Source organism: Ignavibacteriales bacterium (assembly GCA_016709765.1).
Lineage (GTDB): Bacteria > Bacteroidota > Ignavibacteria > Ignavibacteriales > Ignavibacteriaceae > IGN3.
In genome coordinates, this window is the sequence record JADJMD010000014.1 from 1 (window position 1) to 115,343 (window position 115,343).

Sequence of the window (115,343 nt, forward strand, 5' to 3'; positions counted from 1 at the left end):
CAGTAACTACAGGAAGAAATTCGATATAAAGTACTGTCAAATAAATCATTACACATATACCAACTTCAAATAGTGCTGAGTTGCCGTTCCACATTACAAGCGGATGCCAGATAAAATACCATCTTCCGATATCAACAAAAACTCCCATCGCAACAAAAGTATATCCGAGCATGGCTGTTAATAATGCTGGGCGTACAATAAAGCATGATATTCATCTTTGTGCATTATATGACCAAGTGCAGCTGTTGTAAATCCACCTGCCGCAAAGTGCAACGCCTGCTGCAACATCAACACCAATCCACAATCCCCATGGATATTGATTATTTAAATTTGTAACAGCACCAATTCCAAAAAAGAACCTCCCCATCAAAAAAACTAAACCATTTAATGCAATAATTATTAAAACAAAAACACCGGGAGTAAAATATTTATGTTTAATAGGTACAGGATTTACAACTTCGTGACTCATTATTTTACCTCCTCATCTAACTCTTTGCGTCGTTTTGATATCCAGATGGATTCCCCCAAGCAAAGCATATAAGGAAACCGGTGGAACAAAGTATGCAAAGATTCCGTGTTGTATTGATTCTGAAACACCAGGTGCAGGATTTTTTACCAAGATTTGGAAAATCAAGCTTTCGCAAAATCTTTATTTGCTAAATACATCCAGGATGTGCCGCCAACTTCATATTCTCCAAAAATATGATCAACATATCTATCTGGATTTTTCTTTATTCTATCACGCGCAATTTTAACAAGTTCAGTTCTGCTTCCATAGGTAAGAGCTTCAACGGGACAAATACTAACACAGGCGGGCAGTTTGCCTTCTTTTGTCCTATCAAAACAAAAATCACATTTCATAATTTTTGGATTTAATGCTTTATCGTATTCAAAAGCTGGTACTTGAAATGGGCAGGCTGCCATACAGTAGCGACAACCAATACACATATCTGTATCCCAGGTAACTGAGCCATTTTCATGTTTTGAAAATGCACCCACGATACATGCCGAAACGCACGCAGGATTATCACAATGCATGCATTGAACTTGACATCTATAGGGAGATTTGAATTTTTGCCTGGCGAATACTCATTTTACAACTGTTAAAGCTGTATGATCAGGTCTTCTTTTGGTTTCTAATATTTTTGCGATCTTCGTAGGATTCTAAGTTTCCTGCAAGTAGACTATGTGCCCTTTACATGCCCATTCACAATTTCTGCATCCAACACAAACGGTTGTATCAACTAAAACTCCCATTCTATCTTCGGATAAAATATTTTTAGGACTAGCTTTTGCTGTCGCGGAAAGCCCAGTAACACCCGCACCTATTAAAGCGGTAGATTTGAGGAAATCTCGTCGACTTTTCCCAGACATATTCCCCTCCTTTCAATTAGTTTCCGATTATTTTTATTCTTTGTTTGTTAGCAAGTACTATTGATAATAGAAAATCATACCATTTTGATTAAAAATGAATAGAAAGTAAATGTTAGAAAATATTTGATTTATCAAGAATTGCAGTTGGAGAAGTATTATAAATGATATTTGTTATTTGTTAACCATTCTCAAGGCTGACAACAACAAATAATAATTTTCTATGATAGAGAAGTAATTGTTAGTTGGTAATCTTTATAATTACTTAATCTTAACTTTTAACAATTGTTAGAGGAAAGAAAATAATAAAAAAGAATTAATTAGAAATGCTGTGTATTCTTCCACACTTAGGACAAGTGATAGAATTGTTTCTATAATCCGGTGGTACTTTTAATTTTATTCCACAAGTACAATTAATGAAAAAGAAATTATTTAACTTCATCATTAAATCACCAACTTCTCTTTAACTTGTTTATCAGTTTCAAATGAAGTCTGGGAAAGTTCAGTACTCCTTAATCCAATTTTGGAATTATCAGTTAACCCGGATTGAGGAATCACATTAGATTGTCTTCCTTTAATTTGATTAAATGCAGTTTGATAATTTGCAAAGTTAACACCGTGGGTCATTGAACGTAAAATATTAATTCTTTCTGTTATCGGTGGGTGTGTACTTGACAAATTTGAAATTTGCATTCCCTTTTTCTTTAAAGGATTGATGATGTACATGGGAGCAGTTACCTTGTTAGCAGTTTTCAAATCGAGATTGGAGCTGGAAATCTTTTCAAGTGCTGAGGCTAATCCATCAGGATATCTTGTTAATCTAACTGCGGAAGCATCAGCCAGATATTCGCGTTTACGTGATATTGCAAAGTAAAGAAGTTGCGCCATAATCGGACCGAGAATAGCCAATACAATTGCAAGCACTAAAATAATAATTTGTGCCTGTCCGCCTTTATCTGATGATTTAGATTTATATCTAGAACCTCCACCAAACCATAAACTTCTAGTAAAAACCTCGGCCATTAGAGTGATTGCACCAAGCATCATTCCTGCAAATGTCATCACTAAAACATCACGATTTAGTATGTGAGACATTTCATGAGCAACGACGCCTTGTAATTCATCTCGATTTAAAGTACCTAACAATCCGGCAGTTACAGCTATTGCGGAATTTTCTGGTTTGATTCCTGTTGCAAAAGCATTTGGGGCAGCATCGGCAATTATATAAATTTTTGGTTGGTGCGGCAGGTTTGCTGCAATTCTCATTTCCTCTACAACATTGTACAACTGCGGATGTACATCTTGAGTAACTTCTTTTGCTCCACTTACAGCAAGTAAAATTTTGCTCCCGGCAAAGTAACTTACCATTGAAAGAATTACCCAGAGAATTAACGCAAAGAAGATACCAAAAAAGCCACCGTTTTCAGGTTCATAAAAACTTCCAAAAGTAAAACCAATCAGGATGAGAAGTAATCCCATCCCGATAAAAATAAAAATTGATTTTCTTTTATTAGCTGCTATCAGTTCCCACATCATAAAGAAAAATATCCTGTATTAAGAAAAACTAACTTTAGGAACTTCTTTTTCAGCTTTGTCTTCAATTTCAAAAAATTCTTCTTCTTTAAAACTGAACATTCCAGCTACTACGTTGGAAGGAAACATCTGAATTTTATTATTATAAAATAAAACCTGATCGTTATAAGCCTGGCGAGCAAAAGAAATTTTATTTTCAGTTGATGTTAACTCTTCCTGCAATGCAAGAAAGTTTTGATTTGCTTTTAAGTCTGGATAATTTTCAACCTGAACACGAAGCTGACCAAGAGCACCGCTTAGCATTCCTTCAGCAACAGCTTTATCGCCAACACTGCTGGCATCCATTGCCTGGCTTCGATATTTAGTAATGTTTTCCATTATCTCGCGTTCGTGTTTCATGTAACCTTTTACAGCTTCAAGCAAATTAGGAATAAGATCGTGTCTTCTCTTTAACTGCACATCTATTTGTGACCATGCATTTTTAACACGGTTTCTTAATCCAACTAATGAATTGTAAATGGAAACAAAGTAAAATCCGATAACAACTATTATCGCAATAAAAATAATGAAGAAAGCCATAATGCCTCCGTTAATGTATGATTAGATATAAAAGTTCAATATCAATTTTTAATTTATTCCCCAAACACTTCTTTCAACAACTCAATCATTTTGTTGTTTTTTTCCTCGGCAGATTTTAAAAGCAACTTGAGCTCACCGCTATCAAACCAAAGTCCATGATTGTTAGTACATTTATCGATTATTATACCTGTGTTCTCAAATTCAACTTTTTCCATTTTCTTTTTACAGTTAGGACACCTTCTTTTCTCTTCATCAAAATCATATTTAACAAAAAATGATTCAGCAATTTCTTTTCGATCTGAATTAGAAAATACTAATTCTAATTCACCATTATCTAACCAGATACCTTTACAAGCAGAACAATAATCAATTTCAACTTGATTAAGTTCTAATATGATCATTGAATTTTTGCAAGCAGGACAATTCATAATTATAAAATTTTGTTGATGTGAAATTGCAAAGAATATTTGAGATTAAAAACAGTTTGAAGTCACTATTTCAAATGCTTTCCCGATTCAATATAGGGTTTAAATCTTTCAAAATAAAATGTTCCCAAACATTTTCTACAATTGCAGACATTCCTTCTTCCATTTCACCTGAGCCATGAACAGAAACTTTCAATAATGTAGAATCTTGATCTACCTCAGAGAATTCATAAGTTGTTACAATCTGAACTGCTCTTCCGGATAATCCAAGCGGCCCATCAAAACGAATCATCTCCGGACGCTTTGAATAAATCACTGTTGCGTGTAAAACTCCGTTTCCTTCATCATCAAATATTTCCCAGAATCCGCCGCCGGGTTTTGCCTCAATAAAAAACTTTTTTAGGATTATCGGAAAATGAATGATCCCACCAGCCACTTATATCTCCGGTTGCAGCATCAAATATTTGTACTGGTGTTCCTGGAAGAATGACTTCTTTATTAAATGAAAAAATATCATAACGTGGTTTTGATTTGTCTGTTTGTTGAGCAGGAAGATTAATAATTAAAGTGAAAGCCAATAAAGATATGATAGATAATCTCATATTATTACTCCTAAATTAGAGTTAATTATTCTATTGATGTTTATATGTAATATTTTAAAATAAATTTAAAAATTAATTAACTAAATTAAAATAAAAATTATTTCTGTAGTTTATTTTTCGTTCCCAAATCAAATCTAATTCCTTATCTTTTCAGCAACGTTTTTTAAGATTTTTTAACAAGGATTTGTAATGATGAGAATAATATCTCTTTTAATCATTGGCTTTCTAATCATCTTAACTTCCACAAACTTACAAGCCTGCACTAACTTTATTGTAACCAAAGGAGCAAGTGTTGATGGATCAGTTATGATCTCATATACAGCTGATTCGTACGAGGCATACGGCGAGCTTTATCATTATCCTGCTGCGGTTTACCAAAACGGCGCCTGGTTGGAAATATATGAGTGGGACACAGGAAAGTTTCTTGGAAAAATTCCGCAAGCTTCTGTTACTTATAATGTAATCGGAAATATGAATGAACATCAAGTTGTTATTGGTGAAACTACTTTCGGTGGGAGAGAAGAACTTGGCACACCAAATGGAATTCTAGATTATGGAAGTATGATTTACATCGCTTTACAACGCAGCAAAACTGCACGTGAAGCAATAAAAATAATGACTGATCTTGTAAATGAATTTGGTTATTACAGCAGCGGTGAGTCATTTTCTATTGGGGATGCGAATGAGGCCTGGATTCTTGAACTTATTGGGAAAGGTGAAGGTAATAAAGGAGCAGTTTGGGTAGCTGTAAAAATTCCTGATGGATATATATCTGGTCATGCTAATCAATCACGTATAACAACTTTCCCCTTAAATGATCCCGAAAATTGTTTGTATGCTCCCGATGTGATTTCCTTTGCAAAAGACAATGGTTATTTCTTGGGTAAAGATTCTGAATTTAATTTTTCTGATGCCTACGCTCCTTTGGATTTTGGAGCGATAAGATTTTGCGATGCAAGAGTTTGGTCTTTATTTAGAAGGTGCAACTCAACAATGGATAAATATATTTCATACATCAAAGGCGAATCTTTAAACAGAATGCCGTTGTATATTAAACCAGATGAAAAATTATCTGTTCACGATGTAATGGGTTTAATGCGTGATCATTATGAAGGAACTGAACTAGACATGACAAAAGGAATTGCTGCCGGTCCTTATCAAATGCCTTACAGATGGAGACCATTAACGTGGCAATATACTGGTGAAGAATATTTTCATGAGCGTCCAATTTCAACACCCCAAACTGGATTTTCATTTGTATCTCAAGCTCGTGCACATTTGCCTAGAGAAGTTGGCGGTGTTTTTTGGTTTGGTGTTGATGACACTTACTTTACAGTTTACACTCCTATGTATTCATCAATGAGTAGAACTCCTTATAATTATTCTAAAGGCGTTGGTTCTTTATCTCAGTTTACCTGGGATTCAGCATTCTGGGTTTTTAATTTTGTTGCAAATTTTTCTTACCCGCGATATTCAATTGTTATTGATGATGTAAAGAAAACACAAAATGAAATTGAAGGAAAATATTTTGCGCAACAGGAAAATATTGAATTAACAGCTTTATCACTTCTTAAAAATTCTAAAGGTGAAGCAATTGATTACTTAACTAATTATTCAATTGCATCTGCTGAAAACACTTATAAAACCTGGAAGCAGTTTGGAGAGCATTTAATAGTAAAGTATATGGATGGATTATCAAAAACAGAATTTTTTAAACCTAAAAATATTGGATACCCTGAAGAGTTTAAGAAAATGATAGTTGAAGAATCAGGCGATGCTCTAAAAATGAAAACAATTATAACCGATCAAACTGTGGCATATAACGAAAGCATTAAAAAAGCTGATGAACTGTTAAATGAAAAAAAATATGCTGAGGCAAAATCATTTTATGAAAAGGCTTTAGAATTAAAACCTGGAGAAGAATACCCCAGAATCAAAATTGAAAAGATAAAATCAGTATTAAGTTCCATTGAAGAATTACATAAAAACACTTTTTAAAAACTAAACACTTAACAAAAATGAAAGAACATACAAAACCTGATATTAATTTTGATATTGAGATCAAATATCTTGACTTGATTTACTCAGATATGCTGGAAGCAATTCATCAAAAACCTGGTGAAAATGACATTGAAGCGATGCGCCTATATATGGATAACATCTGGGGAGTTTTTAATCGAACAGTATTCAGAGTTACAGAAGTAAAAAACAGTCTTCAGAAAGATCAAAAATTAATCCACGAAACCTGGAACCCGCCAGCCTAAAGAAAAGATAAATTTTAAATACCAAATTGCATTTTTTTTGTGATTTGGTATTTGGTTTTTTGAATTTTCATTCTCACTTTCGCTCTGATTTTTAGTAGTTTTGGTCTGTACATTTTTAGAATTTAGGAGTTACAATGGCTCAAGAAGTAAAACTCGGTGATAAACCCGAATTGGAAAAAGATTTTTCAACTACATCTTACGAAGAATGGAAACAGCAAGTTGAAAGAGATTTGAAGGGTGAATCATTTGATAAAAAACTCATTACAAAAACTTACGAAGAAATAAATCTTCAACCACTTTACACCTCAACCGATATTAAAGATCTTCCACAAATAAATAATTTTCCAGGCTTTGATAATTATCTCCGCGGCAGTAATGTTTCTGGATATAACTTTAAAAGTTGGGAAATCGCACAAGAATACAACCAGGCTCTTCCCGAAGAATTGAATGAGGTATTACGATCTGATCTTCAACGTGGATTGAATTCAATAAATATAGTATTAGATAATCCAACTCAACTCGGGATTGATGCCGATCAATCTAAAGCAGGTGAAGTAGGTAAAGATGGGTTATCAATTTCTGGTGTAAGAAAAATGCAAATTTTGTTTAAGGATATTGATTTAACAAGTCAACCAGTAAACATTAACTGTGGATTTTCTGCACTTCCAATCACTCTTCTTTTTACTGCTTATGCTAATGAAACACGCAGAAGTTTAATGAATATAAAAGGATCAATCATATCAGATCCTTATGAATATTTATTGGTTAATGGTGATTTGCCAATTTCATTAAGCCAGATTTTTGATGAAATCAAATTATCTACCGAGTTGATGATCAAATCCAATTCTCCGATTAAAACAATTGGAATCAGCGGATTTATATATAACAACTCAGGTTCGAATGCTGTTCAAGAACTTGCCTTTGCCTTTGCAACTGCTGTGGAGTATTTGAATGAAATGATTTCCCGTGGATTAAAAGTAGATGATGTTTCAAAAAGAATTAAGTTCACTTTTGGAATTGGTTCATTCTATTTTATGGAAGTTGCAAAACTACGAGCAGCAAGAATATTGTGGAATAAAATTCTTGAATCTTATGGAGTTAAAGAGGAATGTAGAAAAATCTTCATTCACGGTAAAACTGCTCAATTCAACCAAACACTTTTCGATCCATTTGTTAATTCACTTCGTACCACAACAGAAGCGTTCTCAGCAATTGTCGGTGGAGTAGATTCGCTCCAAACAAATGCTTACGACGAATCGTTTAATGTTCCCGATGATTTCTCAATACGACTTGCGCGTAACACACAAATTATTTTAAAAGAAGAATCTCATCTTGATCAGGTAGTTGATCCTGCAGGCGGATCATTTTTTATCGAGAAGCTAACTGCTGATATTGCACAAGCTGCCTGGAAATTATTCCAAACAATTGAAGAAAAAGATGGAATGTTGAACGCTGTACAATCCGGTTTCGCACTAAACGAAATCATTAAAGTGGCCGATTCTAAGAAAAAGATTTTGCAAAACGTAAATCAATTTTGGTTGGGACTAATATGTATGCAAATCCAAAAGAAGATATGATCGATATTAAACAAACTGATTTTGATGCAGTTTACAAAAAGAGGGTTGAGTATATTCAGAAATATAGAATTACGGGTGATAATAAAAAACATTCTAGTATTCTTGCAAAATTACAGAAAATTGCTGATTCAAAATCCTATGAATTAATTGACTATGCAGTTGATGCATTTCTTGAAGGCGCATCACTAGGTGAAATTTCTAAATCCATTCGTGCTTCTGCTGAAAAAGGAATAACAGTTGAACCTATAAGGCAATTTCGCTTATCAGAAATGTTTGAAGAATTGAGAATCTCATCAGAGAATTTTAAAAAGAAAACCGGCAGTAAACCTAAAATTTTTTTAGCAACAATGGGCCCGCTAAAGCAATTTAAAGGCAGAGCAGATTTCTCTCGTGTTTTTTTGAAGTTGGCGGATTTGAAATAGTCTATCCAAATGGTTTTAACTCAACAGACGAAGCAATAAAATCAGCAATTGATTCAAAAGCTCAGGCTGCTGTTATTTGCTCAACTGATGATACATATCCAGAACTTGTACCTCCAATTGTAAAAGGAATAAAAGAAAAATCAAAAGATGTAGCAGTTATACTTGCAGGATATCCAAAAGATCAGATTGAAGAACATAAAAAATCCGGGATTGATAATTTTATTTATATGGGTGCTGATGCTTATTCTATAATATCCAACTTATTGAAAAGAATGGGAGCAATGTAATATGAAACCCGATTTTAAAAATATTGAACTTAATTTATCTCCAAAAAATATTTCTAAAAAGAGTGGGAAGAAAAGTTTAAAACAGAAACTGGGAAATCTGTTGAAGATTTTATCTGGGAAACGATGGAAAAATACCCGTAAAACCACTTTACACAAAAGATGATATACAAAATCTCGATCACGTTAATTACCTTTCCGGAGTTCCACCATTTTTACGAGGACCATATTCAACGATGTATGTTCAGCGCCCATGGACAGTAAGACAATATGCAGGTTTTTCGACTGCCGAAGAAAGTAATGCCTTTTACAGAAGAAATCTTGCTGCCGGCCAAATGGGTTTATCCGTAGCATTTGATCTTGCAACTCATCGAGGTTATGATTCTGATCATCCAAGAGTTATTGGCGATGTTGGAAAAGCCGGAGTTGCAATTGATTCTATTGCTGATATGAAAATTCTGTTTGATCAGATTCCACTCGACAAAATGTCTGTATCAATGACGATGAATGGTGCTGTTCTTCCTGTTCTTGCTTTTTATATTGTTGCAGCAGAAGAACAAGGGGTTAAACATGAACAACTGACCGGAACGATTCAGAACGATATTCTAAAAGAATATATGGTTCGTAACACTTATATATATCCGCCAGAAGTTTCTATGCGAATCATTGCAGATATTTTCAAGTTTACCGCTAAGAACATGCCTAAGTTTAACAGCATTTCAATTTCAGGATATCATATGCAGGAAGCAGGTGCTACAGCCGATCTTGAAATGGCTTACACGCTTGCAGATGGTTTGGAATATGTTCGCACTGGAATTAAAGCTGGAATGGACATAGATGAATTTGCACCGCGTCTTTCTTTCTTCTGGGCGCAGGGAATGAATTATTTTATGGAAGTTGCTAAAATGCGTGCCGCAAGATTGATATGGGCAAAGATGATTAAACAGTTTAATCCTAAAAATCCAAAATCAATGTCGCTTAGAACTCACTCCCAAACTTCCGGTTGGAGTTTATCCGAGCAGGATCCGTTCAACAATGTTGTGCGAACCTGCATTGAAGCTATGGCTGCAGCACTTGGACACACACAATCACTTCATACAAATTCTTTAGATGAGGCGATTGCATTGCCTACTGATTTTTCTGCGCGAATTGCACGTAATACTCAGCTTTACTTGCAGGATGAAACTTACATTACAAAAGTTATCGATCCCTGGGGTGGATCTTATTATGTTGAAGCCCTAACTGACGCTCTACTTAAAAAAGGTTGGGAACATATTCTTGAAGTTGAATCTTATGGTGGAATGACTAAAGCTATTGAAGCAGGAATTCCAAAGATGCGCATTGAAGAAGCATCAGCACGAAGACAAGCAAGAATCGATTCTGGCAGAGAAACGATAGTTGGGGTAAATAAATACCGATTAGAAAAAGAAGATCCAATTGAAATTTTAGAAGTTGACAATACTGCAGTTAGATTGTCACAAATAAAACGTTTGAATGAAGTGAAGAAAAACAGAAAGAATGAGGATTTTAAACAAGCACTTGATGCACTTACAAAATGTGCAGAAACAGGTGAAGGTAATTTACTTGAGCTTTCAATTGTTGCTGCAAGAGCACGGGCAACACTTGGAGAAATCTCATCAGCAATCGAAAAAGTAAGCGGAAGGTACAAAGCCGTGACAAGAACAATATCAGGAGTTTACAGCAGCGAATACGCTAAAGATGACGAACTGTTTGAACAGGTTCGCAAGATGACGGATGAATTTGCAAAGCACGAAGGTCGCCGCCCAAGAATAATGATTGCAAAAATGGGACAGGATGGACATGATCGAGGTGCAAAGGTTGTAGCAACAGCATATGCTGATATGGGATTTGATGTGGATGTTGGTCCTTTATTCCAGACTCCGGAAGAAACTGCACAGCAGGCGGTTGAAAATGATGTTCACGTTGTTGGAATGAGTTCTCTTGCAGCCGGACATAAAACCTTATTGCCACAGCTTATTGAAGAACTTAAGAAACTTGGAAGAGAAGATATTATTGTAATCTGCGGTGGAGTTATTCCTGCACAGGATTATGATTTTCTTTATGAGCATGGAGCCTCTGCAATCTTTGGCCCCGGAACAAAAATTCCCGCTGCAGGAATTAAGATTATGGAGTTGGTTAAGGAAAGGTTTTAAATTAGCTTCTCCCCTTATGTAAATATAGAGTGAAAAATAAAAAGGCTCAATTTCTTGAGCCTAATTTTTTGTGCTAACAATTAGAGTTTTATCTACATCTCATCAACAATTTTATTTAACGTTGAACTTGGTCTCATTGCTTCATTCGCCTTCAGTTCATCAGGCAAATAGTAGCCGCCAACATCGGCAGGTTTACCTTGCACAGAAAGTAATTCACTAACAATTTTTTCTTCGTTCGATTTTAATTCCTGGAACATCTTTGTAAACCTTGCTGTTAATTCTGCATCTTTACTTTGTTCTGATAATGCCTTAGCCCAATAAAATGCTAAATAGAATGAACTTCCACGGTTATCAATTTCTTTTGCTTTTCTTGATGGCATTCTTCCGTTTTCAAGATACTTTCCAATTGCTACATCTAATGTTTCGGCTAATAGCGCAGCTTTTGCATTTGCTGTTTTATCAGCAATCATTTCTAAAGAAGGAACAAGTGCGCAATATTCACCGAGTGAATCCCACCTTAAATGATTTTCTTTTAAAAACTGTTCAACATGTTTTGGAGCAGAACCACCCGCACCGGTTTCAAATAATCCACCGCCATTTAGCAAAGGAACGATTGATAACATTCTTGCACTTGTACCAAGTTCAAGAATTGGGAATAAGTCAGTAAGATAATCTCGAAGCACATTTCCTGTTACAGAAATCGTATCCAAGCCTTTTCTTGTTCTTTCTAAAGTATATTTCATTGCATCAACAGGTTTAAGGATTTTTATTTCAAGTCCGGTTGTATCATGCTTAGGTAAATATTTTTTTACTTTTGAGATAATTTCTCTATCATGTGCCCGGTTTTCATCAAGCCAGAAAATGGCTGGGGTTGAAGAAGCTTTAGCTCTGTTTACAGCTAGCTTTACCCAATCTTTAATTGGTTCATCTTTAGCCTGACACATTCTAAAAATATCACCGGTTTCAACTTGCTGCTCAAGTAAAGTTTTTCCTTCAGAATTTACTACGCGAATAACACCATTTCCTTTGGCTTCAAATGTTTTATCGTGTGAGCCGTACTCTTCAGCTTTCTGTGCCATCAAACCAACGTTAGAAACTGCGCCCATTGTTGATGGATCAAACTGCCCTTTTACTTTTGCATCTTCAATAATTGTTTCATAAATAGTTGCATAACATCTGTCCGGAATCATCGAGATACAATCCTGTAACTCATCTTTCCTGTTCCACATTTTACCACCATCACGAACAACGTTCGGCATTGATGCATCAACAATTACATCATTTGGTACGTGCAAATTTGTTTTGCCGATTCTCGAATCGATCATTGCAAGTTCAGGCTGGTATTCATATACTTTATTAATATCAGCTTCTATCTCAAGTCTTTTTTCTTCAGGAAGTTTTTTAAGTTTTTCAATTACATCCAAAAGACCATTATTTAAATTTGCTCCTATTTCTTTCAGAATTTTTGCATGTTTCTCCAGCGCATCTTTAAAGTAAACCGATACAGCATGTCCAAACATTATTGGATCAGAAATTTTCATCATTGTTGCTTTAAGATGTAACGACAGAAGTACGTTATCTTTTTTTGCTTCTTCTATTTGTGCTGCATAGAATTTTCTCAACTCTTTAACATTCATAACTGTTGTATCGATTACTTCTCCATTAAGAAGTTTAAGATTTTCTTTAAGTGTTGTTGTGTTGCCGCTTTGATCTACATACTCAATTTTAACAACATCATTTTTATCAAGAGTAATTGCAGTTTCATTTCCATAAAAATCTTTTTGTTCCATATGTGCAACACGGGCTTTTGAACCTGATGTCGGCCATGGTTTCATCATTCTATGCGGATGTTTTTGTGCAAACTTTTTAACTGATGCTGCTGCTCGTCTATCAGAATTACCTTCTCTAAGAACAGGATTAACAGCAGAGCCAAGTACTTTTGCAAATCTTTCTTTTAATTTTTTCTCTTTTTCATTTTTTGGTTCTTCGGGATAATCAGGAATTTTAAATCCTTTATCCTGTAATTCTTTTATAGCTTCTTTTAACTGTGGAATTGAAGCGCTGATGTTGGGAAGCTTTATAATGTTTGCGTCAGGAGTTTTTGCAACTTCACCCAATTCATATAGAAAATCAGGAATTTTTTGCTCATCAGTTAGATCATCAGGAAAATTTGCAATAATTCTGCCCGCAAGAGAAATATCTTTTAATTCAATATCGATTCCTGTTCCTTTGGCAAATGATTTTACGATAGGAAGTAAACAGTAAGTTGCTAAAGCTGGTGCTTCATCAATTTTTGTCCAGATTATTTTGGATCCCATTAGTTCTCACTCTCTTAAGTTTATAAAAATTTAATGTTGATTTTATTTAATGTTAAAATACTCAATCTTAAATAATAATTGAAGGTATGATTTAGAATTATGTTGTGTTTGATGATTTAGAAACAAAAAAGGCTCAGTTACCTGAGCCTTTTTGTGCTTGGGGGTTTTTATTATTCCGAAGAATAATAAACTCTATGGCATTACTTAACAAGTGTCATTTTTCTTGTTTGGGTATATGAACCTGATTCTATTTTGTATATGTACATTCCGCTATTGAGTTCACTTGCATCAAGGTTTATTGTATGTACTCCGGATTCTTTAAATTCATTTACAAGTGTTCTTATATGCTGACCAAGAATATTGTAGAGAGTTAACTTTACCATTCCTGCTTCAGGTAAATTGAATTTAATTGTTGTAGTTGGGTTAAATGGATTTGGATAGTTTTGATAAAGCTCGAATGATTCAGGCTCCGAAATTAAATTTTCTGATATATTTACCGGAGAATTAAAAAATGAAATAACTTTACTTAAAAAAATATTTCGTTTTTCGTCTGGGTAAATCGTTTCAAAAGGGAATCCAACAAAAACGACTTTACCATTTGTACTTCCACCAGGAAAAATTCCCTCATAGTAAACTGCCGCAAACTGATTTGTTACATTAGAATATTGAAGACAATTTATTCCCCCATTCATTCCTGTAATAACATCGGGATACCTGACATTAATTGTTCCGTGTGTACCATCATCGTAAGAAATTGTACCTGTCCCATCAAAAATACTATTTGCAATAGGTTCTGCCTGATAATATGTACCAGCCAAACCATTAGGTGCATCATTGATATACTGACTTTTTAAATAATTGTAAATAAAATCTTTATCACTTGATGATCCCTTGTAATCCAAGTCCCAGGCTATCTCCGCACCAGAAACAAAAAGTTTTCCTCCATTTTTTAAATAATTTTTTACTATCTCCTGTTCACTGTTGTTAAATGTTTCATCAGCAGTGCTTTCATCACCAAGAATATAATCTACGATAGAAAAATCCTGCAGTGAAACATAACCTTGAATTACGGCATCATTAGTAACGGAACAAAATGAATATCCATTATTTTTAAAAGCATTACCGTGCTGCCGAATAAAGTTGTATGTATTGCCGGAAGAACTTCTATCAAATCCATTTACAATTAACACTGCTGGATTAGATTCTGAAACGGTTCCACCTAAAACTTCAGAGAAATCTGAGTAACCTAAACCGCTTTTTGCTCTTATCCGAAAATAAAAAATTGAATCGACAGGTAAATTATTTACAATAATGCTATCAGCAAATTCTGAAGTGGAGTCATTAAAAGTCAACCCATCATTTCCATAGAACGCTTTATATGTAGTACCGGAAAGAGGCTGAACATAAATTTTTAAGCTCGATGAAGAATTCCATAAAACACCAAAAGTTTTAGGTGCAGGAGTTGAATTGCCTGGAATTGTGTAATAAGGTTTCAAAATTGTTCCTTCATCACTAACCAGAATGGATAAATCAGAATTCGCTAAAAGCTGTGTAAACGTCATTGGTGATTCATCTACAAGAACTGAATCTAAAACTAAACGAATTCCGTGGCTATAATCCGCATAAGTTTCTTCGTGTCCATTATAAACCGGCTGAATCGGAACTCCGTTCAACTGATGCCAACCATAAATCACTACTGGCTTTGGTACATTCGAGTGCAAGTTCTGATAGATATTATTAGAGATTATAACATCTTTCTTCGTTCCACCTACCAAAGTACCGAATGGATATTGTGAGAGAACAGGAAGTCTGATGGACAAAACAGAATCATTATGTTGATCAAATACCGGAACGGTTATCATTTCAGGAGTAGGTGGAATTGGTTGTGGTCTCAGTTTACATGGGGCAGAAGTATAAATCTGATCCACCATTTTTTTTGTTGGCATAGTACAGTTAAGAGCATTACAAATTCTTTGTGCCAGCAAAGGAGTCATCGGTGTTAGAAAATAGTCTGAATCAGAACCGACTGCAAGATACTCAGGAATAACAAAGTACTTAACTGAATGGTTATTCCCGCCAATATTAGCATAGGCAGTTACAGTGTTTAATTGCCGCATAAAATTTGGAATGTTACCAGTTATCACATGAGAATAAATTTGTTCTTCTCTTTGATCTCGAGGCATACTCCAGATTAGATTTATAAAATCAGAGCCGGAAACAGCGTTCAATGGTCTGGGTGGAACAGGCAAAGTTTGTGCAAATGTTGTAGACCAAATTATAATGTTTAAAATTGCATAAATAATTGTTTTCATCTAGACTCTCTGAATTATTTTAGTATTACCATCTTCCTACTCTCAACAAACTCACCTGATTGCAATCGATAAAAATATACACCAGAAACTAATTGTAAACCAGTAGTTGTAAATTGTACATTATATGAGCCAGCTGATTCTTCTTCATTAACCAATGTAGCAATTTCATTTCCTAGAACATCGAAAACTTTCAGACTCACAAAACCATTTACGGGTAACTCATAACTAATCACTGTGCTGGGATTAAAAGGGTTTGGATAATTCTGAGATAATTCAAATTTCTTAACTCCGTTCATATCAACTTCAATTGTTTTTGAGTATTCAAACTGTCCGTCGTTATCAATTTGTTTTAGTCTGTAGAAATATTTTCCTGTGCTTATATTCTCATCAACAAAAGAATAATCCGTTGGTGAGTTGCTGTTTCCGTTACCATTAACAAAACCAATTTTAACCCACGCTTGGCGCTCAGCGCTTAGCACACGGCGTTCTAAACCAAAACCATAGTTGTTAACTTCAGTTGCTGTATTCCAACTTAACTTAATTGTCGGGCCAATTGTTGTTGCTGAGAAGGATGAGAGTTCGGCTGGAAGCGGATTACTTCCCTCAAAAAGGCTTGTACCCGTTGCTTGTGGAGTGCTGAATCCTAATAAATCTCCAATTGTTGGAGCTAGATCAATCTGATAATGCGGATCGTTATTTACCATATTCTGGGTTACATTTCTTCCGACAGCTAATAACATTATGTGTGTACAACCCTCGCAGCCATCCCCATGTTCTTGGAAACCACCATTATCGTCATCGTGTCGCCCATGATCATTAGTGATAAACATAGTTGTATTACTAGTAGTATATCCATAATCTCCTGCCTGAATGTGCTGCCATAATTGATACACTAAATCATCAACATTCAATAGTGCATTGTGATAAGAATTTTCGTTACCACTATGCCCAGCGGCATCAACTTCAGCAAAATTCACAACAAGAATTTTTGGCTGGTAGTTTTGCATTATTTCTATAACTTTACCATAAGTTGTAGCATCGTTTTTATCATCGTCACCGTACCAGATACCGCCAAAAGAAGAACCATATTCAAAAGAAGTAGAGTAAGTAAGGATATTTAATTTATTTTTACCGGTTACAACATAGCATTCAGATTGCGGGTTCCCATTTACTTTTCTTAAATATTCAAATATTGTGGGGAGTGTTGGTCTTTCCGTACCATCATTTGCTATCGGCTGCCAACCTCCTGTTTCAATAGCTGAATGCCCCGGACAAGTTTCGGTAAAACCAGATGGATAAGTTATTCTGAAATTTGAATACAAAGTTCCTGAAGGCTGCAAAATGTTGAACAAGTGCGGGATGTAAATACCTGTACCCCCGAACGTTTCTGTGTAACGTGCACCATCAATAACTACCACAATTACATTCTGTGCCAGAATGAAATTTGTAAACAGTAAAAAAAACACTACGAATTTATTTTGCATTTGGACTGCTCACATTTCTTAATGATCATTATCCAAAGAATAATGTAAATAATTATTTTGGAAAATCACACTAATAAGTGTTTTTTAATATGACACTCTTTGAGTAAAAAATACTCAAAAGATTTGATTTTTCTACCAGTCATTACTATTTAAGCTGTCCAACAAAAAAGGCTCAGTTACCTGAGCCTTTTTGAATTTTGAATTTTTACTATTGATTTATTTCATCAATGTCATTTTTCTTGTCTGTGTAAATGATCCTGATTCTATTTTATAAATATACATTCCGCTGTTAAGTTCACTTGCCTCAAAGTTTATTGTGTGTGTACCGGATTCTTTGAATTCATTTACAATTGTCCTTATCTGCTGACCCAGTATATTAAACAATGTTAGCTTTACCATTCCTGTTTGTGGAAGTATATAACTAATTGTTGTAGTTGGGTTAAATGGGTTTGGATAGTTTTGAGTTAACTCATATTTCTTAACACCATTCATATCAACTTCAATTGTCTTTGAGTATTCAAACTGTCCATCGTTATCAATTTGTTTAAGTCTGTATGAGTACCTACCTGTTCGGTAGGCAGGTTTTCCTGCAAAGTCATCAACAAAAGAATAATCCTTTGGAGAGTTGCTGTTACCATTGCCATTTACAAAACCAATTTTGTTCCACTCACCTTTTACAACAGAACGTTCTACTTCAAAACCGTAGTTGTTAACTTCGGTTGCTGTGTTCCAGCTTAGTTTAACATTATTACCAATTGTTGTGGCGGAGAAAGAGGTTAGTTCGACAGGTAGTTCGCCATCAAATATATTTAAGGCATCGGCTCTTCCATATCCAAAAATATTATCGATACCGACTGATCCTAAATCTTCTGGATAGTCATATAAAAGCTGTTTGATGTTTTCCCCAGTACGTAATAAATCAAAACTCCATGCCTGTGCTAGAATTGCTGCAACATGAGGTGCCGCAGCTGATGTCCCATAAAATCTATAATTTGTTCCATCAAATGAACCGAATCCACCTGCCCCAGTTATAACACCACCATCCACACCAACAATTTTTGGAGTTTGTCTTGCTTCAGCGCTTGGATAAACTATTGTTGAAGGACCTTGTGAGGAGAAAAATTCTATTGTGCTTGGTGTATTGTAGCGAACCGCACCTACAGAAACTACATCGTCAACAGCAGGATGACCAAATATTGCATCTTGTGCTTTTATGTTATTTGAATAATTAGCAGGTGCATAAATGAATACTTCGAGGTTAACCGGACTTCCTGAGAATTGATTTACAATTATTGCGTAATCATAGGAAGCTGGGCCTCCTACCGGTCTTGTATAAACAATGTATTCCAAAGGGTCACCCGAACCTGATTGAACATCCTCACTTGATGCTACGACTGATGAAGTTCCTAAATTATAGAGGTACAAATCATAATCATTTTCTGAAGCACCGAATTGATCATCCCATTGAAAAACAATTATCGCTTGTTCACCTACCTCAAGAGGCAAATACAGATAAAAACCAGATGTTCCACCTTCACTAAAATCGTGCTGTTCTGGTTGGGCGGGGATTGGGGAAAAATCTCCCTGATAATGAGAATCACCTGCATTACCAGCAGAGGAAACATAGATAATATCGTTTGAATTTATTACTGAGTTTATATGGGAAGCAACAATTCCATCTTCATAAAATGGTTCTAACAACCACCCTATATCATCACAAATAATATTGCTGCCTGCGGTTACTAAATCATCAATAGCAGAGTTGAAAGCTAGTGTATTTCCTCCCAAGTCGTGAAAATATAATTCCGAACCGGGAACCATATCGTGAACAATTTCAAGCATCGCAGTACCTTCATCTCCGCCATAAGTATTACTTAAGACTGTTAAACCCGATCCGTCAGGAGGTAAATCACCACTTGCTTGTGCGGTTGAGCGGGTATTAACACCATCAGATATAATCCCAACATTGATACCAGCTCCTTCGTCACCAAAAATTGAGCGAACATTTGAAGTACGATGAACAGCATCACCTTCAGTAGTTACTGAACCTGTTCTAATAACTGGAGGCATTACTGTTCTTACTATTCTAACGGCATTTAATGAAGCTAATGCTTCAAGATTTTTAACCTTTACCCAAACGACAGCAATATGATTTTTCTCATCCCTATCTGTTACAGCTTTAGAAAAACTATTAATTATTGAAGTTGAATATGCCTGATTTAGGTAAACGTAAACATATACAGTACCTTCACTAATACTTTCTTCCAAATTAGCGGATTGTTCAAAAGGTTTAAATTGTTTAAGCGATTTCATCGTTTCAGAATGATGTTCAAGCGAAGTTGCCTTGGGAAGAAATTCCGGTCTAATTAATTGAAGTAAGTCCGTTGAAAGTTTTTGCTGTGAGGTTGTAAGATTAGCCTTTAATTCATTTAATCTCTGGATTTCCGGATTCGATTTTAAATCTACCAAGCCTATTTTATTGGTATCAGTCAATAACTTTGTCTGGTTACGATTAATATCAACCTGAGCAAAAAAATATTGGGAATTGTATAGAACTAAAAATGGTATCAGTAATAAAAATCTTTTCATAGCAGCCCTCGCATAATGAAGAATTATATATGATTAATAAATTATTAGTTATGATATTTGCATAGCGTGCATAACCTAGTCCTAGTTGCAAAGGTAAACAATGAGATTAAAAGAAACTAGAATCCAACACAAATAATTTTATGCTGGAACTTAAAAAATATTAATCAAATTTTTATGGTCAGAATTTTACAAAAAAGGCTCAGTTATCTGAGCCTTTTTTGTACTTAGAAATGAGTATTCAGAATCTAAATTATTTGACCAACGTCATTTTCTTTGTTTGGGTAAAGGAACCAGCTTCAATTTTGTAAATGTACATTCCGCTGTTAAGTTCACTTGCCTCAAAGTTTATTGTGTGAACACCGGATTCTTTATATTCGTTTATAAGTGTTCTTACTTCCTGACCAAGTATATTAAACAATGTTAGTTTTACATTACCTGCTTCAGGAAGACTAAAACGAATTGTTGTACTTGGGTTAAATGGATTTGGATAATTCTGTGATAACTCAAATTTCTTAACTCCGTTCATATCAACTTCAATTATTTTTGAATATTCAAACTGACCGTCATTATCAATTTGCTTTAGTCTGTATGAGTATCTACCTGAGCTTATATTATCATCAACAAAAGAATAATCTTTTGGTGAGTTGCTGTTACCGTTACCATTAACAAAACCAATCTTCTCCCAGGAAAGATTTCTCTCTCCGTTCGAAATGACAGCGCGCTCAATGTTAAATCCATAGTTATTTAACTCAGTTGCAGTTTCCCAATTAAGCATCACACTTTTACCAATAACTCTTCCTGAAAATGAAGTTAACTCGACAGGTAAATTTCCCTCATACTGCCCTAACCCATTAAAGGTATCATTTGCATATCCATCCCATTCAATTGCTGGATCAAAGACGTTACTTGGATTTGTATCACCCTGGGTGACAGTAATCTTTCTTCTCAATGTATGGTTAAGTGTCGTGATAGTGCCAGTACCCCATTGTGTGCCAGGATCATATCCAACCTGACCAATGACATCAACAATTGTGTTACCTTTCTTTACCACAACTGCATCGTTACCATTAAAAAAACTTGAACTACTCGTTTGATTTGCTGCATTAATAATTGCTTGTACAGAAGAAGCATCAGCAACAACAAATACATTTCCGACTGCAAGTGTTCCAATCAGATTAATTGTTGTACTGGCCGTTGTTGCTCCATTAAAATAATATTCTAACTTGTAGCTGTTTGCGACTAAATCAATACTTTTATCGGTTCCATTAAAAATCTCAATAGCTTTATTATTTGAAGATCCTTCTACATATTCACTTATAATTAAATCTGTATAATTTCCACCGCCTGAATTTGCTTCAGTTTGCACCGTTAGTGTTGGTACAACTCCATCGGTTTTATAATTCAATTGTCCGGGATTTTCATTATATGAATAAATTTTAAAGTAATAATTAGTACTTGCCGTAAGTCCACTGAATGAATAATTATCTGCAGCCGAATAATTAATATTAACCGTAGCCGAACCGTCTGTTAAATTTGTATCATCAGCATACATAACACCATCTGAAGGATCAGTAAACACTCCTGTTTTATTTGCCAGTAAAAGATATCCAGATGGAACTTGAGCTCCAGGCAAAGCATCAGTCCAGGTTGTTTGTATTGATGAAGTTGTTACAGTACCAGATGCAAAGGTTGTTAAGTAATTTGTAGGTTCTGTTGCTAAAGTTCCGTTAAATAATACACTCGCTATAGGGAATGTTCCATCAATTTTATAATTGGTTAACGCACCACTCCCATTGTATGAAAAGATAGCAGCATAATACACAGTGTTACTTGTAAGATTCGTAAATCCGAAATTATTTAGCCCTGCATAAGATAAGTTAATCACAGCTTTACCATCAGATAAACTTCCATCATCTGGATAGGTTTCCCCATCAATAGGAAGGAAATAATTATTCCTATCGTAAACGATCAATAAATAATCAGAAGGCGCTTGTGTACCCGCTAAAGCGTCAACCCAGCTAAACTGAATCGTTGAGGCTCCTGTGATTCCGGTAAAATTTGTAACGTAATTTGTTGGCTCAATTGCATAGGTTGGATTCAACTTGCTAAGATTATTAAAATCTATATAGTTAACATATTCTGGATGATCAACAAGCGGGTTTCTGTTCTGTTGAACAGATTGGATATAATTGTTTCTATCAACTTCCCATTTATCAGGCGGATCTTGTTTGTGCCATTGAATCAAAGTAGCTAAATCTTGTGGTCCCTCGCTAAGAGAAGGAAGTCTTGTATTGTTTAACCAATTGAAAGTCCAATCGTAACCACTTATTCCATTATATCTAATAGGCATATATAATAAGGCTCGAGCTGCATCGCCTTTATGTGCATCACGAGGTTCATAAACTAATTTACCATTAATATCAGTTCCGTACTTACCTTCGAGGAAAGTGCTAATCACATTAACAACTTTGCCTAGTGGATGATTACTCCTTACACCATTTGCTCCATTCTGGTGTGTTGGAAACAAATGATATTGATCTGAATATTCATCTAAAGAAGTTGAAGGATATCCCGGCTGCCAGCTATGGCAAAAAGTGTGTTCACGACTCATTGGTAACCAGGTAAATGTACCCGAATATATATATTCAAAATGACTGTAAACACAAAACACAGAACTAGTTCCATTACCATTATTAATCGAAGCAAAGTTCGCAATGTTTGTTTCATCAAAATTATCATAGCTAACTTTTGTATAAGGATTTCTAATCCTGTTTTCAAGATCAGTCACAAAAGATGCTGCATTAGGATCGATACTATTATAATAAGTACCCGACTGAGATAAAATGAATTGAGTGAAGAAAAGAAAAACTGTTATAAAGAATAATTTAAAAGTAGCTCTCACCTGCATAGCAATCCTTAATATGAATGATTTTGAAATAGTCTAGTTTCCGGGAAACATTAGAAATGTTCTAGAAAACACTGGCGAAATTACTGAACTAATGCTGAATAATAAATATTAGCAGTGATATAAATTAAAAAGGCTCAGTAGCCTGAGCCTTTTTGTCAAGTAGTAAGAAATCGATTGTCACTTAACCAAGGTCATTTTTCTTGTTTGTGTAAATGAACCTGATTCAATTTTGTAAATATACATTCCGCTATTTAGTTCACTTGCATCAAAGTTTATTGTATGCGTTCCAGATTCTTTAAACTCATTTACAAGAGTTCTTATCTGCTGACCAAGTATATTATATAATGTTAATTTTACCATCCCTACATCCGGTAAATTGAATTTTATTGTTGTAGTTGGGTTAAATGGATTTGGATAGTTCTGACTTAACTCGAATTTCTTAACTCCATTCATATCAATCTCTACTGTTTTAGAATATTCAAACTCTCCATCGTTATCTATTTGTTTTAGTCTGTATGAATACCTTCCTGAATTTACTTTATTATCAACAAATGAATAATCTTTGGTGAGTTTGAATTACCATTACCTTCAACAAAACCAATCTTTTCCCAATTATTCTTTACAACAGAACGCTCAACATCAAATCCATAGTTGTTAACTTCAGTTGCTGTATTCCAGCTTAACTTAACAGTTGAACCAATTGTTGTTGCTGAGAAGGATGTAAGTTCTACAGGAAGCGAAGGATTCCCTAAATCTGTAAAATCATCTATGTTAAAAGTATTCCACTCGGTTGCAGGATCAAATACATCAAAACCATTTCTATCACCAATAGCAATAAGATTTTGACGTCTCAAAGTATGATCTAGTGTCGTATTTTGTTCTGTGCCCCAAAAAGTACCTGGATCAAAACCAATTTGACCAACTACATCAAGTATATTACCTGAAGCACCGCCAACGCGCAGAACAAGAGCATCATCACCATTAAATGTTAATGAGCTGCTAGTCTGATCTGCTAATCCCAACAATGTTGTACCAGCACTGGAATTAGCTAAAACAAAAACCTCTTCGCTTAATAAAGTTCCAGTAAGGGCAATAGTATTAGTGACTGAGCTGGAACCATTTGCATAGATCAGTACTACATAATTGCCGGCAGTGAGATCAACATCGCTACCCGAAATATTAATAATTTCAACTGCTTTATTATTGCTTGAACCTTCTACATATTCAGAAAAGAATAAATTTGGTAAGACGCCTGTTATACTGCCATTACATGTAACATTGAGCGTAACACTGCCACCACCAGCATTTGTAATATCTTCATTATCATAGGTACCTGCCGCTAACCCAGCAATCAATCTAACGTGAATATCAGTAGCTGTTCCATCATATGCTGTTAAAGTAATTTCACTTGTGAAAGTTGCATCGTCCAGGGATATCTCATAGTCAGCAGGTGCTGTTACTGTAACATCACTTCCGTCCAAGTCTGTTCCAGTTAAAGTATAAAGCTGTGAAGTTGAAGGACCATTACCAAATACATAGCTTAGTGAATTTAAGGAAGAAACTGATGAAGATAGTAGTGGTACTGCTGCACTTCCAGGTGCAAGTCCAAAACCAGTAATATCAGCAGCAGGATTTGTACTTACTACTTCAAATCTTAAACTTGGATCAGACCAACCTACTACGTTACCAGTAGTAATTCCACTTAAAAGTTGTATGTTTTGGTTTGCAGTTGAAACCGTGCCACCTGTCCATGCTGTTCCTGGATCGACGCCAGGTGTACCAAATATATCTGTTGTAGTACCACCATATACCAAAGCCAATGCATCATCGCCATTAAATGTAAAAGCAAATGTATAAAATGCCGCACCATTGCCAACAGCAGTTGCCTGCATATCTGTTGTTCCAATTACAAGTACAGCTCCAGGGGCTAGTGTTCCTGAACTTATAGTATATAGTGTAGCTAAAGCAGCTCCATTTGTTCCCTGTCGTACTACTAAATTATTTGTTGAAAAATCTAATGTTGATGTAGTATTATTCCAGACTTCAATGCCTTTAGGAACAGAACCAGAATTAGTCTCAACATACTGACTAATTATTTGGGAAAAAGAAAATGAAGAAAAAAATAAAATTGTTACAATCAGTAACCCAAATTTTTTCATAGTGAACCCTCGTGAATAAATAAATTGTGAAATAATTTAATTAAAAGTCGTATGTAAGAAAGTAAGATGGTTTTACGGTTTGCATAGCGTGTAAAACCAAATTCCCGAGTCCAAAGTAAATAAAGAGAGCTAATTAATCCACCATTGGTAAATTAATTATTTGTTAATAATGTAATTTGTTGTTTGCGGACAAATAATTAAACACAAGTTGAATCCCACTCCTGCCTACCGAAGGCAGGTTCGCGGGAATGACAAAAATACATTACTTTCTTTTTGAGGTTAATTTTCCGTAAACACCGCTGTATCCTGTTAAATCAGAATTGATAGAGCCAACAACTACTTTTGTTTTAACTCGTACAGGAATTTTTGCTTCATCGTTTGTTAACCAGATCATTATGCTGCCTTCGTTTTTGAACAATCCGCCTTCCTGCACCAATGGTTCAACAATTATGCAATCAAATTTTCCAGCTTCAACTTCAATGGTTTCTTTGCCGTGATAAACTACATCAAGATCGTAAACTTTATCTTTATAAAAATTCTTTAATGGAATTCTATCGCCAACTTTTAATCCTGAGTAATCCAAAGTTCTTGCATAAAAGAATGCCGAAACAATATCATTTACATATTTAGGAATATCAAACTCGCCGCCGCTGGTTTTTGCTTTACCTTTTCTTTGATCAAAGAAAGCAGAAAAATCTCTTGAGTAATTTCCTTCTCGAATGTGCTGTTCAAATCTCCAGGGAAAAATTCCTTCTACATCAATATAGGTTTCGTATCTATCACGAACTTTAAAGAAGTTATCAAAAGTTGAAACAGTGTTAACTTCAAAAGTTACGTGGTACGCTTCTCTGCCTGATATTTTTTTAATTTTTGGTATTTCAAAAGATGCTACTCCTGCTGTTACAAAACCATATTTAACATCAAATGTAAGTTTTTCACCTTCACGAAAAGCATTGTTTTCAATTTTACGGAATTCATCTTTTTTCTGTGCTACAGCTGATGAAAGAGCAATCAAAGCTATAGACAAAATGATAATTAAAGTATTTATTTTAATAAAGGATTTCATTTACTACTCCTTAAAGTTTATTTAGAACATTTTTAATATCGTTATGCACTTTATTTATATTAATCGAATCCATACAATTTAATTTTTCACATTGTTCACGAGTACAATTTTTACAATCTATGTTTGGCTCGTACACAAGTTTTTTATTTGTGTAAGGCGCCCAACGCTCTTTTGAGCATGAAACTATTTTGGGATAAAACCCCACTGCATATTTTCCTAGTGCCGCCGCAATGTGTATCGGTCCAGTTGAGTTTGAAATAAACATAACTGATTTACTAATCAAGGCAGTTAGTTCATCAAGATTAAATTTACCTGCAAAGTTTTTTGCCTTACCCGATGATTTTATTTTCTCACAAAGTTCAACTTCGTTTTTATTTCCTGTTAAGATGATCTGAACATTATCTTCATCAAGTTTTTTTACAAGCTCTGAAAATTTATTTATCGACAAATCAATAGAGCTTCCACCGCTGCCGGGATGAACAATAACAATTGGTTTTTGTAAATCTATTTTTTCATCCAATAAAATCTTAATAATGTTTTGTTGTAATTGTTCATCTACTCTTAAATCATAACTAACATTTTTTTCATCAACATTATTCTTGATGCTTAATTTTTCAAGAAGATTAACATTGTATTCAAGTTCGTGTCGTTCAGCATTTTTTCTGTGTTCATAAACTTTTTGATTAAATAGAAAAGAATACCATCTATAGCCAGTTCCGATTCTATTTTTTATTCCACTTAAAAACATAATTAACGAAGGAATAAAAATGGGACGAACAACAATACAAGTATCGAACTTTTTTGATCTTATAAGTTTTAAGTTATCAAATAGCTCAAACTTGCCATCGGATTCATTAAGAACAATTACTTCATCAATAAAAGGATGATTGTAAACAATATTTTTTGTGTATTCACGAACTAAAAATGACACTTTACAATTTGGATATTGTTTTTTAATTAAGCCAGCCAAGGGCAACGTTAAAACAAGATCACCGATTCTATCAGTTCTAACAATTAATATATTTTTTGGTTCAATAATCATCTTGATAAATACGGATTTCCAATTTCAAAAAATCTCCAAGGCAAACTAACAGATTTAGAAATTCCAATTCTTTTAGAAATTCCAATCATATTTTTTTTAAGTTTTGGTTGATCAACAATAAATATTGAGCTGTTTATCAGATCAGAACCAGAATGTATTTTATTAAAACCAAAAGCCTTACAAACTTTTCCAGGTCCGCTTGTTAGATTATAAATTTCTTTTTCCGATTTCAATTGTCTGCCAAATCTATTTTCAATCATTTTATCAATTCCAATTAATGGTTCAACAGCACGAATCAAAACCGCGGCACCATGATTTAGTTTCCCGGGAACAACATTACAACAAAAATGTGCGCCGTAAGTAAAGTAAACATAAAAATATCCGCCTTCATTAAACATAACTTCATTACGTTTTGTTTTGCCGTTAAATGAATGTGACGCTTTATCTACTTTTCCATCGTATGCTTCAACTTCAATAATTCTTCCAGCAAAAACCCGATTCCCATCTTTCTTAACTAGTACCTTACCAAGCAAGTCCTTTGCCACAGTAAGAACAGGGCGAATATAGAATTTTTTGGTTAAAATTGTGCTTTTAGTTGTATCAATCATAGTACAAAAGCGATAATAAAGTATGCAGGAAATGAAGAATGATTAAGCAATTAGTTTAGATTTTAATTCGGCAATTTTAGATTCAAAGTAACTCTCTTTTTCCGGATTTTTTTGTTTAAGCTTTTTATAAACATAAATAGCTTCTTTAAACTCACCTTGAGTAATATAGATTTTTGCAAGTGTTTCAGAAACTATAAAATCATTGTTTGAAAATGCTTTTGGTTTAGTTTCTGCAATTTTCTTTTTGGCATCATTAACGGTTTGAGTTGCGCCTTCAATTTCGGCAGTAAGTTTATTAAGTGTTTCTTCAATGCTTTCAGATGGTTTTTCTTTTTCTAAATTATTTTCCGGTTGAGGATTAATCATTGAAAAATTTTCTTTTGCAGAATCAGCCCAGCGAGAGACATTAAAAAGTTGTCTTTGTTTTTTTATTGCATCAATCTCACGCAAATAATAATCAAATGTTTTTGGCGAATGAATAAGCTCACTTCCCTTTTTAACAAACTTTAGTGCTTGTCCGTAATTTCCTTTTATAGTATGAGCTTTGCTTAGTAAAAAGTAAGCAGCGTAAAAATCAGGATGGTGAGTCAATCCATCACTTAAAATTTTAATTGCTTCATCAATATTATTTTTTTCAATTTCATTTTCTGCAACACGAGCGAACAACGGTGATTTATTATTGTACTCGTATATTAAACTTACTTTTTGATTAAATGCATCAAATGAATTAGTGCTCATTATATTTTCTTTGTTGCGTATGCATGTTTAATTGATGTATAAGCTATAAATGAAAATCCCATTGTAAACAAAACCTGGAAAGGAATAGAAGCAAGTTCCATAAAATAAATCGAAGACAACACACCGATAAAACAATAAACAGCAAGCACAGCTTCAACAAAAACAGAAAGTCCAAGTTTTTTATTTAGATATTTATTTCCAACAAAAGTATCTTTACCAGTTTCCTGTTTGAACTTTGGTGTACGTACAAATTCACTTTTTCTATTCATTAAGCCTTCAAACACAGCGCGGGAATTATTAACTGCAAGCCCCATACTTCCAGCCATAAACAACGGAAAGAGCACGATTCTCTTTCGCCAATCTGTGTGGATATCTTTTTGTGAATAAAGATAAAATAAAAATGAACTAACAAAAGCGAGAACGAATAAAGACATTATCGCAAAGTAAATTTCGTGCGCACCGCTGTTTTTAATAAAGATTAGTGGAACATTTAGAATTGCAGCAAGCAAAATAAACGGAAAAACTAAATTGTTTGTTAAATGAAAAGTTGATTGAAGTTTTACTCTCATTGGAACTTTAGATTTCCAAACTAAAGGAAGAATTTTTTTGGCTGTTTCAACAGCACCTTTCGTCCAGCGGAATTGTTGAGCTTTTAAAGCATTGATTTCAGAAGGTAACTCCGCAGGTGAAGTAAAATCCTTTAAGAAAACAAATCGCCAACCGATAAGCTGAGCGCGATAGCTTAAATCTAAATCCTCTGTAAGCGTATCAGCATGCCAGTTGCCTGCGTCTTCAATACATTTTTTTCTCCACACGCCGCCGGTTCCGTTAAAATTAATAAAGAAACCAGATTTGTTTCGAACGGTTTGTTCAATTACAAAATGTCCATCAAGCGCAAGTGCTTGCGCTTTTGTGATAATTGAATAATCGCCGTTTAAGTGTTCCCATCTTGATTGAACCATTCCAACTTTATCATCTGTAAAGTAAGAAAGCGTTTTTTTTAGAAATTCTTTTTGTGGAATAAAATCTGCATCAAAAATTGCGATGAACTCACCTTTAGCAATTTTCATTCCTTCTTTAAGTGCGCCTGCTTTATAACCTTCCCTCGACCCTCTTCTGATATGAACAATATCAAAACCTTCTTTTTGCTTTGCTTCAACAGCTTTTGCAACTATTGAAGTTGTTTCATCAGTAGAATCATCAAGAACCTGAATTTCCATTTTATCTTTTGGATAGTCAATCTCACAAACTGAATCAATTAATCTTTCGATCACATACATTTCGTTATAAAGCGGGAGTTGAATGGTAACCATTACATCATTTTTAAAATCTTTGTTTGGCTGTGGAATTTTATGACCATATTTTCTATGATAAAACATCATTACAAACCCATGCAATCCAAATAAAAACAGGATGGACAGTGAAGTAAAATATCCTATTAAAACTGCTTGTTCCATTAAAACTAACTTGCCTTTCTTTTTACCAACCAGAGACGGTATCTAACAAAATATCTTCACTAATAAGATCTAAAGCTTCTTCTATTGCGGTTTTTCTTCCTGCAATTGGATTACTTGATTGGTAATCACTATAATTTGAAAAAGTTTTTTCAAAAACAGTTGTACGCTTTACAAGATCGCGATAAATAACTCTAACTCCAATTGTAAGTCTTCTTGATGTAATGCTTTCACCTGCAGAAACAATTGCGGGCGCATCAGAAAGTGAAACTATTGAGCATTCTAAAAGTGCATTTGCAGATGTTCGTTCACCAACCTGCAAAGTATTATCATCAATAAATTTTTGAATTAATTTTTGTGTTAAACTTTCTCTTAAATTAGGCTCACCGGAACCGCTTCTGTCATCTGCAATCGGGATTGCAATTGTCTTTAAATGTTCCGGAACTGAAGCACCTGTAAAAGAATAGGCACAGCACCCGGTAAAATTAATTGCTGTTAATCCAACAAACAAAAATATTAAAATCGTAATTAAAATTATTTTATTTTTTTTATGATTCATTGATATCATATTCTTTTAATTTTCTGTACAAAGTTCTCTCGCTAATATTTAATAATCTTGCAGCTTTACGTTTACTTCCTTTTGTTTTATCCAATGCTTTTACGATAGCATCTTTTTCCAGATCTCTGATTGATAAAACATCATCAACGTTTTCTTTCCGATTAAAATCTTCAACATTAAAGCGATGAGTTATTATATCTTTTAATTCCATTATATCTTTTTTGATTTCAAAAAGCGCACGATACATTAATTCTCTGTCTGCATCTTCGGGAGATTTTCTTAAGAAAACCGGTAAATTTCTTTGTTCATCAAAATCAACATAATCTGATCTTAATTCTAAAAACATATCTTCGCTTAATGTCTTTCCCCTATTTAATGCAATTGCAGTTTCGATAGTGTTTTTTAACTCGCGGATGTTGCCGGGCCAGGTATAATTTTTTAAAATCTCAATTGTGCCTTCAGTGATAATTGGAAACTCAACATTATTATTTTCGCAATAGATTTTAGCAAAATGTTTTGCAAGTTCTTCAATATCATTTTTTCTCTTTCTCAGCGGTGGAATATTTATTGAAACGGCTTTTAATCTAAAAAATAAATCTTCTCTAAATCTTCTTGTATCAACTTCGCGCTGTAAATCTTTATTTGTAGCAGCAATAATTCTAACATCAACTTTGCTAACTGTTTCTGCGCCAAGCTTCATAAATTCTTTTGTCTCGATTGCGCGTAAAAGTTTTACTTGTGTTGTTAACGGAAGCTCGCCAATCTCATCTAAAAATAGTGTGCTGTTATCTGCAATTTCAAAATAACCTTTGCGTGATTCAACTGCGCCGGTAAACGAACCTTTTTTGTGTCCGAATAATTCGCTTTCAATGATGCCTTCGGGAATTGCACCACAGTTTACGGAAATCATAGGTTTGTTGGAGCGGTTGCTAAAATCGTGAATAGCTTTTGCAAAAACTTCTTTTCCAACTCCGCTCTCACCATAAATTAAAACAGAAATATCAGATTGCGCAACTTGCATGATAATATCAACCAAATCATTAATTTCTTTTGATTTGCCGATTATTCCATTTCTATTTTTAAACTCTTCTCTTGTCATCTGTTGGATTTAATTTTTGTCTGCCATTTTGTAAAAATTGTGTGCCAAATATAGCAAAATGAAAGAATTTATTAAAGGCAGTCTGAATTGTAATGTTTTAGCTCAAGTCCATCAAAAGCTAAAATAAAGCGAGATTTTAAATGATTTGCTATAGATTCCAAATATTTTTCAAATTGGATTTCAAAATTATCCGGAACATGAGTTAAAACAATTTTTTGCAGATTTAATTTTTCAAAGATTTCAATCAAGTTTTCAAATTTAACGTGAGTTATTTCAGCGATTAACCAATCAACTTTTTGATTAAAAAGATATAAATCTTTTTCACTTCCAATATCGCCGGTGTAAATACAAGAATTTTCATCATCTTTAAAAAGAAAACTTAATGATATAAAACTTATGTTATTTTTTAATTCATCGGTTTGATATTTATCCAGATGTGAATTCAATTTTGAGGTTAAACAAAAATCATCAATTAGTATGATTTCTTTTTCTTCATCAAAAGGAATAACATTTAATTTAAAATTCATTCGCTCTTTAAATAAATAAGAATGATAAATAAAATCTTCAATAAAATCTTTGTTAGATGAATGAACAAAAATAGAAAGTTCTTTTTTACGTTCGCCTAATTTCATTTGTGTTATCAAAGAAGGTAATCCGGAGTAATGATCCGGATGAAGATGTGAAATTAAAATTGCATCAATAATATTATAATTAATATTTTGAGTTAGAATTGCTTGCGAAACCCCATCACCGCAATCAACCAATAAATTATAATTCTTAGATGTGATTAAAAGAGATGAGTGAAAGCGTGCTAAAGAAGTAAAACCTGAGCCTGTGCCAATGAACTTAATCTTCACTGATTTATCTCAACAACTCGTCCTGCAATTCTAAATCGTGCATCTGCAATAGGAAGAAAATCTTCAGCTTCTTTTCTAGTTTCAAATTTGCCGAGGTAAACGACATTAAAAACTGTGCCCGCAACATTTTTTTCTTTTATAAAAGAAAACATTCCAACCGATTCAATTTCTTTTTTAAGTGCGGCTGCATTCGCAGCATTTGTAAAAGCTCCCGCTTGAACAGAATACAAATTAACTTTATCGTTATCATTCTTTGTAACTGTAGATTCGTTATTCCCTTGATTGGATTCCTCAACATCGTTTTTAACAACGTTTGCAGAAGCCATTTTTATGTAAGGCGATTCCGGATAATCTTTTTTTAGCTTCTCTAAATTTTTATCCGCTGTATTGTATAATCCGAGCGCGAAATAGTACGAGTAAATTCTATAAAGCGCTGCATCAGCATAACTGCTTTTGGGAAATTTTTCAAGAAGTGTTTGATAAAGCACAACTGCGTCTTGTCCGTTTTCAGTTAGAACACCTTCAAGAAAAATTAGGTTTGCACTTTTAGTATAATCTGTTTTTAAATCGAGTAGTTTACCTTTTACTTCTTCAAGTTTTCCTTGTTCAATCATTTTTAGATACGGAACAATATCAACTTCTTGAGCAAAAATCTGTGAGGTAAACAGAAAAGGAAAAAAGAAAAGAATTATTGAAAAGTGTTTTTTCATAAAAGTATAACAAACTAAAAAATGTTTAATTGCAAATTAGTTTGTTTAAGCTGTAAGCGCAATACCATCTTTTAACGGTTCGATGTGTGAAAGATATTCGCCAAATAACGTGCCCGAAGTAGCTTTATTGATTTTAACCTTAATGTAATTTCCGTTTTTAATTTTATCATTGATGGGAACTATTACTGTTTTATTTGTATCCGTTCTTCCTGCTACAAAATCATTAGATTTTTTACTGAATCCTTCGACCAGTATAATATCCTCGGTTCCAATTAATGCTTGATTTATTTCAAAAGAAATTTGCTGTTGAACATCAATAATCTCTTGCAATCTTTTTGATTTTACATCCTCAGGAACATCGTCTTCCATTCTATGAGCTTTCGTTCCTTCTCGAGGAGAATATTTAAACATATAAGCACCATCGTACCGAACTTGCTCCATCACTTCTAAAGTTGCTAAATGGTCTTCCCAGGTCTCTGTTGGAAATCCAGAAATTATATCTGTAGAAAAAGTTGCGCCAGGAATTATTTTTTTAGCCTTTTCAATCAAATTTAGATAATGCTCAACTGTGTAAGTTCTATTCATAAGCTCAAGAATTCTGTTTGAACCCGATTGGACAGGCAGATGAATGTAGTTGCAAAGATTTGGATGTTCTGCAATTGTGTATAAAAGCTTATCAGAAATATCCTGCGGATGCGATGTACTAAATCTAATCCTCATTCTTCTATCAACTTTTGCAGCAGCAGATAGTAAATCCGCAAAATCTCCACCACCATTATCCTCATCAATATACGAGTTAACATTTTGCCCAAGCAATGTTACATCTTTAAATCCACGAACTGAAAGATTTTCTAACTCCGTTATAATTGACTGAAGTGAACGACTTCGTTCTCTGCCGCGAGTAAATGGAACTACACAGAAAGTACAAAACTTATCACAGCCGCGCATAACGGAAATCCATGCAGAAAGTCCGTCTTCTCTGTGAGGCTCAATATCATCATATGTTTCTGTGCGAGAAAGTTTAACACCAATTCCCTTATCACCGTTCAATGCAACATCAATATATTCAGGCAATCTTCTGTATTCATCTGGACCCACAACTAAATCAACAGCTTTTTTATCTTCAACTAAATCTTTGCGTAAACGCTCTGCCATGCATCCTAGAATACCAAGCACAAGTGTTGGATTATTTTCTTTAAGCGTTTTTAAATTTCCAATTCTGCCATAAATTCTTTGTTCTGCATTCTCTCTAATGCTGCAAGTATTAAGTAAAACAACATCAGCTTTTTTAGGGTTATCTGTAACATCGTAACCTTGTTTTTTTAAAATACCGAGTACAATCTCGGTATCAGCAAGATTCATCTGGCAGCCATACGTTTCTATGTATACATTATTTTTTTGCATAAAATTTTTAAATCATTGTGGAAAGGAAATCAGGAAACTGTCATAAAGCAAAGTGCAAGATTTAAATGTAGAAAAACAACAACATAAAAAGCTATTGTAAAAACTTTATCTTTTCTTTTTCTCTCTTCAATAAGATTATTGTTATCATCTAATTTGGTTTTTTCTTCTATTTTAACAAATCCGAACATCTAGTCCCACTATAAAATTAAACAAATATTAAAGATAAAATAAGTATAAGTTTTAATAAAAAATATGGTTTAATCGATCTTACTTCGATAAGAAATTTATATCATTTCAACTTTTATCGATTTGGTGAATTTTATTATCGATAAAAAAAGAATTTTCTTTAGTTATAATAAAGTGAATTTCAAATTATTTTATTACACATGAAGCTGATATAAAAATTTATTACATCGGCATTTTTTACGTTATATTTTGTTTGGCAACTATTTCGTAAACTAATTATTTCTCATCTTTTTTCTTAAGTAAATAGCGTAACCTAGTTAATTTTAGTAAGTTATAATGAATAAATAGTTTGTTTAATTCAAAGACTTTACTTATTTATGGGTAAAAAGTTGGGCATTTTATTTGAATCCTAACTGTGTTTCTGAAAAAAATTAAGGATACGATTATGCAAAAGATTTACATCTTTTATTTGAGTTTTATATTAACAATATTATTTACAACATTAGCATTAAGTCAAACAATTGTTTTTCAAGACAATTTTGATACTTACACAGCAGGACAACAAATAGCTTGTCAAAGTGCTGGTATTTGGCAAACTTGGACTAATAATCCATGCAGTGCAACAGAGGATGCATATATCTCTAATGTTTATTCATTTAGTGGTACCAATTCAATTCTAATAAAGCAAAATAATGATGTAGTAAGGGATCATGGTTTATTATTAAATGGTGTGGCTGAGATAAACTTTCAGGTTTTTATACCGGCTGGTAAAGCCGGATATTTTAATACTCTGGCTAATTTTGCACCACCAACGTATGTATGGGCAATGCAAGTTTTTTTCAATTCACCTGGGACAGGAACATTAGATGCAGCAGGAGCAAATGCAGCAGCATTTAGTTATCCACAAAATATGTGGTTCCCAGTAAAAGTAGTTGCAGATTTGGTTGCAGATAGAGGAGAATTTTGGATTAATGGCTCGTTAATACATTCCTGGCAATATTCAAAAGGAACTTTCGGTTCACCTACAATTGCAATGTCATTGGATGGAACTGATTTTTATGGATACACTATAAATGATGAAATGTATATTGATGATTACAACATTGTGTACACTCCTATCGCTTCAAACAAAATATCAAGTACAACAACCGGCGGTAATTGGAGTTCCGGAAGCACTTGGGTTGGGGAAAGTATCCCAGATCAAAATAGAGATGTGGAAATTGTTGCTGGAGCTACTGTAACATTAACTGCTAACACTAATAGAAATGGAAGAACAATTGTAAATGGAAATTTAGATTGCGGGATCTTTAATATCACTGGGACTGGTCATTTTGTACTTTCAGCTTATGCAACCTTACGAACAGCCTCCTCAGCAGGAATAAATTCAACAGGAGCTTTAGGAAATATTCAAGTTACAGGTTCGCGAACTTTTAATCAGTATGCAAATTATGTGTATAACGGCACTAACACTCAAGTTACTGGTGATGGTTTACCTCAATCCGTAAAAAGTTTATCAATAAATAATTCGACTGGTGTTACATTAATTAATAATACTTCAGTTTTCGGAACACTAAATCTGAATAATGGAAATCTATTTACAAATTCGAATATATTATCCCTTGGCACAAGTGTAACAAATTTAGGAGTTCTAAATTCTTCTTTCGGTAGTGTTGTAGGAAATTTTAATAGATGGATTTCAAACTCTTCAAGTATTTTATTTCCTGTTGGAACTTCACCAACAAAATACACTCCAGTAACTCTTGGTAATGTTGTTGGAAGTGGAACATTTTCTGTAAGCGCCATTGCAGGTATTCATCCAACAATCCTCAATCCAAATTTTTTGCAAATGTATTGGAAGCTTACCAGCTTTGGAATTACATCTACTGATATTACATTTAATTATTTAGATTCAGATGTTGTTGGCGATGAAAATCAATATTCCTTGTTTAAGTATGATGGAAACTGGTTGCCTTATTCCCCTATCACTTTAAATACAACGGCCAATACTGTAACTATTGTTGGAGTAAGTTCCTTTTCAGATTGGACTTTAGGAATTGATGACCCGCTTCCAGTTGAACTTTCATTATTCTCAGCTACAACAATTGGCTCAACTGTTAAGTTAAGCTGGCAAACTGCAACAGAAATTAATAACTATGGATTTGATGTTGAACGTTCGGCTGTGAAAGGTAATTGGGAGAAGATAGGTTTTGTTAATGGTAATGGAAATTCAAACTCAGCAAAAAATTATTCTTTTATTGATGATAAAATTTCAGCAGGAAAATATTCATACAGATTAAAACAGATCGATAATGATGGACAATTTGAATACTCAAAAATAATTGAAGTTGATTTTAATTGTGTAAATAAATTTGAGCTAAGTCAGAATTTTCCAAATCCGTTTAATCCTACTACAACAATTAATTTTAATCTGCCACAAGCAGGAATGGTAAGGCTAACACTCTATAACATACTTGGACAGGAAATAAGAAAACTTGTAAATGAGTATAGTGAAGCAGGCACACACACAGTAAACTTCAACGCAAACGATCTTAACAGTGGAATGTACATTTACAAAATAGAAGCTAATGGCTTAACACAGACAAGAAAAATGACGCTGGCTAAATAGTCATTATAAAAATTTACACAGAAGTCATTCAGTGTGTCCTTCCTAAAAAAAGCTCAGGTAACTGAGCTTATTTTTCAAAACTTCAAGTTATAGTCCCAAATCAAATCCTTTATTAGTATCAATTAATGGCATTTATCAAAAAAAGATTATTAAAATTCATAATGCCATTAAAAATCCACATTTATAGCCTAAGATCGCAGCGAAGCAAAGACAAACAAATTTTGATTAATCCTAAATACTTTCCAAAAACTTTCGATAATGTGTATAAATAGTAGTGCATTTTCTATGCAAAAAAAATTCAAATGAAATATTTACCAACAATAAAGGGGTTTTTATGAAAAACTCATTTTACATTTTTTTATTAATAATTTTAATTACAAGTCTTTCATTTTCACAGAACATTTGGATAAATGAATTTAGCTACAACTGTGCTGATGACGGCGATGAGTTTGTTGAAATTGTTGCTCCCGTTGGGACAGACATGAGTACTTATGCAATTGTATTTTATGTTTTAGAAGGCGAGGCTTACAATGCAAATGCTTACGCTCAATTAAATGGAAATATTACAAGCACAAATTCCGATAATGGAAAAGGATTTTTTGTTGTTACTACAAATAACAGCAATTTATTAAATATTTATAATCCTATCCCAAGTGGAATTGTTACTCAAACCGTTATGAACGAAATGGGACTTACAAATGAAACTGGTGGAATTTTGTTAGTCAATCACTCGACTGGAGAGATTATTCATGGTGTTTGTTATGAATTACCAGTTTCAAGCGAATTACCAACAGTGGTTTATAATAAATTAAATGAAGATCCACAGTGGGAGGAAAAAGATTTTAATTTAGTTAAAAGTCCGTTAGATGCTGTACGTTTGCCTTTGATTGATGATGGAAATTCTTTTCCAACCGGAAGCATTTCTATGATAGGTACTGGTTTCTCACATGTTTGGACAACAACTGCAGGTAGCACTCGTAGCAGTATTAGTACTCCTGGAGCATTAAATTATAGTCAAGGGGCCTTACCAGTTGAGCTTTCTTCATTTATTGCAACTGTATTAGCAAGCGCTGTTAAACTAAGCTGGAGAACTGAAACTGAAGTGAACAACTTTGGATTTGATATTGAAAGAAAATCAGCAATAGGAAGCTGGGAAAAAATTAACTTTGTAAATGGTTGCGGAAACTCAAACTCACCAAAATATTATTCATTTGTAGATATGAGTATAAGGAATGGAAATTACTCATACCGATTAAAACAAATAGATAGCGATGGAAAATTTGCGTATTCAAATGTTGTCGAGATTACATTCAGTAATTCGTTGGACTATTCTTTGAATCAAAACTACCCGAACCCTTTTAATCCAAGCACAAAAATTAATTTTACTTTGCCTCAATCAGGATTTGTAAAATTAACAGTTTATAATTTACTAGGTCAGCAGATTAAAACTCTTATAAATGAGTTTAAAGAATCAGGATTACATTCAATAAATTTTAATGCAAGCGATTTAAATAGCGGAATCTATATCTATAAACTTGAATCAAATAATTTTACCCAAACAAGAAAAATGACACTAATTAAATAAAAATTCGCTCTTCTAAATTCGTTAAAAGTCCCAATATCTATTGGGACTTTTTTTATTTCTACAAAAATCTGTCCAATTCTATGCTGTTTACAGCCCCAGAGCTTTTTCTAAAACACCCATTAGTTTTAAAACTATTAGATTAAGAAATGATTAAAATTCCTTATTTACTTCACATTGAATAAATGTTTTACTATTTTTTAGTTAAAATAATTCTAATAAATAATTTCATAACTATATTTGAGGTTGATCATGCAAAAAACGCTCTACACACTTTTATTTTCAGTTTTCGTCTTAACTGTGTTAATAAATGCACAGGATAGTAGAACAAATCAAGAAAATTACAGAAATACACCAATATCTCACATCCCAAGTGAAGCAGTTTTATTTATGGATGATATGAACGGCGATAATACTCTGACTGGTATTCAAGCCAGAGGCTGGACATTCGATGATGTTGATGGAGCCGGAACAACAACAGTATTCCAAGGAAATGCTGCAGCAGTTTTTCCATCCTATGAAGGTCCTGATACTGGTTATGTTGGCCAAAATTACAATGGTGCTTTTGGCGGCGGACTTTTAATTGATCAATGGTTGATATCTCCTCCAATAGCAGTTACAGCTGGCGATACACTTAAATTTTGGCATCGTTCACCTGATGCTAGTATTTATCCTGACCCACTTCAAGTATGGGTTTCCACAACAGGTGGTACAAGCCATACGGATTTTGATGTTCAATTAAGTTCATTTAATAGTTCAACAGCAGGTTGGCAACAATATGTTGGCAACTTCACTACAACTGGAACTGTTACATTTGCAGTTAGATATTACACTACAAGCGGTGGGCCTTCTGGTTCACAATCTGATTATGTTGGTTTAGATTTATTTGAAGTTGTTGGAGTAGCAGGCGGAGCTTCAGATTTATACATCTCTGAATACTTAGAAGGTTCAAGCAATAATAAAGCTATGGAACTATATAATCCAACAAACGCTCCTATTGATTTGTCAAATTATAGATTAGTTAGAGCTAATAATGGCGCAGATTCAATTCAATATGTACAACCTCTCAATGGTATGTTAGCTGCTGGTGATGTTTATGTAGTAGCAAATCCAAGTGCTAATCCACTAATCTTGGCAGTTGCTGATCTTGATACCGGTGCAATTACTTTTTATAACGGCGATGATTATATGGCATTGGAAAAAGATGTTGCTATGGTTTGGACACCTATAGATGTAATTGGCATATTAGGAGTGGACCCAGGAACTAACTGGTTAGTAGCTGGTGTTCCTGGAACTTCAGAAAAAACCTTAGTAAGAAAACCAAATGTTTTAAAGGGTAACACTGACTGGGCTGCCTCTGCTGGAACAGATTCTCTTGATTCAGAATGGTTAGTTTATCCGCAAGATACTTTTACTTTTCTTGGAAATCACGTTGTACCTGTTGAATTAACATCGTTTGCTGCTGCTGTAAGTGGTAACACCGTTAATCTTAACTGGACAACGGCAACTGAATTGAACAATTCCGGATTTGAAGTTGAAAGAAAATTAAATTCGGGTGCATGGACGAAGATTAGCTTTGTTGCAGGTTTTGGAACAACTACTGAACAAAAAAGTTATTATTTCACAGATGATAATCTAACAGTCGGTAAATACAGCTATAGATTAAAACAAGTTGATTTTGATGGAACATTTGAATATTCAAACGTAATTGAAGCTGAAATTATTGCTGTTGATAAATTTGAATTATCACAAAATTATCCAAATCCATTTAACCCAACTACAACAATCAAATTTAATTTACCAGAAGCTGGTAATGTTAAACTCGCAGTTTATAATTTGTTAGGACAGGAAGTTAAAACTCTTGTTAGTGGATTTAAGGCTGCCGGTTCTTATTCAATTAACTTTGATGCAAAAAACCTTTCTAGTGGAATTTATATCTACAAGATTGAAGCTAACAACTTCACTCAAACAAGAAAGATGACTTTACTTAAATAGTAAATACTTTATTTTTGTTATAAAGCCCCGAATTTATTCGGGGCTTTTTTATTTTTGAACGAAATTTTTGTTTATTTGTTTAGTTTAAAAAGGATTGTTAATGTCTAAAAGGATAATTATTACGGGTGCTACCGGATTGGTTGGAAAAGAGATAGCCACCGCATTGATCCAACGTGGTGATGATATAATTATATTTAGCAGAAATACTGCAAAGGCAAAATCGATTTTTCCGATTGCAAAAGAATATGTTGAATGGGATTACCATAAACCTGAAAACTGGAAATCACATTTAGAAAATTCTAATGCTGTTGTTCATCTTGCCGGAACAAATCTTTTTGCTAAGAGGTGGAATAATGATTTTAAAAATGAGATTATCGAATCTAGACAAGCAAGCACAAAAAATCTTGTTGATGCAATTAAATCTTGTATTAAAAAGCCGGAAGTTTTTATATCGGCTTCTGGCATTGATTATTACGGTAATACTGTAGATAAATTAGTAGATGAAAATTACCCTGCAGGAAATGATTTTCTTGCAGATGTTTGCAAAATTTGGGAAAGTGAAGCCAAACAAGTTGAATCTGTTGGGGTGAGAAGTGTTCAGGTTCGTACAGGTTTGGTATTAAGTAAAGTAGATGGAGCTTTAAAACAAATGCTTCCACCATTTAAATTCTTCATCGGTGGACCGCTTGGCAATGGAAAACAATGGACATCGTGGTTGCACATTGATGATATTGTTGGAATTTATTTACATGCAATCGATAATGTAAATTTTAGCAATGCTGTAAATGCAGCTTCACCAAATCCTGTTACTATGAAAGAGTTTGCAAGTGCATTAGGTAAAGTCTTAATTCGTCCTTCTCTATTTCCTGTTCCTAAATTTGTTCTAAAATTAGTCGTGGGAGAAGCCGCTGAAGTTATTACAGCGAGTCACAAAGTGGAAGTTAAAAAATTATTAACAAGCGGTTATAAATTTAAGTTTGAAAATTTGGTTGGTGCTTTGCAAAACTTACTAAAATAGAAAAGGACTTGAAACTCAAGTCCTTTTCTATTTGCTTTATTTTAGTATCTGTAATAATCCGGTTTGAATGGACCTTCCACCGTTACACCAATGTATTTAGCTTGTTCCGAAGTCAATGAATCAAGCTCAACACCTATTTTCTTTAAGTGTAATCTTGCAACTTTTTCATCAAGATGCTTTGGCAAAGTATAAACTTTGTTTTCATATCTTTCAGGATGATTCCAAAGTTCTAATTGTGCAAGTGTTTGATTTGTGAACGAGTTTGACATTACAAAAGAAGGATGACCAGTTGCACAACCAAGATTTACTAATCTGCCTTCTGCAAGCACTAAAAGGTCTTTTCCATCAATTGTATATTTATCAACTTGTGGTTTGATAGTGTTCTTAGTGTTACCATAATTTTTATTCAACCAAGCCATGTCAATTTCAGTATCAAAGTGTCCGATGTTGCAAACAACAGCTTTATCCTTCAGCATTTTAAAGTGTTTTCCGTTAACCACATTCATATTACCTGTAGCGGTAACAACAATATCAGCTTCTTTAATTGCATCATCCATCTTTTTAACTTCATACCCTTCCATTGCTGCTTGTAATGCACAGATAGGATCAATCTCTGTAACGATTACTCTTACATTAGCATTTTTTAAAGATTCGGCTGAACCTTTGCCAACGTCACCAAAACCAGCAACAACAGCAACTTTACCTGCAAGCATTAAATCAGTTGCTCTGCGTATAGCATCTACTAAAGATTCACGGCATCCGTATTTATTATCAAATTTAGATTTTGTAACTGAATCATTAACATTTATAGCAGGAATTGGAAGAGTTCCATTTTGCATTCTTTCATACAAACGATGAACTCCGGTTGTTGTTTCTTCAGATAATCCTTTTATACCAACAGCTAACTCAGGATAATGATCAAATACCATATTTGTAAGATCACCGCCATCATCAAGAATCATGTTTAATGGTCTTGATTCATCACCAAAAAATAATGTTTGTTCAATACACCAATTAAATTCTTCTTCATTCATTCCTTTCCATGCAAACACGGGAACACCGGCAGCAGCAATTGCAGCGGCGGCATGATCTTGTGTGGAAAAGATATTACAAGATGACCATTTAACTTCTGCTCCAAGATCAACTAATGTTTCAATTAACACTGCTGTTTGAATTGTCATATGAAGACATCCAGCTATACGCGCATCTTTGAGTGGTTTCTTACCTTTAAACTCTTCTCGTAGAGCCATCAAACCTGGCATTTCTGCTTCAGCTAATTCTATTTCTTTTCTTCCCCACTCAGCCAGTGAAATATCTTTAACTTTATATTTTAAGGAGAAATCAATTTTCTTATCTAACACATCACTCATTTTTTTACCTTTGCTTTTTTTATAATAATTTCTTAAGATTGATCAACAGTAACTGAACAATAAACAATCTATTAAAAGTTCACAATTAATAATTTTATTTTTTAACGTACTTTTTAAATACAGGAACAAGATCGAGCTGTTCCCATGTAAAGTCTTTATCATTTCTACCAAAATGACCATAAGCAGATGTTTTTTGATAGATTGGTCTTCTTAGTTTTAATCGTGAGATAATTCCTTTTGGTGTAAGATCAACTTCTTTTTGAATCATTTTTGAAATTGCTGAATCAGAAATTACTCCCGTTCCTTTTGTATCCACAAAAACAGAAATTGGTTTTGCAACACCAATAGCGTAAGAAACCTGTACCAAACATTCTTTAGCAAGCTTTGCAGCCACAACATTCTTTGCGATATGTCTTGCAGCGTAAGTTGCTGAACGATCTACCTTTGAGGGATCTTTCCCTGAAAAAGCTCCGCCGCCATGTGGTGCCCATCCGCCGTAAGTATCAACAATAATTTTTCTTCCCGTCAATCCGCTGTCACCGTGTGGTCCACCAATTTCAAATCTTCCGGTTGGGTTAACAAAATATTTTGTGTTCTTATCCAAATATTTTGCAGGAATAACTTTTTTAATTACATGTTCAAGTACATCAGACTTGATTTTACTTTGTTTTGCATCTCCGTCATGCTGAGTTGAGATCACAACTGCATCAACTCTTAAGGGTTTATTATTATCATCGTACTCAATTGTTACTTGTGATTTTGCATCAGGTCTTAGATAAGGCATTAATTTGGGATTTTTCTTTCTGATATCAGCAAGTTTTTGCATAAGCTTATGTGCAAACATAATTGGCATAGGCATTAGTTCTGGAGTTTGATCACAAGCATAGCCAAACATTATTCCTTGATCCCCAGCTCCACCTGTATCAACTCCTATTGCGATGTCTGGGGACTGTGAATGAATTGCGTTTAATACTGAACATGACTCAGAATCAAATTTATATTCAGCTTTTGTGTACCCAATCTTTTCAACTGTATGTCTAACAATTTTTTGAATATCAACATAAGCAGTCGTTGTAATCTCGCCACCAACTAAAACTAAACCTGTTGTAACAAATGTTTCGCAAGCAACTCTTGCAAAAGGATCCTGTGAATAAATAGCATCTAGCACTCCATCCGATATTGCATCACTAACTTTATCCGGATGACCTTCAGAAACTGATTCTGATGTGAAAAAATATGACATGTATAATTATTCCTTTGAATGATTTTTAATATGCAAATATGGATTTTGAGTGGCAAATTTAACTAATCCCCTCATGATATACAAAATAACTTTAGCTAGATTTAGCTATCTTTTGAGCATTATTTTATCAAATCTTGGAACGCAGATGAACACAAAAATCACTCAACTATTAAACATTGAGCATCCTATTATTCAAGCTGGAATGGTTTGGGTATCCGGTTGGAAATTGGCATCTGCAGTTTCTAATTGCGGCGGATTAGGCTTGATTGGTACCGGGTCAATGAAATCAGACCTACTGAAAGTACATCTGCAGAAGTGCAAAGCTGCAACAGATAATCCTTTCGGAGTTAATATTCCCCTACTAAGAATGGATGCTGATGAACTTATTAGAGTTTGTTTAGATGAAGGTGTAAAAATCTTTTTTACTTCAGCAGGTAATCCCAAAACCTTTACTTCACTTCTTAAAGAAAATGGCTGCACAGTTATTCACGTCGTTGCAAATTTAAAATATGGGCGAAAAGCACAAGAAGCAGGTTGCGATGCTGTAGTTGGAGAAGGTGTTGAAGCTGGCGGTCACAATGGCGCTGATCAGTTAACAACATTTTGTTTGATTCCACAGCTGGTTGATAAGTTAAATATTCCTGTTATTGCAGCCGGTGGAATAGTTGATGGAAGTGGAATTTTAGCCGCACTTTCTTTAGGTTCAGAAGGTGTACAAATCGGGACTCGATTTGCTGCTACCGTTGAATCATCCGCTCACGAAAATTACAAACAAGAAATTGTTAATTCAGGAGATCAAGATACTGTACTTGCCTTTAAGAAAATTGGTTTGGTAAGAATGATTAAAAATGATTTTGCATTCCGTGCAATGAAAGCTGAGAATGAAGGATGGAATGAAGAGCAATTACGAGAGTTACTTGCAACCAAACGGGAACGATCAGGAATTTTTGAAGGAGATTTAGTTGAAGGAGAACTTGAAGCTGGGCAAGGCGTTGGATTGATAAATGATATCCCTACCGTTAAAGTTTTATTTGAGAGATTGCTTCGAGAGTTTAAAACCGCAAATGAAAAAATTAATATAATAGGTTAAAGATTTTTATAAACATTATTAATCTTAAAAAATCAATTTATATTAAAATAATTAGTGTGCCAGTTATTTTTTATAATTTAGCTCTTAAGAAAATCATCAATCACCTCATCTACATCTTGAGCAGTTGGAAAGAATGAATGCACTTTTCTTAAAACTGCTTCTACAACTGCATCAGGACAGCTTGCGCCACTGGTTAGAATAATATCAACAATTTTCTTTGCGGGTAGGTAATTTTCAGTTTCAATTTCATTATGCTGATAAATATTATAATGCTTTATCAACTTGTCACTAATAATTTTTTCTTCAGAAGAAATAAAATATGTTGGAAGTTTTTCATCACACAATTCAACAATATGTGATGTATTTGAGCTGTTGTACCCACCAACAACGATTGCAAAATCAGCATCTTCTTTTAATATTCCATATGTAGCTTCCTGATTATCATTCGTAGCATAACAAAGTGTATCGCGCGTATCTGCAAAATGTTCTTTAAGATTTTCTGTGCCGAATTTTTTAATCATAGCGTCTTTTAACAAATCAGCAATTGCTTGTGTTTCAGTTGCAAGCATTGTAGTTTGATTTACAACTCCCACTTTTTGCAAATCTTTTTCAAAATTAAAACCATCAGAAATTTTTCCATCGAATACTTTATAAAATTCTTCTTCCAGATTTTTATTAAGGATAAAAGAAGCAAGCACTTTTGTTTCTTCAATATCTCTAACGATAATAGATTTAGCATTAGTTTTACTATGCGAAAAGGTTGCACGTGTTTCTTCGTGATAAGATTTTCCGTGAATGATAACTGTAAAATCTTCATTACCAAGTTGCTCACTTCTGTTCCAAACCTTTTCTACAAAAGGACAGGTTGTGTTATATCTATAAGGATTAATACCTATTTCATTTAACTTTTTTTCGATTTCAATTGTTGTTCCGAATGCTGGAATAATTACAATATCATCTTTACTTAGTTCATTCCACTCTATTAAATGATTACCGGAAGTATTTTGCAAAAATTTCACCCCAAGATTTTCAAGATCCTTATTTACACCTGGATTATGAATCATCTCACTCAGTAAATAAATCTTTTTTCCAGGATTTTCTTCTATTGTTTTATATGCAATTTCAATTGCATTCTCAACTCCATAACAAAAACCAAAATGGCGCGCCAAATAAAATCTAACGGGGCCAAAATCCAAGAGTGTTGGCGTAAAATCTTTTTTCCTTGGATCCGAATCTTTTCTAGAATTTTTAATTCTTGTTATAAAAGAACTTCTATAAATATTTGGGATATTAAAATTTTTCAATAATAGTCATTTGATGTTTTAATATTTAACAGATTAAAAATAAATAAAGTTCTATTTACTCATATAATTTTTATTACATCATCCGCAGAAACTTCATAATCCATAATAAATTTCTCTTTACTTGGTCTATTAAAAAAGAAAAGCACTATAATGATGATAAATAACGCGGCAAAAAAATAATTTGTGGTAATTATCATTATAGAAATGCTAAAAAAATTAGCACCTTCCAAAAGCGCTAGTTTTATTATGTTACTAGTACGATAGGAAACAAGTTTCTTTTCTAAAGATAAGCTTTTATCAAATTCGCTTACTTGTTTTGTATAAATAAACTTTGAGGCAAAAATAGTGGATAATACTACTAAAGGAGTGACAAGCATGAAAATTGTATTGAATCCATCCATACCAATCGCATTGTTTGTTTGGATTAAAAATATGCCTACAATAAAATATATTGTTTGCGCTGCAAACAATGTAAAGAACAACACATTTATTGTTAAAAAATGGTTTTCAAAAGTTTTCGGATTTTCATTATTCATTTAAGGAAACCTTAAGTTAATAAATTACTCGGTTTTAGAAATCAGTAGCTACTTCAGTATATTTACAATCCAAATTTAGAGAATTGAAATGAATTTATTAGAACGATTAGAAAAAATTAAACTGCGTTTTGATCAGCTAAACTCGCAGCTTTCTGATGCAGCCAATGCGAATGACTACGATAAAATTAAAAATCTAAACAAAGAAAGAATTAATTTAGAAGAAATTATTGCTGCATACGAAAAATATTCAACTGTGATAAAAAATATTGAAGGAAATCTTGAAATAATTAATTCATCTAAGGAATCCGAACTTGTTGAGATGGCTCAAATGGAGCTTGATGAATTAAAACATCAAAAAGAAGTTATGGAAGAAGAAATAAAAGCACTACTTCTTCCAAAAGATCCAAACGATGATAAAAACATAATTATGGAAATCAGAGCAGGTACCGGTGGTGATGAGGCCGCTTTGTTTGCAAATGACCTTTTTAGAATGTACTCTCGATATTCCGAAATTTGCGGCTGGAAATACGAGTTAATTGATTTAAATGAAACCGGTTTAGGAGGAATTAAAGAAGTCATATTTTCGATAAACGGGCAAAGTGTTTATGGCAATTTAAAATTTGAATCCGGTGTTCATAGAGTTCAACGTGTTCCTGAAACAGAGGGGAGCGGAAGAGTTCACACATCTGCAGCTTCCGTTGCTGTTATGCTTGAAGTTGAAGATGTTGAAGTTGATGTTAATATGAATGATGTAAAAATTGATATTTTTAGATCCGGCGGAGCAGGCGGACAGAATGTAAATAAAGTTGAAACAGCTGTGCGAATGACTCATATTCCCACCGGTCTGGTAGTTCAATGCCAGGATGAAAGATCCCAATTAAAAAATAGAGTTAAAGCTATGAAAGTTTTAAAAGCCAGACTTTATGATCTTGAATTGAAAAAACATAATGCCGAACAATCTGCTCTAAGAAAAGCTATGGTTGGAAGTGGTGATAGAAGTGATAAGATAAGAACGTACAATTATCCACAAAATAGAATTACTGATCATCGTATAGGATTAACATTATATAACTTATCAAATATAATGGAAGGACATTGCGAAGAATTAATTGAGCAGTTAAAGATTGCGGACAAAACTGAAAAACTACAATCAGCAGAAGTCGAACAATTTTAGTTTATTATTCCTCTTTAAAAATAAAAACACCTGAATGAATTGCGAAGCTGATAAGCTCACTAAGCTTTGTAACCTTTAGTTTACTAAAAATATGACTTCGATGATTACTTACAGTTGAAAGGCTAATAAATAATTTATCAGCAATCTGTCTTGTGGATAAACCATCAACCATTAAACCTGCAATTTCAATTTCACGAGCAGTAAGTTCATACTTTTTAAGAAATTCATTTCGTTTATGATTTATTAAAGTGTCTGATGTAACTGTTGCAACAGATTTTGTGATTTTAGGATCGAAATAAGTTTCATTATCTATAATAATTTTAATTGCGTTAACAACTTTATCCATCTCAGACATTTTAAGTATGTAACCTTCAACGCCTATTTTCAGAGCTTCAAGGATAAAATTTGCTTCATCGTGCATGGTTAATAGTAGTATTTTAGTTTCAGAATACAGCAGTTTAATATTTCTTGCAGCTTTAATACCATCCATTTTTTCCATTCTGATATCCATTAGGACTATATCAGGCTTCAACCTTGGTACAAGTTCGCATGCTTTAAAACCAGAATCTGCTTCACCCACAATTTCAAAATCTCCTTTAAGTTCCAGTACTGTCTTTATTCCTTCGCGTAGTACTGGATGATCATCAACGATTAATATTTTAATTTTATTCTGCATAAATAATTATAATGGAATCTTTATGAAATATTTAAATCCTTCACCGGGTTTTGTTTCTACTACAACTTCACCCTTCACCGATTTTATTCTTTCAGAGATATTATTTAATCCAAAAGTATTTTTACTTTTATAAAATTCTTTCTTGTCTGATCCGATTCCATCATCCCATATTTTTATTGATAATGAATCATTCCAACTAGATATTTCTACACCCGCATTTACACATTGAGAATGTTTAACAATATTATTTAACGCTTCTTGAACAACACGATAAATTATCAATTCAATTTCTTTTGTTGGCAGTTGAGAAATATTTGATGCGGAATATTCTAGTTTAATATTTGATGACTGTTTTATTCTCTCACATAGCAATTCGATACTGGAAATTAATCCTAACTTTTCCACATCTGAAGGCTTAAGATCATTTATGATACGCCTAATTTCATCGCCTGCATTAATAAGCATTCCTAATGCCTCATCAATTTCGGCTCTACTATGTTCGGATTTTAATTTGATAATATCAAGTTTAAGTTTAGCCGTTGTAAGCTGCTGTCCAATTCCGTCATGCAGTTCTTTCGCAATTCTATTTCTTTCGGTTTCAATGGTTTTTATAATTGTTGAGATACGAATTTTTTCTTCTAATAATTTTTTACTCACTTCTGCAGATTTTTGATTTTCTGTTACATCATCTAGTAGCAGAACATACATCCTATTCGTTTCATCAAAAATCACAGAGTAAATTCTGTAGACTAAAGTGTGGTTGTATAGATTTGAATAAATTTTATTCTTTTCGTTATCAATTTTAATCGGAACGCTAAGTAAAAATCCATTCTGAGTATCAAGATTTGATAGACTATTCTTGTAATTGTTTTTTAGAAGAAATTCATCTGCAAAAATGTTAAAGCCTTGATTGGGCGGAAGAAAATCATTTAAGTTCAAAAACATTTCATTGGCTGCTTTATTAAAATCTAACAAATGACCATCTAAACTAAATGTTAATATCCCCAATGGCGACTGTGAAATTAAAGACTGCAATTCTATGGTTCGTTCTGTAACACGTTTCTCTAATTCTGATTCAACTTCTTTCTGCAATGTAATATCGCGACCAACAGCCTGTATTTCTATTATCTTACCGTTATAATCGTGAATTGCATAATCTTCCCACGAAAACCATCGGTAACCATTAGATGTTAATGCTCTTTGCTGGATTACAATACGAAATGGAGGCACATTTAGTTTTTTCATTTCTTCCAGAGTCGAACCAACATCATCAGGATGAATGAGCGGTGTAAATGATTTGCCAATAAGTTCATCTCTTTTTTTTCCAAATACTGCACAGTAAGCATCATTAATAAAAGTAAAATTTCCATCACCATCCACTCTTACTACAAGATCAGATTGAGATTCTACAATACCTTTATACCGATCAATACTTGTTATTAATTCAACTTGAGTGTCCCTTAAATCTTTTGTTCGCAGATCAACGGCTAATTCTAATTTTTTTGTATATTTTTTTTGCTGTAAATAATTATACGCACTATACATTAAGAATAGAAGTAAAGCTAATAAGCTAAACTGAAAAAGAAATTCCTGGTAATAATATTTCCGAATAGTGATCACTGATGATTTTTGCCATTTACTCCATATCCCTTTAGAGTTTTTTACACGTGCGGAAAAAATATAATCACCATAAGCAAGATTATTAAACCTGGCTGAAGTTGAAGTAGTGTAAAATTGATCTTCCCAATCGCTCCCTACCTTCGCTAATTTAATCTGATAAGAATTTCTTTTTTCATCAATAAAAGATAAACCACGATAATGAAATGTTAAATTATTTTTTTCAGGATCTACTTCAACATCCAAATTAACTGCATGTCGAAGATTTGATGCGTCATCAAAACCTAATATTATTAATTTAGGAGGATATAAGTTATAATCAGGTTCTTTTCCAGTGTACATGGAAACACCTTCATCTGTGCCAATCCAAACATTTCCTTTACTATCAACAAAGCCGGCAGCTCTATTAGTTTCATTACCGGCTAGTCCATCGCTTTTATTATAACGATTTAAGTCTTTGCCATCCCATTTTAAAACACCATTATTAGTACCAAGCCAGATATTTTTTGATGAATCTTGTATGATGAAATATATCGGCTCCTTAATGCTTTGATCATTAAAATTAAATACTATCAAGGAATCATTTTTAAGCCTATATAGCCCATTTGCAGATCCAACCAATAACCCTAGCGTATCACTATTAAAAACTGAAAATAAGTTACTTATTTCAATATCATATTTTTTTATCTCACCAGCTGATTGAAAATTGTATTTTTCTAGACCAGTAATAGTAGCTATATATATTACAGAATCACTTATGGCAATACCTGCTCTAACATGTTTGCCCTGATAATCACTTAGAAAAAATAATCTATCATCTTTAATCTGCCCAAATCCATTGTCTGTACTTACTAAAAAATTTTTTTTATTTATTCTGATTATAGCAAGGTATTTTCTTGCTTCAATAGAATTAATCCAGCTTATTCTTTGAATTTCCTCAAGTTTTCCAATTCCTGATTGCAAAGAGCTAAAATAGATAACATTCTTAATTACATCATGATAAGAATCTATAATTCGATGTATCTTATTATCGGTGCTATTAGCTAGACTTTTTTTAGAAACTTTTTCATCAAAAAGTGTTGAAAATCCATAATTATGTCCAAAAAATATTCTGCCAGAGTTAAATTCTGAAATTGTACTTACTTCAGATTCTAGCAATCCATTTTCTTGAGAATAGTTTTTAAATGGAATGTATGAAAGTTTGTAAATGCCACGAAGGCTGGTTATCCATACATTTTCTTCATAATCTAAAAATATTTTAGTTCCACCCCTGTCACTATTGGGAGTCTCAATTATAATTTTTTCGAATTTTTTTGTTTTTAGATTAATAGAAAATATTGTTGCTGAATTTCCAAAAATAATTTTATCAGAGAAATGATATACAATAGAGTAGGGTTCATTAAAACCCATATATCGTATATTAAAATCAAATTCAAATTTTTTTAATCTTCCCTCAGAAAATATTCCTATCCAGTCAGTACTTAATAATAATATTGTTTTTTTATCCGGGATTATCGTCTTCGAACAATCCATGCTTAAAATTCTCTGATCAATATTCATAGAGCTAAAATTAAAATTCTTTATTAACCCTGCTGTATCAATAATCGAAACCCCTTTGTATGTAGAAACATATAATTCATTATCAACTTTTAGTAAACTACTAACCGTGTCACTTAACAATCCATTTTGATTGGATAATTTAGACCACTTTCCATTACAGTATTTTATTAAGCCTTTATTTATTGTTGAAATATGAATTATTCTATTGTTCAGGGAATAACTAACATCAATTGCATTAGAATAATTTGGAGCAGAAATTATCTTTTGCGAGATGGCTAAAACTCTACTTTTACCATCGTTTATATAAATTAATTTCTGTTTAAATAATTCTTTCGGTAAAAACCAAATTATTCCTTTTTCATCAATCTTTATAGAGATATATTCAACTTCTGGAACTCCATCTTTCTCACCAAATTTTGTCCATTCGAGCCCATCATACATCGCGATACCAGATGCCATTGCAATCCAAATCCTTCCTATTGAATCTTGAGCAATATCATTCACACGATTATCAGGTAATCCGTTGTCAGTTGAGTATTTTGTTATTAAAAAACTTTGTGGTTGAGAGATTGAAGTGAAGAGAAACAGGAGAGTAATTATTAAGGGGAAAACAATGTTAATTTTATCAAACATTATATTTTATTTTCCCCGATTCTTGGCTAGTTTTTTACACTTATCAAAATCAAACTAACATCATCATCATATTCTGAACCTGTGAATTCATCAAATTTCCTTTGTATGATTTCAAGCGGATTTTCATCGAGTTGAACATTTTTTATAATTTCATAAAGTCTGTGTTCGCCAAAACTTTCTAATGTTTTTGCTCTCGAGTCAGTTATTCCATCTGTTGTTAAATAAACTTGCTCACCTTCTGAAAGCTGTAAAACATTGTCTTCGTACTCCCCAATTTTAGAAAAACCAAGCAGCAACCCTTTTGATTTAATACTTAAAAGTTCGCCTTTATTGTTTTTATAAATAATTGGAATATCCCCCGCACCTGAATACTTGAGCTCTTTTGTTTTATTATTAATAATTATAATAGATAGAGTTGCAAATACTTCAGATATTTTCGTATCACCATATACTGTTAGATTAACTTGTTGCAAAATCTCAGAGGGAGAATATTCTTTTGCATTTTGTAAAACACTTCTTAACGCACTTCTAATATAACCTGCATATGCATAAGCAAAATACCAAGCGCCCCATTTTTTGCCCATCACATCGCCAAGAATTATTACTAAATTATTTTCATCAAGTTGATAATAATCTAAAAAATCTCCGCCAGGAATTCCTTTAAAAGGAATATGCATATGGGAAATTGAAAATCCTTCAAACACGGGAAAAGTATCTGGTACTACTTTTGTTCTTAAGGAACTTGTTGCCTCTTGTAACTCTGAAATTACTTTTTTTCTTTCATTGCCAAGACTTTTTATAATTGCAGAGACTTTTGCAACAACTAATTTTGGTCCCGCAGTTTTAACAACATAATCAGTAATTGCTAAATCATAGCCTTCAAGAATATCCTCTTCACTTCCTTTTGCTGTTAGAAATATAAATGGAATGTCTTTTAAGGAAGGTATTTCAAGAAGCATTCTTCTAAATTCAAATCCATCAACTTTAGGCATCATTATATCTGAAACAATTACATCGGGAATTTTATTTTTAAATATATCCATCGCTTCATCAACGCTGTTAGCCACAGTACATTCATAGCCCGCTTTTTCCAGATTATATTTGAACAGCCTGGACATGGATGTATCGTCATCAACAAATAATATTTTAGGTGTAACTTCATCAAAAGATTTCTTTAAACTTTTTCTTATTCCATAAGTTCTATAAATGTCTGATCTTCTGATAAGCGCTTGTGTTTTTAAAATTAACTCTTTTATATCAAAAGGTTTTGTTATGATGTCGTCGCCGCCTGATTCAACAGCCTTTGACTTATCTTCAAGAGTGTTTTTTGCAGTTACAAATATGAATGGAAGAAACCTGTGATTTTCATTTTCACGAACTTTCTGGCAAAACTCAAATCCATCCATACCTTCCATAGTTACATCGGAAAGGACTAAATCTATTTTTTCAGTTTTTAGAATATCAAAAGCTTGATATGAATTTTCAGCTTCGAAAGGAATGAAGTTATTTAATTTTAAATGATGAGTAATAAGCTTTCTTATAGTTTTGTCATCATCAATAATTAAAACTGATCTTTTTTCAGATTCGGACATTTAATAATAGCTTAGTTTATAATTTTTTTGATGAATATAATTAATCGTTTCTGCAAACATTAACGGACAAAACTATTTACTTAAAACTTTGTACCGCTTCGTCGGTAGATTTAAATGATTCAAAAACACGGTACATTCTTGTTAACTCAAACATTGAGTGAACAGCGGGCTGAAATCCTACTAAACGAAGATCTCCGCCAAGCCCTGTTAGTTTTTTTAACGATACCACAAGGCTTCCGAGAAAAGTTGAATCTATAAATTCGCAGGATGAAAGATCTACAACAATTTTTTTGAAACCTCTTTGAATTTCATTTACAAGTACTTGTTTGAATTCTTCAGCTTCAACTAATGTTGCTCTTTTAAGATTAACTGTTAATACGATAACATCGTCTATATCTTGTCTAAAAAATTCCATATTATTTTTTCTCTCTATTCTGTTGATCTGTTTTCAATTTTATATTTGTCCATTAGCCTGTAGATTGTTGCTCTGCCAAGCTGCAATCTTTTTGCGGCTTCTACGATATTACCGTTTGTAATATTTAAAGCATGTCTAATAGATTCTTCTTTTAATTTTTCAAATGGAATTACTGTTTCATCGCTAAACAATGGACCAGTATATTCAACTCCGCTTGAACTTTCGCCGGATCTTAAATGTGCAGGAAGATCTTCAACATCGATTGTATCTTTATCCGTAATAATCAAACATCTTTCAATTGTATTTTCCAACTCTCTAACATTTCCAGGCCAGTTGTACTCATAAATAAGTTTTAAAGCTCTCTTAGAAAATCCTTTAGAATTTTTCTGAAGCTTCGCACTAAACTTCATGATAAAATGTTCTGAGAGAACAAGAACATCGCTTTTACGATGTCTTAATGGCGGAATTGAAATCGGGAAAGAGTTCAATCTGTAGTAAAGGTCTTCTCTAAACTCCTTATTTTCAACAGCCTTTTTAAGATCTCTATTTGTTGCGGATATTATTCTTACATCCGTTTTAATTAATTCTGTACCCCCGACTCTTTCAAATTCTTTTTGTTGGATTACGCGAAGCAACTTTGCCTGAAGCAGCATTTCAAGTTCACCAACCTCATCCAAAAATATTGTACCGCCTTTAGCTATTTCAAATTTTCCAAGCTTACGAGCGTGCGCACCAGTGAACGATCCTTTTTCGTGCCCAAACAATTCGCTTTCCAAAAGTTCTCGAGGAATTGATGCACAATTTACTACAACAAAAGGTTTATCTTTTCGCTGCCCGTTATAATGGATTGCGCGGGCAATAAGTTCTTTACCGGTTCCACTTTCACCATAAATTAAAACTGTAATGTCATTATGTAGTACTTTTGTTACAAGTTTAAAAACATCCTGCATTTTTCCATCTGAAGAAATGATACTTTCAAAACTATACTCTTTTTTTACATTCTCTTTTAAATGGAGGAGTTCACGTGTAAGATCATAACTTTTTATCGAATTTTTAATCGCAAGTTCTAATTTTTGTTGATCAATTGGTTTTGTAAAATAATCAAAAGCACCATATCTAAGTGCTTCAACAGCAACCTCAATACTTCCCTGTGCGGATAGCATAATAACCGGAATGTTTTCATCAAATTGTTTAATTCTTTTAAGAGTTTCAATCCCATCCATTCCCGGCAGCATAATATCTAATAGAATTACATCGGGCTTTTTGCTAAGATTTTTTAGAGCATCTTCAGCATTAGAAAAAGTTTCTACCTGATACTTCCATTTATCTTTAGCCCAATAGCTAAGAAGTTTTGAAATCGCTTGCTCATCATCCACTATAAAGATCAGTTTGTCCACTTTGTTTTCCTATTATTTCTAATCTCGATTATTCTTTAATAATTTTATTAAAACAGAGGTTCCTTTATTAGGTTCGCTCTGAATATTGATTAAACCTTTGTGCAAATCTACAATTTGTTTTACAAAAACCAATCCCATACCGGCACCAGAAATATCAGAGTCCGGACGATTAACTCTGTAAAACTTTTGAAAAAGAAATGGTAAATCCTTTTCAGGTATTCCAATTCCTGTATCTGTAATAATAATTTCTACTTCCCGAAAAAGATTATTTAGTATTACTTTTATTCGTCCACCATTTTTAGAAAACTTGATAGAATTTTCCAGTAATGAATCTAACGCCTGAAGTAAACGTTCCTCATCAGCCTCAATTATTATTTCATCATAAGGGGCTTCCAAAGTTAAAATAACATTTATGGAAGATAATGCTTCTTTACCATTATCGATCATTTTTTTGATTAATTTAACAATGTTTACCTTCGATTTGTTAAGTGCGATTCTTCCAGTTTCCATTCGAGAGAGGTCCAAAACATCATTGATAAGCTTTGCTAATCTTTTGCCTTCATTAAGAATGATTAAATTAAACTCATTTCTCATCTCTAAGGGCATATTAGGATCAGAGGCTATGGTTTCTGAAAATCCTACGATTGAAGCAAGAGGTGTGCGCATTTCATGAGAGATGTTAGATACAAATTCACTTTTCATCTTGTTTAATTCTTCCAACATCATTTTGTGATGTGATGATCTTGCTCTTTCCAATGCAATTAGTCTTTCGGCTTCCATCAATTTTGGTTTAATATCCGTTAACTCATTTTCAAGTTTTCTTTGTAATGTAACATCTTTACCAACACCAAGCAGACCGATAATCTTACCATTTTTTCTTACTGTTCTAATACTAACCTGATAACGATTAATCTTTTCATATTTATTTATAAGTGATGCTTCAAAAAATGAGTTATCGTTTTTAAGGGCAAGATTAATAGAGGCACTAACAAGTTGTGTATGAATTGGATCAATTAAATCCAAAAAGTGTTTACCAATTAATTCTTCTGAGGCATAATCTAAAGATGAGGCACCAAATTGATTAATAGAAAGAATTAACCCATCTTCATCAAGAATAAAAAACAATTCACGAGCAACATCAAAAAGTCCTAAAAAAAGTTCTTTCCAATCACCAAGCTCAAGCAATTTTTCAAGATCAAAGTCATTTTTTGATCCTAAATCTTTTGTTTCTTCCACTAAATTTTCGAACATCTTTTGATAAACATTTTGTATAAAATCCGAATGAATAATAGGTTAGAAAATAAAAGGATTTTGATTGGAAATCAAACATAGAATTGAACTAAATAACACTTTGCAACGTTTTAATTATTGATTTTTTCTCTTTCTAGTGCATCATAGTACTTTCTAATCAAATCTTCATAATCTTTACTGTAGCCTTCTTGCACTGCACGATTTAACTCATCCTTTAATTTTTCTTTACCTTTTTGATTAGAAAGATTTAATTCGACAGGGCTATTACGTGTAAAGTTGTTACCGCTTTCTGATTTTCTTTCTTTCTCAAAATCTCTCTCATTTATTGATCTTTGTGCATCCAAAAGTTTTGATAATATCTTTTCCTGCTTTTGGATTAAATCATCGGTTAGTTTTTCAGTATTCATATCAGTTACAACTTCGCGCATTTGATTTACAATATTTTCAAGATCGGCTGGAATTTTTTTTGATTCCCCACTTTGCTTAGCCTCTTTATTTAATTGTTCAAGAGATTTTTGGATTAACTGCTGCTGCTGCGCTAATCTTTGCATTTGTCCCTGTTGTTCAGGCGACATTTGACCTTGCTGCATTTGCTGAAGCATTTGCGTCATATTATTTAGATCCATTTGCTGTCCGGACATTTTTTGTAATTGCTGCATAAGTGACATCATTCCCCCGCTGCCATTGCCGCCTTGCATCATTGATTCAAGAGAACTCTTCATCATATTAGCCGCTTCATTCAAATGCATCATTGCATCTCCTTGCGATAGTGTTGCCATGCTTCCATTTCTGTTTTGCATCGATTGCATTGACTGATTCATCTTTTGATTTGCATTACCTAGTGCTTTTCCCATCTCAGGTGAGATCGCAAAAGTTTTTTGGGATAGCTCTGACATTTGATCTAAAAGCTTATTAAGATTTTTTTTGATTTCATTTTGCTTTTGCAAGTTTTGTTCAAACTGAGATGAATTTGGATCAACATTCTGAAGTTTATTTTTTAATTCTTCCTGCTGTTTTGATAGCGACAAAATATTATCCAGAATCCGCATCATATCCGTAAAAGTTTGCATCTGATTTTCCTGCTGCATCTGTTCTTGCATCTGTTGCATACTTGATTTCATCTGCTGCATATTTTTAGAAAGCTGTTGCTGATTTTTTTGCGCTTTCTGTTTTTGATTTTGTTTTAAGTCTTGTTTTGTCTGATCAGAAAGTTCTTCATTTTTTTGCTTCTCAAATTCCTCTTGTAACTTTTCCATTTCCTCATTTGGCATGTCTTTAAGTTCGCTCATTTTATCCTTAAGGTCATCCATTTTTTCTTTCAATCGATCAAGTTCCTTAGAAATTTCATCCTGCTTATTACTTAGTTCCTCGGATTTTTTTTGATCAGACAGATCACTCTTTTTTGTTTCTTCACTAAGTTCATTCTGTTTCTGTTCAAGATTTTCAGCTCGTTTAACCATCTCATCCATTTTCTGTTCAATCTGAATTCGCTTTAATAAGTTCATAGTTCGTTCAATACTTTTCTTAAACTTCTCCTCATCCATTTTCATTTGGTTCATTGCATCCTGAGTCTGATTACGATTCATTTTCTCAAGTGCATCCTGCATTTTCTGCATAGCTTTCTTCATTTCATCACTTGTCATCTCATCCATCAACTTCTGAAGTTCCATATACTTTTCAAGCGTTTCTTCAGAAAGTAATTGATTCTGCTGAAGTTCATTCTGCATCTGTTTTAACTGCTCACTGGCAGTTTCTATTTTTTCTTGCAGCTTTTCAAACTTATCTAAAGTCTGTTCAATTTTTTCTTTTTCTTCCCAGGTTATTTCTTGTTTATCCTGTTTTAAATCTTTATCAATCTTTTCCAATTCCTTCTTAAGTTCTTCGGCTTCTTTTAAAGTTTCCTGCATTTCATCCTGAACATTATCCTGTGTTTCATCAGCATTTGTTAATATTTCATCCAACGAAGGTACACGAACATTTATAATTTGGGTCTTTGCAGATTTTGGTCCACTTATATTATCGTTATCAAATATTTCCAAGTAGAAAGAATAAACATCATTAACGGCGGGATTTATTTGAGTAAGATTCCAGATATGATCAATTATCTGTTCTTTTATCCTTTTATCAAATACAATTTCAATCGATGTAAACTTTTCCTGTGGAGCTTCATATTTAGAAGCAGCTAATTTGTAATTAAGATTAAGTTTAGAAAAACCGTAATCATCATTAATCTTTACCTCAATAGGTACTCTACTGTCATTCGCAAGATTGATATCTTGTTTTGGATAAGCTAATTCAATAGTGGGTGTGGAATCATAAATTGCTTTTAAATAATATCTAACTGGCTGAAGATTCTGATTTTCATTAAGATCCTGTAATAAAATAACGTAAGAATTATCTTTTTTAATTCTAAAAGATCCCTTAACAAAATTATTTTTAACAGAAAGATTTATTTTTGTTGTGTCTTCAAATTCTATTTGTGCTGATTTTAATTCTTTGTTGGAAAGCAAACTAATCTCAACAGTACTACCAACTAGTGCCGAAATATTTCCGTTATCTTTTTGTTCAAGTACCGGGATATTTGAATAACCGGGAGAAATTACTTTTACATCTAAAGAACGAATTACCGGTCTATCAATTACCTTTATTTTAGACTCTTCACTTTTTATATCTTCAGCGAATGCAAAGTAATTTAGAGATGAGCGCAATTGCTGGATTGAAAAGTTATAATCGCCAACAGAATCTTTTTTAAGCTCATGCTCTTCAAAATTTGTTTGAGATTCTTCGCGGGTTAGTAAAAAAACCTTCTTAGGCATTTCTCCTTTTATACGAATTATAAAATCAACATTCTCACCTTTTGTGATTTCTGTATTACCTGGATAAATTTCAAAATAAAATTTCGCAGGTGGAATAAATTCCTGATTAAAGTTTATTAATCTGTGTGATGCGGCTTGCAGACCAGGAACAAATCCAAATACTAGAGCTGATAAAACAAATACCAACAAAAAATAAATCGAGAATTTTTTGACTTTTGCAAAATCAACTATACTTTCAAACCTTATTGGTTTTGAACGTTCGTAGACATTTTTAAAAGCAGCATCAAGTAAACTAGGCGAATAGATTATTTTTGTTTTACCAGATGAAACAAGCTGCATTGCGTTTAGCAGATCATCCTTAATTTCTGGAAATTGTTTTCCTACTTTGGCTGCAGAATAAAAATAATCCCACTTCTTAAAAATATTAAAATATTTTAATATCGGAATTAAAATCAAATAGCTTGTTGCCCCAAGTATGGTCAGAACAAATACAAAAAGTAAAATAGTTCTAACAATAGAATTGAAATTTCCAATTAGCTCAACTAAACTAAACACAGTGAATCCAGCAATAATTATAATGACTGTTATTACTAATCCAATAAGAAAATGAGCCGTGTACTCTTTCTTTATAAGTAATTCTAATTTAGTAATTATTTCTTTGTAAAAACTTGAATTCATTTTTATTTACTTAATGCATAAATAATTATGTTAGCACCAAACTTAAGTGCTTCTTCTCTTTTGTTTTGCGGGTCATTATGTACCTCAGGATCAGCCCAGCCATCGCTTGGATTTGATTCAAAAGTATATAGTACCGTTAATCTTGTTCCTAAAAACATTCCAAATGTTTGCGGAGGATTTTTATCATGCTCGTGTGTTTTTGGTATTCCGTTTTCAAACTTATAAAAAATGTTAAATATCTTGTGTGAAAAAGGAACCTCAATAAAATCATTTACGGGAAAAACCTTTTTCATTTCTCTGCGTATCGCTTTATCCATTCCGTAATCATCATCAATGTAAAGAAAACCACCATTTTCTAAATATGTCCTTAAACGATTAACCTCGTCGGTTGAAAAAACGACATTACCATGTCCAGTTAAAAATAAAAATGGGTATGAGAAAATTTCATCGCTGGATACATCAACAAATTTATATTCTGCGTTAACTTTAATGTTTGTATTTGCCTGAACAAATTTTAATAGATTTACTTCTGCAGAAGGATCGTTGTACCAATCACCGCCGCCACTGTATTTAAGACGCGCAATTTGAAAACCTGTTTCATTCTGTGAATAAATGTTTACAGAATAACAAAGTATAATTGACAGAAATATTGTTTTACTAATAATCATTACGATTTAATATATTTACACATAAAGTGAATAGCAATTTAGAAAATTAGCTGGAATAATCAGTACCAAAATTTGGAGTTTTAATATGAAAAAATATTGGCTTGTAAAATCCGAACCTGAAGTTTTTTCCTTAAACGACCTTAAAAAAAGCAAAAACCAAACAACATTTTGGGATGGTGTTAGAAATTACCAGGCAAGAAATTTTTTACGCGATGAAATGAAAAAAGGTGATCTGGTTTTATTCTATCACAGCAACTCCGATCCATTAGCAGTTATGGGAATTTGTGAAGTTGTTAAAGAAGGTTATCCTGATCATACTCAGTTTGATCCTGACAACGATCATTATGATCCAAAAGCTGATCCTAAAAATCCAACGTGGATTATGGTTGATGTAAAATTTGTAAAAGAATTTAAAACTCCTGTTACACTTGATGCAATTAAATCAAACCCAAAACTTATAAATATGAAATTGATTGCTCGAGGTAACCGCTTATCTGTTATGCCCGTAACAAAAGAAGAGTTTGATGAGATAACGAAAATTGGAAGATAATAAATTTCGGGGCTGTAGCTCAGTTGGGAGAGCGGTTCGTTCGCAACGAACAGGTAATCGGTTCTCCCAAAGGGACTCCAATGGAGGATCCCGATCAGCTCCACAAAAAATTATACTTTTTTTTCCATCAAATAGTGTGGAATGCTTCCAAACAAAGTATGTGATTTTTTCACAACTTTGTATCCATTTCTCTCATAAAAATTAACCGCACTTTCACGTGCTTGAAGAATGATTTTCTTAGCACCTTTATCGATTGCAATCTTTTCTAATTCTTTAACCACAATCGACCCGATTCCTTTTTCACGCCATTCTTCTTCAACCGCCATAGAACGGATTTGGGCTTCAGTTTCAGAATTGAAATGAACTCTGCCAACTCCAACAGGAATTCCATCAACTTCGCAAACCATAATAGGAAAAGCTTTTGCTTCAATCTCATCAAGTTCACTGCCTTTCGGTTGATTCCACGGAGCGCGGAGAATCCGCCATCTCAAATCTCTGTATCGCTCAAATTCTTCCGGTGTTTGCGGCGGTCGAACAATCATCATTCATCCAACAAATTATTCTCATCACCAATATCAGCACGATTAAGAATACTTGGGGGTAATGCTTTACTTGTTTTTGCTCCAAGTTTTTTAATTTTTTCAGAACGACTGATAAGATTGCCTCTACCTTCAGTAAGCTTGTTCATTGCTTTATCATAATTATCTTTTGCGCCAACTAAACCCTTGCCGACAGAAATTAAATCGTCAACAAAAGCTGCAAACTTATCAAGCATTTCGCCGCTTTGCCTTGCAATTTCAACAGCATTCTTATTTTGACTTTCTTGTCGCCAAATACTTGAAATTGTTCTTAAAGTTGCAAGTAATGTTGATGGACTAACAATTACAATATTCTGTTCAAAAGCATCACTAAAAATAGCTGGATCACTTTGCACAGCATAAGCAAAGGCTGGTTCGATAGGCATAAACATCAGAACAAAATCCAGACTTTCAAGTTGATAAAGATTTTGATAATTCTTTCCACTTAGATTTTTTATGTGCGAACGGATTGAATTTATATGTTCTCTCAATCCAAGCTGTTTTTCATTTTCATTTTCTGATGATACAAATTTTTCATATCCAACAAGAGAAACCTTTGAATCAATAATTATACTTTTATTCTCTGGAAGATTAATAATCACATCGGGCTGGAATCTTTTACCGGATTCTGCAGTTATACTTTCCTGGACAACATATTCACGTCCTTTAACAAGTCCAGATTTCTCCAAAATACTTTCAAGAATAAACTCACCCCAATTACCTTGCGTTTTGCTTTGTCCTTTTAATGCACTTGTCAGATTGTTTGCATCTTTGCTCATCTGCTGATTTAGTTCGTGAAGATTTTTTATTTGCTGGACAAGTCCGGCTCTTTCTTTTGAATCTGTGACATAAACGTCATCAACTTTTTTCTCGAAGTCTTTTATCTTTTCACTGAGTGGTTTTAATATCTGATCAAGGTTTGTTTTGTTCTGCTCTGTAAACTTTGAGCTTTTATCTTCAAAAATTTTATTTGCAAGATTTTCAAATTCCTTGGTAAATTTTTCTTGTAATTTTTCAACTTCTGATTTTTGTTCGGACAATTTTTCTTGCAGATTTGTGTAATCAGATTTAAGTGACGAATTCTCTGATGTGAGCTTTTCCGATTTATCTCTTTCACTTTTCAAATCTGAGTCTAATGACGTTTTATCTGCCAAAAGTGATCTGATCCGTTCAGTTAAAGTTCCTACTTCAACTTTAAAAGAGCTTATTTGTTCATTGAGCTTATTTGCTTCTTCTATGGGAATTGTTTTCTTACTCTTCAAAAAGAAGTAAGCAATTACAAATCCAACAACTAAACCAATTATTAGATAAATTATTTCCATTTTTTATCCTTAAGAGAATTTCACGCAAAGACGCTAAGTCGCAAAGATTTATAAATTATTTACAATTCTTTTTATTCCGTCTTTAATTAATGCTTCATTAAAATTTACTAGCAAACCTAATTTTAACCCTGTTAATTTTAAATATGTTAAGATTTGTTTCGTATGAACGGGTGCAATAGATTCAATAGATTTCAATTCTATTATAACCTTATTTTCAGCAATTATGTCTGCCCTAAATCCTAATTCCATTTTTATATTATCGTACACAACCGGTATAGCTTTTTGTCTTTCAAGCTTCAAACCTCGTTTAATTATTTCATAAGACAAAACTTCTTCATAAACAGATTCCAATAGACCTGGACCTAATTCAGTATGAACCTTAAAACAACAATCAACTAATATTTTTGAAATTTCATTTTCAGTCATATTCTTGCTTTGCGCCTCGGCGTCTTTGCGCGAAACTTTTATTCCAAACTTCCAATGACTTTTTCAACTTCTTCAAGTATCTCACAGGATTTTACAAGTGCTTTCATCTTATTATGATCTGCATAAAGCGGACGATCAATATCAAGAAAAGCTACATGTTTGCGGATAACTTCTTTTGCCTTTGCAACTCCTTTTCCCGGAACATGTTCGCGGAAATCAAGGGCTTGTGCGGCAGCCATAAATTCTATTCCCAATATTCCGTATGCGTTATCCAATATTTGCTGATTCTTAAGTACAGTATTCATCCCCATCGAAACAAAATCTTCCTGGTCCGCGGCTGCAGGAATTGATTGTACTGAAGCAGGAGCAGAAAGAATTCTTTGCTCAACAATTAAAGTATCCGCTGTGTATTGACTCAACATCATACCAGAAAACATACCTGCGCCTTTTGTTAAAAATGCTGGAAGACCAACACTTAAAGCTGGATTATTCAATCTGTTCATTCTTCTTTCTGATAAAACACTTACCATAGTGACAGCTGCACTAATCATATCCATTGGAAGTGAAACCGGTGTCCCTTGAAAATTTGCACCCGTTAAAGTGATTTTATCTTCAGGAATAAAAATTGGATTATCGCCAACGCCGTTTAGCTCAATTTCAATTTGCGATTTTGCATAGGCAACTGCATCATGTGCGGCTCCAATTACTTGCGGTGTAGAGCGCATCGAATAAGCATCCTGAACTTTCTGTTTTATTTTTCCTGTTAGAAGATCACTCCCTTCTACACATTTTTTAATTGATTGGGAACTACGCACAGCTCCCGCAAAACCACGAATCTTATGAAGACGAACATCATAAGGTTTCATATTTGCTTGAAGTGCTTCAAGCGACATAGCAGCAGCTATTTCAGCTTGCTTTAACCAGCGATTAATATCATATAGCTGAAGTGCGCTTATGGCAGTGATAAAATTTGAACCATTTATTGTTGCAAGACCATCTCGCGCTTGCAAACCCGGAACTTTTATTCCCGCTTTTTCAAATGCAACATTTCCCGGAAGTCTTTCGCCGTTGTAAAATGCTTCACCTTCTCCCATTAACAATAAAGCTATTTGAGACATCGGAGCTAAATCACCGCAAGCACCAACTGAACCTTTTTCACAAACAACGGGAATGCAATTTTTATTTAACATTTCAACAAGTGTTAAAGTAATATCAGATCGGCAGCCGGAATTACCATGAGCGTGAACATTTATTCTTCCTGCAATTGCTCCACGAACATGTTCAATAGGCATTGGATCGCCAATTCCAGCTGAGTGATTATAGATTAGATATTTTTGAAAATCTTTTACTTGATCATCATTTAAAACCACTTCAGAAAATTCGCCAATACCGGTGTTAACACCGTACATAATTTCTTTTGCTTTGATTTTTTCTTCGAGCATTGCGCGGCAGGTTTTAATCCTTTGAAGTGCTTCAGTGCTTATTTCTACTTTTTCTTTATTAAGAGCGATACGTACTATCTTTTCAATTGTAAGATTTGATCCGTCTAAAATAATTGACATAATTTCTCCGAATAATTAAATATTTAGTTATCAAATTTAGTTATAAGATTTGAAATATTTAGAATCTGATGGTCATTTCTAAGGAGTGAAACGACTGAGAAATCTGTTCTGAATTTAAGTCTTCCCCCGATGGTCGAAGTGACAATATTTATTTTAAGTGTAAGAAGTTACTCATCAATATGTTCAGGATTTAAGTGCAATTCCCATTCATCAACGTGAGTAAGCGCGAGAACACCATTTTTAATAAACGGATCATCTTTAAATAGATTTCTAATTGAGCTTTCATTTTTTTCAAGAGCAACGACGATTACTTTTGATTCATCTTTTAATGCGCCGCACATTGTTATTATATGCTGAAGATAAAGTTTATCAGCAAAGCGTGAATGATTTTCCCAATTTGGTTGATCGTGAAAAATTTTTTCTGTTTGATAATTTGGTCCGTGTTCAAATGTTAACAAAAATGTTTTATTCATCGTGTATTCCCAAAAGTTATTTCAATTGTTAATTATCTTTTTAATTTTATCTGAATTTTGTTTACTTGTTTTGTAATGGATTTTTATTCCATCCTCATCATAATCTATCTTTAAAACTTCTGCCAGAGAATGGATTTGAGAAACTTTTTTTGAATCATTTAATTGCAGGTTAATTTTTGATTCGACAAACTGATCTTCAATTATATCATTTAACATTTTTTTTAGTGATGAAATATTGATTCCGCGCAATGCTGAAACCATTATGCTCTCTTTGTGCGAGTTGCGAATGAAATCAATCTTTGTTTTATCTTTTATAAGATCAACCTTGTTAAATATTCTCACAACTTTTTTATCCGCACTTCCAAATTCTTTTAAAGTATCTTCAACAACTTTAAGATGATCCTCATAAAATGGATGTGAGGCATCTATTACGTGAAATATAATATCTGCTTCTCTAACTTCACTCAAAGTACTTTTGAATGATGCAACTAATTGCGGCGGCAGCTTGCGAATAAACCCAACAGTATCGCTTATCAATATCTTTTCAGTATCGTGCACATCAAGATTTCTTGTTGTTGAATCTAAAGTTGCAAATAATTTATCTTCAGCAAAAACATCAGAACTTGTTAGCAAGTTAAATAAAGTAGATTTGCCTGCATTAGTGTATCCGGCAATTGCTATTCGTGTTGAGTTTTTTCTTCCTGCACTTTGTGTTGTTCGATGCGATTCAATTTGTATGAGTTTTTCTTTAAGATGTGAAATACGAGTACGAATAATTCTTCTATCAGTTTCAATCTGTGTTTCACCCGGACCTTTAGTTCCAATTCCACCGTATTGTTTTGACAAGTGTGTCCAAGCACGGGTTAAACGAGGTAAAAGATATTGAAGCTGCGCAAGTTCTACCTGTGTTTTTGCTTCTTTACTTTTTGCTCGAGATGCAAAAATATCAAGTATCAATCCACTGCGATCAATAACTTTTCTTTTAAATAAATCGGAAAGATTTCTCACCTGCACCGGAGTTAAATCATCGTCAAAAATAATTATATTGATGTCATTCAATTCAACAAGTTGAGCAAGTTCTTCTGCTTTACCTTTCCCGATGTAGTAAGCAGAATCCATTCTTGATTTACTTTGAATAATCTTGAAAATTGTTTCTGCACCAGCAGTATTTGCCAGCTCTTCAAGTTCTGCAAGATGTTCTTCAACAACTTCTTTGCGAAACTCTTTAGTATCAAGTGCAACAAGCATTGCTCGTTCAACTACTTTTTTTGTTATATCTATCATAATTCTTTTTCTGAATGTCATTGGGAACGAGACTTCGAGCGAAGCAATCTGTTTCATTTATTTGGCAGATTGCTTCGTCCCGATGGGACTTGCAATGACTTACTATTGTTTTAATCCTTCCAAATCCTTTTTTGCATTTCGTGCAATTGTCATTTCAATCAACGCGAGAATTAGCGCAACTAATAAAAAATATCTCCACAATTCCGAACCAAATCTGGCTTGCATAATTTTTTCTGTTATGTTTGATTCTTTAGCAATTGGAGTAAACCCACCATTAAAATTTATTTGTTTAAGATAATCTTCAAAATCGCTTTCACCTGCATATTCTGTTTTAGATTCAGTTGGATCAGTGTTAATTGATAAATCTTCAATCAGATTATCGCCTGAATAAATTTTATAATTACCGGCGGCATTCGTGTTAGAGTAGGTAAGATAATCTCTCGAACTATTTTCGTTAAGATTTATAAACTCATCCGAATTATCTGGTTTTGTAATTTTTATTTGTGCTGTGTTTTGGTTCTTTAAATTTATATTTACTTCTTCACCAGCAATAAAAACATTTTGGTCTCTTTCTTTTGATGAAAGGTATGCAACCGATTTATTTATCAACGGAGCAAAAATACTTTTTATTGGAAAATCGTTCCAACTTAAAATAGGGGTAGAATTAAAAACAAAAGCTCTACCTTTGCCAATTCTATATTCGCTTAAAAAAGAGGAACCATCAACCAAAGAAATAAGTTGATTTCCCGTTGATGAAATTTTATAATAAGCATTAAGTTCAGGTGATTCATATTTAGTCTTTTCTTCATTCTGAAAAATATTTTGGAATACAGGATGATTAAAATCTGTTTTATCAAATTTAATTTTCAAATCGCTGTTATTTATTTTTCCTACAAATGTAGAATTGATTCCTAATCCCAACTGCGAATAAAATTGATTCAGTTTTATTTGTTCAGGCACAGATGAAGGAAATAAAATCAATCCGCCGCCACTTTGAACAAAACTTTTTAATTTTTCTGCGCCAAAAGTTATTGAGTTAGCCGAAACAATTATTGTCTGATATTTGCTTAGCTGCTGGGAAGTTAACTGATTAATATTTTTTCTATCAATTTCATATTTTGTTTCGCCTGCTGTTTGCAATGCCAAATCAACAAATTGCAAATCGTTCTGATTTTCAAAAAATAATCCAACTGATATTTTCTCTGGAATAAAAATATTTGCAAATCTTTTATTGTCCTGTTCAATCTCATCGGTTTCAATTTCCGCTGTCACGTCAATAAATCCGGTTGTTTTGGGAGTTGCCTCAATTTCAATTATTGTTGATTGTCCCGCTTCTACATCAAAACTTTTTTGCGCAGCCCTTTCATTATTTATAAAAAGAGAAACCACTGCACTATTTACATCCAGTTTGGAATTATTTGTAATTGTAACTGAAAAGCTAACCGGTTTATCTTTTTCAAATATCTGATTGTTAATTTTCAAATCATCAACAGATAAATTAAAAACATCTTTATCTGCTAAATCAAAAGAATAAAGTTTTACATTTTTATTTAGTAATTCGCTTAAATCGCTAGAAACATTTTTATTGGAGATTTTGTTTTTTTGAAAATCTGATAAAATATAAATTTCTTTATTAAAGTTTTTACTTTCGGAAATAATTTGTGCAGCGATTGTAATAGCTGAGTTTAAATCACCTGAAGTATATGATAAGTCCAACTGCTTTATGTTTTTTAGCAACTCTGCAATGTTTGAGGTTAGTTTATTTTCCAATTTAGGGTTCGAGACTAAAATCAATCCAGCTTCATCACCTTCCTGTAATTGCGAAATAACTTGATTAATAATTTCTTTAGCCTGATTGAAGTATGAACCTTTCTGATCAACAACCGACATACTAAAAGTATCATCCAAAATAAAAACCGCTGTGGTTTTTGCCGCGGAAGTTGTTCCGCCAATCTTTATTGATTGCAGAGTTGGACGTGCAAAAGCCATCACGATAAAAAGAATTACTAATACTCGCAGTGCAAGCAGAATCCACTGCTTAAGTTTTATTTTACGAATTTTATTTTTTTGAAGTTCTTTTAAAAAAGAAAGCGTGCTAAATTCAATCTTTTTAAGTTTTCTAAGATTGAATAAGTGAATAATCACAGGAATTGAAGCAGCAAGCAAACCAAATAAAATTGCAGGATTAAGAAAAATCATAAGTATGAATAGTGTTCCTTTTTGTTGTTTAAAAAATAGTGAATATGATTTGAGAAAACTATGTATTTAAATCTATTGCTTTATGGTTTTGAATTAGAAACTTAATAAACTAATTTTGGTGTCATAACACATTAAAATTTGTAAAGATTTATGGGCGAGATACTAAAACAATGGCTTAAGCAAACCAAGTTTGCAAATTTAGATCAAGAAGTTTCACTAAATATTTTTGTTACATCTTATTTTTTACGTTCAAAACACGAAAAAGTCTTAAGTAAGTATGGCTTAACTATGCCACAATATAATGTATTGCGAATCCTTAAAGGTGCTTCTCCTTATGGGCATCCACGCTGCGATATAATTGGTCGAATGATTGAACCTGCGCCCGATGTTACACGCCTAATCGATAGATTATTAAAAGATAAATTAGTTGAAAGATTTAATTCAGATGCAGATAAAAGATTATCTATGACTCGCATTACAGAAAAAGGATTGAAACTTTTAGAAAAAGTTAAACCCGAGATTGATTCACTAGGATCATTTATTTCTTCTGCCCTCTCGAACACAGAAAAGAAAACTCTTTCGGATTTGTTAGAAAAAGTTTATGGTGCTCATATTTAATTAAAAAAGGCGACTCTGAGGAATCGCCTTATTAAATCGTCTTAACAAACTATATACTACACTAAAGAGACTTATTTCTGTTTACTTGCTATAAGATTCAAAGCACTACCAGCTTTAAACCATTCAATTTGTGCAGCGTTAAATGTTTGGTTCAGCATCACTTCATCTTTGCTTCCATCCCTGTGTTTAACAATCATCTTAACTTGTTTTTCTGGAGCTAAAAATGAGATCAATAAATCAACTTTATCATCTTCTTTTATTTTATCGTAATCTTTTGGATCAGCAAAAGTAAGAGGAAGCATTCCTTGTTTTTTCAAATTTGTTTCATGGATGCGTGCAAAACTTTTTACAACGATTGCTCTGCCGCCAAGAAATCTCGGCTCCATTGCAGCATGCTCACGCGATGAACCTTCGCCGTAATTTTCATCACCAACAACAATCCAGTTTACACCCTTTGCTTTGTATTCACGCGCAACCTCAGGGACAGATTTAGTTTCGCCTGTAAATGTATTTTTAACTTTGCCAGGCTCTTTTGTGAATGCATTAATAGCACCGATAAACATATTATTGGAAATATTATCTAGATGTCCACGGTATTTTAACCACGGTCCAGCCATTGAAATATGATCAGTTGTACATTTACCAAATGCTTTTAATAATACCGGTAGATCAAATAAATCTTTTCCATCCCAAGGAGTGAAAGGAGTTAGTAATTGTAATCTTTCACTACTGCTATCAACTTTAACCTCTACTTTACTTCCATCTTCTGCAGGGGCAATAAACCCTGCACTGCCTTCATCAAAACCTCGTGGCGGTAATTCTTCACCTGTCGGTGCATCAAGTTTTACTTTCTCACCTTTTTCATTTACAAGTTCATCTGTAATAGGATTGAATGATAAACTTCCGGCAATTGCAAGAGCAGTTGTTATTTCCGGTGATGCCACAAATGCAAGTGTTTCAGGATTTCCATCATTTCGTTTTGCAAAATTTCTATTAAATGATGTAACAATTGTATTTCGTTCGCCTGTTTTTACATCCATACGCTTCCACATTCCGATGCAAGGTCCACAAGCGTTTGCAAGAATTACTCCGCCAATATCAGTTAAAGTTTTTAATTGTCCGTCTCTTTCAATAGTTGCTCTAACTTGTTCAGATCCTGGGGTAATTGTGTATTGTCCTTTAGCTTTAATACCCTTTGCAAGTGCTTGTCTTGCAATGCTTGCAGAGCGATCAATATCTTCGTAGCTGGAATTTGTGCAGCTTCCAATCAAACCAACAGAAACTTTATCCGGAAAGTTTTCACTTTTAACTGCGTCTTTCATTTTTGAGATTGGCCATGCTTTATCGGGTGTAAAAGGTCCGTTAAGATGCGGCTCAAGTTCACTCAAATTAATTTCAATTACCTGATCATAATATTTTTGGGGATTTGCAAATACTTCCTTATCAGCACAAAGTTCATCAGCTAAACCTTCCGCTAGTGCAGCAACATCAACACGTTTTGTAATTCTTAAGTACGATGCCATCTTTTCATCAAATGGAAAAACAGAAGTTGTAGCACCAATCTCTGCACCCATATTACAAATTGTTCCTTTGCCTGTGCAGGAAATTGAATTTGTTCCTTCGCCAAAATATTCTACAATTGCACCTGTTCCGCCTTTAACAGTTAATATACCTGCAAGTTTAAGAATTACATCTTTTGCAGATGTCCAACCGTTTAATTTTCCCGTTAACTTAACGCCGATAATTTTTGGCCATTTAAGTTCCCACGGCATTCCTGCCATAACATCAACAGCGTCCGCACCGCCAACACCGATTGCTATCATTCCTAATCCACCTGCGTTTGGAGTGTGTGAATCAGTGCCAATCATCATTCCACCTGGGAAAGCATAATTTTCTAAAACAACTTGATGAATAATTCCTGCACCTGGTTTCCAGAATCCAACACCAAATTTTTGAGATATACTTTCAAGAAAATCATAAACTTCTTTGTTTTCTGTTGTTGCACGATTAAGATCTTCTACCGCACCAACTTGTGCTTGAATCAAGTGATCGCAGTGAACGGTTGATGGAACTGCGGTTGTTTTTCTTCCTGCAGACATAAATTGAAGAAGCGCCATTTGGGCGGTTGCATCCTGCATCGCAACTCTATCAGGAGCTAAATCAACATAATCTTTACCCTTTGTATATTCTTTTGTTGCTTTATCATATAGATGGGTGTATAAAACCTTTTCAGTATATGTTAATGGACGATTAACAACTTTTCGTATCTCGCTAAGTTTAGTTTTGTAATTGGAATAAACTTTTTTGATCATATCATAATTTGCTGTCATAATTAAACCTTTTTAACAATAATTATTAATTTTTTAATTATACAAAGATAAGAAAATAGATTTTTAATAATTATACTTACATCATTGTCCTATTTTGGGCGATAAATTTGTCGCCAAGATTAAAAGATAAGGATTAAACAGTAGGTAAAATTTTCCATATTTCAGTAAAGATTATCTAAAATATCCTACAAAATATATTATTTATTAAAAAGTAAAACTTTATCTGACCCAAAAAGAGAATATTTTTTTGTACGATAGTTGCTAATAGAGACATCAAATATTAAAAAGAATTTATTATGAACACGGGACAATCTCTTTTTAGCATTGGGGCTTTGCTAATACTTTCTATAACAGTTCTAAAAATGAACAACTTCATACTAGCAAACGAAACTGTTATGCAAGACTCCAAACTTGGCATCTTAGCTGTTTCATTAGGTACATCTTTAATTGAAGAAGCGAGTAAAAAAGCTTTTGATGCAAATACTTTGGACAATGAAGTTGATGCTTGTAGTTTACTTACCAATTATCCTTTGGGTCGCGGAGTTGGGGAAATTCAGGATTCCAGCCAAACATTTAACGATTTTGATGATTACGACGGATATCACTATCACTATGATTATCTGCCTTCTGCCGAATATGATTTATATTGTAAAGTTTACTATGTAGCATCAAATGCTCCTGAAACCAAAGTGGCATATAGAACATGGAATAAAAAAATGGATGTGATAGTTACCAGTGAATCGATGCAAGACACGGTGGTGATGTCAACAATCTATAGTTATTGGCATTTCAGATAAGGGAATAAAATGGGCTTCACAACTTTACTTGATATACTAGGCTCTGTAATAATTGGCGGGGTAATGATGTCAATAGCATATAGACTCAGCGACTCAATTACAGAAAAAACTTACAACCATTCTGGAGAATTAACAATTCAACAAAATCTGGCAACTCAAGCTCAAATAATCGAATATGATTTTAGAAAAATTGGATACTGCAAAAACTGGAACTTAATTCCGGATCCAACAAAAGCTTTACTTTACGCCGATACTTCAGAAATTAAATTTTATACAGATATCGACAACGATGGCACCGTGGATTCTATTCACTATTACTTAGGACCGGCATCAGAACTAACAGGCACAGCAAATCCAAGAGATAGACTCCTCTACAGGGTATTAAATGATGAATCACCTAAAAGTGCAAATTTGGGAGTCACTCAGTTTAAACTAGTTTATTTTGATGCTCTCGGAGATACCCTTGCCCCTCCAATTGGGTTGAATGGTGGCATTACTTCAATCGAGATAAATTTGACTGTAGAAAGTACTGAAGCATATGATCAAAAATTTTCAAAAGCATTTTGGAGACAAATAAGAATGGTTTCCAGAAATTTAAAAAACAGGTAAGATAATATGGCCGGCAAAGCAACTTTTCTTGTAATTATTGGTTTTACACTTTTATTCATGGTTGCCATAAAAAATTTTGGAAGAATATCTACGGATGCAGTCGGAAACATGGTCACGTATTATACTGAAATGATTGCACATAATATTGCAGTAAGCGGAGCTAACCTGGCAGCCAGTCAAGTATTTGTTGATCCAACATGGACTGATGGATATTCAAATAAAACTTTTTCTGGCGGAAAACTAGATGTTTCAATTCAAATTGTTGATGCATATAAAAATATCAGACAAATAACTGCCACTGGCATTTACCATGGATTAACAAGTACTGTAACTGTAACTCTTTCACCAAGTAAATTTTCAAAGTTTGCTTATTACTCTGTTAGCGAAGGTGGTACAATTTGGTGGACTGGTAATGATACAGTTTGGGGACCATTTCACACTCAAGATTATTTGAGGGCTGCATTACATCCGGTATTTTTCGGAAAGGCATCAAGCTTAAAATCTCTTATTTATAAAACAAATAAAAGTACCGATAAACCATATTTTCTTGGTGGATATGAATCAGGTGTTAGTCTGCCGATGCCAACAGATGCTGTGGATAATATGGAATCTGCAGCTGATGCAGGTGGATATAAGTTCACTGGTCATGATACAGTTTATATGTGCTTTGCGAATGATTCATTAAAGTACAAATATTCATATGGTGCTTCTTATACTTCAGTTTATCTGCCTGATGTTGCTTCAAATGGGATGATCTTTGCTAAAAATTCTATTGTTAGACTAAGCGGCACTGTTAAGGGGCAATATACCGTTGCTTGCAATAACACAACAGGTGGCAAAGGGTCTGTCTATTTAGATGATGACATTGTTTATAGTAAAGATCCAAGGCAGTATCCAAACTCTGGTGATATGCTTGGTATTTGTGCTGAATACAATGTATTAATTACAGATAATACTGCAAACAATTCAGATATTAATATTCATGCTTCAGTTTACAATGAAAAAGGTGGATTTGGAGCAGATAGATATAACCTTAGACCCGTAAGTGGAAATATAAATCTGTTAGGTGGCATAATTCAAAATACAAGGCAAGCAGTTGGAACGTTTAGTGGATCGAGCATTAATCATGGATTTGCTAAAAGATATAAATATGATGAAAGATTTATGTTAGCGTCACCTCCTTTTTTCCCTGGAACTGGTGGGTTTGAAATAGTATCATGGCTTGAATAACAAAAACTTTACTTAATTGGGGTTAGAGTCTATTTTTTAATTAAATCCTCTGGACTATTCATATCTTTATCTATACATTTTAGAAAAGCAAAAGGTAATTTATTTTGAAAGAAACAATTTTACTCGTTGATGACGAGTTGTCATATTTAGATTTACTTAAAAGTATTCTTCAACACGAGGGATATGAAAACGTAATTACTGAATCAAATCCGTTAAATGTTCCGCAGATACTAAAAACACAAAGTATAGATTTAATCCTGCTTGATATTTATATGCCCCAGATGAATGGGCTGCAGCTGCTTGAGCAAATTACCCCTGAGTATCCAAACATTCCTGTAATCATTGTAACTGCAGTTGATGATAAAGAAATTGCTTTAGAAGCAATTAAGTTTGGAGCCTATGAATTTATTATTAAACCACCTGATACTGATCGTTTATTACTAACAATCCGAAGAGCGATTGGATATAAACTACTTGAAAAAGAGAGAGATGTTTTAAGATCAGAAGGTCCGGTTGTAAAGGCAAGTGAAAATAAATTTGCAAATATTATCACTGAATCTGAAACTATGCATAGGGTTTTTAATCTTGTTGAAATCTTTGCTCCAACTAATGAAACAATACTTATTGTTGGTGAAACTGGGACTGGTAAAGATCTTGTTGCAAAAAAAATTCACGATCTATCTGCAAGACAATTAAAACCTTATGTTGCAGTTAATCTTTCATCTATATCAGCATCGCATTTAGAAAGTGAATTGTTCGGAAATATTAAAGGAACTTTACTTGACTCCACAACAGATAAACAAGGATATTTTGAAGAAGCAAATGGCGGAACAATTTTTCTTGATGAAATTGGCGAGATGCCAAAAGAACTTCAGGGAAAACTTTTACGGGCCATTCAGTATAACGAAATCTTTAAGATTGGAAGTTCTAATCCAATTAAATTAGATATTAGAATTATAGCAGCTACTAATAGAGATCTGGCTGATGCTGTTAATAAAGGTAGTTTTCGTGCAGATCTTTATTACAGACTTAATCGCGGGCATATAAGTTTACCATCATTACGCAAACGAGGTAACGACGTATTATTATTATCCAATCATTTGATTAAGGTTGCAAACAAAACTTACAACAAAAATATTTTAGGTTTAACTCGTGAAGCAATTGCACAATTAAGAAATTATTCTTTTCCTGGGAATGTACGCGAATTAGAAAATGTAATTTTTAATTCCGTTGTCCAGGCTGATGATAATCAAAGATTGAGTGCAGTCGAAATACCGAGAATAAGCGATGGAAAAGAATTTGAATTACAAAAATCAGAACTTTTAATTTCACTTGAGGAAGCTGAAAAGAAACATATAATAAATGTTATGGGTACTTTAAATAACAATGTAAGAAAAGCAGCTTCAATTCTTGGTGTAAGTGAAAGAACACTTCAAAGAAAACTTAAAGTTATTCGTGAAGAATAACTAACTTCTCGGAATACGAACAATTTGGCGATGATTCTGGCGGGTAATATTTCTGTTACTTATGCGCATCGAAATTTTTACCGACATACCCTTACATTTTAATAACTTTATCAAATATCTATTCAGCACGTTTTTTGTACAAATAGAAATAACATTTTTATCCTGCAAACAAATGATTTAGGATAAATGAATATAAACTTAAACAATAATTATTAGGTCGGTGATATGAAAGCGACTGTAAATACTTCAAACCTCGTATCTGATTTTAACTACGGAAATGTTTTTGCGACAGAAAGAAAAAATGATTTTTCAATAATTATGAAAATTATTATTGCATCTTCATTTTTATTTGCAATTGCTGTAATGATTTTTTAAAACTTAGATTTCAAAATCATCATTTCTGATAAGCAGTAAAATTGCAGAATTAGGAACAATTAAAAATTTTTCTCTTTCAAACTCAATCTCAAAAGCTTCTTTTCTTAAAAAGATTGCCAAATCACCATCTTTTGCCTGCAACGGAATATATTTTACTTGATCAGTATTCCCCTTCCAGGATTCATCTTCATTTTGTGCGGATGTTGCATAACCCGGACCAACTTTTATTACATAACCACTTTGGATTTTTTCTTTCTCTGTTACACCAGCCGGCAAATACAACCCGCTGTTAGTTTTGCTTGCATCTTCCTGGGGTCTAATTAAAACCCTATCGCCAACTACAATGAATTTTTTAAGACTTTTTATATCCATTTTCTTAATACTTCTTTAAATGATTAATCAAAAATACAAAATCTGATTAGAACCTAACTGCTTTCCGATATTATTTTTATTCGTAAATTTACAGTAAATAATAACTAACATAGTAAGTTTTTAATGAGTAAAGATTTTTGGAATAAAAGGTATTCAGAACAAGATTTTGCTTATGGAATAAAGCCGAATGAGTTTTTTAAATCTGAGATTGAAAAACTAATACCAGGGAAAGCACTGTTTCTGGGTGAAGGTGAAGGCCGAAATGCTGTTTATGCTGCATCACTCGATTGGAATGTAGACGCTGTTGATTTTAGTGAATCTGCAAAAGAAAAAGCTCTAAAATTAGCTAATGAGAATAATGTTGAAATTAACTACACTGTTAATGATTTTGAAAACTATCGGTTTATTGAAAATAAATATGATTTGATAGTAATGATTTTCCTCCATCTTCCTACTCAAATTAACCAGATAATTTTTAATGGTTCAATTTATGCACTTAATACTAATGGAAAATTAATTATTGAGACATTTAGCAAGGAACAGATAAATAATTCCTCCGGCGGACCCAAGGATCCTCAGCTTTTATTTTCAGAATCTGAATTAATTAATCTTACTTCTCAACTACAGACTAACCTTTTAGAATCTAAAACAATTAATCTTAATGAAGGAGCATACCATATCGGCAAAGCAGATGTTATTAGATATGTTGGTGTAAAGATTTAATCAATGAAAAAAGTTTTATTCATATCATACTTTTGGCCACCATCAGGTAAAGCTTCACTTCATTGGCCGCTTGATATTATTAGACATCTTCCAAAAGAAGAAATTGAGCCAATAATTTTAACGGTTGAAGATGAAACATTTACCCAAAAAGATGAGAGCCTTTTAAGCAAAGTTGATCCTGGTTGGAGAGTCATAAAATCTAAAGCACTTGAGCCTTTTGATATTTATAGAAAATTTATTGGTAAGAATAAAAATGAAAAACTGATAGCATCAGAAACAATTTCTCTTGAAAACAAAAGTTTAGCTCATCGTATATCAATCTGGATAAGAATGAATTTATTTGTTCCAGATGCAAGAGTTGGCTGGAATTTTACGGCAATTAAAGCAGCAAAGAAATTTTTAGAGAAAGAAAAGATTGATGCAATAATATCTATCGGTCCGCCGCATAGTTCACACTTGATAGGTTTAAATCTCAGTAAGAAGTTTTCCATTCCCCACATTCCTGTTTTAATTGATCCATGGGTTGATATTATCTACTACAAAAACTTTAAGCGAAATAAACTCACCCTGACTTTGGATAATCATTTTGAAAAATCTGTTTTGGAAAATGCTAAGCAAGTTATTTTTGTTACAAAATCCGCTCAAGAAGATTATATAAATAAATATCAGTTTCTAAAAGATAAATCATCTGTTTTATACTGGGGCTATGATGCTAATTCGTTTGAAAATATTACAATAAAAAAAGAAAATCGCAACGAAAAATTATTAGTGCATGCCGGTAATATTTTTGCATACCAAAATCCCAAAAAACTTTGGGATCAAATAAAGATTGAAAATCAATTTGGCAACAATATTAAGATAAAATTTATCGGTACGGTTGATAACGAAATTCTAAATTATATTAATCAAATTGGATTGAATGATTTTGTTCAAGTTGCTGGTTTTCTCCCCTTTCCTAAAATGATTGAAGAGATCTGCTCTGCAGATATGCTTTTGGTTTGTTCATCAGAACCACGCCACGTTCCTGGAAAATTATTTGAGGCTATGCGAACCGGGAATCCAATAATTGCTTTTGGTAATAACAACACAGAAGTAAAGCAAATTCTTAACGATGTTGATGCGGGAATGATGTTCAAATATGATGAAAGTGTTGCAGAGTTTTTTAGAAAAAACTTTATAAAAAATTACGACAATAAAAACATAGAAAAATATGATCGTGAAGTTATATCTAGAGAATTTGCCGCTTTGATAAAGTCTCTTTAAAATCTATTCATCAATTCAACAACTTTATAAATCTCATCTTCAGTATGCCCGAATGAACAAGGCAAGCTCAAAGTTGTGTTATGAATTTCTTCGGAAATCGGGTAATAGCCTTCAATTATATTCTTCATCGCTTTTTGTTTGTGCGGGGCAACGGGATAATGAATATCAGTTTTAATTTCATTTTTTAACAAATACTCACGCAGCTTGTCACGTTTTGAATGCCGAACATTAAATATATGATAGACATCAAAATAGTTTACATCAACAACTGGTTTTATAAAATCGGATTTAAGATTATCTAAATAAATTCGTGCTAATTTTCTTTTGTGTTCATTTATCTCATCAAGCTTTTTCAGTTTGAGGCTTAAAAATCCAGCCTGTATTTCATCAAGCCTGGAATTATACCCAACAACTTCATTGTAATACTTTACATCGGAGCCATAGTTTCTTAATCGTTTAATCTTTCCAGCAAGCGATTCATCATTAGTTATTATTGCTCCTGCATCACCCAAAGCACCAAGATTTTTTGTTGGATAAAAACTGAAAGAGCCAAATTCACCAAATGTTCCGGTCAACTTGTCTTTATATTTTGCACCATGAGATTGTGCGCAATCTTCAATCAATTTTAAATTATACTTTTTGCACAACAAAACAATTTCATCCATTGCACAACTTTTGCCATATAGATGTACTATCATTAATGCTTTTGTGCGAGTAGTAATACTTTCTTCTATTTTTTGGGGATCGATATTGTAAGTAGCAATATCAGGTTCAACTAGAACAGGTTTCAATCCTGCATGAAGAATTGAAAGAATAGTTGCGATATAAGTGTTAGACGGAACAATTACTTCACTGCCCTTTTCAAACTCAAATGCTTTAAGAGAAAGCAGAAGTGCATCTAGTCCAGAGGCAACACCAAAACAATGTTTTGTGCTATGGAATAATGCAAAATCTTTCTCAAATCGTTCAACATTTTTACCAAGAATAAACCAACCTGAGTTTAGAGTTTCATCAAATGATTTTTTGAACTCTTCAAAGAAAACTAAATTTGATTTATTTAAGTTCTCGTAATCAATCACTTGTATTCCTCATAGATATAATCTGCTGGATCAAATTTTGTACTAGCAAAAACCAGCAAAACAGCATCAGGTGTAAAGTGATGCATAGTATGCCAATCATAGGTCTCTAATAGCAAGCATTTGCTTGGATGGTCTAAAAGAAAATCCTGTTTTGTCTTGCTATCATTATTGGATACTATACAGCTACCATGAATACAAACTGCGGCTTGTCTTGTAGTTTTATGTCTATGACCGCCGCGCACAGAATCATCAACACCGTAAATATAAAAAACACGTTTAGCTTCAAAGGGAATTTGATCTTCAATTACAGTTAGATTGCCTCTGTTATCAGAAAATGTTTTTAATGTAATAAGTTTTGCCATAATTTATTTTAGAAAATCCGATTTATTATAAATATTATAAACACCAAAAAGTTTCCTGTAAATATATAACAATGGTGTTTTCCAGTTAAGAGGTTTTTGAGCTGGGCCATTTGGATCAAATGAACCATCAAGATTCGTGATTTCTGCTTTGATTTCTTCCAAATTTTCTATGTATGGTTTATAAAAAATGTCTAAGATATTTTTGTTTAATGTTCTTCTCCCTAGCTCTATCTGATCATTATTAAAAAATCTTAAGTAATGAAAATGATAAAACACAGTACTAAACTTTTTGCCAGATTTGATTTCAGTTCCAATCAAATCTCCATTTAATTTTTCAAAAGAATATTGTTGAATATTCCAAGCCGCTAACCCGCCACCGAGATGCCCCATTACATGCACACCTTCAAATCTTTCCGTCCAATCATCTAAATAAAGTTGATCACCAAACTTTCCATCTTCAAAACGGTTATAACACCATTCTATACATCTTTCTCGCCACCATTTTAGAGCCTTCAAAGCGAGATCATCATTTTTAAAAGTTACAAACTGTACGCAATATTTGCCAGCTTTTAATTCTTTATTGTATTTGGGAGAATATCTATGCTCTGTTAATAAAATAGACTTATCACCCATTTCATCAAAAATTGTTTTGGGGGAGGAATAGAAATAAATATCAGAATCAATGTAAGTACAGTTATCAACCTTATAATTTTCAAGCACATAAAGAATTGTTGAAGAGGTTGAAGTCCAGCAATACTCTGCAATAGATCTTGTTGGTTTTACATTTAGCAATTCTTCATCCTCAAATTCTTTAAGTGAAATGATAGTTACTTTTTTGAAATTCAACTTTTTTAAGATTTTATATGCTCTATCATCAAACGCAAAAATATAAAGATGAAAGTCATCACATTTCTTTTCTAAGGAGCGATAACATGCAATGCCGCGTGATAAATAGTTTGAATCGAAAAGTGTGCAGAAGTTAAACATGGTTATTCGATTTTTAACAATTTAGAAATTTTTTCAAAAACAGCAGGAAAAAACTTAAGTTTTAGAATATTCATTTTGAGAGCATATGAAGATGCCTCCGTCATTTCAATGAACATATTATCATTAAACTTCTTTTTAGCAATAGTGGCTATATTAAATGCAAATCCGTATTGCTTAAGTATGGTTGCAAACACCCATCCTAGTAAATAATCACGAATTGATAGCTCTTTATCAAATTTATTAATAAATGTTGTTTCGGACCATCCTGGAGAAGTAACCAGAGAAAATTGTATTAATTTTTGCAACAAACCATTTGAAGATAGATCCTTAAGATTATCATTGGAGATTCTCTTTGATCCCTTAATAGTTAAATTTGAAAGCCAAAAGTTTTTATCAGCCATATATTCTAAAAGCATAAAAAATTTATCTTCGCCTTTATATGCATCAATAATTCCAGGCTCAAATTCAGCAACTAGAACCTTTTGAGTAATTTCATCACCAAGGTTTTTAAATAATCTCAAATCAGTACCTTGCGAATCAGTTTTGAACCAATCTACATAAGTTAGATTTACTTGTTTTAATGCATTTGTTAATGAAATTGATTTAAGATTTGTTGTAGATTGAACATTAAATTTATCTGCAAATGCCCACACGTTTAAAGCATTGATGTCGGGTGTCAATGTACTTGAGCAGTAAGGTGATTCCGTTAAGTAAAATTCAATTTCTTTATCATCTTTATTGGTAACAATACAATTAAAAACATGAAGTTTTCTAAATCCACTTTTATCATTAGTAACAAAACCAAACTCTCTATCATCAGCATCAAAAGCAACGCAAATGGAATGAGGAGCAATCTTTCTCCATATTTTATGAATTTGACCTGAGGCTCCAATATCAATAAGAACCGGAGGTTGATCAATTAATTCTTTTCTGTTTAATACTTTAGTTAGAATATTCATTTATACTTTTTCTAATAGAAAAATGGGCAATACCTGGAATAAATTAGGGTATCTTGTTAAAAAGTAATTCTTTATAGGGTTAGAGGATTTTTCTAAAACAACATTAATAACTTTAATTCCTTCAACATATATTATTAGTTCATAAAAATCTTTTATAGTAAGTTGGTGAAGATGTCCTGTTGAATACCAACTATAACCAAATAACATAGGTTTTGGCATTCTACCTTTTGCTAGAAAATCAATTCGGTTTTTATAAAAACCGAAGTTAGGAAATGAAATAATCTGTCTTTTCGAAATTCTTTTCATCTCTTTTAACAATATTTCAGGATAATTTACCATCTGAATAGTTACATTGCAGATAGCATAATCAAAAGCGTTATCTGTAATTTTTAATTCTTCATCAATTCTTCCCTGTACAACATTTAATTCTTTTTTACGACAAACCTCAACTCCGCTCTCAGAAAGTTCTATCCCAAATTCTTGAATATTTTTTTTCTCTTTTAGAAGATTCAATAACGACCCATTCCCACAACCCATATCTATTACTTTTGAATTCGGTGAAATCAAATCAACTATTCTTGAGTATTCATTTCGGTCTTCATTTTCAGTGAAAGAATAATCATATTTTCTATTATCATTATATTTTGGAGAGTTTATATCGTGTTTCATAAAGAAATAATAATTATCAAAAACTATTTAAAAATAGAAAACCCTATGGGCTTAACAAAACCCATAGGGTTAATATTAATTTAGTATTCGCTTTATTGATGCTTACTTACAAATCCTATTTTTCCATATTTTTGATCAAAAATATTTGAACCGGAATAATAAATTCTATACTCATTCCCAATTTTTCTAAAGCATGGATATGCGACGTAAGCACTTGCCCAACCATTTGAAGTCATTGGGCAACCAAATATAGGGTTTGATGGAATTTTTGTCCAGTTATAACCATCTGTTGAAGTAGCCATACCAAGACTCATATCGCTCCCTGAAGTATTCATATAAACCATTTTAAATTGAGATTCATCATAAATTACGGAAGGACGGGCAATTCCGTTTTCTTCCCAAAGTTGAGTTTTAACAAGAACTGGATTGTTAATGTATTTTACAAAATTTACACCATCGTTTGATGTAGCAACGCAGATTTTGTATTCATTGGAATTATAAGAAGAAGCATGATAATACAAATAATAAACATTTTGAACGAAGACAACATCACCGCTAGAAACTTGATAATCCCAGCTGTTTGTTGTACCAGTTAAAACTGGATTCACATTTTTTGTCCAGTTAACTCCATCTGTAGAAGTGGCCAAGCCAATATTATATCTATTAGTGTAAGATGAATAACCGGTGTAATAAAGTTTGTATATGTTATCAATCTTAACTACACAAGTTGCAGTCGTTCCACCATTGTCCCATTCATTTGAGGAGCCAGGTTGCAACACTGGATTATTATTATATCGGGTCCAAAGCTTTCCATCTGGCGAGGTTGCGTAAAAAGTATAAGACCTTCCATCACCAGCCATTGTGTTAAACCACATTTTGTAAACGCCGTTATCATACAAAATTACAGGATGTGATATCCCATTTTGATCGTAAAAATTATTTAATTTAGTTAGAACGGGATTTGATGCATAATCAATCCAACTGTGGTTAGTTGGCACACCCCAATTAACTGATATGTAAATTGATCCTGTGCCCGATCCTGTTGGGCTAAGTGTTAAATATACTTGTGATGTGAATCCTGCAAATATTTGTACATCAGTTTCACCAGTGTAGAGAACCAATCCGCTGTCATCTTCAGCATCCACTTTTAAATGCCATTCTCCTGCATCTATATTTTCCAACAATACATCTGCTGTGGAATCTGATTGCAGATTTAATGCTCCTGTTATTGGTTGATGATTTTCTCTGGTTAGATATGCTTTTACAAATACTACACTTTCCGGTGCATTTTGCTTATCGATCTTGAGTAGAATTTTACCAGAGTCTTTTGGATTATCAGATCCAACCGGATCGCTTGAACAACTGATTATTAGTAAAACAAAAAACAAGCTAAAGAGAACAAATATTTTTTTCATAACAGGCACCTTATGTAATTAATCTAAATACTAAATGACTAAAAATTAATTCCATTAATTATAATTGTTTGCGCATCATACCAATTTTATAAACAATACTATTATCGCCAATACCACAATAGTATATTCTATATTCATTGTTTGTCTTTACTAAAGATGGATAAGCGATATCAGAGTAACCCCAGTTATTTGCTGTGTTAGCATCCGTAAAAAATGGATTACTGTTATCCTTTACCCAGTTTAATCCATTTGTTGAAGTAGCCATACCGAATCCAGATGCATTAGAATTCATATAAACCATTTTTAATGTGCCATTATTCATTATTACACTTCCATCTAAAACTCCATTTAGTTCCCAGGGTTTATCATTAGTAAGAATCGGGTTTCCTGTATATTTCGTAAAATTAATTCCATCAGTTGATACGGCAACACCAATTTTATATTGAGGTAAATTTCTGCCTGTATAGTAGAGCAAGTAATTACCATTAATTTTAACTACAGCTGTAGGCCCAATTTGATATTCCCAGCCAGAGGTACCATATAAAATTGGTTGAGAGTGCTTTATCCAATTTATTCCATCAATAGAAGTAGCTAAACCTATATGCCAACTAGCATATTCATCAGAGTATCCGTTGTAATACATCTTATAGATTCCGTTTTCCTTTATTACAGCACCAGGAGAAACAGATTTTGAGTCCCAGGAATTTGTACCCCCAGGGAAAATAACAGGATTAGGGAATGCTGTCCAATTTATTCCATCAACTGATTCTTTATAGAGGATGTGGGTTTTCCAGGGTTCGGCCCCAACTCTTCCCAAACCATGAAACCACATTTTATAAACACCGGAATCATACAAAACTACTGGTTGAGCAATTCCTAAATTGTCATATGAGTTTCCTACGGGCACTATGAGAGGATTATTATAATAGTCCAGCCAACTATAATTAAATGGAACACCCCAATTAACTGAAATGTAAATTGATCCTGTGCCTGATCCTGTTGGACTAAGTGTTAAATATACTTGTGATGTGAATCCTGCAAAGATTTGTACATCTGTTTCACCGGTGTAGAGAACTAATCCGCTGTCATCTTCTGCATCTACTTTTAAATGCCATTCTCCTGCATCTATATTTTCTAACAAAACATCTGCTGTGGAATCTGATTGCAGATTTAATGTTCCTGTTATTGGTTGATGGTTTTCTCTGGTTAGATATGCTTTTACAAATACTACACTTTCCGGTGCGTTTTGTTTATCAATCTTAAGAAGAATTTTACCAGATTCTTTTGGATTATTAATTCCAACCGGATCTGATGAGCAACTGATGACTATTAAAACAAATAATAAACTGAATAGAACATTTAATTTTTTCATACCCGACCCCTAAGTAATAAATGTGTAAGCAAACTAACAAATAATAAAAACTAATATCAAGTAATATTTACTTAATTTTTCAGAAGAGGATAACATTGATTACTAAATAACAACTATTGATTGTTATTAATGGTTAGATGAAATTAAGAGTAATTTTGATTAGAACTAAAAATAAATTAGAAGAATTTTTTGATCCTGGATATAATGGAATTTATAACATTTTGTACATCCTCCGAAATTTTAAATAACAGAACGAGGCCGCCAAATAAAACCAATACGATTAAACTTCTAACGATTAAATCAACAATAAAATTGCTGAAAGGTAAAATTAGATAACTAGTTAACAGAGTTACAAGGAAAACTGAAACTACTTTTAATGTATTGAATGAAAATGGTTGAATCTTAAAAACATAAAGTAAGAACGAATATCTAATTGCATTAAATAGAAAGATTGAAATTGCAGATGCAATTGCAGCGCCCGTAATTCCATATAGTGGGATAAATATATAATTAGAAATTACAGCTATCACAACAAGAAACAGATAAAACACTAAATCAAGTTTGTAATATCTGGATGTGCCAACAATTTCCTGATTAACACCCGTTGCCATATCAAATAACTTGCTTAACCCTATAAAAAACACAACCCATTTGCCTTGCGCATACACGCTTCCATTTGGAATTAATTTAAAAACATTATCAATGTTACACCAAATTCCAAGAAATATTAAACCACCAACAATTAACTGGTTTAAGGAAGTTTTTTGATAGAGTTCTTTAAGTTTTGGAATATCTCCATCTTTATTAGCCTGAGAAACAATTGGGATAACAACCTGAGAAATAGATCTTTTAGGAATCTCAATAACAGCAGCAATAAAAAATGCAATTGTATAAATGCCCGCACTTCCTAAGCCTGAACATGCACTAAGCATTAAACTATCAATGTTAACGATGATTGTAGCACTTGCATTACCCATAATAACGAATCCTGCAAACACAAGCATTTCTTTAAAATGTGGACTTTTTAATATTTGAAAATTAGGTTTTAGAAAAAGGATTTTTTCTCTTTTGATGTAAAGGATCAAAACGAAAAGACCCAACAAGTAATAGATAACTATTGAACTGGCAAAAGAAGTGAAAGTGAAAAATCCAAAATAAATAGCTGTTAAGCCAACCATTATTAATAATCGCATTAATATTTCTCTAACAAATGCCGGTACTATCGGTTTTTGCTGCACAATAAGATAAGATTCAAAAATTGTGGTTAGCACAACTATTAAAGTGAAGGGAATGAAATAGTAGAAATATTCAAGCAACAATGGTGAGTTTTTAGAATAAATGTTAAAGATGACATCTTTTAAGAGGATAAAAATTATAACAAATAATATAAAGCCCATCAAACCAATTGATAGAAGAAAGGATAATATTCCATTATGTTGTTTTTTTTCGTCCTTAAAGTATGGAAAAAATTTTGTAGGAATATTGCCAGAACCAAGCGAAGCAAATGTGGCAAATAGAAATGAAACACTAATTAAAAGACGCGTTAATCCAATTTGTTCTTTTGATAGTACCAATGGAAAAAGAAAAAGCGTATTTACATACCCAATCGCAAAACCTAAGTAAGAAACCACCGTGGTCTTTATGCTTTGACGAATTACTATGCCCATAAATAAACTTTGATTATCAAATTAATTGCGCTCATTATTATTTTTCATTCAATTAAAAATATCCATAATTATTCATATTTTACTTATGAAATTGCAAATAAAATTATTAGCTACTATCGCTTTTGGTCAGATCAATCTTAAGCTACTAATATTCTTTTAATTAAACTTTTTACTTTTGTTTATTCATTTATTCTAAAATAATTTACTCAATGAAACCATTAAAGTATAAAATATTGTTCCTTGCAAGCTGGTATCCCAGCAGGGTTAATAAAGTTTTAGGAATTTTTGTTAAAAGAAAAGCTGAAGCGATGACTCGTATTTGCGATATCGCACTTATTTATGTTGTTGATGATCCTTCAATTATAAGTAAAACCTATGAATTAGAAGTTATTACCGAAAACAATGTATTAACTGCACGTGTTTACTTTAAAAAATCCTCAAATAAATTCATTAACATTCTTTTTTACAATTTTAGATACATAAAGTCTTACTACATTGGTTGGCGAGAGATTAAATCAAGGTGGGGACATCCTAACTTAATTCATTCTAATATTATAGACCGATCAGCCTACATTGCTTTTCTATTTAAAATTTTAAAAGGAATCGATTACGTAATTACTGAACATTCTACACCGGATATAAATTTTTTACGAGGAATGACAAAAAAAACAAAAATTCCTTTACGATTTCTGAAAAGTATAGTTATAAAGAAATGTTCTTTTATAAATGTTGATTCGCACCCTTCTTTAGAATATATTAAGAAAGTTGGATTCAAAGGAAATTTTGGAGTGATTCCAAATATTGTTGAGATAAATGAAAATTATTTATCCCTTAATAACCTAATCAAACCAAGAGAAAAAAAATCAGCTATTCATATCTCAATATTAAATGATAGAAAAAATGTCGCTGACATAATTAGAACTTTTGCCCATATATACAATGATTTGAATAGAAAAGATTGCGTATTTAATATCATAGGAGAAGGAAGCGAAAAAGAAAATCTTGTAAAGTTAGCTGATGAATTGAACGTTCTTAATAAGTGCATCGTCTTTCATGGTTTTGTAACTGAAGAAAAAAAACTTGAGATGCTCACAAAGGCAGACTTTCATATCCTGAACAGTGATGATGAAGGATTTTCAGTTGTTACTGCAGAAGCTATACTTTATGGAATTCCTGTTATCGCAACCAAATGCGGCGGACCAGAAGATTTTGTTAACCCAACCACAGGAATATTAATTGAGCGAAGAAATCTGGATGAATTAAAACAAGCTATTCTGTATATGCTTGATAACTCCTATAAATTTGATAAAACTAAATTACACGAGTTTGGTAAAAATATGTTTAGTCCAGATGTAATTAGCAATCAAACATATTTGGCTTATACAAAAGCAATTGTAAGATGGAAAGCCGGTAACACGCAAAAAGTATTAAATATAAATCCTGATTGGAAAGTTCTTGACGTTGGAAGTGGTCATCAACCAAATAGAAGAGCAAATGTAATTATTGATAAATATACTGGTGATACAATTCATCGTACAACTGCCAAAATTGAAATGCCGGGTGATAAATACTTTGTTCTTGGTGATGCGCTAGTTTCTCCCTTTGCTGATAAAGAGTTTGATTGTGTAATTGCATCACACATTGGTGAACATGTTGATGACCCTGTAAAGTTTTGTAATGAACTTCAAAGAATCAGTAAATCCGGCTATATAGAAACTCCTGGACCAATAACCGAAATATTGCTTCCGGCAAACTCACATAAATGGATTGTTAGAAAAAATGGAAACGGTTTAATCTTTAAAAAGAATAAATATTTAAAACCACTTTCAAAATTGTTTTATTCTATATTTTACTTAAATAGAGAGGGATATGATTTTGAAACAATGAAAAGCAACAATGGTATTTTAAAATTAATTTCTTGGTCATTAAATACTTTTTGGAAATTTATTCCATACACATATGCAAGATTAGTTTGGAAAGATAATTTTGATTCTAAACTAAAATGAAATTGTTTTATTTAAGATTTAATTGCTCAATTCATCTGATATTATTTTATTAAGCTCTTCTGCTCTTTGTTTAAAACTATGAACTTTCAATGTTCTTTGTTGCCCCGCATCCGCTATCTGTTTTAATTCATTGGGATGTGAGAGTAACCATTCAATTTTCTCTACACATTCGTCTGCGGATTTATATGTAACAACTTCTTTATCTGGTTCAAAGAAATCGGTGATGTTTTTTTTGTGATCTGTTAACAAACACGAACCGACGCCAGTAACTTCAAACAATCTTATATTTGCTGCGTAATCACCTGCCACTCCACCATGAGAATTAAACCCAATTTTAGATTTTGATAATGCCTTCATCATTTCAAGTCCGAATAGTGGAGTAGGAATTGCTGTTTTTTTAAATTCTCTTGAAAAATTAATTTTCTTAGGTATCATAGTTAATTGCGCTGTTTTCTTTATTAACGGCAATTTAAGCGCGAGACTATTTAATCCAATATATCTAAGAAAGTTGGCAGTAAAATAACCAAACTTTTGTCCCATAATATAAATTGGATTATCATTCGGGAGATTTGAGTAGAGACTAAGATTCACTTTTTTATTTAATAGTGATTCAATTAATTGGATTCTTTCATTATGAAAATCTTCATTCCCAATAAATGAACCAATAAAAATAAAATCTGATTCTGGATAATTATTATCCACTTTAAGTTTTGGAACCAGTGAGGATTCAAATGCATGATTTAGGCGGTAAGATTTTATTCCTACTTTATTAAACGTATCAACAAATTTAGGTGAGCAGGTACAAACAAAATCAAATAGTCTATATACTTCTAATTGCTGATCTGTAAATGGCGAACAACACCATCCAATTATTTTCTTTATGGATGGCACATTCTTTTTTAAATCTTTAAGAAAAGAAACACTAAAAATGAAGCTATCCTGGAAAAAGATTACTTCTGGTTTATAAAATTTAAATTGATCCAGAAGTAATGATTCACCCGCTAATGGTAAACCATGTTCATTTGCCCAGGCAGATTGAAGTGAATCTGCGTTCACAACTATTTCAAATGCTTCGTTGCCTAATTTGTTAAGATGTAGTTGATAATAATTTGACCAGCCAAACTCCTGTGCCATCAGATCATCATATTGCTCAGAATAAGATTTAGTTTTTATATCAGAATTATTAGAATAATAATATTTAAGAAAATTTCTATAAAAACTTGTTACTTTAACAAAACGATAATTCATTTATATGATTACACTCAATTAACTTTATTCTGATTTTTTCTGCTTTCTACGTTCGATAAATATCCCAAGCACAATTCCAAAAATTGAAAGCGAACTTAATATTAGAACCAGATATTTACTTATATAAAAACTATTGGGTGCATAATGGAATTCAATTTTATGTTTACCCTTTGGAACTACAATGCCCATTAAAGCATGATTAGTTCGGTACACTTCTGTTTTGTCATCATCAATAAAAGCTTTCCATCCAGTCGGCAAATATGTTGTGTTAAATACCATAAAATTATTTCCAGATGCATTCACATCAAGTTGCAATCTTTCATCAGTGTATTTTACAATTTTGGAATATGTTGTTGAATCAGGGGCATCAACTTTTAAATCTATGTCCTGAACATACGCAATATCTTTTGGATCAAATGCATTTGCTTTGATCAAATTCAATACATCAATACTGCTTTTCTTTTCTACCTTATTAACAAAATAAGCACGTGGTAATGCGGCATCATTTCTATAAACAAAAGTTTTTTCGCTGCTTGATAAAACTGTTAATCCTCCCATTTGAACAGGTTGATCGAGAACAAGATATTTTACACCAAGCATCCTCCATAACGTTGGATTTGCGGGTCCTACAACATCCATAATATCTTGATAAGCTCTAGGCTTAATACCCGAATAGCCGTACATATCTTCTAATAAAAAGTAAGCGTTAAAGTTTGAGTTTTGATTAAATGATCCTAACGATTGATCTTGTTTTAGATTTAAAATACGGAATGGATCTTTATCATTTTGACTTTTAATGACTGTGACATATTGTGGAGCATTAAATTTATCTTTTATTTCAGGACTATCATGATATTTTGCACCACGTCCATCAATTCTCCAAAGATCAACAACAGTAAGAATAATTATTACAAGTACAAGTAAATCCGCGCTTAACTTTTTGTTTAAATATAAAATCGCAGCCCAAAAAACTATACTTAAAAATGCAAACGCAATTAATAGATCACTAATAAACATATCCGCCATATATTGCGAAAATGCCTGAAAGTATTGTGCGTTTTGTGGTTTGCTTGCTTGAATGCCTGCAGCAAATTCATTAACCCTTGTAATAAACCAATTTGATAAAGCGCTGTTAGCAAGTAAAGAAATAATAAAGATTCCGGTAAATGCATATGCCGCATATTTAAGAATTGATGTTACTTTCTTATCGTGATTTTCTCGAAGAGAAATAATCTTCATAATTCCATATCCAGCCAAAACTGGTAATGAAAGTTGCACAAGCACTAAAATCATTGAGGGAACTCTGAACTTATCAAAGTATGGGAAGTAGTAAAACATAAGATCAAATAACAAAGAAAAATTTTTACCAAAAGAAATAAATAGCGCGATACCGGAAAGGATAGTTAGAAACTTAACGAACGGTTCTTTCCAACAAGTGAAAATTCCAAACAACGCTAAAAAGAAAACGATAACACCCATATACATAGGTACATCCACAAAAGGCATCTGACCAAAATACGTGTTTACTTCATAATCTTGATTTTGAGTTAGCGGACCTTTATATGTTGAGTTTCCAAATCCATAAAATGATGGAACGATGAATGTTAAAATTTCCTGTGGAGAAAATGACCAACTTGTGTGGTAATCATAATAATCTGATGAAGATTTTTCAGTGTTGGAAGATTCTTTTTCTAAAATTCCTTCTGTTCCTCGCGTTGAGTATGGTGTGTATTCGTAAATCTGTGTTAAATTATCTGCAGAGATTAATACAGCAATAACTGATGCAGCTATGAAAAGAGCCGCAGACTTAATTAATTTAACATTTCTTTCTTTATCCTTATTGATCAAATATCTTATAAAAAAGAAGATGTAATAAATAGCAACAGCAAAAAGTGTATAGAAAATTATCTGAACATGGAATCCTTGAATGAATAACTGCAGAATAATTATTAATGCAAGTGTATAAATAATTTTAATTTTCTCATCAAACTTTAGAAGAATTAAAAAGATTAATGGATACATACAGAGAGAGGTAAGTTTTGTTACATGTCCTATATAAAGAAATACAATTAGTCCCGTGCTAAATGATGTGGCAATTGAAGTAAATAAGCTTACCATCATATTTTTTGTAATATGCCGCATCAATAAAAATGATGAAAACGCAAGTATGATTAAATAAAAACTCCAAACCGCATATTCAACTGAAAAGAAACTGATAAATGCAATGCGTAAATAAGCAAATCCCATATATATAAGATTAAACCATGTTTTTTCTGTTCCTAATGAGTATGCAGGCATTCCTAAAAATACGTGTGGATTCCAAAGTGTAAACTCTTCGTGATCTTTAAGTATATAGGGTTTTGCACTCTCGCTGGCGATTATATCACCTGACTGAAAAGTTTTTCCACCAAAGTACATCGGATTAAGAAATATTAAAAATAAAACTATTGCAATAAGCCCCGCGGCAAAAATATGATACTTGGGTGCAATAAGATTATTAATATTAAACTTTGATAAGAAGTTATCTTTTGTGGAAGAAGTTGATACAACATTTTTTTTTGCTTTTGCCATTATCTCTCCAGATAAAACTTTATTTCTTTACAATTAAATTAATTCCCGCGCCGATTTTATTATTTGAATTAATATCAATTAACATCATAATAAAAGTAAATGGAAAAGTAACTAAATAATAGAACGGAAGTAATACAAATAAAAATTTAGATGCATTCACCAGCATTATTGGATATTTGATTCCAAGCCGCCATGCTTTATCACCCCAAAAACCATACGTGTATTTAACCTGGTTAGTTACAAAACCTAATGGGTGCAGTTTGTTTTCCAAATCTTCTTTTGAATATCCAACACGCGCATGCTCACCAATAAAACTTTCATCTTCATCTTCGTGGACATCACTTCCGCCATAAATAGATGGAGTGTTGATTAGAAGATAACCATCTTTTTTAAGTGCCTTATAAAAATTATTAAAAACCTTCACATCGTCTTCAATGTGTTCCATTACATCAACGCTAACAATTAAATCAAATTTATCATTATGGTTTATTGATGTTAAATCTTCAACTCCAAATTTTACATTGGTAATATTTTGTGATGCAAAAAAATCTTTACAATCCTTTATCCATTCTTCTTTAACATCAATCGAATAAATTTCACAAGGATGCAAATATTTAGACATAAAATATGAGTATTGTCCGTAACCTGAACCTGCATCGTAAATGCTGATCTTTTTATCGCCAAACTGTTTTCTGATTCTTTTTAACTCTCTTCTAACATACCAGGAGCGAAGAAACATTAAATCAAGAATCTTATAAAATAGAATCCTGAGTACTGGAATTTTTTTAATGATTGATGCGAAAATATTTTTTATAGGATCGTAGTGCATATTATTAATTCTAAATTGTAACTAATTCAATAATTCCATCAGTAAAGTTTTTCCAGGAATATTTATCTGCAATCTTACTGATGTTATTAACAAACGGAATTTCTTTTTTTTCTGCATAAAATCTATCAATAGCTTGTGCTAAAGCTTTGGGATTTTCTTTTTCAACAATATAACCGGACTCTTCATTAACAATAACTTCTGCAAGCCCGCCAACATTTGTTGCGATAACAGGTTTTTTAAAATTTACTGCAATCTGAACTATACCGCTCTGTGTTGCACTTTTATAGGGAAGAATCACAACATCACAACAAGAAAAATAATACTTAACTTCGTTTGTTGGGATAAAATCAGTTTTAAGAATTATATTTTTATCAAGTCTATGTTCTTTTATGATGTTAAGATATTTTTCTTTATCAGTATAAAACTCGCCTGCAACTAGCAGTTTGATATTTTTATCTTTTAATTCAATCATCGCTAAAAGCAAGGTATCCAAACCTTTGTAATCTCTTATAAATCCAAAAAATAAAATTACTTTTTCATCATTTATTTTTAAATATAATTTTGCCACTGATTTTTCAATAGCATTTCCAAAATTACTATAAATGGGGTGCGGTAAGAGTTTATACTTTGCTTTAGGATATAAACTAAGTAAATCCTTTTCAACACTTGCTGAAAGCACAACAAAAAAATCTACTCTATTAAAAAAATATTTTGTTAAAGTTTTATCAAAAAGTTTATTCTCATGTGGAATAACATTATCACAAATAACTACAACTTTAGTTTTATTATTTTTTTTTGCATGCTTTGTAATCATACCAAAACAAGGTGCAAAAAAAGGCATCCAATATTTAAATATTAAAATATCAGGAGCATCGTTAAATTCTTTTTTACCAACTTTAATCCAATTAAAAGGATTTACCGAATCAACTATTATTTCGGTTGGAATTTTTTCACCTGAGTCTCCACCTTCAAGTTGAGTTTTACCAGGAAAAAATATTGCGGGATATTGTCTTTTAAATGTTAAAACTTTTACATCGTGATTTTTTTTTAGCTCATTATAAAGTAATCCAACAAAATGTGCTATGCCACCACGAAGCGGATAAGCTGTAGAAAGTATTTGAATTTTCATTTGGCAAGAAGAATTTTGATCGAATCAAAAACTTTTGCAACTGAAATCAAATCCATACATCTGTAATTTGTATTTGTGCAGGTTGGTTTATAAAAACAAGTACACTCTTTTTCCGGTTCAATAATTTCGCCTAATCCAAAGAGTTCAAACTCATGCTTATTAAAGATATTATTAAACAAAATAATCTTTTTATTTAGACCAAGAGTAATATGCATCGCCATAGTTACGGCAGTAACTACAAGGTCGCATTGATCAACAAGGTTTATAAATTTTCCCAAACTGAAATGTCCAAAATATTTTCCACCCGATTTTTGAGCAAACATTTTGTTCTTCTCATCCTCTTGTTCACCGCCTAAAAACAAAACTTCGTAATTATTGTTCAAAAGTGATTTGGCTAATTCAATCCAATATTCATCTTTCCAGAGTCTTGAAGTCCACCTTCCGCCGCAGCCTGTATTCAATCCAATAACTTTTTTCTTTCTGTCTAAGTCCCAGTCCACATTTTGGGATTTGAAATCGGGCAGAATATATTTTTCACCGTTATAATTATATCCAAGAATTTCAAACATTTCCACCATATAATTTTTAGTGTTCTGTGTGGAGTAATCATCAAAAATACCGGTTAAATATTTGTGTTCTGCATGTGGATTTACTGGAGAAGGAATTCCATTTTTTAAAACAAATCCTTTTTTTTCTTTCGCGCTAATTTGATTGGCAAGTGCGCAAGCTTCTTTATCTTTATCAAGATTAATTAACAAATTAAACTGTTCTGCTTTCAGAAACTCAATGTTAGCAAGATTAAAATCAAGCACAACATCTGCAACTTCCGGAACTACTGCGGGACTTAATGTTAACCAAAATATTTTTGAATTCGGGAATTGTTTTTTTAATGGAGAAAGAATTGGAGTGGTTCTGATAACATCGCCTGTGGCGCCAAGTTTTATAATTAAGATTTTTTCTTTAATAGGATCGTAATACTTACAATTATTTCCAGTTTCATCTACACAGTGAACAGAAAATTGTTTATGTGGTTTGCAAGGTATATCGCCTCTAAAGAAACGGCAATCATATTTTAACTGGTTAGTTTTTAGCATATCGAAAATAGGAATATAAAAGAATTAGTTTATTATTGAAATGAACTGATGTGAACATTATCCTCTATCTTTAATAACATATTCTCTTTCACTTTGGTTTTGATGAACAAGCATTTCACCAAGTAATCCAACCGAGAAAAATTGCACACCAACGATTATCAACAACATACCGAGAAACAGCATTGGCCTGTTACTTAAAGGTTTGCCACTAATCCACTCAATTGTTAAGTAGCCGTTAACAATTATACCGACAAGAAATGATAATGCTCCGAAGAATCCAAAAAAGTGCATTGGGCGTTTTACATATCTTCCAACAAAAGTAACAGTGATAAGATCAATAAATCCTTTAAAGAATCTTGAAATACCAAATTTGGTTTTGCCGTATCTACGTTTATGATGCTTAACTGGAATTTCTGTTACTGTAAATCCCTGCCACTTTGCCAAAACGGGAACGTAACGATGAAGCTCGCCGTAAACATTTAAGTTCTGCACAACCTCTCTTCTGTAGGCTTTTAATCCGCAATTAAAATCGTGAATCTTAATTCCGCTAATCATTCTTGTTACAAAATTAAAAAAACGTGAAGAATATTTTTTAATAAACGGATCAAATCTTTCTTTCTTCCAGCCGGAACAAAGATCAAAACCTTCATCAAGTTTTTTGAGAAGATTTGGAATTTCGTGCGGGTCATCCTGTAAATCTGCATCCATAGTTATGATTGCATCACCAGTTGCAGCTTTAAATCCTACTTGCAAAGCAGCGGACTTGCCATAATTTTTTCTAAAACTTATAAACTTTAATCGTGTATCCGTTTTTGCAGCATCTTTGATTACTTTTAAAGATGAATCAGTACTACCGTCATCAACAAAAATTACTTCATATGGTTTATTAAGCGGTTTAATTGCTTTTCTAATTTCATTAATTAGCGGAAGAATTGATTCTTCTTCATTTAGAAGCGGAATTACAAGTGAAATTTTTTGAAAACTTACTTTTGTTGATTGAATTTGTTCATCTGAATTTCTGGGTTTGTAATATCTTTTCTTTGGATAATATCTTCTTCCACCTTTGTGGAAATTATTTTGTGATTGTCCCGTACTGCTTTTATCAGTTGGATTCTGTTGATTCGGTTTATTTTGATCTGTATCTGCCACAAGTACCTTTGTTAATTTCACTTCAAAATTAACCGAATAATGACTTAAAAACAATTTGGGATTATTATTCTTCCGTTAGATTGGAATCAACAAAAAGACCAATGGTTAAGAAAAATGATATAGAAAGGGCTTAACCAGCAAACAATAATAAAAAATTACTGCTCAAATTAATCATATTTTTAACTTAAGATAATACCAATCAATACCCTCATTCATCAATATTGATATTTCTTTTTATGTATTCAGAATAATCTTTTGTTATTGATACATATTTTTCATTAAAGAATGTGGAAGAAACCATAAAATCTGCTGTGGCTCTGTTAGAAGCAGTGGGGACATTATTGATATACTTGAAAAAGAAGAGAACATAACTCTAAATACTGGTGAATTCTACATTGTTAAAAAAGGTGTTGAGCATAAAGTTGTTCCTCGTGGTAATGTTAAAATTATACTATTTGAACCTGCTGGAATTGCTCACACCTGAAAAGTAAAAGCTGAAATAACAAAAGAAAGCGATGATTGGATTGAGTTGTAGATAGGTGCAGATCTAGCTTTTGCATAAAGCCTTCTTATTCTCAATCTTTTCTGATAACATCAATATCCATTAGAAATGAACTGATTCCCACATCACATTGTTCTATTATCAATCTTGACTATTTAGTATAGATTGAATAAGTTTACTTATAAAAATTAAATGATTTGCATATTTGGAGCATAAATGAGTACGACCGAAACCCAGAAAATTGAAGAATTAACAAATAAAGAGTACAAATACGGATTTGTAAGCGATATTGAAGCTGATAGCCTTCCCGAAGGATTAAACGAAGATATTATCCGTCAGCTTTCTGCAATTAAGGAAGAGCCGGAATGGATGACCGAGTGGAGATTGAAAGCTTACCGTCATTGGTTAACCATGGAAGAACCAAAATGGCCAAATGTAAAGTATCCGCCTGTGGATTATCAGGCAATTTCGTACTACTCCGCCCCAAAGAAAAAAGCGGCACTAAAAAGTCTGGATGAAGTTGATCCCGAATTACTTGATACTTACAAGAAACTTGGTATTTCTTTAGATGAACAAAAAATGCTCGCCGGAGTTGCAGTGGATGCTGTGTTTGATTCTGTTTCTGTTGCTACAACTTTCAAAAGCAAATTAAATGAAATGGGAATTATTTTTTGTTCTTTCTCGGAAGCAGTTCGTGAGAATCCGGAATTAGTAAAAAAATATTTAGGAAGCGTGGTTCCTTACACAGATAATTATTATGCAACTTTAAACTCAGCTGTTTTCAGCGATGGTTCATTTGTTTACATTCCAAAAGGTGTTCGCTGTCCCATGGAGCTTTCAACTTACTTTAGAATTAATGCCGCAAACACCGGACAGTTTGAAAGAACATTAATTATTGCCGATGATAATGCATATGTTAGTTATCTTGAAGGCTGTACCGCTCCCATGCGCGATGAAAATCAACTTCACGCTGCTGTTGTAGAACTCATTGCTCTTGAAAATTCACAAATTAAATATTCAACTGTACAAAATTGGTATCCAGGTGATAAAGACGGCAAAGGCGGAATTTATAACTTTGTTACAAAGCGCGGTGCTTGCCGTGGAACAAATTCTAAAATTAGCTGGACACAAGTTGAAACGGGTTCATCTATAACCTGGAAATATCCAAGCTGTATTCTTCAAGGAGATAATTCTATTGGAGAATTTTATTCTGTTGCAGTTACAAATAATATGCAGCAAGCAGATACCGGAACAAAGATGATTCATCTTGGAAAAAACACCAGAAGTACAATCATTTCTAAAGGAATTTCCGCAGGAAAAAGTAACAACAGCTACCGCGGATTAGTGAAGATTACAAAGAAAGCTGAAAATGCACGTAACTTTTCTCAATGCGATTCGCTTTTGCTTGGTGATAAATGCGGCGCACATACTTTTCCATATTTAGAAATTAATAATCCATCAGCTCAAGTTGAGCATGAAGCAACAACATCTAAAATTGGTGAAGACCAGATATTCTATCTTAATCAAAGAGGAATTTCAACTGAAGATGCTATTAGTTTAATTGTTAATGGATATTGTAAAGAAGTGTTTAAAGAACTTCCAATGGAATTTGCTGTTGAAGCACAGAAACTACTTAGCATTTCTCTTGAAGGAAGTGTGGGATAAAAATTAAAAAGTCAAAATTCAAAAGGAAAAAGTTATAATGTTATTAGAAATAAAAAATCTTCACGCAAATGTTGAAGGAACTGAGATTCTAAAAGGAATCAATTTAAAAGTAAATGCCGGAGAAGTTCACGCTATTATGGGTCCAAATGGATCAGGAAAATCAACGCTTGCATCTGTACTTGCAGGAAAAGAAGAATATGAAGTAACCGAAGGCGAGGTTTTATACAACGGAAAAAATTTATTAGAACTTTCTCCCGAAGATCGTGCACGAGAAGGAGTTTTTCTTGCATTCCAATATCCTGTTGAAATTCCAGGCGTAAGTAATACAAATCTTTTAAAGACTGCTGTCAACGAAGTAAGAAAATATCGCGGAGAAGAAGAGCTTGATTCAATGGATTTTCTTTCACTGTTAAAAGAAAAAAGTAAACTTGTTGAACTTGATCAGAAATTCTTAAGCAGGGCAGTTAATGAAGGATTTTCCGGCGGCGAAAAGAAAAGAAATGAAATTTTTCAAATGGCAGTGTTAAATCCTAAGCTCGCGATTCTTGATGAAACTGATTCAGGCCTTGATATAGATGCTTTACGCATAGTTGCAAATGGTGTTAATAAATTAAAAGCAAAAGATAACGCTACAATCCTTGTAACTCACTATCAAAGATTATTGGATTACATTATCCCTGATTTTGTTCACGTTCTATATAAAGGTAAGATTGTTAAATCAGGTGGAAAAGAATTAGCGTTGGAACTTGAAGAAAAAGGTTACGATTGGATTAAAAGTGATAAAGCTGAGGCTGTGGTTTAATAAAGAATGTCATTCCCGTGTAGGCGGGAATTCAAGATTCAAAAATAAAAATAGATTCCCACTTTAGTGGGAATGACAAATTGAAAAGAAAAAATGGATAAAACAATAGATATTAAAGAATGGTACATCAGTAAGTTCAATGATTTTGAAAAATCTTTAAACGGTGAGAAGACATCTGATTTTCATAATGTTAGGAAAGATGCAATCAGCAAATTGGGAACACTCAATATCCCGACTCAGAAAGATGAGGAGTGGAAATACACGAATATTTCTTCATTATTAAAGCATAACTTCTCCCCTATTCCCGTAAAGACAAATGTATCTACAGAAGTTATAAGCAAGTTTCTATTTGATAAGATGGAACACAGCCTTTTAGTTTTTGTGAATGGAATCTTTTCATCAGAATTATCTATGCTAATTGATATTCCTAACGGTGTTGAGATTGGAAGTATTGCTGAGGTGATAAAGAATGACAATAAAATTGTTAAAAAGTATTTTGGGAAATACGCGGAAAATGAAAATTATTTTTTCACCACCTTAAGTTCTGCTTTCACAAAAGACGGCGCTTTTGTTTATGTACCGGATGGAAAAATTGTTGAAGATCCGATTCATATTATATTTTTAACAAACTCAGGAAATGAGAAGATTATAACCCAACCAAGAAATCTTTTTGTTGCAGGAAAAAATTCTCAAGTAACCATTATCGAACACTTTATATCTAATGACGATTCAGTTTACTTCACAAATTCCGTTACTGAAATTGTTGCAGACGAAAATGCCAATGTTGATCATATTAAACTTCAGGAAGAAAGTAAAAAAGCTTTTCACATAGCTCGAATGGAAGTCGATCAAGAGCGCAGCAGTAATTTTTCATCTCATCTTATTTCAGTTGGAGCAGAAATTTCCCGAAATGATTTTAATGCAAGATTTAATGATGATGGTGGTGAATGTATGCTCAACGGGTTATTTATGATCGAAGATGAGCAGCTTTTTGATGCTCACACAATGATCGATCATGCTAAACCGCATTGTAACAGTCATGAACATTACAAAGGCATACTGCAGGATAAATCTAAGGGTGTGTTTAACGGAAAAGTTATGGTTAGGCAGGATGCACAAAAAACAAATGCTTTTCAGGAAAACAACACAATATTACTTTCCGATGATGCTGTTATGAACACCAAGCCTCAGCTTGAAATTTTTGCTGATGATGTTAAATGCTCACATGGTGCCACTATTGGAAAACTGAATGACGAGGCAAAATTTTATCTTAAGTCACGTGGAATTGGCGAAGAATCGGCAACAGCAATTTTAATACATGCTTTTGCAAGCGATGTAATTACATCTATAAAAATACCTGCTTTAAGAGATTATCTTGAAGAAATTATAAGTAAAAGATTTAACGCTTAGAAAGTAAAAATGCATACTAAAAATGCAGCCATAATAGAGAATAAATCATATTTGTATGATGTGCAGAAAATCAGAAACGATTTTCCAATTTTAAAATTAAAAGTTCATGGTAAACAACTTGTTTATCTGGATAACGCTGCTACCACACAGAAGCCTCAATATGTAATCGATAAAACAAATAATTATTATGAAAAGATGAATGCAAACATTCATCGCGGTGTACATGCGCTTAGTCAGGAAGCAACCGAAGCTTTTGAGAGTTCCCGTATTATTATTAAGAATTTTATTAATGCTCTTGGTAAAAATGAAATAATCTTTACACGCGGCACAACTGAATCAGTGAATCTTGTTGCCTCATCCTATGGAAGAACCAATATTAAAGAAGGTGATGAAATAATCATCTCAACAATGGAACATCATTCCAACATAGTTCCCTGGCAGATGCTTTGTACAGAAAAAAATGCAAAGCTTCGTGTAATTCCTATTAATGATGAAGGCGAAATCATCTTTGAAGAATTTGAAAAGATGATTAATGAAAAAACAAAATTTGTTTCCATTGTTTATGCATCCAACTCGCTTGGTACTGTAAACCCGGTAAAAAAGATTATTGATTTAGCGCATAGTTACAACATTCCTGTTATGCTGGATGCAGCACAGGCTGTTAATCATTTAAAGATAGATGTACAGCAGCTTGATTGTGATTTTCTTGCATTTTCTGGGCACAAACTTTATGGACCAACCGGAATTGGAATTCTTTATGGGAAAGTAAATTATTTAGAAGCTATGCCTCCCTATCAAGGCGGCGGAGATATGATTTCTAAAGTTACATTTGAAGAAACCACGTACAACGAACTTCCGCATAAATTTGAAGCCGGAACTCCTGATATTGCTGGGGCAATTGGTTTAGGTGCGGCAATAGAATATGTTGAAAAAATAGGTTTAGAAAATATTGCTTATCATGAAAATGTCTTACTTGAATATGCAACAAAAGCAGTTTCTGATCTACAAGGCTTAAGAATTATCGGAACAGCGAAAAATAAAATTGGAGTGTTATCATTCCATTTTGAAAATGTTCATCCCCACGATGTTGGGACTTTCCTGGATTTTGAAGGTGTTGCAATCCGCACTGGTCATCATTGTACTCAACCGTTAATGCGCAGATTTAATGTCCCAGCAACTTCACGTGCATCCTTTGGAATGTACAACACAATTGAAGAAGTCGACATCCTAGTCAATGGATTAAAGAAAATTTTAGAGGTATTCGGATAATGGATCAGGAATTAAGAGAGCTTTACCAACAGGTAATTTTAGATCATAATAAATCACCGAGAAACTTTAGGCTGATTGAACATCCAACAAATCATGCTGAAGGATACAATCCACTTTGCGGAGATAACTTAAATGTTTTTCTTAATATAAATGATCATGGTATAATTGAAGATATTTCATTTCAAGGATCCGGATGTGCAATATCAAAAGCTTCTGCCTCTTTGATGACCTCGATGTTAAAAGGAAAAAGTGTTGAAGAAGCCGAAAAGATTTTTAATAAATTTCACGAATTAGTAACCGATAAATTAGGCGATAATCCTGATATCGATGAACTAGGAAAGCTTGCAGTATTTGGTGGCGTTAGAGAATTTCCAGCTAGAGTTAAATGTGCATCGCTTGCATGGCACACAATGATAAATGCTTTGCATAACAAAAAAGAAAAAGTTATAACAGAATAATTATGGCACAATTAAGCAAACAAGAATTAGAAGAAAAGATTATTCAGTCATTAAAAACATGTTACGATCCTGAAATTCCTGTAGACATTTTTGAGTTAGGTTTGATCTATGAGATTGCAATTGATGACGAATCAAAAGTAAAAGTTAAGATGACATTAACTTCTCCAATGTGCCCTGTTGCTGGATCACTTCCACCAGAAGTAGAAGCAAAAGTAAAATCTGTTCCGGAAGTTACAGATGCAAAAGTGGAACTTGTTTGGAATCCACCATTGGGATAAAGATATGATGTCTGAAGTTGCAAAACTTGAATTAGGATTTTTATAAAACAAAAAATAAAAGGAGCACAAATGTTTAATATAACTTCACGTTCACCAATGTACGATCAAGACGCGGTTCAGCCAATGCGCGATGAATTAGTCGCGGTTGGCTTTGAAGAATTATTATCAGCCGAAGATGTTGATATCGCAATAAAAAATAATGATGACAAAACAGTTTTAGTTATGATCAACTCTGTTTGTGGCTGTGCTGCAGGTAGCGCAAGACCTGGGGTTTCGCTTGCTCTGCAGAATGATATCATTCCCGATAAAATTTATACGGGATTTGCTGGCCAAGAGCGAGATGCAGTCGAACGAATAAGACAGCACATAAAAGGTTTTCCCCCTTCATCACCAAGTATTGCTTTATTTAAGAATGGCGAGTTAGTGCATTTTGTGCCAAGACTGAATATCGAAGGTTATACAGCTGAACAAATTGCTCAAGGCTTAAAGCAAGTTTTTAAAGAAAACTGCTCCGCAAAAGGTCCATCTATTACACCGGAGCAATTTTCACAAGTAATGCATGCCAAACAGTGTGGCTCAAAGATTCCATTGTTTAAAGGATAAGTCATTCCGAGTCCCCATTTATCGGGCGAAGGAATCTATACTACAGATTGCTTCGTCGTCCTAAAAGGACTTCTCGCAATGACATAAAATGAGATATGAAATTTAGTACACAAGAAGAATATGGATTAAGACTTTTACTTAGAATCGGGAAAAGTGATTCCGATAAAGGAATGACTATTCCCGAACTGAGTGATGAGGAAAAACTTTCTGAAGCAAATGTTGGAAAGATTCTTCGTGCATTACGCCTTGCCGGATTTATTGAAAGTTCACGTGGACAAACTGGCGGTTATAAACTAGCTCGTGCTGCAAATGAAATACTTGTGGGCGATGTTTTAACTGCGCTTGGAGGTAAACTTTATGAATCTTCTTTTTGTGATTTACATTCCGGGGTTGAAAATATTTGCACACACTCTATCGATTGCTCAATCCGCTCGCTCTGGAAAACAGTACAAACTATGCTTGATGGATTATTGAGTAAAATTACTTTACAGGATTTACTTGGTAACGAGCAGCAAGTTGAATTGTTTGTTTCAAATCTTACTGAGGAGTTGGAAGAAAATCATACAAAAAAATAAAACACCAGTGCAATAGAAAAAAGTAATATTCTCTTATTCAATTTATATAGAACATTTCAAACAAATCATCTAATCCGATTGATTTGGCACAATAAGTTATTACAGTTTATAATATAATCTCTACTAAGAATTGATCGATAAAATATTTATTTATTAAAAGATCTAAAGGAAATGGTATGAAGAGAAGTTTAAAAAAGATTTTAACAATTTTAAGTTTTTCCCTCCTCTTGGCGCAAGTATCGATCTTTTCTCAGAACTCAGAATTGCAAGCATTTAAAAATAACTCCTATGAATCCATACAAAAAATTTTGATGACTTCTCGCATCATTGATGGACATAATGATTTGTTCATACACTATTTTGATTGTAAAGATTGTCCAATAGATATCGCTGATTATCCTCTTGATACAATCGCTAAAGGACACACCGATATCATTCGCTGGAAAAAAGGCAGAGTCAGTGGGCAATTACTCAACGTCTTCGGTGGAACCAGAGCATTAGATGATTATTTAAAAGCCTGGGATTTATTATACAGACTTGAAGAAAAATATAAAGACGATTTAGCTGTTGTCGGTTCATCTTCAGAAATGAAACGCGTAATGGACGAAGGAAAAATCGCCATTCTTCCCTCGCTTGAGGGAGCTATAAGATTGGGCGACAATATGTTCCTTGTAAGGTCATTTTATAAACTTGGTTTGCGCAGCGTTACCTTTGCTTATTATACAAATCAGTTTGCAGACGGAAGTAATGACACAGTTAAACATAATGGCATCTCAAAACTTGGCGAAGAAATGGTAAAAGAAATGAACCGCCTTGGAATTATTATCGATATGTCCCACATCTCAGCAGAAGCAATGAATGATATTCTTGATATCACAAAAGCTCCTGTGATATTCAGCCACTCCAATGCAAGAACTTTGTGTAATGTAAACAGAAATGTTCCCGATGATGTTCTGCTAAGATTAAAAGAAAATAACGGCTTAATAATGCTTACAGCCGTTCCGTACTTTACTAGGAAAGAACACTATGAATGGATGGACAGGGGCGATACGCTCTACTATAAAATCATAAAAGAATTTCCTGATGATAAATCAAAAGTGGCTTCAATAATGGAAAAATGGGAACGTGAAGATATTATGCCTGAGGTTACAGTTAAGGATTTTGCGGATCATTTTGATTATGTAAAAAATCTTATTGGTGTTGATCATATTGGAATAGCCGGAGATTATGATGGGATAAATTACACAATTAAAGGTATGGAGGATGTTTCAACATATCCAAATTTATTAATTGAATTAATCAATCGCGGATGGACTGAAGATGAGATCAGAAAAATCTGTTCTGAGAATTTCCTTCGTGTATTTGAAGATATAGAAAAAATTTCTGAAAGACTGAAACTCGAAACACTACCTTCTTTAATGAACTTATCAGAGACAAAATGAAAACATACATTTTTATTTTATCAGCAATATTGATGCTTTCTTGTAATCAGGAAAGATCACCTTCTGATTTTTATATGCCTGGACAATTTGAAGAACAGGAAGCCGTTTGGCTTGGCTGGCAAGGTTATGAGCCTTATTATCAGGTTAGTGCTGATATGATAGAATCATTGCTGCCTTACATTCAGATTAAAGTAATAACCGAATCAGACAGCACTTTACAGGTTTGTAAAAACTATTTAACCCAAAGAGAAATTGATACAGAAAAAATTAAATTCTATGTAATCTCTGATAATGAATTCTGGATAAGAGATCACGGTGCCGCATTTACTATAAATGAAAATGGTGAAATCAGGGCTGTCGATTTTGGATGGAACACTTATGGAATTAGATCTTGGTTAATGGAGATATATGAGAAGAATGAGCAAAAAGTTGATAGTGTGATTAGTTCAGTGCTTAGCAGTAAAAGAGAAAAAGTTGATAGTATGATGGCCACTGAGGACAACATTCCGGTTATAAAATCATGGATATTTATTGAGGGTGGTTCGATTGAAGTAAATGGGAAAGGAACTTTAATTCTCAATGAACCATTAACTCTTTCTAGGAATGAAGGCACATCAAAAGACAGCATCGAAAAGGAATTTAAAAGAGTCTTTGGTGTAACTAATATTATCTGGCTTCAGCACGGTCTTGCTGAGGACCCGCATATCTGGCAAACGATCTCAGGTAAATATGTTGGCATTGGTACAGGCGGGCACACAGATGAATATGTAAGATTCGCCGACGAAAACACAATTCTATTGGCATGGGTTGAGGAATCGGAAAAAGATAAGAATCCATTGAACAGAATTAATTATGACAGAATGAATATCAACTATAAAATCTTAAAGAATGCAAAAAATGAAAACGGCGAGCAATTTAGAATTGTTAAAGTTCCCTTGCCTGATATTATAGCACAACCAGTAATAATTTTAGAAGCGGATCAGTGGGATGGTTCTTATAATATTCCAATTTCTGCTTTTAAGAAAAGCGATGGCTGGGCGGTTGGAGACACTGCATATAGAGTCGCCGCATCAAGCTATCTTAATTATTTTATAACAAATGAAGCCGTATTGATTCCTACATATATTGAACAGGGTTCTTCTTCCGATAAAGAAGAAAGAATAAAAAAAATATTCGCAGAAGTTTTTCCCGGCAGAAAACAAATTTTTATCGATGCAATGCCTCTTAACTGGGAGGGAGGCGGTATTCATTGTGGCACACAACAACAACCAAAAAGAAAGAGGCTGGAATGAAATCACTAATTCTGTATTGCTTTATAATACTTTTCTCTTCTGTCACTTTTGCGCAGAAAATAAAATACGCAGGCACACATCCCCCAAATCCCGAAGTGCTAAAGCTGATGGAAAGAGATGCTGAGATATTTGATAAATATAGAGAAGTTTCTGTTCGTGATAGTTTAAGAAAAGAAATTATTTCGCCTGCATATTTCTATCACGGCATCGATGGAAAACCAATTGATATCGATGGACTGACCAAAAGACAAACAAAAAATCAATTCCAGCTTCTGGAAGAAGAAGTGCTCAGCGAAACATTATATCAATATGAAAACTCTGCGATACTTGTTTACGTGGTTAAACTAAAGCTAAAAGACAAAGGCGAGATTCACGAGAGATTAAGATCAAGTCTTATGGTATTCAGTATGGAAAATGGTGAGTGGGAAATTATATCTGATATTGTTGGGCAGGATCCAAAATAACAAAATTACTCTATAATATTTACTTAGGAACGAACAGCAAGTAGAGTTGTTTGGTACAAATCTTACTGAAGAATTAGAAAAAAATTCGTAGGGAATGGACTCCTGTCTACTCCGCTTAATGTTAAAATAATACCGTTGCCAATGCCTGGATCGGACAGGAGTCCGATCCCTACTTAATCTCTGCTTTTCTAACCGTCACTTTATCCAGCATTTTAATATTCACTTCAACACCAATTCCTGTTTTAGTTGGAACATCCATTGTTCCATCTTTATTAACAAGAAATTCCGGTTCAACAATATCTTCTTTGTAATAACGTTTGCTCGCAGAAATATCTCCGGGCAAAGTAAAGTTCGGCAAAGAAGCAAGAGCAACATTTCCAGCTCTACCAATTCCGCTTTCTAACATTCCGCCGCACCAAACAGGAATATTTTTAGATGCACAATAATCGTGTATAAGTTTTGATTCTGTAAATCCGCCAACACGACCAGACTTAATATTTATTACTCTGCAGCTATCTAACTCAATTGCAGCCCGCGTATCATCAAGCGAGTGAATACTTTCATCAAGACAAATTGGTGTTTTTAGATCCTTCTGAAGTTTTGAATGATCATAAATATCTTCATAACTAAGAGGCTGTTCAATCAATAACAAATTGTAATCATCCATCTGCTTAAATAAATCTATATGCTTTAACTCATAAGCTGAGTTTGCATCAACCTGTAAAAGGATATTAGGGAATTCTTTTCTTAACGATTTAACGTACTGTATATCATTACCGGGAGCGATTTTTATCTTTATTCTTTTATATCCTTCGGCAAGATAATTTTCAACTTTTTTTACAAGTTCTGCCGGTGAAGATTGAATACCGATGCTTACGCCAACATCAATTTTATCTTTTGTTCCACCAAGCATTTTTGAAAGTGAAATGTTTTTAGACTTTGCAAACAAATCCCACAAAGCAGCTTCAAGTCCGGCTTTTGCCATTCTGTGTCCGCGTACTTTATCATAGGATGCAATCGCCTCACCAATGCTTGAAATATCTTTACCTAGAATTGAAGGAATTAAAAAATCCTGCAAAATATGCCAAGCTGTTGTTACTGTTTCGTAGGAGTAAAACGGAGTTCCTTCAGCAACGCTTTCGCCCCAGCCTGTAAAGCCTTCGCCATCAACACGAACAATAATATGTTCTTCATCGTATTCAGTTCCCATTGATGTTGTGAATGGAGAAACTAATTCCATTTTAATGTGACGAAGTTCAATTTTTTCTATATGCATTTTAAATTCCTATTTTTTTATTAACTAGTCTAATACTTCAATAATTTGATGATAAATAACTCCTCTATCCTTTAAACCATTTAATACAAAATCAACACAATTGGGTTTTTGTCCAATATATTCCGGAGGACAAATTCCCTTTCGATCAAACAAACCTTCAGCTAATAATCTTAATACAGTTGTTGCTGTATACCCGGTAGTTCTAGCCATTGAATGTATCTTTGTTGTTTCATCGTATCGGTCTAACATATTATAAGTGTAGCGAAGATTTTTATTTGCTTTTTGTCCTTCTATAACAATTTTTAAAACAGTGAATTCAGATTCTCCTTCCTTTAATTCCCAAAGAGGAAATAAAAGCTTGGAAGTCAAATCAATAGGTTTAATTTTTATTCCATTCACTTCAATTTCATCTTTGCTAAAAAATCCTGATTCCCGAAGCACGAGAATTTTTTCTATATGACCAGGAAAACGAAGAGTCTTCTCTTTCATATTTGGAGCATTTATTGTATCTGCCAATGTTCTTAGACCATCACTATTAAATGCTTCAAGTGTTCCGACTTCATCAAAGTTTAATAATTCAGGATCAGACAGTGCAGGACGAATAACTAATTTCCCATTTTCGATATATCTTGCTGGGCGTGTGTATTCTTCAATCACATCAATAGGTGAAAATCCTGCTTTATATTCATATGGATACTCACGAACAACAGGTAATCCTCCAACAAAGATTAATATGTTTTCAGTCCTATCGAGAAGGCTATTAACATGTCCGATTAAAATATTGCTCATGCCTGGTGCAACACCACAATCAACTACCGCGGTAACATTATTTTGCTTTGCGAGATCATCAAGTTCAAAAGGATTTTCAGAAAAGAATGCGATATCAATCACATTTTTTTTTGCTTTGATGATTTCGTTAAGTGTATTAAATCCCATAAAACCGGGGACTGCATTTAATACAATATCAAAATCTTTAAGTAAGGATTTTAATTGATTAGGATTTGAAATGTCTTTTTCTATTTTTTTTATTGGCAGATTATTAGGAATTCTATCAAGATTTTTTTTACTGATATCTGCAACTGTCACATTAAAAGTTTTATCATTTGCAAGATCTATAGCCATTGGGCGGCCGACAAGACCGCAACCTAAAACAAGTACATTCATTTTTTTCTCCAGGTATTTTGTTTTTACTTACAACAAATTTTGTTGCGTTAATTAAATAGATGAAGAAATCTTATAATCCGCTAAATCGATTCATAAAATTAACTGAATAAATAATAATATTTCGTTTTAAAGAATTCATTGCCTTTAATGATAGCTCGTGTTGATTTTATTTAAACCTAATTCACAACTCTTAGTATCGGAAATTTTTCGCTTTTCTTAAGAAGGTGTTCAAATTGTTTATAAGTAACTAACCCAAGTTCCGATTTGGGTTCGAGAGCAATAACAATCATATTATTTCTTAACTGATTCACAGGAATAAAAACATAATCATCACATTTAAAATTATTTTCTATCTCTTTCACTTCAGTGATTGGATTAATAATTATATCTCTTTCAAAATCTATTGAATCAATTCCGCTTATAAAATACTGTTCAATTTTATCAGTATTAGATTTTTTATATTCGTAATACGTTAGAGCGTGCCTATCAGCCCAATCAATTATTTCCTTTAGATTTTTGGGCACTAAATATCCTTTCGGTCTTTCAACATCATATATAGATTTCACAATCGGACGATAGTCACTTACGGTAATAACTGTATCTGTATTTGAATAATAAGAGAGTAATGGAAGTTCAAGTTTGCTTCCATCAGCAAAATGATCTAACTGAATTGCAACTTTATTTGATACTTTATTAGTAACTAGTTTTTCTCTTTCTGCAGTCACAAGCATTTTAATTTCGTCTTTGTGTTTATAAGCAAATTCAAGAAGGCCTCGCATACCAGTCATTTGTCCTTCGGCACGCTGTTTAATATTATCAACAAAATTGTCTGTCCCATTTAAACCTTCCTGTATAAATGAAAAAGTATTTTGGATTCCCAAACTTTGCCTTCCATCATTTATATCAAACGTGCTATATCTGATGTAATCAATTTCCGGCGGGCCACCAGGCAAATAATGGAAAACCGAAAAACCTTTCTTGCTAAAATATTTAAAGATGAATGGCAGGTAAGTTTCATAGGACAATTTTCTAATTTCATCAGAAATATTAAGATTAGTTAGTGCCCCAACGGTTTCATCAAAATTACGTCTGTAGCCGTATTTTTCCCAGGATCCACCATAAGGTGCATACTCGTGAACATCCATCGAAACTTCGAACAGATATTTGTTAAAAAGATTGTGAAGTCCAATTGTCTCTGGTTCCGTAAGAATCAAATGATTACGATTAAGGTCCATTCTATTACCATTGCGTCTTTCATTTTTTTCTGAACCATCGGGATTCATTTGCGGTATGAGAGCAAAATCAATTTTATCAAACAAGTATTGATTTTCAGGTTTTAATATTTCATTTACAAGAAGAAGTGCACCTTCCTTTCCTGATTGCTCGTTACCATGCTGCTGCGCAAATACTAATACTCTAATCTTTGATTCATCTTTTCCAAAACCAGTTTTGGAAAAGTAAATCGCATACAACTCTCTTCCCTCCACTGATTTGGAAATCACTTCAATAGAGATCAAATCAAAATTTTCCTCAATATTTTTTATAAACTTAGATAGTTCAGAGTGTGAAGTGATTTTAGTGTAATCAGAGATTTGCAATGGTGTAAGAATATTTTGTGCTAACAGATTACCTATAGCAAAAAGAGTACTGTAGAGTATATATTTAATCATCTTAATAATACCATTGATTTTGTTAGTGAAAAGTTCTGAGTAAAAAGTCTATAGAAATATATACCGCTTGAGAGTTTTGAACCATTAAACTCAACTTCATAAAAACCGGAATTAATTTCCTTATTAAAAAGAGTTACGATTTTACTTCCAAGTATGTCATAGACTATTAGAGAAGTTAACCTCTCCCCATTTCCGTCTCTATTGTAAGTGGAGGGATTTAAGGGTGAGGTCGGAATTGAAAAACTAATTGTTGTAGAAGGATTAAAGGGATTAGGGTAATTCTGATTAAGAACAAAGTTACTTGGAAGTGAATTAGAATTATTGTTTTCAACTTCTGTAAGGTTATCAAAAACTCCCGACTCAATTAAATATTTTATATCGGGATAATTTGTAATCGAAAATCTTACATCGTTCATTGCCACGATTTGTCTTGGCCCAATGCTTCCGCTTGCTCGATAAGTGGATGAATCAACTTTTGTTGTCTCTCTTGCATCAATAATTATATATGGAATCTGAACATTTCCACAAATAGAATTTTCTAATGGCGTAATTTTTAATCTGTCATTTCCATTTAGATAGACACCAACACGTTTGTTGTTTCTCATCATTCCCCATAATACTGCACTCATTCTGTTTTCATAGAAATCTGAATTTTCAAAGATTAAAGGTTGAAATACTAGTTCAGGGAATATGAATAATCCTTCATTCAGAGTCATCTTGCCTCTATAACCAGCATATAAATCCGAATCCGTATTACCAATAAAATAATGCCCTGCAATTTTTCCAGTATTACCAAAAAAGAAAACCGGAATATGCTGGCCTAAAGAATTATAAAATGCAGAATTTACCAAACCAATCGGCTGATTTAAATAACTGAGTACGTTTAAGGAATCACCAGCAAAGATAAAACTTGTAGCTTGATTTATTTTAATGGCGTCTTCTGAATTATTCAAACTAGAAGTTGTGATGTTAACGACATCAAAGGTAATATTTATGTTACTTAAAAAGTTTGTAATTGTTGTTAGTGAGTTGCTAAAACCTGGATGTGAGATAACTAAAATATTAGAATTATTATTTTCTGTTAGGAAGGCATTTAGATTAGCTAAGTGTGAAGTAAGATCATTGCTGCCGGTTAAATAAAAATTTGTTTGAGGATAAAACCATGTACGATTCGGATCAACATCTCTAGCTGATGATGGAACAAACGAAATTACATTATTTACAAAATCATATTTCCATCCTTTGGTTAAAAGATGTGATTTCAAATTTTCAATCGTATACTTGCCCGAATTGATAGAAGAATATTTTGTTAGCGCATCTTTATAAAATATTGAAACCGCCCCACTTCCCATAACTTCTCCAATTCCATCGGGAGAAATACATATTGCAGTTCTGTCATCTATCCCGGCACCAATTAAATCTCTGCTTGCATTATAATGCTGATTATAAATCATCGCAATTAATCTACCATGTCTTGCTCTTTCGATAAAATGTGTATCAAACAAAACATTTGGAATAAGATTTAAGAAATTATTCTCAAACTTCATTCTGTTGTAAAAAGGATTTTGAAGTGCTTCATCAGGGTAAGCAGAACCACTTTGTGCACTAAAATCAACATCGCCAAGAACTGCTGCTCCCGCGCTAGTACCTGCAATTACTCCGCCATTCTCAAAAACAAAATTTATTGCCGAATCAACTTTAGTACCTTTCCACAAACGAATATAATCCCATTGATCTCCGCCGCGAATAAAAATTGCTCTTGCCGTTACTAGTTCATCATAAGTTTCTTGAAGAT

At 33.1% G+C, this 115,343-nt stretch carries 95 protein-coding genes, 1 tRNA gene and 2 pseudogenes (1 of these 98 running past the window's edge); 33 read left to right on the forward strand and 65 right to left on the reverse strand.

The genetic code is table 11. The features are described 5' to 3' along the window. The 8 genes and pseudogenes from IPJ23_15655 to IPJ23_15690 all read right to left on the reverse strand — a co-directional run. On the reverse strand, positions 1-172 hold a 172-nt coding region (locus IPJ23_15655), incomplete at its 3' end, for a Ni/Fe-hydrogenase cytochrome b subunit (GenBank protein ID MBK7632106.1). Between the two features lie 39 nt (positions 173-211). Next, on the reverse strand, positions 212-469 hold the full coding sequence (locus IPJ23_15660; GenBank protein ID MBK7632107.1) for a hypothetical protein: 258 nt from the start codon (positions 467-469) through the stop codon (positions 212-214). Beyond that, a pseudogene (locus IPJ23_15665) lies at positions 469-1,374 on the reverse strand (4Fe-4S dicluster domain-containing protein). Before IPJ23_15665 ends, IPJ23_15660 begins: the two are co-directional and overlap by 1 nt. A gap of 441 nt (positions 1,375-1,815) precedes the next feature. Then, positions 1,816-2,904, reverse strand: coding sequence for a M48 family metallopeptidase (locus IPJ23_15670; protein ID MBK7632108.1), 1,089 nt, complete (start codon positions 2,902-2,904; stop codon positions 1,816-1,818). A gap of 21 nt (positions 2,905-2,925) precedes the next feature. Continuing rightward, positions 2,926-3,483 (reverse strand): LemA family protein, encoded by a 558-nt coding sequence (locus tag IPJ23_15675; GenBank protein MBK7632109.1) that lies wholly within the window; start codon positions 3,481-3,483, stop codon positions 2,926-2,928. 53 nt (positions 3,484-3,536) lie between these two features. Next, positions 3,537-3,884 carry a zf-TFIIB domain-containing protein gene (locus IPJ23_15680; protein ID MBK7632110.1) on the reverse strand — a complete coding sequence of 116 codons (348 nt, stop codon included), beginning with the start codon at positions 3,882-3,884 and terminating at the stop codon, positions 3,537-3,539. A gap of 97 nt (positions 3,885-3,981) precedes the next feature. Continuing rightward, positions 3,982-4,344 (reverse strand): hypothetical protein, encoded by a 363-nt coding sequence (locus IPJ23_15685; GenBank protein MBK7632111.1) that lies wholly within the window; start codon positions 4,342-4,344, stop codon positions 3,982-3,984. Beyond that, positions 4,292-4,510 (reverse strand): hypothetical protein, encoded by a 219-nt coding sequence (locus IPJ23_15690; protein MBK7632112.1) that lies wholly within the window; start codon positions 4,508-4,510, stop codon positions 4,292-4,294. Before IPJ23_15690 ends, IPJ23_15685 begins: the two co-directional genes overlap by 53 nt. Before the next feature lie 189 nt (positions 4,511-4,699). On the opposite strand from IPJ23_15690, the gene IPJ23_15695 reads away from it, so the two are divergent. The 5 genes from IPJ23_15695 (at position 4,700) to scpA (ending at position 11,231) form a co-directional block, all read left to right on the forward strand. Beyond that, the gene (locus IPJ23_15695; GenBank protein MBK7632113.1) at positions 4,700-6,508 is read left to right on the forward strand and encodes a C69 family dipeptidase; all 1,809 of its coding nucleotides are present in this window, start codon (positions 4,700-4,702) and stop codon (positions 6,506-6,508) included. A gap of 20 nt (positions 6,509-6,528) precedes the next feature. Further along, a complete protein-coding gene (locus IPJ23_15700) occupies positions 6,529-6,774 on the forward strand; it encodes a hypothetical protein (protein ID MBK7632114.1) in 246 nt (81 codons plus the stop codon). Between the two features lie 134 nt (positions 6,775-6,908). Next, positions 6,909-8,351: an acyl-CoA mutase large subunit family protein gene (locus IPJ23_15705; protein ID MBK7632115.1), complete on the forward strand. Its 1,443-nt coding sequence runs from the start codon at positions 6,909-6,911 to the stop codon at positions 8,349-8,351. Continuing rightward, entirely contained in the window at positions 8,324-8,773 is a 450-nt protein-coding gene (locus tag IPJ23_15710) for a hypothetical protein (protein ID MBK7632116.1), read from the forward strand. Before IPJ23_15705 ends, IPJ23_15710 begins: the two co-directional genes overlap by 28 nt. A gap of 400 nt (positions 8,774-9,173) precedes the next feature. Continuing rightward, on the forward strand, positions 9,174-11,231 hold the full coding sequence (gene scpA, locus IPJ23_15715) for a methylmalonyl-CoA mutase (protein ID MBK7632117.1): 2,058 nt from the start codon (positions 9,174-9,176) through the stop codon (positions 11,229-11,231). Between the two features lie 92 nt (positions 11,232-11,323). Here scpA and IPJ23_15720 read toward each other — a convergent pair whose 3' ends face one another. The 18 genes from IPJ23_15720 to IPJ23_15805 form a co-directional block, all read right to left on the reverse strand. Further along, entirely contained in the window at positions 11,324-13,549 is a 2,226-nt protein-coding gene (locus tag IPJ23_15720; protein MBK7632118.1) for an NADP-dependent isocitrate dehydrogenase, read from the reverse strand. A 200-nt stretch (positions 13,550-13,749) separates the two neighbouring features. Then, positions 13,750-15,861 (reverse strand): T9SS type A sorting domain-containing protein, encoded by a 2,112-nt coding sequence (locus tag IPJ23_15725; protein ID MBK7632119.1) that lies wholly within the window; start codon positions 15,859-15,861, stop codon positions 13,750-13,752. Between the two features lie 14 nt (positions 15,862-15,875). Next, complete coding sequence (locus IPJ23_15730) at positions 15,876-17,345, reverse strand: T9SS type A sorting domain-containing protein (GenBank protein MBK7632120.1); 1,470 nt, start codon at positions 17,343-17,345, stop codon at positions 15,876-15,878. A gap of 216 nt (positions 17,346-17,561) precedes the next feature. Continuing rightward, the gene (locus tag IPJ23_15735; protein ID MBK7632121.1) at positions 17,562-19,934 is read right to left on the reverse strand and encodes a S8 family serine peptidase; all 2,373 of its coding nucleotides are present in this window, start codon (positions 19,932-19,934) and stop codon (positions 17,562-17,564) included. Between the two features lie 250 nt (positions 19,935-20,184). Further along, positions 20,185-22,836: an endonuclease gene (locus IPJ23_15740; GenBank protein MBK7632122.1), complete on the reverse strand. Its 2,652-nt coding sequence runs from the start codon at positions 22,834-22,836 to the stop codon at positions 20,185-20,187. Positions 22,837-23,019: 183 nt separating this feature from the next. Then, a complete protein-coding gene (locus IPJ23_15745) occupies positions 23,020-23,295 on the reverse strand; it encodes a T9SS type A sorting domain-containing protein (protein MBK7632123.1) in 276 nt (91 codons plus the stop codon). Positions 23,296-23,375: 80 nt separating this feature from the next. Then, on the reverse strand, positions 23,376-25,001 hold the full coding sequence (locus tag IPJ23_15750; protein ID MBK7632124.1) for a lamin tail domain-containing protein: 1,626 nt from the start codon (positions 24,999-25,001) through the stop codon (positions 23,376-23,378). Positions 25,002-25,263: 262 nt separating this feature from the next. Continuing rightward, entirely contained in the window at positions 25,264-26,067 is an 804-nt protein-coding gene (locus IPJ23_15755) for a DUF3108 domain-containing protein (protein ID MBK7632125.1), read from the reverse strand. Positions 26,068-26,077: 10 nt separating this feature from the next. Then, positions 26,078-27,109 (reverse strand): glycosyltransferase family 9 protein, encoded by a 1,032-nt coding sequence (locus IPJ23_15760; GenBank protein MBK7632126.1) that lies wholly within the window; start codon positions 27,107-27,109, stop codon positions 26,078-26,080. Further along, positions 27,106-27,717 carry a DNA-3-methyladenine glycosylase gene (locus tag IPJ23_15765; GenBank protein ID MBK7632127.1) on the reverse strand — a complete coding sequence of 204 codons (612 nt, stop codon included), beginning with the start codon at positions 27,715-27,717 and terminating at the stop codon, positions 27,106-27,108. The genes IPJ23_15760 and IPJ23_15765 overlap by 4 nt, the downstream gene beginning before the upstream one ends. A gap of 42 nt (positions 27,718-27,759) precedes the next feature. Beyond that, complete coding sequence (locus IPJ23_15770; protein MBK7632128.1) at positions 27,760-28,455, reverse strand: hypothetical protein; 696 nt, start codon at positions 28,453-28,455, stop codon at positions 27,760-27,762. Further along, positions 28,455-29,912: a glycosyltransferase gene (locus IPJ23_15775; protein ID MBK7632129.1), complete on the reverse strand. Its 1,458-nt coding sequence runs from the start codon at positions 29,910-29,912 to the stop codon at positions 28,455-28,457. Before IPJ23_15775 ends, IPJ23_15770 begins: the two co-directional genes overlap by 1 nt. Before the next feature lie 22 nt (positions 29,913-29,934). Continuing rightward, complete coding sequence (locus IPJ23_15780) at positions 29,935-30,468, reverse strand: hypothetical protein (protein ID MBK7632130.1); 534 nt, start codon at positions 30,466-30,468, stop codon at positions 29,935-29,937. Continuing rightward, on the reverse strand, positions 30,458-31,567 hold the full coding sequence (locus IPJ23_15785; GenBank protein ID MBK7632131.1) for a sigma-54-dependent Fis family transcriptional regulator: 1,110 nt from the start codon (positions 31,565-31,567) through the stop codon (positions 30,458-30,460). The genes IPJ23_15780 and IPJ23_15785 overlap by 11 nt, the downstream gene beginning before the upstream one ends. A 71-nt stretch (positions 31,568-31,638) precedes the next feature. Then, positions 31,639-32,424 carry a ribonuclease Z gene (locus IPJ23_15790; GenBank protein ID MBK7632132.1) on the reverse strand — a complete coding sequence of 262 codons (786 nt, stop codon included), beginning with the start codon at positions 32,422-32,424 and terminating at the stop codon, positions 31,639-31,641. Beyond that, a complete protein-coding gene (locus IPJ23_15795; protein ID MBK7632133.1) occupies positions 32,421-33,134 on the reverse strand; it encodes an SPOR domain-containing protein in 714 nt (237 codons plus the stop codon). The genes IPJ23_15790 and IPJ23_15795 overlap by 4 nt, the downstream gene beginning before the upstream one ends. Positions 33,135-33,179: 45 nt before the next feature. After that, positions 33,180-34,538, reverse strand: coding sequence for a tRNA (N6-isopentenyl adenosine(37)-C2)-methylthiotransferase MiaB (gene miaB / locus IPJ23_15800; GenBank protein ID MBK7632134.1), 1,359 nt, complete (start codon positions 34,536-34,538; stop codon positions 33,180-33,182). A gap of 29 nt (positions 34,539-34,567) precedes the next feature. After that, positions 34,568-34,726 (reverse strand): hypothetical protein, encoded by a 159-nt coding sequence (locus IPJ23_15805; GenBank protein ID MBK7632135.1) that lies wholly within the window; start codon positions 34,724-34,726, stop codon positions 34,568-34,570. Between the two features lie 443 nt (positions 34,727-35,169). Between IPJ23_15805 and IPJ23_15810 the strand changes: the two genes are divergently transcribed. From IPJ23_15810 to IPJ23_15825, 4 genes are all read left to right on the forward strand, one after another. Further along, a complete protein-coding gene (locus tag IPJ23_15810) occupies positions 35,170-37,350 on the forward strand; it encodes a T9SS type A sorting domain-containing protein (GenBank protein MBK7632136.1) in 2,181 nt (726 codons plus the stop codon). A gap of 334 nt (positions 37,351-37,684) precedes the next feature. Continuing rightward, the gene (locus IPJ23_15815) at positions 37,685-38,935 is read left to right on the forward strand and encodes a T9SS type A sorting domain-containing protein (protein MBK7632137.1); all 1,251 of its coding nucleotides are present in this window, start codon (positions 37,685-37,687) and stop codon (positions 38,933-38,935) included. A 249-nt stretch (positions 38,936-39,184) separates the two neighbouring features. Beyond that, a complete protein-coding gene (locus IPJ23_15820) occupies positions 39,185-40,927 on the forward strand; it encodes a choice-of-anchor J domain-containing protein (protein ID MBK7632138.1) in 1,743 nt (580 codons plus the stop codon). 100 nt (positions 40,928-41,027) lie between these two features. Further along, positions 41,028-41,945: a TIGR01777 family protein gene (locus IPJ23_15825; GenBank protein ID MBK7632139.1), complete on the forward strand. Its 918-nt coding sequence runs from the start codon at positions 41,028-41,030 to the stop codon at positions 41,943-41,945. 41 nt (positions 41,946-41,986) lie between these two features. Here IPJ23_15825 and IPJ23_15830 read toward each other — a convergent pair whose 3' ends face one another. Next, positions 41,987-43,315 (reverse strand): adenosylhomocysteinase, encoded by a 1,329-nt coding sequence (locus IPJ23_15830; protein MBK7632140.1) that lies wholly within the window; start codon positions 43,313-43,315, stop codon positions 41,987-41,989. Between the two features lie 94 nt (positions 43,316-43,409). After that, complete coding sequence (locus IPJ23_15835; protein ID MBK7632141.1) at positions 43,410-44,558, reverse strand: methionine adenosyltransferase; 1,149 nt, start codon at positions 44,556-44,558, stop codon at positions 43,410-43,412. A 145-nt stretch (positions 44,559-44,703) separates the two neighbouring features. On the opposite strand from IPJ23_15835, the gene IPJ23_15840 reads away from it, so the two are divergent. Then, positions 44,704-45,648: a nitronate monooxygenase gene (locus tag IPJ23_15840; protein ID MBK7632142.1), complete on the forward strand. Its 945-nt coding sequence runs from the start codon at positions 44,704-44,706 to the stop codon at positions 45,646-45,648. A gap of 77 nt (positions 45,649-45,725) precedes the next feature. Here the strand turns inward: IPJ23_15840 and IPJ23_15845 are convergent, their stop codons facing one another. After that, complete coding sequence (locus IPJ23_15845) at positions 45,726-46,952, reverse strand: 4-hydroxy-3-methylbut-2-enyl diphosphate reductase (protein MBK7632143.1); 1,227 nt, start codon at positions 46,950-46,952, stop codon at positions 45,726-45,728. Between the two features lie 59 nt (positions 46,953-47,011). After that, entirely contained in the window at positions 47,012-47,488 is a 477-nt protein-coding gene (locus tag IPJ23_15850) for a hypothetical protein (GenBank protein MBK7632144.1), read from the reverse strand. An 88-nt stretch (positions 47,489-47,576) separates the two neighbouring features. On the opposite strand from IPJ23_15850, the gene prfA reads away from it, so the two are divergent. Further along, positions 47,577-48,662 carry a peptide chain release factor 1 gene (gene prfA / locus IPJ23_15855; protein MBK7632145.1) on the forward strand — a complete coding sequence of 362 codons (1,086 nt, stop codon included), beginning with the start codon at positions 47,577-47,579 and terminating at the stop codon, positions 48,660-48,662. A gap of 4 nt (positions 48,663-48,666) precedes the next feature. On the opposite strand, the gene IPJ23_15860 is transcribed toward prfA, so the two are convergent. From IPJ23_15860 to IPJ23_15895, 8 genes are all read right to left on the reverse strand, one after another. Then, on the reverse strand, positions 48,667-49,338 hold the full coding sequence (locus tag IPJ23_15860; GenBank protein ID MBK7632146.1) for a response regulator transcription factor: 672 nt from the start codon (positions 49,336-49,338) through the stop codon (positions 48,667-48,669). 6 nt (positions 49,339-49,344) lie between these two features. Continuing rightward, entirely contained in the window at positions 49,345-53,148 is a 3,804-nt protein-coding gene (locus IPJ23_15865; GenBank protein MBK7632147.1) for a PAS domain S-box protein, read from the reverse strand. 26 nt (positions 53,149-53,174) lie between these two features. Beyond that, complete coding sequence (locus IPJ23_15870) at positions 53,175-54,740, reverse strand: response regulator (GenBank protein ID MBK7632148.1); 1,566 nt, start codon at positions 54,738-54,740, stop codon at positions 53,175-53,177. A gap of 76 nt (positions 54,741-54,816) precedes the next feature. Continuing rightward, positions 54,817-55,155 (reverse strand): STAS domain-containing protein, encoded by a 339-nt coding sequence (locus tag IPJ23_15875; GenBank protein ID MBK7632149.1) that lies wholly within the window; start codon positions 55,153-55,155, stop codon positions 54,817-54,819. A gap of 14 nt (positions 55,156-55,169) precedes the next feature. After that, positions 55,170-56,552 (reverse strand): sigma-54-dependent Fis family transcriptional regulator, encoded by a 1,383-nt coding sequence (locus IPJ23_15880; protein ID MBK7632150.1) that lies wholly within the window; start codon positions 56,550-56,552, stop codon positions 55,170-55,172. An 18-nt stretch (positions 56,553-56,570) separates the two neighbouring features. Further along, on the reverse strand, positions 56,571-57,803 hold the full coding sequence (locus IPJ23_15885) for a PAS domain S-box protein (protein ID MBK7632151.1): 1,233 nt from the start codon (positions 57,801-57,803) through the stop codon (positions 56,571-56,573). 110 nt (positions 57,804-57,913) lie between these two features. After that, a complete protein-coding gene (locus IPJ23_15890) occupies positions 57,914-61,297 on the reverse strand; it encodes a hypothetical protein (protein MBK7632152.1) in 3,384 nt (1,127 codons plus the stop codon). Positions 61,298-61,299: 2 nt separating this feature from the next. Continuing rightward, positions 61,300-61,965, reverse strand: coding sequence for a DUF4159 domain-containing protein (locus IPJ23_15895; GenBank protein ID MBK7632153.1), 666 nt, complete (start codon positions 61,963-61,965; stop codon positions 61,300-61,302). 85 nt (positions 61,966-62,050) lie between these two features. Between IPJ23_15895 and IPJ23_15900 the strand changes: the two genes are divergently transcribed. After that, positions 62,051-62,515: an EVE domain-containing protein gene (locus IPJ23_15900; GenBank protein ID MBK7632154.1), complete on the forward strand. Its 465-nt coding sequence runs from the start codon at positions 62,051-62,053 to the stop codon at positions 62,513-62,515. Between the two features lie 8 nt (positions 62,516-62,523). Beyond that, positions 62,524-62,618, forward strand: a tRNA-Ala gene (locus IPJ23_15905). Positions 62,619-62,625: 7 nt separating this feature from the next. On the opposite strand, the gene IPJ23_15910 is transcribed toward IPJ23_15905, so the two are convergent. From IPJ23_15910 to IPJ23_15940, 7 genes are all read right to left on the reverse strand, one after another. Beyond that, entirely contained in the window at positions 62,626-63,057 is a 432-nt protein-coding gene (locus tag IPJ23_15910) for a GNAT family N-acetyltransferase (protein MBK7632155.1), read from the reverse strand. Further along, positions 63,057-64,415, reverse strand: a complete 1,359-nt coding sequence (gene rmuC / locus IPJ23_15915; protein ID MBK7632156.1) for a DNA recombination protein RmuC — start codon at positions 64,413-64,415, stop codon at positions 63,057-63,059. The genes IPJ23_15910 and rmuC overlap by 1 nt, the downstream gene beginning before the upstream one ends. Positions 64,416-64,463: 48 nt before the next feature. After that, positions 64,464-64,841 carry a GxxExxY protein gene (locus IPJ23_15920; GenBank protein MBK7632157.1) on the reverse strand — a complete coding sequence of 126 codons (378 nt, stop codon included), beginning with the start codon at positions 64,839-64,841 and terminating at the stop codon, positions 64,464-64,466. Positions 64,842-64,879: 38 nt separating this feature from the next. Continuing rightward, entirely contained in the window at positions 64,880-66,403 is a 1,524-nt protein-coding gene (locus IPJ23_15925) for an aromatic amino acid lyase (GenBank protein MBK7632158.1), read from the reverse strand. 167 nt (positions 66,404-66,570) lie between these two features. After that, the gene (locus IPJ23_15930) at positions 66,571-66,876 is read right to left on the reverse strand and encodes a hypothetical protein (GenBank protein ID MBK7632159.1); all 306 of its coding nucleotides are present in this window, start codon (positions 66,874-66,876) and stop codon (positions 66,571-66,573) included. A gap of 21 nt (positions 66,877-66,897) precedes the next feature. Next, positions 66,898-68,160 (reverse strand): GTPase HflX, encoded by a 1,263-nt coding sequence (gene hflX / locus IPJ23_15935; protein MBK7632160.1) that lies wholly within the window; start codon positions 68,158-68,160, stop codon positions 66,898-66,900. 102 nt (positions 68,161-68,262) lie between these two features. Then, on the reverse strand, positions 68,263-70,359 hold the full coding sequence (locus IPJ23_15940) for a BatA and WFA domain-containing protein (GenBank protein ID MBK7632161.1): 2,097 nt from the start codon (positions 70,357-70,359) through the stop codon (positions 68,263-68,265). 150 nt (positions 70,360-70,509) lie between these two features. On the opposite strand from IPJ23_15940, the gene IPJ23_15945 reads away from it, so the two are divergent. Then, the gene (locus tag IPJ23_15945) at positions 70,510-70,977 is read left to right on the forward strand and encodes a MarR family transcriptional regulator (GenBank protein ID MBK7632162.1); all 468 of its coding nucleotides are present in this window, start codon (positions 70,510-70,512) and stop codon (positions 70,975-70,977) included. 71 nt (positions 70,978-71,048) lie between these two features. Here IPJ23_15945 and IPJ23_15950 read toward each other — a convergent pair whose 3' ends face one another. Further along, on the reverse strand, positions 71,049-73,307 hold the full coding sequence (locus IPJ23_15950; GenBank protein ID MBK7632163.1) for an aconitate hydratase: 2,259 nt from the start codon (positions 73,305-73,307) through the stop codon (positions 71,049-71,051). 296 nt (positions 73,308-73,603) lie between these two features. Between IPJ23_15950 and IPJ23_15955 the strand changes: the two genes are divergently transcribed. From IPJ23_15955 to IPJ23_15975, 5 genes are all read left to right on the forward strand, one after another. Further along, positions 73,604-74,104 carry a hypothetical protein gene (locus IPJ23_15955; protein ID MBK7632164.1) on the forward strand — a complete coding sequence of 167 codons (501 nt, stop codon included), beginning with the start codon at positions 73,604-73,606 and terminating at the stop codon, positions 74,102-74,104. 9 nt (positions 74,105-74,113) lie between these two features. Beyond that, a complete protein-coding gene (locus IPJ23_15960) occupies positions 74,114-74,713 on the forward strand; it encodes a hypothetical protein (GenBank protein ID MBK7632165.1) in 600 nt (199 codons plus the stop codon). A gap of 6 nt (positions 74,714-74,719) precedes the next feature. Continuing rightward, a complete protein-coding gene (locus IPJ23_15965) occupies positions 74,720-75,943 on the forward strand; it encodes a hypothetical protein (protein MBK7632166.1) in 1,224 nt (407 codons plus the stop codon). Positions 75,944-76,047: 104 nt separating this feature from the next. Next, positions 76,048-77,409 (forward strand): sigma-54-dependent Fis family transcriptional regulator, encoded by a 1,362-nt coding sequence (locus IPJ23_15970; protein ID MBK7632167.1) that lies wholly within the window; start codon positions 76,048-76,050, stop codon positions 77,407-77,409. A gap of 225 nt (positions 77,410-77,634) precedes the next feature. Continuing rightward, positions 77,635-77,784 carry a hypothetical protein gene (locus tag IPJ23_15975; protein MBK7632168.1) on the forward strand — a complete coding sequence of 50 codons (150 nt, stop codon included), beginning with the start codon at positions 77,635-77,637 and terminating at the stop codon, positions 77,782-77,784. Between the two features lie 3 nt (positions 77,785-77,787). On the opposite strand, the gene IPJ23_15980 is transcribed toward IPJ23_15975, so the two are convergent. Further along, positions 77,788-78,156, reverse strand: a complete 369-nt coding sequence (locus tag IPJ23_15980) for a co-chaperone GroES (GenBank protein MBK7632169.1) — start codon at positions 78,154-78,156, stop codon at positions 77,788-77,790. A 123-nt stretch (positions 78,157-78,279) separates the two neighbouring features. Here IPJ23_15980 and IPJ23_15985 point away from each other — a divergent pair, with 123 nt between their 5' ends. Together IPJ23_15985 and IPJ23_15990 are read left to right on the forward strand one after the other, a co-directional pair. Then, a complete protein-coding gene (locus tag IPJ23_15985; protein ID MBK7632170.1) occupies positions 78,280-78,879 on the forward strand; it encodes a class I SAM-dependent methyltransferase in 600 nt (199 codons plus the stop codon). A gap of 3 nt (positions 78,880-78,882) precedes the next feature. Beyond that, on the forward strand, positions 78,883-80,142 hold the full coding sequence (locus IPJ23_15990) for a glycosyltransferase (protein MBK7632171.1): 1,260 nt from the start codon (positions 78,883-78,885) through the stop codon (positions 80,140-80,142). Here IPJ23_15990 and IPJ23_15995 read toward each other — a convergent pair. The 8 genes from IPJ23_15995 to IPJ23_16030 form a co-directional block, all read right to left on the reverse strand. Next, the gene (locus IPJ23_15995; GenBank protein MBK7632172.1) at positions 80,139-81,221 is read right to left on the reverse strand and encodes a DegT/DnrJ/EryC1/StrS family aminotransferase; all 1,083 of its coding nucleotides are present in this window, start codon (positions 81,219-81,221) and stop codon (positions 80,139-80,141) included. The genes IPJ23_15990 and IPJ23_15995 overlap by 4 nt on opposite strands. Further along, complete coding sequence (locus IPJ23_16000; protein ID MBK7632173.1) at positions 81,218-81,583, reverse strand: FdtA/QdtA family cupin domain-containing protein; 366 nt, start codon at positions 81,581-81,583, stop codon at positions 81,218-81,220. Before IPJ23_16000 ends, IPJ23_15995 begins: the two co-directional genes overlap by 4 nt. 3 nt (positions 81,584-81,586) lie before the next feature. Further along, positions 81,587-82,570 carry a glycosyl transferase gene (locus IPJ23_16005; GenBank protein ID MBK7632174.1) on the reverse strand — a complete coding sequence of 328 codons (984 nt, stop codon included), beginning with the start codon at positions 82,568-82,570 and terminating at the stop codon, positions 81,587-81,589. 2 nt (positions 82,571-82,572) lie between these two features. Further along, entirely contained in the window at positions 82,573-83,523 is a 951-nt protein-coding gene (locus IPJ23_16010; GenBank protein MBK7632175.1) for a hypothetical protein, read from the reverse strand. 6 nt (positions 83,524-83,529) lie between these two features. After that, positions 83,530-84,198 (reverse strand): methyltransferase domain-containing protein, encoded by a 669-nt coding sequence (locus IPJ23_16015; GenBank protein ID MBK7632176.1) that lies wholly within the window; start codon positions 84,196-84,198, stop codon positions 83,530-83,532. A 92-nt stretch (positions 84,199-84,290) separates the two neighbouring features. After that, positions 84,291-85,613 carry a hypothetical protein gene (locus tag IPJ23_16020; protein MBK7632177.1) on the reverse strand — a complete coding sequence of 441 codons (1,323 nt, stop codon included), beginning with the start codon at positions 85,611-85,613 and terminating at the stop codon, positions 84,291-84,293. A 58-nt stretch (positions 85,614-85,671) separates the two neighbouring features. Next, entirely contained in the window at positions 85,672-86,985 is a 1,314-nt protein-coding gene (locus IPJ23_16025; GenBank protein ID MBK7632178.1) for a hypothetical protein, read from the reverse strand. A 176-nt stretch (positions 86,986-87,161) separates the two neighbouring features. After that, on the reverse strand, positions 87,162-88,652 hold the full coding sequence (locus IPJ23_16030; GenBank protein ID MBK7632179.1) for an oligosaccharide flippase family protein: 1,491 nt from the start codon (positions 88,650-88,652) through the stop codon (positions 87,162-87,164). Between the two features lie 209 nt (positions 88,653-88,861). On the opposite strand from IPJ23_16030, the gene IPJ23_16035 reads away from it, so the two are divergent. Continuing rightward, positions 88,862-90,658 carry a glycosyltransferase gene (locus tag IPJ23_16035; GenBank protein MBK7632180.1) on the forward strand — a complete coding sequence of 599 codons (1,797 nt, stop codon included), beginning with the start codon at positions 88,862-88,864 and terminating at the stop codon, positions 90,656-90,658. A gap of 18 nt (positions 90,659-90,676) precedes the next feature. On the opposite strand, the gene IPJ23_16040 is transcribed toward IPJ23_16035, so the two are convergent. Genes IPJ23_16040 through IPJ23_16065 form a run of 6 tightly spaced genes read right to left on the reverse strand, consistent with a single transcriptional unit; the run spans position 90,677 to position 98,531 of the window. Further along, positions 90,677-91,906 (reverse strand): glycosyltransferase, encoded by a 1,230-nt coding sequence (locus tag IPJ23_16040; GenBank protein MBK7632181.1) that lies wholly within the window; start codon positions 91,904-91,906, stop codon positions 90,677-90,679. Between the two features lie 24 nt (positions 91,907-91,930). Continuing rightward, on the reverse strand, positions 91,931-94,477 hold the full coding sequence (locus IPJ23_16045) for a YfhO family protein (GenBank protein ID MBK7632182.1): 2,547 nt from the start codon (positions 94,475-94,477) through the stop codon (positions 91,931-91,933). A 19-nt stretch (positions 94,478-94,496) separates the two neighbouring features. Then, entirely contained in the window at positions 94,497-95,306 is an 810-nt protein-coding gene (locus IPJ23_16050; protein ID MBK7632183.1) for a class I SAM-dependent methyltransferase, read from the reverse strand. A gap of 10 nt (positions 95,307-95,316) precedes the next feature. Beyond that, positions 95,317-96,435, reverse strand: a complete 1,119-nt coding sequence (locus IPJ23_16055; GenBank protein MBK7632184.1) for a glycosyltransferase — start codon at positions 96,433-96,435, stop codon at positions 95,317-95,319. Continuing rightward, entirely contained in the window at positions 96,432-97,529 is a 1,098-nt protein-coding gene (locus IPJ23_16060; protein ID MBK7632185.1) for a glycosyltransferase family 9 protein, read from the reverse strand. Before IPJ23_16060 ends, IPJ23_16055 begins: the two co-directional genes overlap by 4 nt. 57 nt (positions 97,530-97,586) lie before the next feature. Beyond that, positions 97,587-98,531, reverse strand: coding sequence for a glycosyltransferase family 2 protein (locus IPJ23_16065; protein ID MBK7632186.1), 945 nt, complete (start codon positions 98,529-98,531; stop codon positions 97,587-97,589). Between the two features lie 865 nt (positions 98,532-99,396). On the opposite strand from IPJ23_16065, the gene sufB reads away from it, so the two are divergent. The 11 genes and pseudogenes from sufB (at position 99,397) to IPJ23_16120 (ending at position 109,438) form a co-directional block, all read left to right on the forward strand. Beyond that, the gene (sufB, locus tag IPJ23_16070) at positions 99,397-100,845 is read left to right on the forward strand and encodes a Fe-S cluster assembly protein SufB (GenBank protein ID MBK7632187.1); all 1,449 of its coding nucleotides are present in this window, start codon (positions 99,397-99,399) and stop codon (positions 100,843-100,845) included. A gap of 37 nt (positions 100,846-100,882) precedes the next feature. Next, positions 100,883-101,647 (forward strand): Fe-S cluster assembly ATPase SufC, encoded by a 765-nt coding sequence (gene sufC / locus IPJ23_16075; GenBank protein MBK7632188.1) that lies wholly within the window; start codon positions 100,883-100,885, stop codon positions 101,645-101,647. A gap of 93 nt (positions 101,648-101,740) precedes the next feature. Continuing rightward, entirely contained in the window at positions 101,741-103,057 is a 1,317-nt protein-coding gene (sufD, locus tag IPJ23_16080) for a Fe-S cluster assembly protein SufD (GenBank protein MBK7632189.1), read from the forward strand. A gap of 9 nt (positions 103,058-103,066) precedes the next feature. Then, entirely contained in the window at positions 103,067-104,326 is a 1,260-nt protein-coding gene (locus IPJ23_16085) for a cysteine desulfurase (protein ID MBK7632190.1), read from the forward strand. Continuing rightward, positions 104,326-104,784 (forward strand): SUF system NifU family Fe-S cluster assembly protein, encoded by a 459-nt coding sequence (locus tag IPJ23_16090; protein ID MBK7632191.1) that lies wholly within the window; start codon positions 104,326-104,328, stop codon positions 104,782-104,784. The genes IPJ23_16085 and IPJ23_16090 overlap by 1 nt, the downstream gene beginning before the upstream one ends. 2 nt (positions 104,785-104,786) lie before the next feature. After that, positions 104,787-105,108 (forward strand): annotated as a pseudogene (locus IPJ23_16095) (SUF system Fe-S cluster assembly protein). 23 nt (positions 105,109-105,131) lie between these two features. Next, the gene (locus IPJ23_16100) at positions 105,132-105,665 is read left to right on the forward strand and encodes a BrxA/BrxB family bacilliredoxin (protein ID MBK7632192.1); all 534 of its coding nucleotides are present in this window, start codon (positions 105,132-105,134) and stop codon (positions 105,663-105,665) included. Between the two features lie 95 nt (positions 105,666-105,760). Then, positions 105,761-106,240 carry an Rrf2 family transcriptional regulator gene (locus tag IPJ23_16105; GenBank protein ID MBK7632193.1) on the forward strand — a complete coding sequence of 160 codons (480 nt, stop codon included), beginning with the start codon at positions 105,761-105,763 and terminating at the stop codon, positions 106,238-106,240. 176 nt (positions 106,241-106,416) lie between these two features. Continuing rightward, the gene (locus IPJ23_16110) at positions 106,417-107,682 is read left to right on the forward strand and encodes a dipeptidase (protein ID MBK7632194.1); all 1,266 of its coding nucleotides are present in this window, start codon (positions 106,417-106,419) and stop codon (positions 107,680-107,682) included. Next, positions 107,679-108,974: an agmatine deiminase family protein gene (locus IPJ23_16115; GenBank protein ID MBK7632195.1), complete on the forward strand. Its 1,296-nt coding sequence runs from the start codon at positions 107,679-107,681 to the stop codon at positions 108,972-108,974. The genes IPJ23_16110 and IPJ23_16115 overlap by 4 nt, the downstream gene beginning before the upstream one ends. Next, positions 108,971-109,438, forward strand: a complete 468-nt coding sequence (locus IPJ23_16120; GenBank protein ID MBK7632196.1) for a nuclear transport factor 2 family protein — start codon at positions 108,971-108,973, stop codon at positions 109,436-109,438. The genes IPJ23_16115 and IPJ23_16120 overlap by 4 nt, the downstream gene beginning before the upstream one ends. A 169-nt stretch (positions 109,439-109,607) precedes the next feature. Here IPJ23_16120 and menC read toward each other — a convergent pair whose 3' ends face one another. The 4 genes from menC to IPJ23_16140 form a co-directional block, all read right to left on the reverse strand. Next, entirely contained in the window at positions 109,608-110,714 is a 1,107-nt protein-coding gene (menC, locus tag IPJ23_16125; protein MBK7632197.1) for an o-succinylbenzoate synthase, read from the reverse strand. A 24-nt stretch (positions 110,715-110,738) separates the two neighbouring features. Next, entirely contained in the window at positions 110,739-111,878 is a 1,140-nt protein-coding gene (locus IPJ23_16130) for a saccharopine dehydrogenase NADP-binding domain-containing protein (GenBank protein MBK7632198.1), read from the reverse strand. 176 nt (positions 111,879-112,054) lie between these two features. Continuing rightward, the gene (locus IPJ23_16135; protein MBK7632199.1) at positions 112,055-113,548 is read right to left on the reverse strand and encodes a hypothetical protein; all 1,494 of its coding nucleotides are present in this window, start codon (positions 113,546-113,548) and stop codon (positions 112,055-112,057) included. Continuing rightward, a protein-coding gene (locus IPJ23_16140; protein MBK7632200.1) for a Type 1 glutamine amidotransferase-like domain-containing protein crosses the window boundary here: on the reverse strand, positions 113,545-115,343 show its 3' portion. Its footprint extends 277 nt past the window's final position; 1,799 of the gene's 2,076 nt are visible here — the last part of the coding sequence; its start codon lies off the right edge, out of view — the gene reads right to left on this strand; its stop codon occupies positions 113,545-113,547. Before IPJ23_16140 ends, IPJ23_16135 begins: the two co-directional genes overlap by 4 nt.

Bases quoted from the DNA above. Each gene is read 5' to 3' on its own strand.
- IPJ23_15660 (MBK7632107.1), bottom strand. From the start codon at position 469: ATGAGTCACGAAGTTGTAAATCCTGTACCTATTAAACATAAATATTTT.
- IPJ23_15670 (MBK7632108.1), bottom strand. From the start codon at position 2,904: ATGTGGGAACTGATAGCAGCTAATAAAAGAAAATCAATTTTTATTTTT.
- IPJ23_15675 (MBK7632109.1), bottom strand. From the start codon at position 3,483: ATGGCTTTCTTCATTATTTTTATTGCGATAATAGTTGTTATCGGATTT.
- IPJ23_15680 (MBK7632110.1), bottom strand. From the start codon at position 3,884: ATGATCATATTAGAACTTAATCAAGTTGAAATTGATTATTGTTCTGCT.
- IPJ23_15690 (MBK7632112.1), bottom strand. From the start codon at position 4,510: ATGAGATTATCTATCATATCTTTATTGGCTTTCACTTTAATTATTAAT.
- IPJ23_15695 (MBK7632113.1), top strand. From the start codon at position 4,700: ATGATGAGAATAATATCTCTTTTAATCATTGGCTTTCTAATCATCTTA.
- IPJ23_15700 (MBK7632114.1), top strand. From the start codon at position 6,529: ATGAAAGAACATACAAAACCTGATATTAATTTTGATATTGAGATCAAA.
- IPJ23_15705 (MBK7632115.1), top strand. From the start codon at position 6,909: ATGGCTCAAGAAGTAAAACTCGGTGATAAACCCGAATTGGAAAAAGAT.
- IPJ23_15710 (MBK7632116.1), top strand. From the start codon at position 8,324: ATGTATGCAAATCCAAAAGAAGATATGATCGATATTAAACAAACTGAT.
- IPJ23_15720 (MBK7632118.1), bottom strand. From the start codon at position 13,549: ATGGGATCCAAAATAATCTGGACAAAAATTGATGAAGCACCAGCTTTA.
- IPJ23_15725 (MBK7632119.1), bottom strand. From the start codon at position 15,861: ATGAAAACAATTATTTATGCAATTTTAAACATTATAATTTGGTCTACA.
- IPJ23_15730 (MBK7632120.1), bottom strand. From the start codon at position 17,345: ATGCAAAATAAATTCGTAGTGTTTTTTTTACTGTTTACAAATTTCATT.
- IPJ23_15735 (MBK7632121.1), bottom strand. From the start codon at position 19,934: ATGAAAAGATTTTTATTACTGATACCATTTTTAGTTCTATACAATTCC.
- IPJ23_15745 (MBK7632123.1), bottom strand. From the start codon at position 23,295: ATGAATGGAGTTAAGAAATTCGAGTTAAGTCAGAACTATCCAAATCCA.
- IPJ23_15750 (MBK7632124.1), bottom strand. From the start codon at position 25,001: ATGAAAAAATTTGGGTTACTGATTGTAACAATTTTATTTTTTTCTTCA.
- IPJ23_15755 (MBK7632125.1), bottom strand. From the start codon at position 26,067: ATGAAATCCTTTATTAAAATAAATACTTTAATTATCATTTTGTCTATA.
- IPJ23_15760 (MBK7632126.1), bottom strand. From the start codon at position 27,109: ATGATTATTGAACCAAAAAATATATTAATTGTTAGAACTGATAGAATC.
- IPJ23_15765 (MBK7632127.1), bottom strand. From the start codon at position 27,717: ATGATTGATACAACTAAAAGCACAATTTTAACCAAAAAATTCTATATT.
- IPJ23_15770 (MBK7632128.1), bottom strand. From the start codon at position 28,455: ATGAGCACTAATTCATTTGATGCATTTAATCAAAAAGTAAGTTTAATA.
- IPJ23_15775 (MBK7632129.1), bottom strand. From the start codon at position 29,912: ATGGAACAAGCAGTTTTAATAGGATATTTTACTTCACTGTCCATCCTG.
- IPJ23_15780 (MBK7632130.1), bottom strand. From the start codon at position 30,468: ATGAATCATAAAAAAAATAAAATAATTTTAATTACGATTTTAATATTT.
- IPJ23_15785 (MBK7632131.1), bottom strand. From the start codon at position 31,567: ATGACAAGAGAAGAGTTTAAAAATAGAAATGGAATAATCGGCAAATCA.
- IPJ23_15795 (MBK7632133.1), bottom strand. From the start codon at position 33,134: ATGAAAAAACACTTTTCAATAATTCTTTTCTTTTTTCCTTTTCTGTTT.
- miaB (MBK7632134.1), bottom strand. From the start codon at position 34,538: ATGCAAAAAAATAATGTATACATAGAAACGTATGGCTGCCAGATGAAT.
- IPJ23_15805 (MBK7632135.1), bottom strand. From the start codon at position 34,726: ATGTTCGGATTTGTTAAAATAGAAGAAAAAACCAAATTAGATGATAAC.
- IPJ23_15810 (MBK7632136.1), top strand. From the start codon at position 35,170: ATGCAAAAGATTTACATCTTTTATTTGAGTTTTATATTAACAATATTA.
- IPJ23_15815 (MBK7632137.1), top strand. From the start codon at position 37,685: ATGAAAAACTCATTTTACATTTTTTTATTAATAATTTTAATTACAAGT.
- IPJ23_15820 (MBK7632138.1), top strand. From the start codon at position 39,185: ATGCAAAAAACGCTCTACACACTTTTATTTTCAGTTTTCGTCTTAACT.
- IPJ23_15825 (MBK7632139.1), top strand. From the start codon at position 41,028: ATGTCTAAAAGGATAATTATTACGGGTGCTACCGGATTGGTTGGAAAA.
- IPJ23_15830 (MBK7632140.1), bottom strand. From the start codon at position 43,315: ATGAGTGATGTGTTAGATAAGAAAATTGATTTCTCCTTAAAATATAAA.
- IPJ23_15835 (MBK7632141.1), bottom strand. From the start codon at position 44,558: ATGTCATATTTTTTCACATCAGAATCAGTTTCTGAAGGTCATCCGGAT.
- IPJ23_15840 (MBK7632142.1), top strand. From the start codon at position 44,704: ATGAACACAAAAATCACTCAACTATTAAACATTGAGCATCCTATTATT.
- IPJ23_15850 (MBK7632144.1), bottom strand. From the start codon at position 47,488: ATGAATAATGAAAATCCGAAAACTTTTGAAAACCATTTTTTAACAATA.
- prfA (MBK7632145.1), top strand. From the start codon at position 47,577: ATGAATTTATTAGAACGATTAGAAAAAATTAAACTGCGTTTTGATCAG.
- IPJ23_15860 (MBK7632146.1), bottom strand. From the start codon at position 49,338: ATGCAGAATAAAATTAAAATATTAATCGTTGATGATCATCCAGTACTA.
- IPJ23_15865 (MBK7632147.1), bottom strand. From the start codon at position 53,148: ATGTTTGATAAAATTAACATTGTTTTCCCCTTAATAATTACTCTCCTG.
- IPJ23_15870 (MBK7632148.1), bottom strand. From the start codon at position 54,740: ATGTCCGAATCTGAAAAAAGATCAGTTTTAATTATTGATGATGACAAA.
- IPJ23_15875 (MBK7632149.1), bottom strand. From the start codon at position 55,155: ATGGAATTTTTTAGACAAGATATAGACGATGTTATCGTATTAACAGTT.
- IPJ23_15885 (MBK7632151.1), bottom strand. From the start codon at position 57,803: ATGTTCGAAAATTTAGTGGAAGAAACAAAAGATTTAGGATCAAAAAAT.
- IPJ23_15890 (MBK7632152.1), bottom strand. From the start codon at position 61,297: ATGAATTCAAGTTTTTACAAAGAAATAATTACTAAATTAGAATTACTT.
- IPJ23_15895 (MBK7632153.1), bottom strand. From the start codon at position 61,965: ATGATTATTAGTAAAACAATATTTCTGTCAATTATACTTTGTTATTCT.
- IPJ23_15900 (MBK7632154.1), top strand. From the start codon at position 62,051: ATGAAAAAATATTGGCTTGTAAAATCCGAACCTGAAGTTTTTTCCTTA.
- IPJ23_15910 (MBK7632155.1), bottom strand. From the start codon at position 63,057: ATGATTGTTCGACCGCCGCAAACACCGGAAGAATTTGAGCGATACAGA.
- rmuC (MBK7632156.1), bottom strand. From the start codon at position 64,415: ATGGAAATAATTTATCTAATAATTGGTTTAGTTGTTGGATTTGTAATT.
- IPJ23_15920 (MBK7632157.1), bottom strand. From the start codon at position 64,841: ATGACTGAAAATGAAATTTCAAAAATATTAGTTGATTGTTGTTTTAAG.
- IPJ23_15925 (MBK7632158.1), bottom strand. From the start codon at position 66,403: ATGTCAATTATTTTAGACGGATCAAATCTTACAATTGAAAAGATAGTA.
- IPJ23_15930 (MBK7632159.1), bottom strand. From the start codon at position 66,876: ATGAATAAAACATTTTTGTTAACATTTGAACACGGACCAAATTATCAA.
- hflX (MBK7632160.1), bottom strand. From the start codon at position 68,160: ATGATAGATATAACAAAAAAAGTAGTTGAACGAGCAATGCTTGTTGCA.
- IPJ23_15940 (MBK7632161.1), bottom strand. From the start codon at position 70,359: ATGATTTTTCTTAATCCTGCAATTTTATTTGGTTTGCTTGCTGCTTCA.
- IPJ23_15945 (MBK7632162.1), top strand. From the start codon at position 70,510: ATGGGCGAGATACTAAAACAATGGCTTAAGCAAACCAAGTTTGCAAAT.
- IPJ23_15950 (MBK7632163.1), bottom strand. From the start codon at position 73,307: ATGACAGCAAATTATGATATGATCAAAAAAGTTTATTCCAATTACAAA.
- IPJ23_15955 (MBK7632164.1), top strand. From the start codon at position 73,604: ATGAACACGGGACAATCTCTTTTTAGCATTGGGGCTTTGCTAATACTT.
- IPJ23_15960 (MBK7632165.1), top strand. From the start codon at position 74,114: ATGGGCTTCACAACTTTACTTGATATACTAGGCTCTGTAATAATTGGC.
- IPJ23_15965 (MBK7632166.1), top strand. From the start codon at position 74,720: ATGGCCGGCAAAGCAACTTTTCTTGTAATTATTGGTTTTACACTTTTA.
- IPJ23_15975 (MBK7632168.1), top strand. From the start codon at position 77,635: ATGAAAGCGACTGTAAATACTTCAAACCTCGTATCTGATTTTAACTAC.
- IPJ23_15980 (MBK7632169.1), bottom strand. From the start codon at position 78,156: ATGGATATAAAAAGTCTTAAAAAATTCATTGTAGTTGGCGATAGGGTT.
- IPJ23_15985 (MBK7632170.1), top strand. From the start codon at position 78,280: ATGAGTAAAGATTTTTGGAATAAAAGGTATTCAGAACAAGATTTTGCT.
- IPJ23_15990 (MBK7632171.1), top strand. From the start codon at position 78,883: ATGAAAAAAGTTTTATTCATATCATACTTTTGGCCACCATCAGGTAAA.
- IPJ23_16000 (MBK7632173.1), bottom strand. From the start codon at position 81,583: ATGGCAAAACTTATTACATTAAAAACATTTTCTGATAACAGAGGCAAT.
- IPJ23_16005 (MBK7632174.1), bottom strand. From the start codon at position 82,570: ATGTTTAACTTCTGCACACTTTTCGATTCAAACTATTTATCACGCGGC.
- IPJ23_16015 (MBK7632176.1), bottom strand. From the start codon at position 84,198: ATGAAACACGATATAAACTCTCCAAAATATAATGATAATAGAAAATAT.
- IPJ23_16020 (MBK7632177.1), bottom strand. From the start codon at position 85,613: ATGAAAAAAATATTTGTTCTCTTTAGCTTGTTTTTTGTTTTACTAATA.
- IPJ23_16025 (MBK7632178.1), bottom strand. From the start codon at position 86,985: ATGAAAAAATTAAATGTTCTATTCAGTTTATTATTTGTTTTAATAGTC.
- IPJ23_16030 (MBK7632179.1), bottom strand. From the start codon at position 88,652: ATGGGCATAGTAATTCGTCAAAGCATAAAGACCACGGTGGTTTCTTAC.
- IPJ23_16035 (MBK7632180.1), top strand. From the start codon at position 88,862: ATGAAACCATTAAAGTATAAAATATTGTTCCTTGCAAGCTGGTATCCC.
- IPJ23_16040 (MBK7632181.1), bottom strand. From the start codon at position 91,906: ATGAATTATCGTTTTGTTAAAGTAACAAGTTTTTATAGAAATTTTCTT.
- IPJ23_16045 (MBK7632182.1), bottom strand. From the start codon at position 94,477: ATGGCAAAAGCAAAAAAAAATGTTGTATCAACTTCTTCCACAAAAGAT.
- IPJ23_16050 (MBK7632183.1), bottom strand. From the start codon at position 95,306: ATGCACTACGATCCTATAAAAAATATTTTCGCATCAATCATTAAAAAA.
- IPJ23_16055 (MBK7632184.1), bottom strand. From the start codon at position 96,435: ATGAAAATTCAAATACTTTCTACAGCTTATCCGCTTCGTGGTGGCATA.
- IPJ23_16060 (MBK7632185.1), bottom strand. From the start codon at position 97,529: ATGCTAAAAACTAACCAGTTAAAATATGATTGCCGTTTCTTTAGAGGC.
- sufB (MBK7632187.1), top strand. From the start codon at position 99,397: ATGAGTACGACCGAAACCCAGAAAATTGAAGAATTAACAAATAAAGAG.
- sufC (MBK7632188.1), top strand. From the start codon at position 100,883: ATGTTATTAGAAATAAAAAATCTTCACGCAAATGTTGAAGGAACTGAG.
- sufD (MBK7632189.1), top strand. From the start codon at position 101,741: ATGGATAAAACAATAGATATTAAAGAATGGTACATCAGTAAGTTCAAT.
- IPJ23_16085 (MBK7632190.1), top strand. From the start codon at position 103,067: ATGCATACTAAAAATGCAGCCATAATAGAGAATAAATCATATTTGTAT.
- IPJ23_16090 (MBK7632191.1), top strand. From the start codon at position 104,326: ATGGATCAGGAATTAAGAGAGCTTTACCAACAGGTAATTTTAGATCAT.
- IPJ23_16100 (MBK7632192.1), top strand. From the start codon at position 105,132: ATGTTTAATATAACTTCACGTTCACCAATGTACGATCAAGACGCGGTT.
- IPJ23_16105 (MBK7632193.1), top strand. From the start codon at position 105,761: ATGAAATTTAGTACACAAGAAGAATATGGATTAAGACTTTTACTTAGA.
- IPJ23_16110 (MBK7632194.1), top strand. From the start codon at position 106,417: ATGAAGAGAAGTTTAAAAAAGATTTTAACAATTTTAAGTTTTTCCCTC.
- IPJ23_16115 (MBK7632195.1), top strand. From the start codon at position 107,679: ATGAAAACATACATTTTTATTTTATCAGCAATATTGATGCTTTCTTGT.
- IPJ23_16120 (MBK7632196.1), top strand. From the start codon at position 108,971: ATGAAATCACTAATTCTGTATTGCTTTATAATACTTTTCTCTTCTGTC.
- menC (MBK7632197.1), bottom strand. From the start codon at position 110,714: ATGCATATAGAAAAAATTGAACTTCGTCACATTAAAATGGAATTAGTT.
- IPJ23_16130 (MBK7632198.1), bottom strand. From the start codon at position 111,878: ATGAATGTACTTGTTTTAGGTTGCGGTCTTGTCGGCCGCCCAATGGCT.
- IPJ23_16135 (MBK7632199.1), bottom strand. From the start codon at position 113,548: ATGATTAAATATATACTCTACAGTACTCTTTTTGCTATAGGTAATCTG.